This is a genomic window from Streptomyces sp. NBC_01288 (genome assembly GCF_035982055.1).
In the GTDB taxonomy this organism is placed as follows: domain Bacteria; phylum Actinomycetota; class Actinomycetes; order Streptomycetales; family Streptomycetaceae; genus Streptomyces.
The window spans coordinates 1,025,200-1,140,542 of the sequence record NZ_CP108427.1 but is presented as its reverse complement, the minus strand read 5'-3'; the positions used below and the strand labels follow the sequence as shown (position 1 = coordinate 1,140,542).

Below are 115,343 nucleotides of genomic sequence, written 5' to 3'. Positions count from 1 at the left end.
GTACATCGACTACTGCCGGGCCAAGGTCGGCCCGAGCCTGATCCAGCCCGACCCCAACGGCTGGGACGGGCCCACCTATCAGGCCGGCCGGATGGCCATGACGGGCAGCGGCTACTGGCTCGGCGGCATGATCGACACCGACAGGAAACTGGCCCAGGTGTCCCGGCTCGCCCCCGCCCCGGTCTTCGCGGGCGGCCCGCGCCTGAGCCCCTGCCAGGGCGGCACCGGCCTGTGGATGCCGAAGCAGGCCCCCAACAAGGACGCCGCGTGGCGGGTCTTCGAGTGGTTCTTCGGCGAGGCACCGGCCAAAGCGCGTGCGTCGAGCGGCTGGGGCATCCCGAGCCTAAAGTCCCTGCGGCCGCTGATGCCTGCTCAGGAGCCGTACCAGAAAAGGGTGTTGAGAGTGCAGGAGGCCGAGCTGAAGCACTTCTCGGTGACCGCCTTCACGCCCTACGCCTCCGCCGACGCGCTCGCCGCCCTCTTCAACCAGGCCGCCCCCGCCGCCATGTCGGGCGGGATCTCCGTCGACACCCTCGCGGGCCGGCTGAACTCGTCCATGAACGAGCAGCTCAAGCGCGGTAAGGAGCAAGTGGGATGACGGTCGATCAGATCAACACGGTCACGGGCCGCCCCGGCTCGACCGCGAGCGGCGAGCGGGCGCGGGCGGTACGACAGCCGAGGCCCACCGCGACCGGACGCAGACACCGAGCGTTCTACATGTTCACCTCGCCCTGGATCATCGGCTTCCTGCTGCTGACCGTCCTCCCCATGGCGTACGCGCTGTGGCTGAGCTTCACCACGTTCGACGGCATCTCCCCGCACTGGCGCTACGTCGGCCTCGGCAACTACCGCGAGCTGTTCTCCGACGCGGTGACCTGGCACGCGCTGGGCCGCACGGGCCTGTTCGCGGTGACCTCCGTGCCGTTGTCGATCGCGGCCGGGCTCGGGCTCGCGGTCCTGGTCAACAGACCGCTGAAAGCACGCGGGTTGTTCCGCACCCTGCTCTATCTGCCCGCCGTGGTACCGCCGGTCGGCGCGGGCATCGCCTTCAAGCAGCTCTTCGACCAGAACTCCGGTGCCGCGAACGGGGTGTTGAACATCTTCGGCGTCAACGCCCTGGGCTGGCTGGCCGATCCGTACGCCCGCTACGTGCTGCTGATGAGCGTGCTGTGGACCGCCGGAAACGTCATGATCATCTCACTGGCGGGGCTCCAGGACGTACCCCGCGAACTCCACGAGGCGGCCCGCATCGACGGCGCGAGCGCCTGGCGGACCTTCCGCAGCATCACCGTGCCACTGCTGTCCCCGGTGCTGCTCTTCCAGACCGTGACCGGTGTGATCGCCTCCGTGCAGACCATCATGCCGCTGCTGCTCGCACCCGACGGCACCACGGGCGGCGTCACCGCGATCCCGCAGTCCAACTACCTCTACATGATGCACGTGTTCGCGGAGTACTTCGCGCTCGGCCGCTACGGCTACGCCTCGGCGCTGCTGTGGGTGCTCTTCGTCCTGATCCTCGTCGTGACCGGACTCATCTTCAGGTTCACGTCCGGCGTGGTCTTCTACAACGTCGACCCGGAGGCCAACAAGTGAGCGCCGCCAGCCCGTTCGCCAAGCCCCCGGTCCGCCTGCGGGTCAACCGCCTGGTTCTCTACACCGTCCTCGTCGCCATCACGGGCCTGTTCCTCGGCCCCTTCGGCTGGCTCGTCCTCGCCGGTCTGAAGACCCCGGCCGAACTCGCCGCCTCACCGGTGCACTGGCTGCCCCAGCACATCCAGTGGCACAACTTCACCGACGCCTATCGGCTCATCGACTTCCTCGGCTACGCCCGCAACTCCCTGATCATCGCGACCATTTACGCCACCCTCGTCACCCTCAGCTCCGCCTGGGTGGGCTTCGGCTTCGCCCGCCTCTCCGCCCCCGGCAAGAAGACCCTCTTCGGCATCCTGCTCGGCTCGATGATGCTGCCCCAGATGGTCACCCTGCTGCCGACCTACCTGATCTTCGCCAAGCTCGGCATGGTCGACACCTACTGGCCGTGGGTGCTGTGGGGACTGGCCGCCACGCCGTATCTCGTCTTCCTCTTCCGGCAGTTCTTCGCGGGCCTGCCAAGGGAGTTGGAGGAGGCCGCGATCATCGACGGCTGCGGCTGGGCCACCATCTTCTGGCGGATCTTCCTGCCACAGTCCTGGCCGGTCCTCAGCGCGAGCTTCGTGATCGCCTTCACCTGGACCTGGGGCGACTACATCGCCCCGCAGCTCCTGCTGTCCACCGACCGCACCACCCTCGCGGTCGCCGTCATGTCCACGTACGTCACCTCGGCGGGCACCCCGGTCGCCGACCTCCAGGCCGCCGCCTCCGTGATGTACGTCGTCCCCATCCTGCTGATCTTCCTCGTCGCCCAACGCGGGTTCGTCGCCGGGATGTCGACGAGCGGCCTCAAATAGGCCCGACAGACGGCCTCAAGTAAGCCTTCTTCTCCACCTGTTGCAAGGAGTCGCACCATGAACACACCCCTGTCCCGTCGTACGGCCCTCCAGGCGGCCGGTGCCACCGCGCTCGCCGCCGGCCTCTCCGGACTGACCGCGACGGCGGCCCACGCGTCCGGCGGCCACAACTCCCGCCCCAAGCTGGTCACTTATCCCCGACCGACGACCATGCCGACCAACACCAGCTTCCAGGTGCGGGTGCGCACCGCCCCCGACGGCACCTGGCAGACCCTCGACATCTACCGGCCGCAGTTCGAGGAGATCAACGCCTCCACCGGATCGGGCAAGGTCTACAACTCGTCGATGGCGTACTTCGACTTCAACGGCTCGGTCGAGATCGAGGTCACCTACCTCAAGGGCGGCACCACCAAGGCCCGGGTGAGACCCGACTCGTACGGCATCACGCCCGAACTCCTCGGCGACACCCTGCGGTTCACCCTCGACGAGCCCAAGGACATCGTCGTACAGATCAACGACGAGACCTTCGACGCCCTGCACCTCATCACCAACCGCGTCGAGCACCACGCGCCGGCCGCCGACGACCCGAACGTCCTCTACTTCGGCCCCGGCGTCCACGCTGTCACCGGCAACATCCTCACCGTCCCCAGCGGCAAGACCGTCTACCTCGCGGGCGGCGCCGTCCTCACCGCGCAGGTCTACTTCAAGGACGTGGAACGGTCCCGCCTGATCGGGCGCGGCGTGCTCTACAACAACCCCGGCGGCGCCATCCTCTGCGAAGGCAGCAAGAACATCCGCGTCGAGGACGTCATCATCCTCAACCCGGCCGGATACGCGGGCACGTTCGGCGAGAGCGAGAACGTCCACATCACCAAGGCACGCGCGTTCAGCTCGAAGGGCAACGGCGACGGCTTCGACGTCTTCTCCTCGACCGGGATCACCTTCGACGGCTGCTTCATGCGCAACTCCGACGACTGCATCGCCATTTACTGCCACCGCTGGGACTACTACGGCGACACCCGCGACATCACCGTCAAGAACTGCACCCTGTGGGCCGACGTCGCCCACCCCATCAACGTCGGCACGCACGGCAACACGGACGCCCCCGAGACGATCGAGAACCTCGTCATCAAGAACATCGACATCCTCGACCACCGCGAACCCCAGATGAACTACCAGGGCTGCATCGCCCTCAACCCCGGCGACTCCAACCTCATCAAGAACGTCCGCATCGAGGACGTCCGGATCGAGGACTTCCGCTGGGGCCAGGTCATCTACATGAAGGTCATGTACAACACGAAGTACAACACCTCGGTCGGCCGCGGCATCGAGGACGTGTACGTCAAGAACCTCAGCTACACGGGCACCCGCGCCAACCCGTCCCTCTTCCTCGGCTACGACGCCGAACACGCCATCGACAACGTCACGTTCGAGAACCTGGTGATCAACGGGCTGGTCGTCGCGGACTCGATGAAGAAGCCGACCTGGTACTACACCACGGACGAGATCCAGTGGTTCTACAACGAGCACGTGACGAACCTGAAGTTCCTCACGACCGCCGAGGCCGAGGCGGCTGCCGCGTCATGACGAAGCGCTCCGCTGGAAGGGCGAGGAGGGGCCGTCGGTTGGCTGCGGCTCCTTCGTGGCTGGTCGCGCCGTTCCCCGCGCCCCTTTGGGGCGCTGCTGCCGAGCCGCAGTTGACCACGTCGGGTTCGCTCGGTCGCCGGGGCTTCCTCGGCGGTGCTGCGGCCCTGCTGTTGGCCTCGGGCGCGAGCGGACTGCTCGTGCCCGGCCGGGCGGCGGCGTCCGGCAACGACTCCGAGGTGACCTTCTCCCACCCCGGCCTGCTGCATACCGCCGACGACCTCGCCCGTATGAAGACAGCGGTCGTCACCAAGCAATCCCCGGTCTACGACGGCTACTTGGCGCTCGCGGCCCATGCCCGCTCCTCGTCGTCGTACGCCGTGCAGAACACCGGCCAGATCACCACTTGGGGCCGCGGCCCCGCCAACTATCAGAACCAGGCCGTCGCCGACTCGGCCGCCGCCTACCAGAACGCCCTCATCTGGTCCGTCACCGGAGACACCGCACACGCCGACAAGGCACGCGACATCCTCAACGCCTGGTCCGCCTCCCTCACCACCATCACGGGAGCCGACGGCCCCCTCGGCGCGGGCCTCCAGGCCTTCAAGTTCGTCAACGCCGCCGAGCTGCTCCGTCACACCGGCTACGACGGCTGGAACGCGGCCGACATCGCCCGCTGCGAGGAGTCCTTCCTCCGCGTCTGGTACCCGGCCCTGTCCTGCTACATGCTCTACGCCAACGGCAACTGGGACCTGACGTCCCTTCAATCCCTCCTGGCCATAGGCGTGTTCTGCGAGGAACCCACCCTCTTCTACGACGCGCTCCGCTTCGCCGTTGCCGGCGCCGGCAACGGCAGCGTCCTCCATCGCATCGTCACCGACGCCGGCCAGGGCCAGGAGAGCGGCCGCGACCAGGGCCATGAACAGCTCGCGGTCGGCCTGTTGGCGGACGCCGCGCAGGTCGCCTGGAACCAGGGCGTCGACCTCTGGGGCTTCGACGACAACCGCATCCTCGCGAACGTCGAGTACGCCGCCCGCTACAACCTCGGCGGCGACGTCCCCTTCGTCCCCGACCTCGACCGCACCGGCAAGTACATCAAGCTGACCGTCTCGCCCACTTCACGCGGCAGCCTGCCGCCCATCTACGAGATGGCGTACGCGCACTACGCCGGTGTGCGCGGCCGGGACACCCCATACACGAAGAACGCCGTCTTCCGCGGCACCGGCGGCACCCGCGTCGTCGAGGGCAGCAACGACGACCTGCCGAGCTGGGGCACCTTCGCCTACGCCGGCGCCACCGCCCTCTCACCGACCGTGCCGACACCACCGGCCGGCGTCACGGCGATCGGCAACGACCGTTCCGTGACGGTGAGTTGGCTGCCGTCGACGTGGGCCGACACCTACACGGTCCTGCGGGCGACCGACGTAGACGGCCACTACGAGAAGATCGCGTCCGGTGTCCACAGGCCGACGTACACCGACCGGAAGGTGCACGCAGGACGGACGTATTACTACACGGTCACAGCCTCGAATGCCCTTGGTGTGAGCGGCAGTTCGGCTTGGGCGGCCGCCTCTGCCGGTCTCCCCTCGGCCTGGTCGACCCGGGACGTGGGAGACGTGAAGGTCCCCGGTTCCGCCGCCTTCGACGGCGAGCGCTTCGTCCTGGAGGCGAGCGGCACGGCCGACACCTACCGTCTCGTCCACCTCCCACTGCGCGGCGACGGCACGGTCACCGCACGGGTCGTGTGGCCGCTCAGCTCCCAGTACTCCAAGATCGGCGTCACCGTCCGGGCCTCGCTCGACGCGGACGCGGCGCACGCCTCGATGCTGATCCAGGGGCTGCCGCTGCACACGTGGAGCGGGGTGTGGACGGCACGCCCGTCGACCGGTGCGGAGATCTCCGCGACCGGCAGCACACCGGTACCGCCCTCCCAGCAGCAGGCGATCACGGTTAACGCCGCCTTTCCGATCTCCAGCCTCGGCACGCTGCCCGAGTCGGCGACCCCACTGGAGGCGCCGTACGTCGAGGGCGCGGGCGACGGTTACCGGCTGCGGAAGCCCTACTGGGTACGAGTGACCCGCAAGGGTGCACGCTGCATCGGCGCCGTCTCCCCGGACGGCATCCACTGGACCGAAGTCGGCTCCACCGAGGTCGAGTTGGGCCGCACCGCCTACGCCGGGCTCGCCCTCACCTCCTGCCTCGGCGTCGACGAGGACTACGCCGAGACCGGCACCGGCGCCTTCGACAACGTCAGCGTGACCTCCTCGTCCGGCACGGTGTGGTGCGTACCCCGCCCCGCCCGTACCGCGACCGACCTGCGGGCCCAAACCGGCACCGACGCAGTCGAGTTGGCCTGGACCGACCCGGACCTCTCCGCCGAGTACACGGTGCTGCGCGCCACCCGGACGAGCGGACCGTACGAGACCCTCGCCACCCACGTCGGCTCGGTCGGCTTCGGTACCCGCATCCGCTACATCGACGCGACGGGGGCGCCGGGAACGACGTACCACTACACGGTCGCGAAGACCAACGCCGGTGGACGCGGGCCGCGTTCGACACCGGCGCAGGCCGTGATGCCGAGTCCGACACAGCCCCAACTCACCTCCGCCTCAGCCGTGTTCACGAACCAGGGCGCCGCCTTCCGGTATCTGTTGGGCGCCTCGCACGAGCCCGTACGGTTCACGGCGGACGGGCTGCCCGCCGGGCTGCGCATCGACCGGCGCACCGGCCTGATCTCCGGAATCCCTACGGAGGCAGGGGAGTTCACGCTCGCGACGACCGCCGCCAACGCCTCCGGAACCGCGATCGGGACCCTCGCCCTCACGGTCGGCACCGCGCCGCCCGTGCCGTGGACGTACGGCGATCTCGGCGACACCGTGCTCGACGACCGTGCCTTCGGGACGCTGGGCGTGGTGGCGATCACCACGCCCGGGAGCACGTCGTACGACGGCGGCGCCTTCACCGTGCGGGGCGCGGGTGTCGATCTCAATGCCAACGGCCAAGGAATGACAGGGCAGTTCGTACGGCGGCCCGTAAGCGGTGACTGTGAGGTCGTCGCCCGGATCGTCTCCCGCAGTGGCGTGAGCACCGACAGGGTCGGGCTGCTCATGGCGAAGTCGCTGTCGCCGTTCGACCAGGCCGCCGGAGCGATCGTCACCGGCGGGACCACTGCCCAGCTCATGCTCCGCAAGACCGTGGCCGGTGCCTCCGCCTTCACCGGCGGAGCTGCCGTCACCCTCCCCGCCCTGCTGCGGCTGAAGCGCGTCGGGACCGCCTTCAGCGCAGCCCTGTCCACCGATGACGGTGTCACCTGGACCCCCTTCGCCGACGGAGAGATCCCCGGCTTCGGTGACGCCCCCTACTACGTCGGGCTGGTGGTCTGCTCGCGCAGCCAACCGGTCCGCTGCACCACCGAGTTCGACGAGGTGAGCATCACGCCCACCTGATCCGTCATGGATTGGAGATGCACCGCAATGAGCCGCACGTCCCCCCACGAGCACCTCCGCAGAACAGAGTTGAGCCGCCGCGGTCTGTTGAAGACCGCCGGTGGACTCACCGCGGCCGTCGCCCTCGGCGGCGCCACGGTGGCCACGACCGCGCACGCGGCCCCGGCCACCTTCACCCACCCCGGCATGCTGCACAACGCCGGAGACATCAACCGGGCCAAGGTCAGGGTCGCGGCGGGAACCGACCCCTGGCTGTCCGGCTGGAACAGGCTGACCGCCAACTCCCACTCGCAGTCGACCTGGACGAACCGGGCCACCGCCACGATCATCCGCGGCGGCGACGGCCAGAACTACAGCCTGCTCTACAACGACATCGCCGCCGCCTACCAGAACGCCCTGCGCTGGAAGGTCGGCGGCACCGAGGCGAACGCCGTGTGCGCCGCGAACATCCTCAACGCCTGGTCGTCGACGCTGACTTCGGTCACCGGCAACGCCGACCGGTTCCTCGCGGCCGGCCTCTACGGCTGGCAGTTCGCCAACGCCTGCGAACTGATGCGGGACTACAGCGGGTTCCATCTCGCCGCCGCCCAGCAGATGCTGGCCAACGTCTTCTACCCGCTCAACAACAGCTTCCTGACCAACCACAACGACGCCTGCATCACCAACTACTGGGCCAACTGGGACCTGTGCAACATGGCCTCGATCCTGGCCATCGGCATCCTCAACGAGGACTCCGCCAAGTACGACCAGGCCGTCACCTACTTCAAGTCCGGTGCGGGCAACGGCTCCATCGCGCACGCCGTGCCGTATCTGTACACCGACTCGGACGGCTACGCGCTCGGCCAGTGGCAGGAATCCGGCCGCGACCAGGGCCACACCGTCCTGGGCATGGGCCAGATGGGCGCGATCTGTGAGATGGCCTGGAACCAGGGCGACGACCTCTATTCGTACGACAGCCGTCGCTTCATGAAGGCCGCCCAGTACGTCGCGAAGTACAACAGCGGCAGCGACGTGCCCTTCACCACCTACACCTGGGGTACCGGACAGAGCTGCGCCCAGTCGTCCCAGACGGTGGTCTCCTCCGCCTCGCGCGGCCAGATCCGCCCGGTGTGGGCGATGCTCCACTTCCACTACAACCGGCGGATCGGCCTCGACGACAAGTACATCTCGGCCATGTACTACGACCTCGTCGCACCCGAGGGCGGGGGAGGTGACTACGGCTCCGACAGCGGCGGCTACGACCAGCTCGGCTTCGGCACCCTGATGTACGCGAAGTAGCGGCCCGGGATGTCCACGGGTCGGGCATCGGTGCCCGACCCGTGGACGCCCTCTTGACCCCGGGCGACGGCGGATCGACACTCCAGTAGGGAATCCTAGTGAACAGGTAGGGAAACAATGGGGCGCCTTGAGTCGGTCACCACCAGCCGCGTGGACCGTTCGCCTCTTCTGACCTCCCGCCGTCACATCGACCTGCTGCGGGTCTGCAGCGCGCTGAACCCCCCGCGCTGAGCCCTGTCCTCCGCTCGACGACGCTTCCGCCGCGCGTACGTCCACGCGCCCGTACCCGGGGAGTCCCATGTCCAGCACGCCTCTCGCCGCCATCCCCTCACCCCGTACCGCCCCCGTGTTCCGGGGCCGGATCGGACGCGACGCGCGCAGCGGGCACTACGCCGTGCCGCGCCGCTACCGCCTGCATCTGTCCACCGCCTGCGCCGACGGCCTCCGCATCGCCGTCACGCACAGCCTGCTCGGCCTCGACGAGAGCTGTCCGGCCGTGTTCCTGTCCGCCGTGCCCGACTGTCCGAGTGGTGGACACTCCGCGCTGCGCCCGCTCTACGAGGCGAGCGCGCACCGCTACTCCGGACCGGCCGCCGCGCCGGTGCTCAGCGACGACTGGTCCGGCCGGATCGTCAGCACCCACGCCCCCGACATCACGCGCGACCTCGCCCGGCACTTCGGCGAGGGCGGACCCCAGTTGTACCCGTGCGGCGCCGAGTCTGAGATCGAGGCCGTCGAGCGGCTGTGCGCCGAAGGCATCGAGGACGCCGCGCAGCGCGCCGGCGCGGCCGGTGTCGAACAGGACGAGCGTGACGAGGCGTTGGGCCGGTTGCTGGAGACGCTCGGCTCGCTGGACCGGTGGCTGGACGGCCGCGAGCACATGATTCGCGACGAACTCACCGCAGCCGACGTCGAGTTGTGGGTGTCACTGGTCCAACTCGACACCGTGCATCGCAACCACCTGGATGCCGCCGCCGTGCAGCGCATCGCCGACCACCCCCACCTGTGGGCCTACGCCCGCCGCCTGGCCGCCCACCCGGCCTTCGGCACCCACCTCGACCTCGACGGCATCGCCCGCCGTCACCACGCCCATTGCCGGGGCCTGGAGGCCGCCGGCGCGGCCGTCCAGATCCTGGACTGGGCTGCCCACGCGGCGGACGAAACGGGAGCTTGCCGCAGCTGAGGGCCGTCCGGGCCGTCCAGTTGGTGGACGGCCATTGACATACGTTCGGACATTTGTCTTAACTTGCGACCCAGAACGGTCATGAGTGTCAGCGACAAGCCCTGGCTTGCTGACCGGCAACCCTCGCACGCGGTGGGGTGCCCCAGGTGACGACCGGACCGGATGACGTTCGGTAAGCGCGAGGCCCCGCGGGGCCGGAACAGTGACAGGTGACGCCATGTACGCAGCTCCCAGGACGGCCACATGCCGCCCGCAGGGCTGCGTACGGTCGTACGCCAACCTGTTCGTCGCCGACCGCGCTGTCGATCTGCTCCGGGTCAGCAGCGCACTGTGTACCGCCTCGGGCCGCGCCCGCTGTCGGGCCTGACGACCAGTCGGCCGACGCGCCTCTGACGCACACCCGATCCCGTCGGTGTGCCTGCCCCCTCCCCGCCCCCGGTCCCGTGCACCCGCGCGTACCGTCCGCCGTCGCGCGTCCACTGCCACGGACCGGGGTCTGTGAACCTGCCGGAGCCCACCATGAGTGAACCCCCAGGCACCACCGTGTCCCTGGCCGACGCCCCGTCGACTGATGCCCCGTCAAAACCCCTGACCGCACAGCGAGTTCAGCCGCTGCGCCGGCCCGGCCGGTGGATCGTCACCCTGGTCGTGCTGGTGCTCGTCGCCCAGTTCGTCCACGGACTGGTCACCAACTCCTTCTATCAGTGGGACCGCTTCGGCTACTGGTTCCTGCGCCCGACGATCCTCGACGGACTCGTCATCACCCTCGAAGTGGCCGCACTGAGCGCGGTGTTGGGCCTCCTCGGCGGCATCCTGCTCGCCCTGGCCCGACTCTCCAAGAGCCCGGTACTGCGCGCGGCGAGCTGGACCTATGTATGGGCCCTGCGCTCGATCCCGCTCATCGTGGTGCTGATCTTCCTCTACAACTTCAGCGCCCTGTACCAGACCCTCAGCATCGGCGTCCCCTTCGGCCCCGCCTTCTTCTCCTTCGACGAGTCGAAACTGGCCACCGACATGGCCGTCGCCGTCGTCGGCCTCAGCCTCAACGAGGCGGCCTACGCGGCGGAAGTGGTCCGCGGCGGCATCCTCTCCGTCGACCAGGGCCAGCACGAGGCGGCCTCCGCCCTCGGGCTGCCCAAGGGCTACCAGTTCCGCAAGATCGTCTTCCCGCAGGCGCTGCGCTCGATCACCCCGAACTACGTCAACCAGCTGATCGGCCTGATCAAGAGCACCTCCCTGGTCTTCTACGTCTCGCTGCTCGACCTGTTCGGCTCCGCGCAGACGATGGGCTCCACCTACCCCGGCGACATCGTGCCGCTGCTCCTGGTCGTCACCGTCTGGTACCTCATCCTCACCAGCGTCGTGTCCGTCATCCAGTTCTACGTCGAGCGGCACTACGCCCGGGGCGCCACCCGCTCCCTGCCGCCGACCCCGATCCAGAAACTCCGCACCGGTGTCACCGACCTGCGGGCCCGCATCCGCAGGGAGGCCGCCGTATGACCACGAACACCGTCGAACCGCTGGCGGACATCACACCCGCCGCCGTGGAGGTGCACGACGTGCACAAGTGGTACGGCGCGCACCGGGTGTTGGACGGCGTCGACCTGACCGTGCGGCCCGGCGAGGTCACCGTGATCCTCGGCCCGTCCGGCTCCGGCAAGTCCACGCTGCTGCGGGTCATCAACCACCTGGAGAAGCCCGAGATCGGCTACGTCAGCGTCAACGGCGAGCTGATCGGAGTGCGGCAACAGGGCGGCAGGCTCAAGGAGTTGAGCGAACGGGCCATCCTCGCGCAGCGCAGCCGGATCGGGTTCGTCTTCCAGAACTTCAACCTCTTCCCGCATCTGACCGTGCTGGACAACGTGGCCGCCGCCCCGGTCGCCACCGGCAGGCTCAGCAAGCCCGAAGCCCTGGAACTGGCAAGGGAGTTGCTCGGCCGCGTCGGACTCGCCGAGAAGACCGGCGCCTACCCGAGGCAGCTCTCCGGCGGTCAGCAGCAGCGCGTGGCCATCGCACGCGCCCTCGCCCTGCGCCCCGGCGTCATCCTCTTCGACGAACCGACCTCCGCCCTCGACCCCGAGCTCGTCGGCGAAGTCCTCGCCGTCATCAAGGACTTGGCGACCAGCGGCACCACCCTCGTCATCGTCACCCACGAGATCGGCTTCGCCCGCGAGGTCGCCGACCGGGTCGTCTTCATCGACGGCGGAAAGATCGTCGAACAGGGCCCGCCCCACGAGGTCCTCGACAAGCCACAGCACGAACGGACCAGGGACTTCCTCAGCAAGGTCCTCTGACCCCACCCGCACGTCCCCCTTCAGCAGCCCCGCACTTCCACCTTCAGCAGCCCTCAACACCGAGCCTAGGAACAGCCATGTCTACGCCCAGCCTTCGCAGCAGACTCACTCGCGGACTCACCGCGGGAACCGTCCTCGCCTCCCTCGCCGGCGGTCTCGCGGCCTGCGGCGGCGACAGTGACGCGGCCACCACGTCCGGCAGCGCCGCCTCCGGCACGGTCACCGTGGGCGCTCTCTCCAACGGCGCCGCCAAGGAGACGACACTCAAGGTCGCCGAAGTGAAGTCGATCAGCGCCGAGTTGCCCAAGTCCGTGGCGAAGAGCGGCACGTTGGAGATCGGCGTCGGCTTCCTGCCCGCAGGATCCCCGCCGCTCGGCTACGTCGGCTCGGACCAGAAGACCCTCACCGGTTCGGAGACCGACATCGCCCGCCTGGTCGCGGCCGTTCTCGGTCTCAAGCCCGAGCTGAAGAACTCCACTTGGGAGAACCTCTTCATCGGTCTGGACAGCGGCAAGGTCGACGTCGCCTTCTCCAACGTCACCGACACCGAGGAGCGCAAGGCGAAGTACGAGTTCGCCTCCTACCGCGAGGACAACCTCGGCTTCGCGGTGAAGGCGAGCAACTCCTGGAACTTCGACGGCAGTTACGAGAACCTCGCCGGCAAGACCGTCGCCGTGGGCGCGGGCACCAACCAGGAGCGGATCCTCCTGGAGTGGAAGAAGAAGCTGGCCGCCGAAGGCAAGAAGGCGCTCACCGTCAAGTACTTCCAGGACAACAACAGCACGTATCTCGCGCTGGCCTCCGGGAAGATCGACGCCTACCTCGCCCCGAACCCGTCGGTCGCCTACCAGGTGTCCTCGACCACGGGCACGGCGAAGGCCGTCCGCAACGCGGGCACCTACTCCGGCGCCGGATCCTCCCTCCAGGGCCTGATCGCGGCCACCGCGAAGAAGGACAGCGGCCTCGCCAAGCCCCTCGCGGACGCCATCAACTACCTGATCAAGAACGGGCAGTACGCCAAGTGGCTGGCCGCCTGGAACCTCTCCAACGAGGCCGTCGCCAAGTCCGAGGTCAACCCGCCCGGACTGCCGCTCAGCGACTCCTGACCCACCCTCTCGGCCAGGGGACCCCGCCACGTCACGGCGGGGTCCCCACCCGCGCGACCAGTACTGGAGCCGTCACCCGATGTCTTCCACCGCCAGTATCGAAACCACCACATCCACGTCCCACGTTCTGGACAACCCGGCCTGGGCCGCGCTCACCGGCCCGCACGCCCACTTCGCCGAGCGCGTCGGCCGCGCCGCCCGCTACCCCGTCGACGTGGCCGGCTTCAACGCCATCACCGACAACGACGACCCGCGCGCCTGGGCGGACCTGGCCACCCTCGTCGGCCAAGGCGGCACCGCGGCCGTACGCGGGGTGAGCGAGGTCCCCGAAGGCTGGGAGATCGTCCGCAGTGGACAGGGTGTCCAACTCGTGGACACCGGGCTGCGGGCCGAGCCCGACCCCGAGGCCGTACGCCTCGGCCCCGGCGACGTACCCGAGATCCTCGACCTGGTCGCCCGCACGGAACCCGGCCCCTACCTGCCCCGCACCGTCGAACTGGGCACCTACCTCGGCATCCGCCACGACGGCCGCCTGATCGCCCTGGCCGGCGAACGCCTCCACCCGCCCGGCTGGACCGAGATCAGCGCCGTCTGCACCGACCCCGACCACCGCGGCCGGGGCCTGGCCACCCGCCTGGTCCGCGCGGTCGCCGCCGGCATCAAGGAACGCGGCGAGCACCCCTTCCTGCACGCCGCGGCCACCAACACCGGCGCGATCCGGCTGTACGAGTCGATCGGCTTCACGCTGCGCGCCCGCACCGTCTTCTCGCTCGTCCGGCGCACCGGCCCGATTGCCGCCCCCGATCCGGAAGAAACGGCATAGCTGTGCCGTTGCCCCTTATGAAGCCGGAATCCGTGGAGGTGGAGCACATGTGTGGCGCATCCGTCCTCCACGTGCGACTCACCACGCGGCAGCACATAGATCTGCTGCGTGTCGCCGGCGCGCTCTGTCGCCCCTGACCCGTTGCCCCAGCCGCCGTGCGCCCGTTTCCGAGGGCCGGCGATCTCGTACGGACCTCCAGGAAGGCACCCTCGTGTCCTCGACCCCCGTTTCCCCCCTCCACCTCGCCGTCGCCCTCGACGGAACCGGCTGGCACCCGGCCTCCTGGCGTGAGCCGGTGGCCCGGCCCCGGGACCTGTTCACCGCCGCGTACTGGGCCGACCTCGTCGCCGAGGCGGAGCGCGGCCTGCTCGACTTCGTGACCTTCGAGGACGGCCTCGGCCTCCAGTCCTCGCACTACGCCGAGCTGGACGGCCGCACCGACCAGGTCCGCGGCCGCCTCGACGCCGTACTCATCGCGGCCCGCATCGCACCGCTCACCAGCCACATAGGCCTGGTCCCGACCGTGGTGTCCACGCACACGGAGCCGTTCCACATATCCAAGGCGATCGCCACCCTCGACTACGTCAGCACCGGCCGCGCGGGCCTGCGTGTGCAGCTCTCCGCCCGCCCGCACGAGGCCGACCACTTCGGCCGCCGCACCTTCCCGCCGATCAGCCTGGAGAGCCTGCGGACCGAAGCCGGACAGGAGCGGCTCGCCGAGCACTTCGACGAGGCCGCCGACTACATCGAGGTCGTCCGCCGCCTCTGGGACAGCTGGGAGGACGACGCCGAGATCCGGGACGTCGCCACAGGCCGTTTCGTCGACCGCGACAAGCTGCACTACATCGACTTCGAGGGCCGGCACTTCAGCGTCAAGGGCCCCTCCATCACGCCCCGGCCGCCGCAGGGCCAGCCGATCGTCAGCTCCCTCGCCCACCAGACGATCCCGTACCGGCTGGTCGCCCGCGCCACCGACGTCGGCTACGTCACTCCGCACGACACCGACGACGCGCGGGCGATCGTCGCGGAGATCCGCGCCGAGCAGCAGACCGCGGGCCGCGCCGGTGAACTCCTGCACATCTTCGGCGACTTGGTGGTCTTCCTCGACGACGACGAGGCCACGGCGATCGCGCGGCGCGAGCGCCTCGACGCCCTCGCGGGGGAGCCGTACACCAGTGACGCCCGCATCTTCACCGGTACCCCCGCCCAACTCGCCGACCTGCTCCAGGAGTTGCAGGGGGCAGGCCTGACCGGTTTCCGGCTGCGGCCCGCCGTCGCCGGACACGACCTCCCGGCGATCACACAGAAGCTGGTCCCCGAACTCCAGCGCCGGGGCGCCTTCCGCCAGGCCTACGAGGCCGACACCCTGCGCGGACTGCTGGGGCTCGCACGCCCCGCCAACCGCTACGCCGCTGCCGCAGCCACCGCCTGAGCCGGAGGGACCGTACGACATGAGCAAGCCCCTGAAGCAGATCCACCTGGCCGCCCACTTCCCCGGTGTCAACAACACCACCGTGTGGAGTGACCCCGCGGCCGGCAGCCACATCGAGTTCAGCTCCTTCGCGAAGTTCGCCCGCACCGCCGAGCGCGCCAAGTTCGACTTCCTGTTCCTCGCCGAGGGGCTCAGGCTGCGCGAACAGGGCGGCAAGATCTACGACTTGGACGTCGTCGGCCGCCCCGACACCTTCACCATCCTCGCCGCGCTCGCCGCCGTCACCGAACACCTCGGTCTGACCGGCACCATCAACTCTACGTTCAACGAGCCGTACGAGGTGGCCCGCCAGTTCGCCAGCCTCGACCACCTCTCCGACGGTCGCGCGGCCTGGAACGTCGTCACCTCCTGGGACGCGTTCACCGGCGAGAACTTCCGCCGCGGCGGCTTCCTGCCGCAGGACGAGCGCTACTCCCGTGCCAAGGAGTTCCTCGCCACCACCCAGGAGCTCTTCGACTCCTGGCACGGCGACGAGATCGTCGCCGACCGGGCGAGCGGCACGTTCCTGAGTGACGCCAAGGCCGGTGCCTTCGTCCACCAGGGCCAACACTTCGACATCCAGGGCCAGTTCAACGTCCCGCGCTCCCCGCAGGGCCGCCCGGTGATCTTCCAGGCCGGCGACTCCGACGAGGGCCGCGAGTTCGCCGCGTCCAGCGCGGACGCCATCTTCAGCCGCTACAGCACCCTCGACCAGGGGCAGGCCTTCTACACCGACGTCAAGTCCCGCCTCGCCAAGTACGGCCGCAGGTCTGATCAGTTGCTGATCCTGCCCGCCGCGACCTTCGTGCTCGGCGACACCGACGCCGAGGCCGAGGACCTGGCCAAGGAAGTTCGCCGCCAGCAGGTCAGCGGCGCCACGGCCATCAAGCACCTGGAGTTCGTCTGGAACCGGGACCTGTCGTCCTACGACCCGGACGGCCCGCTGCCTGACATCGACCCGGACGTCAGCGAGAACCACATCTCCAAGGGGCGCGCCCAAGTCCGCATGTACCGCGACCCGTTGGCGACCGCCAGTGAATGGCGTGAGCGGGCGGAGGCGAACGGCTGGTCCATCCGCGACCTGGTCATCGAGACCGGCAACCGGCAGGCCTTCATCGGCTCCCCGTCCACGGTCGCGAAGACCATCAACGACTTCGTGCAGGCCGACGCCAGCGACGGCTTCATCCTCGTCCCGCACATCACGCCGACCGGACTCGACCCGTTCGCCGACAAGGTCGTCCCGCTGCTCCAGGAACAGGGCGTCTTCCGCACCGAGTACGAGGGCCCGACCCTGCGCGACCACCTCGGCCTCACCCACCCCGACGACGTGCGCGAGGAACGGGTGGCCTCGTGAAGTTCCTCGCGATCACCCTCATCGTCCACCGCCCTGACCCGACGACCGGCATACGGAAGTCGACGCACGAACGCTTCCGCGAAGTCCTCGACAACGCCCTGCTGGCCGAGGAGTTGGGCTTCGACGGCTTCGGCGTGGGGGAGCGGCACGAGCGCCCCTTCATATCCTCCTCGCCGACGGTGGTCCTCAGCCACATCGCCGCACTGACCCGCCGCATCCGCCTCTTCACGGCGGTCACCACCCTGAGCCTCCTTGACCCGGTCCGCGCCTACGAGGACTACGCCACGCTCGACCATCTCTCCGGCGGACGCCTCGACTTGATCATCGGCAAGGGCAACGGCACCGCCCAGCGCGAGCTGTTCCACGTCACCCCCGAGGACCAGTGGGAGCGCAACGCCGAGAGCTACGAGGTGTTCCGCCAGCTCTGGCGGCAGGACAAGGTGACGGCGAAGACGCGCTTCCGGCCGGAACTGAAGGACGCGGAGGTGTGGCCGAAGCCGTACCAGCAGCCCATCCGGGTCTGGCACGGCAGCGCGACGAGCAAGGAGAGCGTCGACCTCGCCGCCCGCTACGGCGACCCGCTGTTCTCCGCGAACGTCACCAACCCCATTGAGCCCTATGCCGAGTTGATCCGCTACTACCGGGAACGCTGGGAGCACTACGGCCACGACCCGGCGGACATCGCGGTGGGCGCGGGCACGGCCGGCCTCTACATCGCCCCCACGACCCAGGAGGCGCTGGCCGTCTACCGGCCGATCTTCGAGAGCAACCTCGCCTTCCAGAAACAGGTGGGCCTGCCCATCGTCTTCGAGACCCTGGAGGACTACGTCGAGCGCAGCTCCGCACTGATCGGCAGCCCGCAGCAGGTCATCGACAAGGTGCACCGCTACCACGAGCAGTTCGGCCACACGGTGCTCCATCTCCACGCGGACGCAAGCGGCTTGACGGACCATCAGCACAAGGACTCGCTCGAACTCTTCCAGTCGGCCGTGACTCCCGTGCTGCGCAAGGACATCCCGGACCCGCCGTTCGCCTGGGGACCGGTCCTGCCCGAGCCCGTACCCGCCGACCATTGAGGAATGAGCGATCACATGTCTCCCGGCATCCCCCTCGGCGTCCTCGACCTGGTCCCGATCTCCTCCGGCTCCACCGCGCCCGAGGCCCTGCGCAACTCCATCGAACTCGCGCGCAGGGCCGAGGAGTTCGGGTACACCCGCTACTGGTTCGCCGAGCACCACCTCAACCCGGGCGTCGCGGGCACGTCCCCCGCGGTGGTCCTGGCCCTGACGGCTTCCGCCACCTCCACGATCCGGCTCGGCTCCGGCGCCGTACAACTCGGCCACCGCACCGCCCTGTCCACGGTCGAGGAGTTCGGCCTGATCGACGCGCTGCACCCCGGCCGCTTCGACCTGGGCCTGGGCCGCTCCGGCGGCCGTCCGTCGCCCCCGCTGCCGACGGCGACCCCGATCGTCGACGGCCGGGCCCCCAACGGCCTGCGCATCCCGCCCCGTTTCTCCTTCGAGCGCCTCCTCGGCTCACCCAGAATCGCCCTCCAGCGCAAGCTGCTCCTGCTGCCCGACGCCAAGTCCCAGGACTACGCCGAGCAGATCGACGACGTCCTCGCCCTGCTGGCCGGCACCTACCGTTCACCGGAGGGCATCGAGGCGCACGTAGTACCGGGCGAGGGCGCCGATGTCGAAGTGTGGATCCTGGGCAGCAGCGGCGGCACGAGCGCCGAGGTCGCAGGCCGCAACGGCCTCCGCTTCGCGGCGAATTACCACGTCAGCCCGGCCACCGTCCTTGAGGCGGCGGACGGTTACCGCGCCGCGTTCCAGCCGTCCGACGCCCTCGACAAGCCGTACGTCACCGTCTCCGCCGACATCGTGGTCGCGGAGGACGACGCCACGGCACGCGAACTCGCCACCGGCTACGGCCTGTGGGTGCGCTCCATCCGTACGGCAGAGGGCGCCATCCAGTTCCCGACGCCGCAGGAAGCCCGCGCCCACGTCTGGACCGACGAGGACCGCGAGCTGGTCCAGGACCGCGTCGACACCCAGTTCGTCGGCTCGCCCGGCCGCGTCGCCGACCAGCTGGAACAACTCCAAGAGGCCACAGGTGCCGACGAGTTGCTCATCACGACCATCACCCACGACCACAGGGACCGGGTGCGCTCGTACGAACTCCTCGCCCAGGAATGGAGCCGCCGGGGTCACTCCTCCCAGTCGAGCTGATGCTCCGGAGTCCCCACCGACCGCCCGTACACGACCGCTTCGGCGCGGCCGACTGCATGGCCGCGCCGATACCGGCTGCATCGATATGCGGCTGCCGCCGCGTGGCCGGCTCAAACGGGTCGGCGAGCGCCTTCACGATCGGACCGTACGGGAGCCGACCGGCTCTCTGCCATGATCGATGCCATGGACGTCCGTATCGAACCCGCCGATGTCACCGACCTCCACCAGGTCCTGGAGGACCACGCACGCTACTGGGGAGAGCGTGACCTTCGCGCCCTCCATCTCACCGCGCTGGTGCAGGAGTTCGGGTCCACCTGCCTGGTCGCGCGTGCCGACGACGGTATCCGTGGATACCTCTTCGGGTTCGTCACCCCCGACCACACCGGTTACGTACACCTGGTGGCGACCCGGGACGACGCGCGCGGCACCGGCCTCGGTCGCAGCCTCTACTCGGCCTTCATCGAGGCCGCCGGACGGCAGGGCGCGGTCCGCCTCAAGGCCATCACCTCGGTCACCAACGAGGGTTCGATCGCCTTCCACCGCACGCTCGGTTTCGAGGCGCGCACCGTGGAGGACTACGACGGCCCGGGCAGGCCACGTGTCGTCTTCACCCGTGAGCTGATGCCCCGCTAGCACCGCACAGGTCCAGCAGGCGCCGTCCGCTCTCCCCGGCGAACCACTCCGCGTGCCCCACGTAGTACTCGTACGCCAGCCGGGTGTTCTCCGCCGACCGCGTCACGCCGTGGAAGTAGCCCAGCTCGGAGAGCGCGAACTCGGCGTGGACCAGGGGGAGTAGAGCCGGGAGCGCCTTCGACTCGGTGGGGCTGAGCGGGCGTACGGACTGATAGCCGTCCAGGAGCGCGAGGGCGTCCGCCTCGCGGACCGGGAAACCGGGCTGGAGCCACTGGACGGTGTTGCGTTCGATGGCCGTGGCCAGGTCGTGCACGGCCGTCGTGCGGTCACTCATGCCGAAGTCGAGGGCCGTCGCGACCGAACCGTCCTCGTTCCAGAGGAGGTTGGAGGCGTGCCAGTCGTTGTGGGTCCAGAGCGGGGTGAGGCCCGGGAGGTGCGGGGCCAGTTCCTCGTACAGCGGGAGCAGGGCGCGGCGCGTGTCCTCCCGCCAGGGGAAGTCCGCGAGCCCCTTTGCCAGTTGGGGGCGCTCCTCCACGTACCGCTCCAGCTCCGCTTCCGGATCGTCCGAGGCGAACACCGTGAACGACGCGACCAGCGGCTGTACTTGACGGCGCGGTGCGTCGAAGCCCTCCGCCGCCAGGTGCAGACGGGCCAGCGCCTCGCCGGCCGCCCTCGCGTGGGCGGGGGAGCGGAACGGGGACCAGGACAGGGCGTCGCGGTAGAAGTCCGTGCCGACTCCGGCCGAGTGCACCTCGTACGTCCACTCGCCGCGCGTCGCCGCGTCCAACACCTCGACGACCGGGGCACCGCGCAGCCGCAGGTGTCGTAGGAAGGCGTGTTCCTCGGCCAGACCCTCCACCGTGCGGACGGAGGTGTGGTGGCGCTTCACGAAGAGGCGGCGGTTGGACCGTTCCACGACGGCTGCCGCCGACAGGGGGCGTGGGCTGCGCCAGATCACCTTGGCCGGGCCCACGATGTCCGTGACCTCGGTGTCCGTCAGCGGTGGCCAGTCGGGTTCGACCGGGTCGGTGCCCAGGCCGTGGGCGAGGTGTGAACTCATGCTGTCCGCACCGCCGTTGTGCCGCGCAGAGCGTCCAGGACGCGGCGCTCGGTCGTGGCGAAGTCGGGGTTCGTGAAGTCGTCGGCGCCGCGCGGGCGGGCCAACGGGACCTCGACGCGGTCCACGATCGTGGCCGGGCGGGGGGACAGGACGTGCACGGTGTCCGCCAGCAGGACCGCCTCGCGGATGTCGTGGGTGACCAGGACCACGGTCCAGCGGTGGCGCTGCCACATGCCCGCCAGCCACAGCTGCATCTCGGTCCGGGTGAGGGAGTCGAGCGCGCCGAACGGTTCGTCGAGCAGCAGGACCGGTCGCTCCAGAACCACCGTACGGAGCAGGGCCGCTCGTTGCCGCATACCGCCGCTGAGTTGGGACGGGTACGCCTTCTGGAAGCCGTCCAGGCCGAAGTCCACGAACAGGGCGTCGGCCCGGCGCCGTGCCTCCTTCTTCCCAACTCCCTGTGCCTCAAGGCCCAGTGCCGTGTTGTCGAGGACGGTCCGCCACGGGAAGAGGAGGTCTTTCTGCGGCATGTAGGCGACCTTGCCCGACTCCACCCCGGCCAGTTCGCCCTCCACCAGGACGCGGCCGGTCGTGGGGCGGTCCAGTCCGGAGACCAGGTTGAACAGGGTGCTCTTGCCGCTGCCGCTCGGGCCGATCACCGCCGCGAACTCACCTAGCTCCACGGCGAGTTCGAGATCCCGGAGAACCTCCAACTGCCCGAAGGACTTGCCGACGCCCTCGATACGCAGACTGCTCATGACGACGTGTCCTCCTTCAACGCCCGCTCCCACGGGAGTACCAGCCGTTGCAGCAGATAGGTCGCTCCGAACAGGGCGATGCTCAGCGCGGCCGTCACGGCGACCGCCGCGAACACCAAGTCCGTGCGGAACGCGCTCTTCTGTGCCTGCATATAGATCCCGAGGCCCGCCTCGGCGCCCGCGTACTCGGCGAACACGGCGCCGACGACGGCGTAGGTGATGCTCACGCGCAGCCCGGCGAAGAAGTACGGCATCGCGCTCGGCACCCGCACCAGGCGGAACGTCCGCCAGCGGCCCGCGCCGAGCGAGCGCAGCAACCGCATCGCCTCGCGGTCGGTAGCCGCGAAGCCAGCCGCGAGGTTCGCGGCGAGCGGGAAGAACGTCGTCAGGGTCACCACCAGCATCTTCGGCAGCAGTCCGAAGCCGAACCAGATGATCAACAGCGGTGCCACGGCCACGATCGGGATGGTCTGCGAGGCGACGAGCAGCGGGTACAGGCCCCGGCGGGCCGCCGAGGAGAAGTCGAGGAGCACGGCGACCAGCCAGGCCGCCGCGAACGACAACGCGAAGCCGAGCAGCGTCTCCTGGAGGGTGGGGAGCGTCTGGTCCCACAGGTCCTGGCGGTTCAGCCAGCCCTGCTCCACCACCCGGGCGGGGGAGGGGAGCGTCGTGGGATCGACACCGGCGGCGGTGACGTAGAGCTGCCAGCCGCCGAGGACCACCGTGAGGACGAGGAGCGGCGGCCACAACGACCGCAGGAGCGGCCTCACTTGGCGTCCGGGAGGTACGCGTTGGTGAAGAAGGTCGACGCCTTCGGGGCGGACGTCAGCTTCTTGCCGTTCTCGTCGACCAGCAGGCCCGCCTTGTACTCGAAGTCCGCGAAGGCCTGCCAGCGTGCGGCGCTCTGCGTGCCGATCGAACCGTCCGTGCCCTTGTAGTACTCCTTGGCCAGCAGCGCCTCGCTCTCCTTCACCAGCTTGGTGTTGGTGAGGACGCTCTTGTTCGCGGAGATGAGCAAGTCGGCTGCCTGGGACGGGTGTTCGGCGGCGTAGCGGTAGCCCTTGTCGACGGCGGCGAGGAACTTCTTCGCGACCTCCGGGTTCTTCTTCAGGAACTGGTCCGAGGACGCGACGAGGGTCGAGTAGATCGCCGGGAAGCCGTAGTCGGAGAGCTGGAAGTTCTTCAGCGGCTTGCCGCTCAGCTTCGCCTCCAGCCCTTCCCAGGTCGGCATCGGCATCGCGAAGTCCGCCTGGCCCGCGTAAAGCGCCGCGTACGCCGAGGTGTTGAGGGTGACCTGCTTGAAGTCGCCCTTGCCGCCCGCGTTCTGGATCACCTTCTGAAGCAGCGGCTTCTCGTACGGCGCGCCGAAACCGGCGTACGTCTTCCCGTCCAGGTCCTTCGGCGTGGTGATGTCGTCGCGGTCGGCGCGCACGGCGATCGTCACGTCCGTCTTCTGCGTCACGGCGTAGACGGAGGTGATGTCCTGGCCCGCCGCGCGCGCGGTGGTGATGCCCTCCTGGTACGAAATTCCGAAGTCCGCCTTGTGGTTGGCGATCAGCGTCTCGGGCGCGGTCGAACCGTACGGCACGATCTTGACGTTGATCCCGGCGGCCTTGAACCAGCCCTTGGCCTGGGCGACGTAGATCCCGGTGTGGTTGGTGTTGGGCGTCCAGTCCAGGGCGAGCGTGACGGTCGTGGTGCCGTCCTTCGCGGCGGCCGTGGAGTCGGCGGAGCAGCCGGTGACGGTGATGGTGGCGAGGGCGGCGGCCGCGGCTATGGCGGAGAGGGCGGTACGGCGATGCATGTCGGGTCCTTCGAGGGGTGGGAGGGCTGGTGGGTCGGTCCGGTCAGGGCCGACACAGCGCGCTGCCCACCCGCATGAAGTCGACGGCGAGACGCCGGGTCAGCGTCCGCGCCTGGCAGGCCAGGGCTCTCATGTGGCCACGTCCAGCAGGCCGTTGGTGAAGGACTTCGCCCAGTCGCGGTCGTCCGGGATCGCGCCGTTCTCGGCGAGCCAGTGCGCGTACGGGCCCATCCGGCCCTCGTCGATCACGCCCCAACGGCCGTCCGTGTCCGTCCAGGTGGGCGCGATGAGTGCGAGGGAGCGGGCGATCAGCGGGCGGGGGAAGTACGGGATGACCTGCTCCAGCAACTCCAGGGTGGCGTCCGGCTCCTGGGCGGCGGCCACGTAGCCGCGAGCGGTGACGGCGAGGAAGTCCCGTACAAGAGAAGGGTGTTGGGTGAGCAGGTCCTCGTTCGTGCCGAGCAGGTAGCTGTGGTAGCGCGGGGCGCCGATCTCGTCGACCGGCCAGGTCAGCCGCTCCTCCTCGGGCAGATCGCCGCGCAGCGCGTCCCAGGACCAGTAGTTTCCGAAGGTCGCGTCCGCCTCGCCCGCCGCGATGTCGTCCACGGTCAGCTCACGGCTGCCCGCGTCCAGGCTGATCACGGCGTCCGGGTCACCGCCGTCGGCCGCCACCAAGTGACGCACCATGGCCCGGCCGCGCGGGGTCGGGTTGTAGGCGATACGGCGGCCGGCCAGGTCCCGGGGACGCGTGATCCCGGTCGACGTGGTGGTCTGGATCGCCTCCAGACCCCGGTGGTTGATCGCGGACACGGCGATCAGCGGCTGGCCGTGCTCCGCGCGCCGGGCGAGCAGCCGGTTCGGCGGGAAGATGCCGAAGTCCACCTCGCCCCGGGCCAGGTACTCCAGCGTGTCCCCGCGTCCCGGATCCTGGACCACCAGCTCGACATCCAGACCGGCCTCGGCGTACCAGCGGCGGGCGCGGGCGACGTACAGACCGGCCGAATTCGGCCAGGGGTGGAAATAGTCGAGCATGACCCGTATGTGCGGCATGGGGGTACTCCGGAATGTGCGCAGGCGTGACGGCGCCTGAAGGGAGGAGACGGAGGAGGGGTGCGCGGAGGCGGTGGATCAGTGCGTGCGACGACAACAGGAGCGGCGCGCCGGGGTGTTGACCACCGGAGGCATGGGCTCGACTGTTGTAGACACGTGAACTCCTACGCGGGCGCTGAGGCGCGAGTGGTGCGGTCGGCGTCCCCATGGGGGCCGGACTCTCGACGAGCCGGTCCCAGACGCCCTCTCAGCCCAACCGGGTAGGGGCTCCCGCGTAGATGGCCGAACGATAACCGCACTACCCGGATTCTGTGCAAGCGGGGTCCGAGATATGAGACGGTCGTGCCCGAGGCGTGAGACGCCCAGTTCGCGGGCGTACGATCGGCCGCCATGACCACCTCCCTGCTGCCCGGCCCACTGGTCGACGACACCTGGCTCGCCGCGCATCTCGACGACCCCCGGCTGGTCGTCCTCGACGCCACCGCGCTCCTGCCCTCACCCCGCGAGGACGGTGACCACCGCTCCGCGAGCGGGCACGGGACCTGGGCCGAACGGCACCTGCCCGGATCGCGACACGCCGACCTGACCGGCGAGCTCTCCGATCACGAGGCGCCGTACCACTTCGCCGTGCCGTCCCCCGAGGCCCTCGCCGCCGCACTGGCCCGGTTGGGCGTGGGGGAGGGCAGCGAGGTCGTCTCCTACGACAGCGGCGGCGGCATCTGGGCGGCCCGGCTGTGGTGGATGCTGCGGGCGATCGGGGTACCGGCGGCGGTACTGGACGGCGGTCTCGAAGCGTGGGAGACGGCCGGCCGTCCGCTCGCCTCCGGGGACGACACCGACCCGGCGACGGCTGGGCAGGCGGGGCCTTCGGTCGCCGGGTCCGCTGGTCCGTCCGGCGGGTCCACCGGGTCGGTCGATCCGATCGATGCGTCCGCCGCTCCGGCCGGGGCTCCCGGACCGGTTCCCGCCGTCCGGCCCGTGACACCCGTCGTACGTCCGGACCTGTGGGCCGGTATCGAGGACGTGGCCGCCATCAGCCGCGGCGAACGCCCCGGCACCCTCGTGTGCGCCCTTCCCAGCGGCGGCTACGACGGCTCGGCCCCGACGCGCTACAGCCGCCGCGGCCACATCCCCGCCAGCCGCAGCCTCCCGGGCCGGGGCCTCCTCGACGCGTCCGGACATGTGCTGCCCGCCGAGGAACTCGCGGCACGGGTCGACGCGGTCCTCGACGGTGACGACTCACCGGTCGTCCTGTACTGCGGCGGCGGCATCTCGGCGGCGGGCGCGGCACTCGCGCTCACCCTGCTCGGCCGTACGGATGTGTCCGTCTACGACGGTTCGCTGGAGGAGTGGTCCAAGGACCCTGCGCGGCCTATGGAGTTGGGGTCCTAGGCCGACTCCTGTCCGATGCTCGCCTGTACCGCTTCGAGCAGCGCGACCAGGTCGGAGGACTGCTCCCATTCCGCGGCCGTGGCCTGCCAGCTGAGACTGTGACCCGAGGATCCCGGCGGAGCGTGGACGATCGTCACGGTCCGCCGCCCCTTCCGATCGGGGCCGGTGACACGCAGGCGCAGATTCCTGATGTGGAAGCGGTTGGGGTGGCCGCCGAAGATCTCCAGGATCCGGCCGTCGAACGAGTAGAACTCAAGCCGAACCTCGCCGTGATCTCATCGTGCATGGAGGGACCCTATGCGCGGTGATCAGTCGGTACAAGACCCGTCACAATGCGACGAGTTGGGCGGTCGAACGCCGAGAACGGCGGCGTGGCCGAGGTTCGTATCCCTCCCCCGAAGGCTACGAACCTCGGCCGCTTCCCCCGGCGCCGGACAGTGGTTCATCCGTCCGCGTGCGGCTGTACCCATGCTGTTACCAGCACATCACCGCGGTGTCCCCCGACCCCCACGTGGAGTACAGGCGCACACGGACGAAGTAGCGGCGGCCCTTGACGAGCCGAACCTTGAGTGTTGCGTTGTGCGGTGTGCCCCCGTCGTCCTGCCCGGCGAGGAAGCGCGGTTCGCCGTCCCGTTCCTCGAAGACCACGACGACCGTGTCGCTGTCCCCGAAGGCCCCGACGGCGTACTCGCGCGTCTGCGTCGGCTCGATCGCGAAGTCGGCCTGCTCGCCCGGTGCCAGGCGCAACGGCGCCGACCGGAACGGCACCAGCTCGGCCGGCCGGGGAGGGCCGGCGGGCGGGTACCAGCGCAGGACGAACTCCTTGTCGGAGGGGGAGAGGCTGCCGTGCGGGTGCAGACCCGTGCGGTACTCCTCCGGCTCCAGGATCAGTCCCGACGCGAACGGGAACTCCATGACCGACTGCGGGTCCCAGACGGAGCCGTTGACCTCGTCCGGGTCCAGCTTGTGCAGGATGTTGCAGCGGGTCCTGTCCCGGCTCCAGAAGTTCGGCGGGCCCGCCAGCTCGGCGTAGACGGCCTCGTCGTCCCAGTGGATGCCCGCGAACGGGCTCTGGTGCTCGTGCAGCAGCCCCAGTACGTGCCCGATCTCGTGCAGGGCCGTACCGCGCTGTCCGGGTGCGGTCAGGTCCCAGCCGAAGTTCATGGTGCGGTCGGACAGACCGACGGTGAGCGCGTCACGGCCCACCGCCGACCAGGAGCCGTCACCGGGCTGGAAACCGATGCGCAGCTCCGCCTCCGAACGGTCGCCCACCTCGGCGAAGTCGACACCGATGCCGAGGCCCCGCCACTCACGGAAGCACTCGCGTACGACGTCCTGCTGCTCCTTGGCGCCGGCCCACGGCACCCGCCGCATCTCGCCCGTCCCGGGGACCGGGATGACGGAGGTGTCGGTGGCGGCCGCGTTGTCGGCGTCGAACAAGTAGTAGTGCAGGACTGTTCCGTTGACCCACATGCGGCTTCCGCCGATGAGCGCACCGCGTCGCTCGGCGGTCAGTCCCGGTGCGAACTCCGGGGCCGACCGCTGCGCGAGGGAGCAGTAGCGGGTGGTCATGCGACCAGACTGCCGGTGACCGTTCCCGGGCGCCTGAGTCGAGGGCTACTCAAGTCACCCTGTATCAGGGGTGAGTAGCCGGGCTCCTATCTGTGTGACGACTTTCGAACAGGACGCGAAGACCCTGGAACTGCCCTGGCCGTTCACCGGCCGGGAGGACGAACTGGAGCTGATCCGCGGTTCGTTGACGGCCGGGCGGCACGGCATCGTGGTGACCGGTCCGGCCGGTCGGGGCAAGACCCGGCTGGTGACCGAGGCCGTCCGGGGCGGCGACTGCGCCAAGGTCACCGGGACGCCCGAGACCCGCTCGCTGCCCTTCGCCGCGTTCGCACACCTGCTCCCCGAGAGCGTCACCCTGCACCGCGCTGTCCAACTCCTGTCCGGTGTCCGGCTGTTGCTCGTGGACGACGCCCATCTGCTCGACGACTCCTCGGCCGCGCTCGTCCACCAACTCGCCGTCCACGGCCGGACCCGGCTGGTGGTCGTGGTGGCCGACGGCCACCCGGTGCCGGGTGCGGTGTCGCGCCTGTGGACGGGCGAGCTGCTGCCGCGCCTCGCGCTGGAGCCGCTGCCCCGGGAGGAGACGGCCCAGTTGCTGGCGCTGGGCGCCGGGGGGCCGCTGGAACCCCTCACCGTGAACCGCCTGTACGGCCTCTGCCAAGGTGATCTGCGGCTGCTGCGCGACCTGTTCGGCGCGGTGCGCGAACGCGGGCTGCTGACCCGGGCGACCGACTCCGACGAGTGGGCGTGGCGCGGCCCGGTGCCGGTCACCGCGACGGTCCGCGAACGCACCGCGCAAGTCCTCGCCCACACCGGCCCCGAGGACCGCGAGAGCCTCGAACGCCTCGCCTTCGCCGAGCCGTTGGCGTCCTCGCTGGACGACTTCGACCTCGACGTCCTCGAACGCCTGGAGACCGAGACCCTGATCCACGTCGACGACGAGGGCGCCGTCCGCCTCGCCCACCCGCTGCACGGCCCCGCGCTGCGCGCCGCGGCCGGCCGGCTCCGGGCCCGCCGACTGGCCCGCACTCCGGACCAGTGCGTCCCGGCCCTCGCGGCCGAGCGGTCCGCGCTGACCGACCGCATCGACCGCACCGACGTACGTCCGCTGCCGACGCCCGTGGGGGAGTGGCTGGTGGCGGAGGGCGCGCCGGTACCGGCCGGGTACGCCGCCGTCCGCGCACGGTTCGCGCGACTCCGGGGGGAGCTGCGCGAGGCGGCGGCCTGGGCGCGGGAAGGGTTGCGGGAGGCATCGGGCAGCCGCGACTGCGCCGCCGAACTCGCCCTGGCCGCCGCCCAGTCGGGCGACGTACCGGCCACCGACGAGGCCCTCGCCCAGCGCCCCGAGTCCGACGATGCGGGCAGCTGGCTGGCGGCGGCACGCGGCGACGTGGAGGCGGCCCGCGAGATCGCCGACGACAGGTGGCGAGAGGGCGAGGAGCCCCGCGGCCTCACCGCCGAGGACGCCAGGCCAGCCGCGTACGTCCTCTACGACGCCGTACGCCTCGGCGCCCCCGAACGCGTCGCCGGCCGCCTCGCCGAACTGCCCGGCGACGGACCGGCCGTCCTCGCGAGGCACGCGGAGGCCCTGGTCGAGGGAGACGGCCCCGCACTGGACAAGGTGGCGGGGGAGCTGGAACAACGCGGCTTCCTGCTCTTCGCGGCCGAGGCACACGCCCAGGCGGTCCGCGCCCACCGCGACCCCCGCGCCGCCCGCATGTCCCGCACCCGAGCGGTAGCCCTGGCCCGCCGCTGCCAGGGCGCCCGCACCCCCGCCCTGTCCGGCCTGGTCCTGGGCGAACTCACCGCCCGCCAACGCCAGATCGTCACCCTCGCCGCCGCGGGCCTCAGCAACCGCCAGATCGCCGACCGCCTCACCCTCTCCATCCGCACCGTCGGCAACCACCTCTACAGCGCCTACGCCCGCCTCGGCGCGAGCGACCGCGGGGCGTTGCCGTGGCTGGTGGAACTGCCTGCGGCGCAGTCGGCGTGAGGGGGACCGGCGGGGCTGGGACTGACTGGTGATCGGCACGGCTCCGGCTCGGTCCGGCGGCACGTAATTGCCGTTCTGGGTGGGGCAGTTGCTCGATGCGCTTCACCGCCGACCGGGCGAGACGGGGCGGCCCGGGGGAGGATCTGCCGGTTCGGCCTGACCCGTCGAGGGGGCTGGTCGGGCCGAACCGGCAGGCGCTCGGGGCGAGGCGCGGATCAGTCCGAGCGAGGCCAGGCAGGCGCGCGGCACAGCTCGCGGCGCGGCCGGGCCCCACCGCCGAACCACCCGGGCTCCGCCAACCGCCCAGCCCCCGGGCTTCGTCGACGGCCCCCTACCCGCCCTCCGCCGACCACCCCACCATCCCTCTTCCCCCTCGACCCCTCAAGCCGCCCCGAACGCCGAGAACGCCCACCCCGTCGCCTGATGCACCGCGTCACCCGGCAACGACGCCCGGGCATCGCGCAGCGCCTCCGCCAGAGACAGGCCGGCGCGCAGGCCCTTGTGCACGGCGAGCATCAGGGGGACGACCGCCGCGTCGTTGACCGGGGCGCTGCTCGCGATCACGCCTGCCGTGCCCAGGGGGAGCAACGCCGTGACCAGGCCGAGGAGTTCGTCCGCGCCGACCGAGGCGAGGCGTGCCGTGTCGCAGCTGGAGAGGATGATGCGGTACGGGCTGCGGGCGAGGCGTTCGAAGTCGTGGACGATGAGCGGGCCGTCGGCCATGCGTAGGGACGAGAACAGGGGGCTGTCCGCACGGAACGTGCCGTGGGCCGCGATGTGGGCCAGGGTCGCGCCGTCCAACTCGGCCAGCACGCGGGGTACTTCGGCGTCGTCGTGCTCCAGGACCGTGGGCCTGACATAACGGTCGGCGAGGTCCGGGACCTCGGCGCCGCCGGTCGCGAGGCCCGGGCCGCGCACCAGGACGTGCCGGCCGCCGGACGGCGGTTCGGTGTCCAGGGCGCGCAGCCAACTGCCCGCCGACGGCGACACACTGAGCACGCGCTCGCGCAGCGACGGCAGCAACGCCCAGGGCACGCGGTGGAGTCGGCCCGGCGGGACCACCACCACCGGCCCGGAGCCCAGGTGTTGAGCCGCCTCGCCGAGGAGGAGTTCCTCCAGACGGCGGCCCGCCGCCTCCACCACCGGGAGCCTCGCTTCCGCTCCGGGGTGCGCCAGGCGTCGTAGACCTGCCTGTACGTGTTCCGCCTCGGCCATCGCCTCCGCGAGGAGGCCTGCCTCGAAGCGGCGTACCCTTCCCTCCCCGCAGAGCAGGGCGTGCACCTGGCCGTCCACCACGGCCAGTTCGACCAGCCGTGTCCCACCGAGGCGCGCCAGCAGGCGAGTCGGGTCGAAGCGGTCGCCCCCGCCGGGGGCGTCGCCCCGCATACGGAGGGTGCGGGAGCGGATCTCCCGCTCCAGGCGCCGCTGTTCGCGTTCCAGGGGCGGCAGCGGTCGGCCCTTGCTGCGGGCTTCCTCCGCGCGGGCGGCGATCACGCGGAACGCCGTCAAGTCGCTGAGAAGGGCCGGATCGGCCGGTGGCCGGGCGGGTGGGGTGGACAGGGCGGTCGCCCGCCAGCGTTCGCTCCACACCAGGAGGCGTCGCGGGCCGCCGGACACCAGGCTCGCGCTCTGGGCCAGCGCCGCCAGTTCCGCGCCCTGCGCGGTCGCCCGCGCCCTCAACTCCGAGGCACCCAGGGTCGTACGGTGATCGTCGAGGACGTCGAGCCCGCGCCGGCACGCCTCCAGCACACCTCGCCCGGAGCCCGCGGCCTGCGCGCGCAGCGCCTGCGCCGCCCAGCCCGTCATCCGGGCCAGCGGCGGGCCGCCACGTCTGCTGCGGGCGGCCACCGCCAAGTGCCGTTCCGCGTCCGCCGTCCAGCCGAGGGTGAGCGCGATACGGCCCGCGAGGAGTGAGGCCTCGGGTGCGGACGGTGAGCCGAACGTGGTCAGTCGGTCGGCCACCGCGGCGGCGTCCGCCACCAGCCGTCCCGACGCGCGCCCGGCCGCCAACCGGGCCTCGATCAGGACCAGTTGGGCATGCGTCTCCCACCAGGTGCGCCGCTGCGCGGCGAACAGCCGTACCGCCACGGCGGCCCGCGCGATCGCCGTGTGCGGATCGTCCGCGAGCCGTGCCGCACGGGCGGCCACGAGCAGCAACTCCGCCTTGCGGGTGGACTGTCCGCCGATGCCGTCGAGCAGCCCGACCGCCGTGTCCGCGTGGGTCAGTGCCTCGGACGCGAGTCCGGCACTCATCAGCACCTCGCAGCGGCGGATGGTGAGCATGAACGTCGGGATGGCGAGTTTGGCGTACATCTCCTTCGCCTCGTCGAGGAGTTGGAGCGCCACCGGGATGTCGCCCGACCGGAACGCGGCCAGCCCCCGGCTCTCCACCACGTCCGCCTTGTCGTGCTCCTGGCCGGTGGTCTCCCACAGCCGCTCGGCCGCCGTGAAGTCGGCGTCGGCCCGGTCCACCGCGCCCAGCGCGAGATGCACGGTCGCGCGCAGGGTGATCGCCCGCGCGATCCAGATCACGTCATCCGCCTGCCGCAGCACGGCGATTGCCCGCCGTACGTCCTCCAGCGCCTCGCGGTGCCGGCCCAGCACCCACCAGACGTACGCCCGCCGGTACAGCACCCGCGCCCGGGTCTGTCCCGTGCCGCGGGCGATGCCCCGCTCGAAGGCATCCAGGCCCTGTCGGGTGCGGCCCGCGTGCACCAACGCCACGCCCAGCGTGCCGAGTACGTCCGCCTCGCGGTCCGCCGAATCCGCGCGTGCCGCCAGGTCGCGGGCCCGCCGCAGATGGTGCAGGGCGAGCCGTAGATCGCCGAAGTCCCGCTGCCACATGCCGATCGCGTGGTGCGCCACGGAGGCCCGGAACGGCGTCGGATCGCCGTCGAGAACCTCCCGCGCACCGGCCAGCGCCTCGTTCGGGGCCGCGAACACCATCGGCAGCAGTTCGAGAATCGAGTCGCTTCCCGCTGTCACTTCTCCCATGCTAGTGGTCCCAGGTGCAGACCACACAGGTTTGGGGCTGTATCAAGGAGCGGCCCGGCGGCTCTGATTGACGACCGCCGCCGCAGTGGGAGGAACACGCCATGGCACCACAGCGATTCCACGAGCAGTTCGACCAGATCCAGCGCTCGATGCCCGACGTCCCCCTGGCGATGGGGCCGGACGACACCGCCGAGTTCTTCTACGAGAAGGGCGTCGTGCTCGCCCGTGACGGCGAGGAGGCCCGCGTCGTCGAGGACACCGTCCGCACGCACTTCACCGCGGCCACCGGCCTCAGCGCGGACTCCGTGCGCCGGGCGGGCCCCGAGACCAACCGGTCCGGCATCACCCGCATCCAGGTCGGCGACCCGGGCGTCGGCGACCGGCGCGGCGACCACGCCGTGGCGAACGCGCTGCGCGCCCTGCGCGAGCCGGAGGGCCGCGCCGGACGCCGACTGGTCAGCCGCAACCACGTGGTGTCGATCGCGGTGAACGCCTGCCCGGGCGACGAGCCCGTGCCCGCCCCGCTCACCGAAGGCTCCAACCCGGCGCCCGCGGAAGCCGGTTACGACGCCGACACCGCCGTGGGCGTCCTCGTCATCGACACCGGCCTCATGCACGACTACCGGTCGTACCCGCTGCTGGCCCACGTCCAGGGCGACGCGCAGATCCGGGAGACCGACGACGCGGGAGTGCTCCAACAGTACGTAGGACACGGCACGTTCATCGCCGGGCTCGTCGCGGCCGTCTCGCCCAACACCGAGGTCACGGTCCGCAACACCCTCAACGACGCGGGCGCCATCCTCGAATCCGACTTCGGCGAGGCGCTGTTCGCCGCCGTCGACCAGAACGGCTGGCCCGACGTCATCAGCCTCTCCGCCGGCACCTCGAACGGCCGCACCGACGGACTCCTCGGCGTCGAGGGCTTCATGCAGGAACTGCGGGGCCAACGCACCCTGTTGGTGGCCGCGGCCGGCAACAACGCCAGCGCCACCCCGTTCTGGCCCGCCGCCTACGCCGACCTGCCCGACTACCAGGACGTCGTCCTCTCGGTCGGAGCGCTGCGCAGCGACGGCGAGTTCGGCGCCTGCTTCAGCAACCACGGCGCGTGGGTCAAGGCCTACGCCCCCGGCGAGCGGCTCATCGGCCCGCTCACCGGCTTCGGCGCACCCACCCCGTACGCCTACCAGCACACCACCTACGACGCCTGCCGCTTCGGCTTCACCTACTCCTGCACCTGCCAATCACCCACCCACAAGGGCGTGTTGAGCCAGACCGGGGACACCGAGCCGGGCAGCCCGGACCAGGCGACGTTCGAGGGGCTCGCGCGCTGGAGCGGGACATCGTTCGCCGCACCCGTCGCCGCCGGCATGGTCGCCGCCTTCATGACGGCCAACAAGGAGACCGACGCGCGCGCCGCCCGCACCCAACTCCTCACGGGGAACACCGAGTACGCCGAAGTGCGCGGGGCGCACGTACCGGCGCTGCGCCCACCCACCTGGCGCCCGGTCCCCGTCGTACCGCTCTCCCCTCCGGCATGAGGGCCGGAACCATCCCCTCCACGGCGTACGATGACATGCCGTACACGAGGGGTGGCACCGTGGAACGTGCAGAAGTCGGCGCGCTCGTCCAGTCCGCCGTCGACGGCGACGCGGCGGCCTGGAAGGCGCTCGTGGAGGGGTTGAGCCCACTGGTCTGGTCAGTGGTGCGCGCCCACCGGCTCTCCGACGCCGACGGCCACGAGGTCTACCAGACCGTGTGGTTCCGCTTCGCCCAGCACCTGCGGCGCATCCGCGAACCCGAGAAGGCCGGCTCCTGGCTCGCGAGCACCGCGCGCAACGAGTGCCTGAAGGTGATCAAGTCGCTACGGCGGCTCATGCCGACGGACGATCCCCAACTCCTCGACCGCATCAGCGAGGAGCGCACCCCCGAGCAGTCGCTGATCGACTCGGAGGAGGCGGCCTCCGACGCCGAGCGCATCCGGCGGCTGTGGCAGGAGTTCGAGGAACTGGGCGAGCGCTGTAGGCAGTTGCTGCGGGTGCTGATGGCCTCGCCGCCGCCCAGCTATCAGGAGGTGTCCGCCGGTCTGGGGATCGCCGTCGGCAGTATCGGCCCGATGCGCCAGCGCTGCCTGCGCCGGCTGCGGGCCCGACTCGACGCCCGGGGGGCGGTGTGAACGGCATGCACGACGACGGTCTCGACGCGTTCGGCGCCTTCGGTCAGGACCCCTTCGACGACGAGGAGTTCGACGACCAGGGCGACGAACAGGACGCCGACGGCGGGGAGTTCGACGACAGCCTCCTGGAGGAGGAGCTGCGGCAGGCCGCCGCCATCCTGGACCCGGTCCCCGCCGAACTGCGCCAACTCGCCATGGACGCCTACGCGTTGTACGACATGGACGCCCGACTCGCGGAGCTGACCTTCGACTCCCTGGTCGACGCGATCCCGGTCAGAGGGGCCACGGTCGCGCCCCGCATGCTGACCTTCACCGCGGGCGACCTCAGCATCGACGTGGAGGTGACGAGCGAGGGCCTGATGGGCCAGGTGATGCCACCCCAACCGGCCGGCATCGAGGTCCTGAACGGCCCCCAGGCCCTGCGCCCCACCACCCTCACGGCCGACGCCATGGGCCGCTTCACCAGCGACGCACCCCCGAGCGGCCCCTTCGCGCTACGGCTGCGGGCCGGCGGGGAGGTCGTCGTCACGGAGTGGCTGCGGGCGTGAACGCCGGTGCGCGAGGGCGGAGTCGGGGACACCCCCGTCCTCGCGCACAAGTGGCCTACCAGGTGACAGGCAACGTCTGCGGCCCCCGGATCATCGTCTTCCGGCGCCAGACGATCTCCTCGGCGGGAACGGCGAGTTGGAGACCTGGGAGGCGGTCCAACAGCGTGTCGACGAGGAGTTCGGTCTGGAGACGGGCCAGCACGGCGCCGGTGCAGTAGTGCGAGCCGTTGCCGAGGGCCAGGTGCGGGTTGGGATCGCGGTCGACGTCGATGCGGTCCGGGTCCGGGAAGACGGCCGGGTCGCGGTTGGCGGCGAGGTAGGAGACGTAGACCGGATCGCCCGCGCTGATGCGCAGGCCGTGCAACTCGACGTCCTCCAGGGCGATCCGGGCCAGACCGACCGAGGAGCGGTGCGGGATGAACCGCAGGAGCTCGTCCAACGCGGCCTCCCTGCACTCGGGTTGGGCACGCAGGCGCTCCAGCAGGTCGGGGCGGGTGAGCATCAGGTACAGCATCTGGCCGCAGTTGTGGGTGACAGCCTCCCCGCCGATCTGGAGCGGACCCGCCACACCGGACGCCTCCTCCTCGCTGATCTCGCCGCGGGCCACGGCGCCGCCCAGCAGCGAGTACACGTCGGTGCCGTCGCTCTCGGCGCGGGCGCGGATCGTGTCCGTGATCCACGCGTACATGCCCTGCTTGGCGCGGTCGGCGGCCTCGGCGCCGCCGGACGTGGAGATGATCTGCCGCGTCCAGGCGTGCACCTGCTCCCGGTCCTCGTCGGGTACCCCCATGACCTCGCTGACGACGGCGAGCGGGAAGGGTTCGAGAACCCGCTCCATCAGATCGGCCGGAGGCCCGTCCGCCACGACCCCGTCGACCAGCGCGTCGAGCAGTGACTGCGCCCGGGGCCGCAGCCGCTTCATCGCGCCGACGGTGAACGCACCCGCGATCGCCTTGCGCAGCCGGTTGTGGTCCGGCTGGTCGGCGAAGGCCAGTGACCCCGGTCGGGGCTTGAAATGCGGGGCCATGCGCGTCACTTGACGTGTCGTCACCTCCGCGCGGCCGAACCGTGGATCGTTGGTGATCATCTTCACGTCGTCGTAGCGGGTGGCCAGCCACGCCCAGCCCTCGCCGTGCGGCAGCCGGATCCGGGTCAGCGGGCCCTCGCGCATCAGCTCCGCGAGGACCGGGTCGAACTCCGTCCCGGTCAGGTCGAGCGGGGGCCAGTCCCGGACGGGGGGCGGGGCCTGGCCGGTCAGCGTGGTGGTCTCCTCGGTCATGCGTCCACCCTCGTACGCCCCCGGTCGCCTGTCCTGCGGGAGTGCTCCAGCCGGAGGGCCGGAGGGCGGGAGGTTACGCGGATACGGCGTTCACGAGCGTCGTCAGTGCGGAGGCGAGCCGGGCGACCCCAGGGCCGTCGGGTGGGCCACCGGGCTCCGTCATGTACGTGTCCCGGCGGATCTCCACCATCAGGGCGCCGACCGCGGGCTCCTTGCCGTAGAACTCCAGCGGCACGTACGTACCGATGAACGGGCTGTCGAGCCCGATCTCCCCGCACCCCGCGAACGCCTCGCGGGCCGCCGACAGCAGTGCGGGCGGGGTGTGGAGGGTGTCGGTGCCCAGGCAGACGGCGGGGCGGGGGTCGGTGCCGTGGAGTTCGTAGGGGAGCGGGGCGGTGGGATAGGAGTGCAGGTCGATGACGACGGCCCGGCCCGTCGCGGCCAGCCGGTCGGCGACGGCCTCCGTCATCGCGCGGGCGTACGGGCGGAAGTAGCGCTCGATCAACGGCTCGGGGTCGTGGTCGGCGGGCCGCAGGTCGGCGTGGTGGGTCGTGCGGGTGTAGACCGCGCCCATGCCGACGGCGAGCATCTCCTCGCGCTCGTCAGGGAAGCGTTCCGGATCGACGACCAGACGCGACAGACGGTTCACGAACCGCCACGGGGTGACGGCACACGCGCGTGCCGCCTCGGCGGCGATCCGCGCGGTGTGGCTGTCGGTGATGTGGTCCAGCTCGCGTTCCAGCGCAGGGTCGTCCAGCAGGATGTCCGCGCGGACGTCGGCCGGTATCTCCCGCGCGGAGTGCGGCACATGGAGGATCACGGGCGAGCCGGCGGCGCCGGGCAGCAGCTCGAAGGACGGCCCGGAGGCCGGCGCAATGGGGGACACAGGTGGCTCCCGGAGGCGTTGTCAGTGGCGTGGTGCAGGATCAAGGTATCCGCACAGACGATCACGGACCGGGGGAGCACCACCATGCCCGTCAGTAACCAGCAGATCACCGAGCACGCGTTCCTGCCCGCGCTGTACCGGGACGACTACTACCCCGACCACGTCCTGGACCTCGGCAAGGCCATCCTGCTGCGCCTGTGCGAGCGCATCGAGACCGAACACCCCGCCGACCTGCCCGCGCTGTACGCCCTCACGGAGGTCGCCACCGAGGAATTCAACGCCCTACAGGCCGACTTCGAGGCCGCCGACAGCGAGATCGAGACCGTGGCCCGCGAGGAGATAGCCGAGGAATTCGGCTTCGTGGCCGACGCGTACGGCTTCACGGACGCGGATGTGGAGGAGCTGATCGCGGTGCGGGACTGGTGACGCGAGTGGGTGCGGGCCGGTGGGGATAGTGCCCGGGGATCGGTGAGCGCGGCGGGTCGTAGTCCTGGCCGGAACGGGCGGCGGTCAGTGGTTCTCGCGCGGGTGGCCTGCGAGCCGGTCGGGTGCGGGTGGTCGGCAGACCGTTCGGGCACGGGCGGGCGCCGAGCCGAGGCTCGGCACGGCCTCGCGTCCAGGGGCGGCTGAGTGGCGGCCGTAGGGGAGGACCGAGGAGAGGGTGGGGAACCGGCGTGCCGGTTCCGGACGCAGACGCGTGGCGGCCCGGTGCCCGGCGCGGTGGAATGGCGGGCCGTTCTCCAGCACGGCTGAGCGGCGGCTCGCTCTCCGACGCGACAGAGCGGTGGCCGGTTGCCCGCACAGGCGCCTGGCGTCCCGATTCCCGGGGTGGGTGAGTGGCTGCCCGTTTTCCGCAGTGCCGGCGCGTGACGTGCCGTCTCCTGCCAAGCCCTCAGCACCCGCCCGCCCCACGAAACGCCTCCGCCCCGGCCGGAGAAGATCCCGGCCGGGGCGGAGGGACAAGAGCCCTACAGGCTTCGTGCGTCAGCTCAGGGAAGCCAGCGCCTCGTTCCACGTCGTCGACGGACGCATGATCTTCGCGGCCTTGGCCGGGTCGGGCTGGTAGTAGCCGCCGATGTCGGCCGGGTTGCCCTGGACCGCGCCGAGTTCCTCGACGATCTTCTCCTGTGCGCCCGCGAGGGTCTCGGCGAGCGACGCGAACGCCTTCGCGAGGTCCGCGTCGTCGGTCTGCGCGGCCAGCTCCTGCGCCCAGTACAGGGACAGGAAGAAGTGGCTGCCGCGGTTGTCGATGCCGCCGACGCGACGGGTCGGGGACTTGTCCTCGTTGAGGAAGGTCGCCGTCGCGCGGTCGAGGGTGTCCGCGAGGACCTGCGCGCGGGCGTTGCCGGTGAACGTCGCGTACTGCTCCAGGGAGGGGACCAGCGCGAAGAACTCACCGAGCGAGTCCCAGCGCAGGTAGTTCTCCTTGACCAACTGCTGCACGTGCTTCGGCGCGGAGCCGCCGGCGCCCGTCTCGAAGAGGCCGCCGCCCGCCATCAGCGGGACGACCGACAGCATCTTGGCGCTGGTGCCCAGCTCCAGGATGGGGAAGAGGTCGGTCAGGTAGTCACGCAGCACGTTGCCGGTCACCGAGATCGTGTCCTCGCCGCGGCGGATGCGCTCCACCGACAGCTGGGTCGCCTCGACCGGGGCGAGGATCCGGATGTCCAGGCCCTCGGTGTCGTGCTCCGGCAGGTACGCGTTGATCTTGGCGATCAGCTGTGCGTCGTGCGCGCGGGTCTCGTCCAGCCAGAACACCGCCGGGTTGCCGGTGGCGCGGGCGCGGGTGACCGCGAGCTTCACCCAGTCCTTGATCGGGGCGTCCTTGGTCTGGCAGGCCCGGAAGATGTCACCCTTGGCGACCGACTGCTCCAGGACGACGTTGCCGGCCTGGTCGACGAGGCGGACCGTACCGGCCGCCGGGACCTCGAAGGTCTTGTCGTGCGAGCCGTACTCCTCGGCCTTCTGCGCCATCAGACCGACGTTCGGCACCGACCCCATGGTGGACGGGTCGTACGCGCCATGGGCGCGGCAGTCGTCGAGTACGGCCTGGTAGACGCCGGAGTAGGAGGAGTCCGGGAGCACCGCGAGGGTGTCCGCCTCCGCGCCGTCCGGGCCCCACATGTGACCCGAGGTGCGGATCATGGCCGGCATCGAGGCGTCGACGATGACGTCGGACGGCACGTGCAGGTTGGTGATGCCCTTGTCGGAGTCGACCATCGCGAGCGCGGGGCCCTCGGCGATCTCCGCGTCGAAGGACGCCTTGATCGCGTCGCCCTCGGGCAGCGCGGCCAGGCCCTTGAGGATGCCGCCGAGACCGTCGTTCGCGGAGAGACCGGCGGCGGCGAGCGTGGCGCCGTACTGCTCGAAGGTCTTCGGGAAGAACGCGCGGACCACGTGGCCGAAGATGATCGGGTCGGAGACCTTCATCATCGTGGCCTTGAGGTGCACGGAGAACAGGATGTCCTCGGCCTTGGCCCGGGCGATCTGCGCGGTGAGGAACTCACGCAGCTCGGCGACGTGCAGCACGGAGGCGTCGACGACCTCGTCCTTCAGGACGGGTACGGACTCGCGCAGCACGGTCGTGGTGCCGTCCGCGGCGACCAGCTCGATCCTCAGCGCGCCGGCCTCGGCGATCGTCACGGACTTCTCGGTGGAGCGGAAGTCGTTCTCGCCCATGGTGGCGACATTGGTCTTCGAGTCCGCCGACCAGGCACCCATGCGGTGCGGGTGGGTCTTGGCGTACTTCTTGACCGAGGCGGGGGCACGCCGGTCGGAGTTGCCCTCACGCAGGACCGGGTTGACCGCCGAGCCCTTGATCTTGTCGTAACGGGACTGGATGTCCCGCTCCTCGTCGGTCTTCGGGTCGTCCGGGTAGCTCGGCAGCGCGTAACCCTGCTCCTGCAACTCGGCCACGGCGGCCTTGAGCTGCGGGATGGACGCCGAGATGTTCGGCAGCTTGATGATGTTGGCCTCGGGCGTCTTCGCCAGTTCGCCCAGCTCGTGCAGGGCGTCCGGGATCCGCTGGTCCTCGGTGAGGTACTCCGGGAACACGGAGATGATGCGCCCGGCCAGCGAGATGTCCCGCGTGGTCACGGCGACACCCGCCTGGGAGGCGTACGCCTGGACCACCGGCAGGAAGGAATACGTCGCCAGGGCCGGGGCCTCGTCAGTGTGCGTATAGATGATGGTCGAGTCAGTCACCGGTGCTCCGCTCCACGTCTGCAACATTGCTCGACATCAAGATATCTCCTGATCCGGTCCCACTCGACAGCGGTCTGTCCGCACTGCGCGAACACGCGTGCGTGGATCAAGGGCAACCCATCGCCCCACCCCGTAGTCGGTAAGGGGTGGATCACCTTCACCGACCGACGGCCGGAGCCGACCACCCGGCCGCCCGAGCGAAAGCGGATCATGAGATATCGCAGCAGAGTGACGGCCCCGGTGGCCGCCCTGATCGGTACGGCCACGGCACTGACCGCGGGTTCCCCGGCCTTCGCGGCCGGACGGGGGCACGGCGACGAGACAACCGGACGGGGACATGGCGACGAGGGCGCCGAGACCCTCGGCGACCCGGTCTTCCCGACCCTCGGCAACGACGGCTACCGCGTCCTGTCCTACGACCTCGACCTCGCCTACGACCCGACGACCCGGCTCGTCGACGGCACGGCGACACTGGAACTCCGCACGACCGAAGCCCTGACCCGCTTCTCCCTCGACGCCCTGGGCCTTGACATCCGCACGGTGCGCGTGCAGGGCCGTAGGGCCGATGTCGAGCAGGCCGGCGAGAAGCTGCGGATCACGCCCGCCAGGACGCTCCCGGCGAGGGCCCGGGTCACCGTGTGCGTGGAGTACTCCGTCGACCCGAGCCGTGCCGCCGCGCCGACCGGCGGCTGGGTCGTCACCCCCGACGGTTTCGCGGTGTGCGGTCAGCCGAACCTGGCGCACACCGTCTTCCCCTGCAACGACCACCCCAGCGACAAGGCCGACTTCACGTTCCGGATCACCGTCCCGGACGGGCTGCGCGGGGTCGCGAACGGTCAACTCGTGTGCACCGAGCGTCTGGACGGCGCCCGGACCGCGTTCGGTTACCGCTCCCGTTCACCGATGGCGACCGAGCTGGTGCAGATCACGGTCGGCGACTACGTGGTCAAGGAGCGGCGCGGCCCGCACGGGCTGCCGCTGCGGGATGTCGTGCCGACCGCGCGCGCCGCCGCCCTCGAACCGGCGCTCGCGCTGACCCCCGGCCTCGTCGACTGGCTCGAACAGCGCCTGGGGGCCTACCCGTTCGAGACGTACGGACTGCTGCCGTGCAACTCCGACGCCCCGAACGCCTTTGACTTCACGGGACTTGAGACCCAGACCCTCACCCTCTACAAACCGAACTTCCTGCTCCAGGCGGAGAGCAAGATCGGCTCGCACATGATGCACGAGCTGGTCCACTCCTGGTTCGGCAACAGCGTCAGCCCCGCCACCTGGGCCGACCTCTGGCTGAACGAGGGCCACGCCGACTTCTACGGACTCCTCTACCGCTACGAGCGCGGCTGGCCCGACTCCCTCGGCCTGACCACGATGGAAGCCCGCATGAAGGACACCTACGCACGCGGCGACCAGTGGCGCCACGACTCGGGACCGGTCGCCGCCCCGAACGCGGTCGACCTCTTCGACGACCAGCGCTACTTGGGCGGCGTCCTGGTCCTGTACGCCCTGCGGGAGTTCATCGGCGAGGACACCTTCCACGCCGTCGAACGCGCCTTCCTGGCCCGGTACCGCGACTCCTCGGCGACGACGGAGGACTACATCGCCGTCGCCTCGAAGGTCTCCCGCCAGGACCTGTCCGGCTTCCTGCGGGACTGGCTCTACGGTACGGCGACGCCGCGCATGCCCGGTCATCCGGACTGGACGGTGACGCCGGTGAACCCGTCCCTCACCGTCCCGCAGAACCGGACCGACGGGCACTACCGCGACAACTCCGCGACGCTCTGAGGGAGTTGACCGGTCAGATCAGATCAGGTCAGTCGAGCCGGGTGGAGGGGACTTCGCCCGGCTCGTCCTCGGGGATCCGCTGTTGCGGTATGGCGACCGCCCCCTGCGCGATCGTCCCTTGTGGGAGCGCCCCCTGATGGAGCGCCCCCTGATGGAGCGCCACCGTGCGGGTCGGTGCCGGGATGCGGATGCCCTCGGCGCGGTACCGCTTGTGCAGGCGCTTGATGAACTCGTGCTTGATCCGGAACTGGTCGCTGAACTCCCCGACCCCCAGGATCACCGTGAAGCCGATCCGGGAATCGCCGAACGTGTGGAAGCGGATGGCCGGTTCGTGCTCCGGGAGCGCGCCGGTGATGTCGGTCATGACCTCGGCGATGACCTCCATGGTCACCTCCTCGACATGCTCCAGGTCGCTGTCGTAGCCGACGCCCACCTGGACCAGGATCGTCAACTCCTGCTCGGGACGCATGAAGTTGGTCATGTTCGTCTTGGCGAGCTGGCCGTTCGGTATCACGACGAGGTTGTTGGAGAGCGCCCGTACCGTCGTCTGACGCCAGTTGATGTCCTCGACGTACCCCTCCTCGCCGCTGCTCAACTTGATGTAGTCGCCGGGCTGCACGGTCTTGGAGGCGAGGATGTGGATGCCCGCGAACAGGTTGGCGAGGGTGTCCTGAAGGGCGAGCGCGACGGCGAGACCGCCGACGCCCAGGGCGGTCAGCATCGGCGCTATCGAGATGCCCAGCGTCTGGAGCATCACCAGGAAGCCGATCGCCAGGACCAGTATCCGGGTGATGTTGACGAAGATCGTGGCCGAACCGGCGACCCCGGAGCGGGAGTTGGTGACGGCACGGACCAGTCCCGCTATCACCCGCGCCGCCGCCACCGTCACGGCCAGGATGATCAGCACCTTGAGAGTCTGGTTGACCTGGTGCTGGACCGTGTGCGTCAGCGGCAGCACGGCCCCCGCGATCGCCGCGCCACCGGTGATCGCCGACCACGGCAGCACGGTCCGCAGTGCGTCGACCATCACGTCGTCGCCGCTCCAGCGGGTGCGGTCGGCGTGCTTGCCCAGCCAGCGCAGCAGTATCCGCAGCAGGAACGCCGCCAACAGGCCCGAGGCCAGCGCTATTCCGGCGAGCATGAAGTCGTCCAGGGTCGGCGTGCGGTTCACCGGTCACCTCCGGGGAGAGAAACGGTGGCGAAGGGCGCCCCCGACGGCCGGATGTGAAGAGTCGTCACGTTGTCCACCTGCTCGAAGTACGGGCATTGCCGGAACTGCCGTCGCACCGGCCGGAACGATTCCCCCGCACCGGCGCGACCGCTCATCCTGCCGTATCCGGACGGGGAGTTCGTACCTCGCCCGGGGCTGTGAGCACGGCTTTCAGCCGATTCCCTCGACGAGTTCGGCCGGAGAACGCCTCCCGGGTGTCGTCGACTGAGCCGAACTCATCGGTACGACCACGGCGTTCGGCACGGAGAGACCCCTCACCGGCCTCGTGGTGGACCAGCAGGCGGCCCTGCTCGCCTCACCGCACCCGGCGGCGCCAAGTGCACCTACGGAACAGGGGCGTTCCTCCTCGCGCACACCGGCGACTCACCCCGGCGCGGCGACCAGGGACCGGTGAGCTGTGTGGTGTGGCGGCTCGGCGGGCGGGCCAGTCGCTGCCTCGACGGGCAGGTGTACACGGCCGCTTCGGCCGTACGGTGGCTCGCCGGCCTCGGCGTCATCTGCGGTGCCGCCGACCTGGACCGGGTGGGCGGCGCCGTGTCCGACAGCGGGGCGCCATCTTGGTGCCCGCCCTCGCCGCCCTCGCCGCACCCTGGTGGCGCGGCGACCTGCGCGGCTCGCTCACCGGACCCGGGAATCAGATGACTCTCAGCCGGACGAGGGCGCCGAGTGTCAACGCGCCCGGAATGATGGGGATCCAGACCGTGATGATCCGGTACGCCAGCACCACCGCCGTGGCCACCGCGACCGGGCCGCCCGCCGCGACCAGCGCCACGATCAACGCGGCCTCCACCGAGCCGATCCCGCCCGGCGTCGGCACCAGCGCGACCGCGACCGTCGCCGCCAGATAGGCGAGCGCCATCTGCGCGGGCGGCACCGGCAGGTTCAACGCCTGCCCCACCGCGACGAGTCCGGCCGCCTGGAGCGCGGGGAACGCCAGCGAACCGCCCCACAGCGCGAGCGCCCGAGCCGGCCGCGTGTGCACAGAGCGGGCCTCGCTGAACGCCGTACGGAGGAACGACAGGATCGCCGTCCGCAGCCGTCGTACCAGAACGAGGACCAGGACCGCCGCGCCCAGCACGGCGCCGATGCTGGCGAGCAGCGGGCCAAGTGCCCCTGTCGGAAGGAGAGTTCCGAGGCGCAGGGCGTCGGGGAAGGCGATCAGTAGACCGGTGAGCAGCGTCAGCCGGGCTATCGACTCCGCGAGGAGGAACAGGGCCAGCGCGGCGGACGAACGGGCCAGCGGCAGCCCGCACACCGTCAGGAAGCGCAGGTTGACCGCGCCCGCGCCAAGTCCCGTAGGCAGCAGGTGGTTTGCCGCGCCCGCCGCGAACTGGGTGGCCAACAGCCGCCGCGCGGGCAGTCGTTCGACCACGGCACCCTGCCGGGTGAAGGCGGCGGCGACCCAGGTCAGACAGGTGGCACCGGCCGCCGCCACCAGCCAGGGCCACTCCGCGGCCCGCAGCTGGCCGAAGCCCTCGACGAGAACGGACCGGTGCTGGACGGCGACGACGGTGACCAGGAGCAGCGGGAGCAGGCACAGGATCTGCCGGACGCGGACGTGTCTCACATCACTGGAGGGTTTCCGCGCCACGACAACTGCGGGTTGCGGCAGCGGGGACAGCTCCTTACGCGCGCCCTTACACGTGTCCTCGCGCGAGTCCGTAGGCGCGGATGCGACGAATCCGTTGACCTCAACGACGCTTGAGGTCCTACGGTCTCTCCCATGAGCATGGAGAGCACGGCCTGGACCCAATTGCACACCGTCATGACCGCAGAACAGGAACGCCGCCCGTTCGCCCGCGCCACGCTGCGCCGCATCGCGGAGTTCGCTCGGCCGCACCGCCGCCCGATCGCGCGGTTCGTCCTGCTCGGGGTGGTGACCGCGCTGCTCGCCGTCGCGACCCCCGTACTGGCCGGACATGTCGTCGACGCGATCGTGTCGGGCGGCGACGACGGGACCGTCGTACGCCTCGCCCTGCTCATCGCCCTGATCGCGGTCGCCGAGGCGGCCCTCGGGATTCTCGGTCGGCGGCTCTCCGCCGCGCTCGGGGAGGGGCTCATCCTCGATCTGCGGACGGCTGTGTTCGATCATGTGCAGCGCATGCCGGTCGCGTTCTTCACACGTACCCGTACGGGCGCGCTCGTCTCCCGACTCAACAACGACGTGATCGGCGCCCAACGCGCGTTCAGCAACACCCTGTCCGGAGTGGTGAGCAACTTCGTCACCCTGCTGCTCACGCTGGTCGTCATGCTCACCCTGTCCTGGCAGATCACCCTGCTCGCGCTCGTCCTGCTGCCGGTGTTCGTGATCCCGGCCCGCCGGATGGGCAGCCGGATGGCCGGCATGCAGCGCGAGGCGGCCACGCTCAACGCCGCGATGAGCACCCGTATGACCGAACGCTTCTCCGCGCCCGGCGCGACCCTCGTCAAACTCTTCGGCCGCCCCGACGAGGAGTCCGTGGAGTTCGCGGACCGCGCGAGCCGGGTCCGCGACATCGGCGTCCGCTCGGCCACCGCCCAGTCGGTGTTCATCACCTCACTGACCCTGGTCTCCGCCCTGGCCCTCGCCCTCGTCTACGGCCTCGGCGGCTGGTTCGCCCTGCACGGCACCCTGGAGCCGGGCGCGGTCGTGTCGCTGGCCCTGCTCCTGACCCGCCTCTACGCCCCGCTCACCGCGCTCGCCGGTGCCCGCGTCGAGGTGATGAGCGCCCTCGTCAGCTTCGAGCGCGTCTTCGAGGTGCTGGATCTGAAACCGCTGATCGAGGACAAACCCGACGCCCGTGAGGTCCCCGAGGGTCCGGTCGCGGTCGAGTTCGACGAGGTCCGCTTCGCCTACCCGTCCGCCGACAAGGTCTCCCTCGCCTCACTGGAAGAGGTCGCCTCCCTCGACACCCGCGGCGGCGCCGAGGTCCTGCACGGCATCTCCTTCCGCGCCGAACCCGGCCAGACCATCGCCCTCGTCGGCTCCTCCGGCGCCGGCAAGTCGACGGTCGCCCAACTCCTGCCCCGTCTCTACGACGTCGACGAAGGCGCCGTACGCGTCGGCGGCGTCGATGTCCGCGACCTCACCGCCGCCTCCCTGCGGGCCACCCTCGGCATGGTCACCCAGGACGGCCACCTCTTCCACGACTCGGTGCGCGCCAACCTCCTGCTGGCCCAACCCACCGCCACCGAGGACGAGTTGTGGGACGCGCTGCGCCGCTCCCGCCTCGACGATCTCGTACGGTCGCTGCCCGACGGCCTGGACACGGTCGTCGGCGAACGCGGCTACCGGCTCTCCGGCGGCGAGCGCCAACGCCTCACCATCGCCAGGCTGTTGCTGGCCGGCCAGCGCGTCGTCATCCTCGACGAGGCCACCGCCCACCTGGACAACACCTCGGAAGCGGCCGTCCAGGAGGCACTCGCCGAGGCGTTGCAGGGCCGTACGGCGGTGGTGATCGCCCACCGGCTGTCCACCGTGCGCTCCGCCGACCAGATCCTCGTCGTCGAGGCGGGCCGCATCGTGGAACGCGGCACGCACGACCAACTCCTCGCCACCGACGGGCGGTACGCGGAGCTGTACCGGACGCAGTTCGAGAAGCAGCCGGAGATTGGACCGGTCCAGGAAGCGGTGGTGTGACGGCCGAGCGGCGTAACGGGCGTCAGGGCTCGCGGTGTTCGTGCGCCGCGTTCTCCAACTCCTCGGCCTCGGCCTCGGCCACCCGGATCTCGGCCTCCACATCGATCGAGCGGCTCAGCCACCAGTACAGCAGCCCGGCGACCGGCAGTCCGACGAACAGGGAGAGATCGGCGCCGTCCATGGCGTGCGCGATCGGGCCGACGTAGAGGGTGCCGACGGAGAAGAACGGCACCATGACACCGAAGCCCACCAGGTAGGAGATGATCCCGTGCCAGCCCCAACGGCCGTAGATGCCATGGGGGTTGAAGATCTCGGCGATCGCGTAGTGGCCGCGGCGCACCACGTAGTAGTCCATCAGGTTGACCGCGGTCCACGGGATGAACAGATAGAGCACCAGCAGCAGGAAGTTGTTGAAGTTCGTGAGGAAGTTCGCGGTCGCGGCCATCGCACCGGCCAGGGAGAGCGCGGCGGTCAGCCCGATCGTCAACGCCCTTACGGACACGGTCGGTTGGACCTTCTTGAACGAGTCGATCGCGCTGATCAGGGTCAGTGAACCGCCGTACATGTTCAGCGCGGTCACGGAGACCAGGCCCAGGGTGGCGAAGAGGAGCACGATCGCGCCGAAGCCGCTGAACACCTTGTCGCCCGCCGCGTTGATCGAGCGGATCGTGTCGAAGTCCTTGCCCGCCCAGGCGGCGAGCAGCGCGCCGAGCGTCATCAGCCAGACCCCGCCGAGCGCCGAGCCGAAGTAGGTCCAGTAGAAGGTCTTGCGGACGGTCACGTCCGGCGGGAGGTAGCGCGAGTAGTCCGAGACGTAGATCGCCCAGCTGATCTGGTAGCCCGCGACCACGCCGAACTGCGCGAGGAACGGCGTCCAGGAGAAGCCGCCGAGGTCGAAGGAGCCGGCCGGGTAGTGCAGGGTCGCCAGCACGCCCACGGTGAAGATCCCGAAGACGACCAGGAAGGTGTACGTCAGGAACTGCTCCGCTTTGTGGATCACGTCGTAGCCCACCAGCGCGATCACGAACCCGACCACGGTGACCACGGCCACCCACATCTTGGTGCCGCCGTGCACCGTGGTGTGCAGGGCCTCACCGGCGAGGATCGTGTTGAAGACGTTGAAGCCCGCGTACTGCACATAGGCGAACAGCCACACCAACAGGGCGCCCACGTAACCGAATTGGGGCCGCGACTGGATCATCTGCGGCAGCCCCAGCTGGGGGCCCTGGGCGGAGTGGAAGGCCATGAAGAAGGTGCCGAGCAGGGTGCCCGCGACGATCGCGATGAGCGACCAGATGAGGTTGCCGCCCTCGGTGATGCTGATCAGGCCGACGGCGAGGGTGGCGATCTGCGCGTTCGACATGAACCACAGGGGGCCCAGGTGCCACAGCTTGCCGTGGCGCTCGTTCAGGGGGACATAGTCGATGGAACGTATCTCCAGCCCGGACACCCGGGGCTCTGATGTGGTGGTCACGGCGTCTCCAGGGTGCTGATCCGGCCTGTGTGGCCACATTCATCCCCCGCACGGGAACCGGCAACCGCAACCGAAACTGTGAACCACGGTCTTTACCTGGTCCATACAAAAGGCGCGTCCGGCCGCCTGCCCGATACATCCCGGAGACCTGGTGATCACCATCCGTTACGCTCGGGTGTGGACTCCGCCGACCTCACGGCCTGACCATCGCATCTGGAGGAAGCCCATGAGCGAGATCGAGATCCGCGACGACCGGGCGGCGGGCCGACTGGAGGCGATCGCCGGCGGTGAAGTCGTGGGCCACATCGAGTACTTCGTCCTCGAATCCCCCGCGCGCGCCCTCGTCCCGGTCCACACGCTCGTGGAACCGGCCCACGAGGGAAAGGGCATCGCGGGTTCCCTGGCCCGCGAGCTGTACGGCATCGCGGCCCGCGAGGGCATCGTCGTCGCCCCGCTGTGCCCGTACGTCGTCAAGTGGGCGGAGCGGCATCCTGACGAGGCACCGGCCGCGGACCCGGAGTTGCAGCGGGCGGCGACGGAGTGGCTGGGGGCGCATCCGGGGCGGTTCTAGGACACCCGCGGGTGATGCGGGGGCTGGTCTCGGCTCGATGTGAGGTCGGCTCCAAGGGCGGCTTCAACTCCCGTACCAGGGTTGCGCGGTGACCGCCCGATGGCGGCGGCGCTGGAGAGCGCCCTGGAGCCGACCGTGACGCTGGTCGAGGAAGAGGGGCGGCGCATCGGCCGCAGGTCTCACGAACCGTTCGCAACCCACGCACCGTTCCCATCCACCGAGGGCTGCGCCCGGCTGGTCGCGGTTCGCGGCCGGCTTGCGTCGGGTGAGTCCACCCGGGTGAGTGTCCGCGCCGGTCACGGGTACGCGGGGGAGTAGTCCAGGGCCGACGTAGCCGACATTCACCACTGACTGGAGGACACGATGACCCACCCGTACCCCGACCCCGTACCCCCGGCACCCACCCCGGGCCCCGGTCCCACGCCGGACCCGGTGCCCGGACCCGGTCCCGTACCCGTGCCGGACCCGGAGCCCCCGGTACCGCTGCCCGCGCCGCCGCCGGGACCCGGCCCCACCCCGGGGCCGTCGCCGTCCCCGATCCCGCCGGGCCCCGAGCCCGTACCGAGCCCCGAGCCGGGGCCGCCGCTCACCTGAGACCGGTCGCCCGGGACCGGCGCCGTGGACGCTGTCCTGGCAGGATGGCCGTATGGAACGAGTGCTGGGAATCGGCGGATACTTCCTGCGGGCCACCGACCCGGGGACCCTGAGCGCGTGGTACCGGGACTGCCTCGGACTGGACGCCGACGAGCACGGTCTGTGGGGTCAGGAAGCGGGGCCGACGGTGTTCGCGGCGTTCGAGTCCGGGACCGACTACTTCGGGTCCCGGACCCAGCAGACCATGCTCAACTTCCGCGTCCGCGACCTCGACGCGATGCTCGCGCAACTGCGCGCCAAGGGCGCGGACGTGGCGGAGGAGACGCAGGACATGGAGGGCGTCGGCCGCTTCGGTTGGGTCACCGACCCCGAGGGCAACCGCGTCGAACTGTGGCAGCCCGCCTGACCCGTGGCCTTCCGGCAGGCAAGCTGTGCCAGCCAGCCAGCCAGCCAGCCAGCCAGCCAGCCAGCCAGCCAGGCCCGTGGCCTTCCGGCGGCCGAGCCGTGCCAGCCCCCGGCCCGTGACCTTCCGGTGGGCGAGCCGTGGCAGCCCCCCGGCCCGTGGCCTTCCGGCAGGACGGCGGACGAGCTGTGGCAGCCCGCCCGCCGTGTCCCTGCGCCCCCCGTCCGGGGTTTCCCTAGGCCGTGACCTCCGACCGGTCCCCACCCCACAGCGTGTGGAACGCCCCGTCCCGGTCCACCCGGCGATACGTGTGCGCCCCGAAGAAGTCCCGCTGCCCCTGCGTGAGCGCCGCGGGCAGCCGCTCGGCGCGCAACGCGTCGTAGTACGCGAGGGCCGCCGAGAAACCGGGCGTCGGGACGCCCTGGCGGGTGGCCGCGACGACGACCTCGCGCCAGTCGTCCTGCGCCGCCGCGATCTCCTGCGCGAACGTCTCGTCGGACAGCAGGCTCGGCAGGTCCGCGCGGGCGTCGTACGCGGCGCGGATGCGGTCGAGGAAGGCCGCGCGGATGATGCAACCGCCGCGCCAGATCGAGGAGATGGCGCCGAGGTCGACGTTCCAGTCGTACTCCTCGCTGCCTGCCGCGATCTCGTGGAAGCCCTGCGTGTACGACACGATCTTCGACGCGTACAGCGCCTGCTCAACCCGGTCCGCGAAGGCCCCGGCCTCGGACTCGCTCAGGGGTGAGGCCGTGGGACCGACCAGACCCCGGGAGGCCTCGCGCAGCGCCGCGTGACCGGAGAGGGAGCGGGCGAAGACCGCCTCGGCGATGCCCGAGACCGGGACGCCGAGGTCGAGGGCGATCTGGACCGTCCAGCGGCCGGTGCCCTTCTGCTCCGCCTGGTCGACGACCACGTCAACGAACGGCTTGCCGGTGGCCGCGTCCACGTGGGACAGCACCTCGGCGGTGATCTCGATCAGGTACGAGTCCAGCCGGCCCGTGTTCCAGGTGCGGAAGATGTCCGCGATCTGCGCGGGGGAGTACCCGGCGACATCGCGCAGCAGCTGGTACGCCTCGCCGATCAGTTGCATGTCGGCGTACTCGATGCCGTTGTGGACCATCTTCACGAAGTGCCCGGCGCCGTCGGGACCCACGTGGGTCACACAGGGCGCCCCGTCCTTCGCCTTCGCGGAGATCTTCTCCAGCATCGGACCGAGCGAGTCGTACGACTCCTTCGGGCCACCCGGCATGATGCTCGGCCCGTGCAGCGCGCCCTCCTCGCCGCCGGAGACGCCCATGCCGACGAAGTGGATGCCCTGTTCGCGCAGGTCGCGCTCCCGGCGCCGGGTGTCGGCGAAGTGCGCGTTGCCACCGTCGATGATCATGTCGCCCGGTTCGAGGAGCGGGGCGAACTCCTGGATCACCGCGTCCGTCGGGTCACCGGCCTTCACCATGACGACCAGGCGGCGCGGCCGCTCCAGCGCCGCCACGAAGTCCTTGGCGGTCTCCGCCGCGATGAAGTCGCCCTCACCGCCGAACTCCGCCACCAGGTCGCGCGTGCGGGACGCGGTCCGGTTGTGCACGGCGACCGTATAGCCGTTGCGCGCGAAGTTGCGGGCGAGGTTGCGGCCCATGACCGCGAGACCCGTGACGCCGATCTGCGCTGAAGTGCTCATTCGGTTGGCTCCTAAAGATCAGGAAGGTCCTGACATCGGTGGTACCGGTCGTGCTCGCCAGTATTGCCCCACTGACCATCCTGGCCCGCCGGTACCCCGACCGCACGTGCTGGCCGTGCGAAGTTGTCCGCCTTCGGTCGGTGTTCCACCTGCGCTCCTTCCGCGGAAACGCAACCCCAACCCCACCAGCCCCACCCGTTTCCCAACAGGCAGGGAATACCGGTCACTTGAGCCACAGGGAGGCCGGTTGCCGTCTTGTCATGGCCTGTTCGGGGCGCTTATTTTTGGCCCTCCTGACGCATGTGGAGGGGGATTCCCCATGGCCGTACGCGGCCGGCACCGCCGGTATCAGCCGAGCAGGATCAACCGGGCCTCGCTGCTCACGGTCACGGCGGGCGGCGCGGGCATCGCGATCCCGCTCGCGACCGTCGGCGCGGGCACCGCCCAGGCGGCCGATGTGAGCACCTGGAACAAGGTCGCCGCCTGTGAGTCCAGCGGCGACTGGAGCATCAACACCGGCAACGGGTTCTACGGCGGGTTGCAGTTCACCCAGTCCACCTGGGAGGCCTACGGCGGCACGGCGTACGCGCACCGCGCCGACCTCGCCACCCGGGACCAGCAGATCGCCGTAGCGGAGAAGGTGCTCAAGGGCCAGGGACCCGGCGCCTGGCCGGTGTGCTCGGTGCGCGCCGGACTCACCCGGGGCGGCGGCACCCCCGACATCCACGTCGGCGGCAGCAGGACCGAGAGCACCGCGGCGCACAAGGCCAAGGCCAAGGACGCCAGGACGCAGACCGTGGTGAAGCGGTCCGTGAAGGACGTCCAGCCGCAGACCACACCGCAGTCCCGTGCGGGCACCGTCGAGATGTACACGGTCGTGCGCGGAGACACCCTCTCCGGGATCGCCGACACCGAGCGCGTGGACGGCGGCTGGCACGGGCTCTACGCCGCGAACCGCACCACCGTAGGGGACGATCCCGACCTGATCCTGCCGGGCCAGCGGCTCAGCCTGCACGGCAAGGCGGCCCCCGCGGCCCACACGACGACGAAACCGGCCACCAAGTCGTCGACCACCAAGTCTCCGAAGAAGAAGGCCTCTTCGGAGACCACCGAGAAGGTCACCCACAAGAAGACGACGAGTCACTCCCTCGTCGCCCCGGTGAACGCCCCCATCGGCACCGCGTACCACGCGACGGGCTCCTCCTGGTCGAAGGGCTACCACACCGGCGTCGACTTCCTCGTCCCCACCGGTACTTCGGTGAAGGCCATCGAGAAGGGGACGGTCGTCAGCGCGGGGTGGGCCGGGTCCTACGGCTACCAGGTGGTGATCCGGCACGCCGACGGGCGGTACTCGCAGTACGCGCACCTGTCCGCGATCTCCGTGCGGGACGGCCAGTCGGTGGGCGAGGGGCAGCGCATCGGGCGGTCGGGGTCCACCGGGAACACCACGGGCCCGCATCTGCACTTCGAGGTGCGGACGGGGCCCGGCTTCGGTTCCGACATCGACCCGCTCGCCTATCTGCGGGCCGGCGGCGTCAGGATTTGACTCGGGTACGGCGCCGGTCGTGGACCGGCATCATCACGTACAGCCCGGCGTGGAACGGACCGAAGTAGCCGACCGGTTCAGCGGGTCCGGCCGGCTCCAGGGTCTCGTAACCCTCGCCGGCCGGGATCGCCGCCTGGGCCGGGACGAGGATCGCGTCGCCCGGTGTGCCGGCCGTGATGTCCGCGGCCGGCACGTCGACGTTCGCGCTCACGCCGACGGGCTGTCCAGGGAGGGCGTCCAGCAACTCCTCGACGGGCGAGGGCACCACAGGAGGTGCGGTGGTGTCGGCCGGTACGCTCTCGCTGCCCAGCCGCTCCGTGGTCAGCAGGATCAGGCCGCCCGCGGCGACCACTCCGGCGGACAGGGCGAGGAGGGTGCCCGTCGTGCCGTAGCGGAAGGTCTCACCGAACATCGTGATGCCGACCGCGGCCGCCACCACCGGGTTCACGACCGTGAGGACCGCCAGCGGAGCCGCCAGGCCCGCGCCCCGGTAGGACGCCTGCGAGAGCATCAGACCGGCGACGGCGAACACCGCGATCACGCCGAGGAACGGGATGTCGGTCGCGGAGACCGCGCCGTTGTCCCAGTCGACCGTCACCGTCTTCGTGAACACCGAGGACATGCCGAACGCTATGCCGGACGCGGTCGCCAGCAGCACGCTGCGCACCACCGGGTGCCGGTGTGCCGCGCGGCCCGCGATCATCAGGGTCACGACCACCGCGCCGGTGAACACGGCCACGGACACCCGCTGGGCGGTGCTCAGCGACTGACCGTCGGACGTACCCACCAGGGACAGCAGACCCGCGAGACCGATCGTCGCCATGATGGCGCCGCGCCAGGCGGTGGAGCCGGCCTTGCGGCCGACGAACAGGGCCGCCATCGGCAGCGCGAACACGATCGTCAGCGCGCCCAGCGGCTGCACCAGGCTCAGCGGGCCGTAGGCCAGCGCGACCACGTGCAGCAGACCGCCCGTACCGTTCAACGCGACCGCCGCCCACCAGCTCGGGCGGCGCAGCGGCGCGTACTCCTGGTCGGGGGAGGACACCGCGACGCGCTCCTGCACGATCGCTCCGCCGGCGTAGGCCACGGCGGAGACGAGCGACAGCAGGATGGACAACGCGAGGGCGCTCATCGGCAGCTCCTCTGCGTCAGGCGGGTACCTCTGGCACCACGCGGCGAACGGTCGGCTTTCATACAGAACACGATGCCGCTCGATGTTCTTCCCGTCGTCGTACCTGAGCACCGATTGGGTAGTACTGCCGATGGAGTACGAAAGGCACCTTGTCCTCCCCAAGGTGGGTGACACCGGGCGACACCCCCTGGGGGAAACCCCTAAGAGCCTTGGTACTACTGCTCTTCGTGGACCTCGACCCCGAACTCGCCGCGCTCCGCCCTCTCGGCGGCTTCTTCGTACTACGCACGGGCGCAGCCCCGTACGGCCCGCTGCCGACGCTCGCGCGGACCTACGAAAACCCGGCGTCGGAGGTTTACGGAAATTCCCTGACTTTTCGTGTCCAGATCGTCGCGGAGCGTCTCCAGGCCCCTGAACTGCGCGTCGCCGCCTCGATCGCCCAGCAGGCGCTCGCGGCCCGGCTGTGGTCCGTGGCGCTCGGCTGCGCCGCCCTGTACGGCCGTATCCCCGACCTCGATCCCCGGCTGCTGCACTGGGACGCCGACCGCAGCGCCCCGGACGACCTGTGGCTGGCCGAGGTCCGCCCGTTGCCCGGCGACGCCACAGACCTCGCGGACACCGTCCTCCACGCCCACCTCGAACCCCTGAACGCGGCTCTGGCAGCCCGCCACCGCACGGCTACCGGGCTCCTGTGGGGCAACGCGGCCTCCGCGCTCGCGGGCGCCGCACGGGAACTGGACCGCTGGGCACGCACGCGTGGCCGCACGGAAGTGGCCACGCGCGCGCGTGCGCTCACCGCGGAGCTCTTCGCCCACCCGCTCCTCGCCGGCACCGGAACGTTCACCGGCAGCTCCTTCCGGCGCCGCAGCTGCTGCCTCTACTATCGGGTCCCTGGTGGCGGCGTGTGCGGGGACTGCTGCTTCACACAGCCGCCTGGCTCTTCCCGAAACGCCGCTTCTGGGTGACCATGAGGGCAATCAGCCGCCGAGAACAAGGGGTTTCGGGTGCGAGTGGGACTGCTGACCCGGGAGTACCCGCCGGATGTGTACGGCGGCGCGGGCGTCCATGTGGAGTTCCTCGCCCGGGAGTTGAGGCCCCTGGTCGATCTCGACGTGCACTGCTGGGGCGAGGGCCGCACGGAGGGCGTCGTACGCCACCGCTCCTGGCCCACCCTCGACGGCGCCAACGACGCCCTGCGCACCTTCTCCGTGGACCTCTCCATGGCCGCCGCCCTCGAAGGCCGCGAGCTCGTCCACTCCCACACCTGGTACGCCAACCTCGCCGGCCACTTCGCCAAGCTCCTCTACGGCATCCCGCACGTGATGACCGCCCACTCCCTGGAGCCGCTGCGCCCCTGGAAGGCCGAGCAGCTCGGCGGCGGATACGCCCTCTCCAGCTGGGCCGAGCGCACCGCGATCGAGGCCGCCGACGGCGTGATCGCCGTATCGGGAGCCATGCGCGAGGACATCCTCACCTGCTACCCGACGCTGGACCCGGCCAAGGTGCAGGTGGTCCACAACGGCATCGACACCACGCTCTACCAGCCCGACCACGGCACCGACGTCCTCACCCGGCTCGGCATCGACCCCGACCGCCCCTACGTGCTGTTCGTCGGCCGGATCACCCGCCAGAAGGGCGTGCCACACCTGCTGCGCGCCGTGCGGGACATCGACCCGGCCGCCCAGGTCGTGCTGTGCGCGGGCGCGCCGGACACCCCCGAGATCGACCGGGAGTTCCGCGAGCTCTTCCAGGAGCTGAGCAGCGTCCGCGCGGGCGTCCACTGGATCCCGCAGATGCTGCCGCGGCCGGAAGTGATCCAGCTCCTCACCCACGCCACCGTGTTCGCCTGCCCCTCGGTGTACGAGCCCCTGGGGATCGTGAACCTGGAGGCGATGGCCTGCGGTACGGCCGTGGTCGCCTCGCGTGTCGGGGGCATCCCGGAAGTGGTGGCACATGGGGAGACGGGGCTGCTGGTGTCCGTCGACGACGACTTCGAGGCCAACCTCGCGCTGGCTCTCGACTCCGTGCTCGCCGACCCGGAGACTGCGAAACGGATGGGCGAGGCCGGGCGGGAGCGCGCGGTCGGCGAGTTCGGCTGGGACGCCGTGGCGCTGCGTACCGCGCGGCTCTACGGGGAGATCGCCAAACAGGCTTAGTGTGCGCTGCTCAGGGGCAGGCTGGGGTCAACCAGGGTGAGGGGAGCGGCCATGCGTCGTGGCGGACCTTCGGTGCTCGGGATCGTACTGGCGGGCGGTGAGGGCAAGCGGCTGATGCCCCTGACCGCCGACCGGGCCAAACCCGCGGTCACCTTCGGCGGAACGTACCGCCTCGTGGACTTCGTGCTGTCCAATCTCGTCAACGCGGACATCCTCCGCATCTGCGTGCTCACGCAGTACAAATCGCATTCGCTGGACCGCCACATCACCACCACCTGGCGCATGTCCAGCCTGCTCGGCAACTACGTCACACCCGTCCCGGCCCAGCAGCGCCTCGGCCCGCGCTGGTACCTCGGCAGCGCGGACGCGATCCTCCAGTCGCTGAACCTGATCTACGACGAGCGCCCCGAGTACGTCGCGGTGTTCGGCGCCGACCACGTGTACCGCATGGACCCGCGCCAGATGCTCGCCCAGCACATCGAGAGCGGCGCGGGCGTCACCGTGGCCGGAATCCGCGTCCCGCGCGCGGAGTCCTCGCAGTTCGGCGTGATCACCCCGGGCTCGGACGGCCAGACGGTGGAGAACTTCCTGGAGAAGCCCGCCGACCCGCCCGGCCTGGTGGACGACCCGGAGTGCGTCTACGCCTCGATGGGCAACTACATCTTCACCACCAAGGCGTTGATAGAGGCTCTCCAGCGCGACGCGGAGGACCTCGGCTCCGTGCACGACATGGGCGGTTCGATCCTGCCCGCGCTCACCGAACGGGGCGAGGCCGCGCTCTACGACTTCAGCGCCAACCACGTCCCCGGCGAGACCACCCGTGACCAGGGCTACTGGCGCGACGTCGGCTCCCTGGACGCGTACTACGACGCCCACATGGACCTCATCGCCGAGCGCCCCGCCTTCAACCTCTACAACCGCAACTGGCCCATCTACACGCACTCCGGCCAGCTCTCCCCGGCCCGCTTCAACGCCGGCGGCATGGCCAGCGAGTCGATCATCAGCTCCGGCTGCCTCATCCGCGGCCAGGTCACGCGCTCGGTGCTGTCCCCGGGCGTGGTGGTCGACCCCGGAGCCGTCGTCCAGGGCTCGATCCTGCACGACAACGTCCACATCGGGCGGGGCGCGGTGGTCCGGGGCGCGGTCCTGGACAAGAACGTCGAGGTACCGCCGGGCGCGACGATCGGCGTCAACCCGGAACGGGACGCCGACCTGTACACGGTCTCCAAGGGTGGCGTCATCGCACTCGGGAAGGGCCAACTGGTCACGTAACGCCACGTCTTGGCGATCCGGGGCCCCGGTGCTTTTCGGCCGCACCGGGGCTTCGCGCTGTCCGGGTGCCTGCCGTGCCCCCTTCCCGCCCCGGCCCCGCCCGCGCTTGTCATGTCCCTGGACGGAAGGCGGAATCCGTGTTGTCATGCCAACTGCCGCCTATGACAACGTTGTTATGGAGGTTCCGTGCGCATCAGACGACTCAGAGACCGACTCGCGCTCCTGCTCGCCCTGGCCCTCGGCATCGCCGGGCTGGCCGCCGTCCCCACCGCGAGCGCCACCGCCGCCGACGACCCCGTCGAGATCCACGGCCTGAAGGGCGAGTACTACACCCAGTCCGCCCCCGGCGCCTTCGACTTCGCCGACCTCAAGGCCACCGGCTTCGATCCGAACCTCGACTTCGACAACCTCGAACCCCGACTCGCCTTCACCACCGGCCGGTCGGACGACGTGAGTGTCCGCTGGACCGGCAAGCTCGTCCCGGCGAAGACCGGCCCCCACACCTTCTCGATCATCGGCGACAACGGCTTCCGCCTCTGGATCGGCGGACAACTCGTCATCGACCACTGGGTCGACGACTGGGACCGCGAACAGACCTCCACCCCCGTCGAGTTGACCGCCGGCACGGCCTACGACATCAAGGTCGAGTACTTCGAGCACTACGGCGGCTCCAACCTCCACGTCCGCTGGACCGAGCCCGGCGGCACGAAGACGGCCATCCCGCAGTCGGCCTTCCGGCTCCCCGACGGCTACGACTACGACGGCGCCATCGCCGCCACCGTCACCAGCACCGGCCGCACCCTGAAGCTCGACTTCGCCCAGCCCCTCGCCACACCCCCGGCCGACCTGACCGACCACCTCGAAGCGGTGATCGGCGGCGCCAAGTGGCCCCTGGGAGCAGCCAAGTTGGACCTGAAGGACCCGCGCACGCTGCTCGTCCCGCTCGCGGAACCCGTAGTAGGCAACAAGACGGGCACCGCACCCGGCACCGCGGACATCCGCTACGACGGTGAAGCCGGTCTCGCGTCAGCGGATGGCAACGTTATCAACGGCTTCTGGAGCACCGGCCCGAACCGCTCCACCTACGAGCTCCGCACCCAGTGGGCCGACCAGGTGGGCCCGCACAACGCCCTCCCCGAGTACCCGCGCCCGCAACTGACCCGCACCGACTGGCGCAACCTGAACGGGAGTTGGCAGTTCGCCGCAGCCACGGCGGGGGAGCAGCCGCCGGTCGGCAAGAACCTCGCCGAGCGCATCCTCGTCCCGTACCCCGTCGAGTCCCAGCTCTCGGGCCTGGAACGGCACGAGGACCGCATGTGGTACCGCCGCACCTTCACCGTCCCCGCCGACTGGAAGGTCGGCTCGGGCAAGCGGCTGATGCTCAACTTCGGCGCCGTCGACTGGCGGGCCGAGGTCTACGTCAACGGCACGAAGGTCACCGAACACCAGGGCGGCTACGACAAGTTCAGCGCCGACGTGACCGACGCCCTGAAGCCCGGCCGCACCCAGGAGCTGATCGTCGGCGTCTACGACCCCACCGACGCGGCGAACGGCGAGAACCCCCCGATCGGCAAGCAGCGCCTCGACCCGAGCGGCATCTGGTACACCCCGACCTCGGGCATCTGGCAGACGGTCTGGATGGAACCGGTCGCCCCCGACCACGTCGACTCCCTCAAACTCACCCCCGACGTCACCAAGAGCCAACTCACCGTCGAGGCAAAGGGAGTCCGGGACGGCGTACCGATCACGGCGACGGCGTACGACGGAAAGCGGCAGGTCGCCACCGTGAACGGCCGCACCGGCAGCCCGCTCACCCTGACCGTCAAGAACCCCCGCCTCTGGTCACCCGACGACCCGTTCCTCTACGACCTGAAGGTCACCGTCGGCAAGGACCGCGTCGGCAGCTACTTCGGGATGCGCTCGATCGCCGTCGAGAAGGTCGACGGCGTCCCGCGCACGGTCCTCAACGGCAAGCCCGTCTTCATGATGGCCACCCTCGACCAGGGCTTCTGGCCGGACGGTCTCTACACGGCCCCGACCGACGAGGCACTCGCCCATGACCTCAAGATCCACAAGGAGTTGGGCTTCAACGCCGTGCGCAAGCACATCAAGGTCGAACCCGACCGCTGGTTCTACTGGGCCGACAGGCTCGGCCTCATGGTGTGGCAGGACATGCCGGCGATGACCGCCGGGGTGAACCCGTCCGCCGCCGCACGTGCCGAGTACGAGCGCGAGATGAAGCAGATGATCGACGAGCACATCAGCAGCCCGTCGGTCGTCATGTGGGTGACGTTCAACGAGGGTTGGGGCCAGTACGACGAGGCCCGCATCGCCGACCAGGCGAAGGCCTGGGACCCGACCCGCCTCGTCAACAGCATGTCCGGCATCAACCTCGGCGTGGACGGCGGCACCGGCGACATCATCGACGAACACGGCTATCCCAGCCCCGCCCTGCCACCTCACCCGGACGGTCAACGCGCCCTGGTGAGTGGGGAGTACGGCGGCCTCGGGCTCGCGGTGCCGGGACACGCGTGGTCGGTCCAGCAGTCGTACGTCGACGTCGACCCCGCCGCCTACACCGACGACTACCTCGCCAAGCTCGCCGAGGTGCACGCCCTGACCTGTCAGGGGAGCAACGGCGCGGTCTACACCCAAATATCCGACGTCGAGGGCGAGTTGAACGGGCTCATGACGTACGACCGGCGCGTGCTCAAGCCCGACGCGCAGAGGGTGAGGGCCGCTCAGCAGGCCCTGATCCGCGACGCCTCGCAGGCGACGCCCGCGAACTGCCCCACCACCTGACCCCTTTCGCCGACCGGAGGCACACCCGCATGAGATGGACCCGGCGCCTGCGCCTGGGCATGGCGGGGGCGGTGGCAGCGTCCGCGCTGTTCGCCGTCCCCGCCGCAGCCGAAGCATCCGGCCATGGTCAACTCACCGACCTGGTCAACCCGTTCATCGGTACCGAGAACGACGGCAACACCTATCCCGGCGCCGCCGTGCCTTTCGGCATGGTGCAGTTCTCGCCGGACACCGGCCACAACACCGGATACGACTACTCCCAGAACCACATCCGCGGCTTCTCCCTCGTGCACCTCTCCGGCGTCGGCTGCGGGCTGGGCGGCGACCTGCCCGTACTGCCCACGACCGGCGAGGTGACACAGACGGACTACGCCCAGTACGCGGCCGAGTTCAGCCACGACGACGAGCACGCGAGCCCCGGCTACTACCAAGTCGGCCTGAAAACAGGCATCGAGGCCGAGCTGACGGCGACCGCGCGCACCGGTGTCCAGCGCTACACCTTCCCGGCCACCGACAAGGCCAACGTCCTGCTGAACGCGACCCAGTCACTCCACTCCGGGGTCACCTCGAAGGTCGAGATCCTCGACAACCGGACCGTCCGCACCTCCATCACCGGCCGCGGCTTCTGCCAGGACACCAAGCCGTACACCGTCTACACGGTCACCCACTTCGACCGGCCCTTCACCACGTACGGCACGTGGAACGGTCCAACGGTGACCGCCGGTTCGCGGACCGGGAGCGGCGGCGCGTACGTCCGCTTCGACACGTCGAAGGACCGTACGGTCGAGGCGACCACGGCTCTCTCGTACGTCGACGCGCACGGCGCGGCCGTCAACCTCCGTGCGGAGGGCGGGAGTTCGTTCGACGCGGTACGCCACCGCGCCCAACGGGCCTGGGAGGACCGGCTGGACGACGTCCGAGCACAGGGCGGTTCCGACAGCCTGCGCCGGACCTTCTACTCCTCCCTGTACCGGTCCTTCCTCGCGCCCAACATCGGCAGCGACGCCGACGGCCGCTACACCGGATGGGACCAACAGATCCACCGCGCAAGGGACTTCACGTACTACCAGAACTGGTCCCTGTGGGACACCTACCGCACCCAGTCCCAACTCCTCGCCCTGCTCGCACCCCGTGAGGCCCGGGACATGGCGATCTCGGTGATCAAGATCGACGAGGAGAGCGGATGGCTGCCCAAGTGGGGCTACGGCACGGTCGAGACGAACATCATGACCGGCGACCCGGTCACCCCGTTCCTCACCAACGCCTACCAGCAGGGCTTGCTCAAGGGCTACGAGGAGCGCGCCTACCGGGCGCTGAAGCAGAACGCCGACGGCGTACCGCCCACCGACTCGGCGGCCGTGGGCCGGGAGGCGAACAAGGAGTACCTCGCGAACGGGTTCGCGCCGTACATCAAGGACCGCCCGCACGCGAAGCCCGGCGACTCCGACTACGACCACGGAGCCTCGGCCACCCTGGAGTACGCCCTCTCGGACGCGATGCTCGCGCAGATGGCCCGCGACCTCGGGCACGGTGCCGACGCCGCGCGCTATGCCGCCCGCGCCCAGAGCTACCGGAACATCTTCGACCCCTCGACCGGCTTCTTCCGTGCCCGTGACGCCTCCGGCGCCTTCGTCGGACCTGCCGATCCGGCGCAGAGCGAGGGCTTCCACGAGGGCACGTCGTGGCAGTACCAGTGGCTCGTCCCGCAGGACCTGCCCGGCATGGTCGACCTCATCGGCGGCCGGCAGGCGGCCAACGACCGGCTCGACGCCTTCTTCGCCTACGACCAGTTGCTGGCCGACCCGGCGAAGACCGCGCGCGAGGTGTGGGTCAACGGGCCGTACGACTACTACAACGCGGACAAGTACAACCCGCAGAACGAGCCCGACCTGATCGCCCCGTACACCTACCTCTCGACCGGGCAGCCCTGGAAGACGACCGACGTCGTCCACGCCGCGCTCACCCTCTTCACGGACGGCCCGACCGGCATGACCGGCAACGACGACCTCGGCACCATGTCCGCCTGGAACGTGCTGTCGTCGATCGGGATCTTCCCGGTCCAGCCCGGCTACGACACCTGGGGCCTGTCCACGCCCGTCTTCGACCGGGTCGACCTGACCCTGGACCGCCGCTACTACCCGCACGGCGCCCTGACCATCAAGGCGCCCGGCACCTCCGCCGCCGACCGCTACATCCAGGCGGCCCGGACGGACGGGACGTCGTACGACCGGACGTACCTGACGACCGGCGATCTCCGCTCCGTACGGTCGCTCGACTTCACGGTCGGCCCGCACCCGTCGGAGTGGGGTACATCACCCCGGGCGGCGCCACCTGCGCTGAAGTGATCCCGTGCGCCTCTAGAGTCCCGCCCCTCCCAGAGGGGCGGGATCGGGGCCGGATGTAATCTGCTGTTAACTGTGCGTAGCTTGATCGTACTTGACCGTAATCGCTTGTCAGCGCTTGACTGCTGGCTCACCCCTAGTCGACGCGAGGCAAGCAATTGACTTCTGACCTGCTCGCTCCTCTCGACCTTGCGTTCTGGAACATCGAGTCCGACCGGAACCCGATGCACCTGGGCGCACTCGGCGTCTTCTCGGCACACTCGCCGACCGCGGGAGCCCACGCCGCCGACCTCCTCGCCGCCCGTGCCGCCGCCGTCCCCGGGCTGCGGATGCGTATCCGGGACGTGTGGCAGCCGCTGTCCCTGTCCTTCGGGAGCGCCACCCGCGAGGAGGACCCCGACTTCGACCCGCTGCACCACGTCCGGCTGCACGCTCCGACCGCCGACTTCCAGGCGGAGGCGGGCCGGCTCATGGAACGCCCGCTGGAGCGCGGCCGGCCGCCGTGGGAAGCGCATGTGCTGCCCGGTGAGGACGGTGTCTCGTTCGCGGTGCTGTTCAAGTTCCACCACGCCCTGGCCGACGGACTGCGGGCGCTGACCCTCGCGGCCGCCATCCTCGACCCGATGGACATGCCCGAGCGTCGCCCGCGCCGTGCCGAACCCGCGCGCGGGCTCGTCCCCGACGTGCGCAGACTGCCCGAACTGGTCCGCGGCGCCCTGTCCGACGTGGGCCGGGCCCTCGACATCGGGGCGTCCGTCGCCCGCTCCACCCTGGACGTCCGCTCGTCGTCGGCGCTGACCTCCGAACCCTCGGGCACCCGCCGTACCGCCGGAGTCGTCGTCGACCTCGACGACGTGCACCGCATCCGCAAGACCGTCGGCGGCACTGTCAACGACGTGCTGATCGCGGTCGTCGCGGGCGCCCTGCGCAGCTGGCTCGACGAACGCGGCGACGGCAGCGAGGGCGTCGCGCCCCGCGCCCTGATCCCCGTCTCCAAACGACGCCCGCGCAGCGCGCAGCCACAGGGCAACCGGCTCTCCGGCTACCTGATACGGCTGCCCGTCGACGACCCGGACCCCCTCGCCCGGCTCGACTCCGTGCGCGCCGCCATGGACCGCAACAAGGACGCCGGACCCAACCGGGGCGCCGGCGCCGTCGCCCTGCTCGCCGACCACGTCCCCGCCCTCGGCCACCGGCTCGGCGGACCCCTCGCGGCCCAGGCCGCCCGGCTCTGGTTCGACATCCTCGTCACCAGCGTCCCGCTGCCCGGCATCGGCCTCAAGCTCGGCGGCAACCCGGTCACCGCGGTCTTCCCGTTCGCCCCGCTGGCCCGCGGCCAGTCCCTCGCGGTCGCCGTCTCGACGTACCGGGGACAGGTCCACTACGGCCTGGTCGCGGACGCCGAGGCCGTACCGGATCTCGATGTGTTCGCCCGCGCGCTGACCGAGGAGGTGGAGACACTCATCACCGCCTGCGGGTCGTGACCCGGCGCGGGTTTGGTGCTGCGGCCCGGCGCTCCGTAAAATTCCCGGTTCGACGGTGTGCGCGATCGAGCGCCGCCGCGGATGACCCAAGGAAACGGCAGCGCGATGACGGTGACAGAGAACGGCGCCACGACCCCGGACGAGGTCGTGTACGGGCCCGGCATCGACCCCGAGCGGCTGGCCGTCTGCCTCAGCGTGCTCGACGAGCTGGAGAAGATCGACGTCGACCACCCCGACGCGATCACCGTCCGCCGCGCCACCGCGGGCATCTACCGCAGCGTCAAGCAGCGCCGCCGCCAGGACCGCCGGGCCGCGAAGACCGCGCACGACAAGGCCGTCACCGAGTCCACCGCGACCGGCTCCGCCCAGCGCATCGACGACGAGACCGAGGGCCTTCTCCCGTCGTCGGTGACGGAGGAGGGCCGGATCGCCGGGATACTCCAGCGACCGCGCTCCTGCTACACCTGCAAGACCCGGTACGTGGAAGTCGACTACTTCTACCACCAGCTCTGTCCCGACTGCGCCCGCCTGAACCGCGAGAAGCGCGACGACCACGCCGACCTCACCGGCAAGCGCGCCCTGCTCACCGGTGGCCGCGCCAAGATCGGCATGTACATCGCGCTGCGGCTGCTGCGCGACGGCGCCCACACGACGATCACCACACGGTTCCCGAAGGACGCCATCCGCCGCTTCAAGGCCATGGACGACTCGGCGGACTGGCTGCACCGCCTGGAGGTCGTCGGCACCGACCTGCGTGACCCGGCGCAGGTCGTGGCCCTCGCCGACCAACTCGCCGAGGCGGGCCCCCTCGACATCCTGATCAACAACGCGACCCAGACCGTACGCCGGCTGCCCTCCGCCTATGCCGCGCTCGTCGACGGCGAGAGCGCCCCGCTGCCCGCCGGTGAACTCCCCGCCCACCACGTCATCGGCGCCTTCGGCTCCGGCGCGGTCGACGGCCTGGCCGCGCTGCCCGTAGGCATCAGCGGCCTCGACGCCCAGCAGGTCGCCGACCTCGCCCTGGTCGCGGGCAACGCCAGCGTCGCCCGCCACCTCGACGGCACGGCGATCGACGCCGGCGGCCTGGTCCCCGACGTGGTCGACACGAACACCTGGGTGCAGACCATCGAGCAGATCTCCCCCGTGGAGCTTCTCGAAACCCAACTCTGCAACTACACAGCCCCGTTCATCCTGATCAGCAAGCTCCGCCCGGCCATGGCCGCCGCCGCGAAGGCCGCGAGGAGCGGACGCGCGTACATCGTCAACGTCTCCGCGATGGAAGGCGTCTTCGGCCGCGGCTACAAGGGCGCCGGACACCCCAACACCAACGCCGCCAAGGCCGCGATGAATATGGTGACCCGCACCAGCGGCCAGGAGATGTTCCAGAGCGACGGCATCCTCATGACCTCGGTCGACACCGGCTGGATCACCGACGAACGCCCCCACTACGACAAGCTCCGCCTCGCCGAGGAGGGTTTCCACGCCCCCCTCGACCTGGTCGACGGAGCCGCCCGCGTCTACGACCCGATCGTCCTCGGCGAACAGGGCGAGGACCTGTACGGCGTCTTCCTGAAGGACTACGCGCCCGGCAAGTGGTGACCGGGCGCTGTCGTCACGCGGTGCCGGTCATGGCGTCAGCCGCCAGAGGGACGTGATCTCGGCGCTCCGTGCCGCGTGGAGCGGGTCGCCGGCGTCCTCGGAGCGCGGGTGCCGGGGCCTGGTGTCGATCCTGTCCACCACGCGGAGCTGTGCTGCCTGGATGGCGTCGAGGAGCTGCCGGCGCGTCCGGAGTCCGAGGTGCTCGGCCAGGTCGGACAGGACGAGCCAGCCCTCACCACCCGGCCGGAGACGGGCGGACAGCCCGGTGAGGAAGCCGTTGAGCATGGCGCTGTCCGGGTCGTAGACGCCCTGCTCGATGGGGCTGGTCGGACGGGCGGGGAGCCAGGGCGGGTTGCACACGACGAGATCGGCCCGGCCCTCAGGGAACAGGCCGGGGCCCGACACCTCGATACGGTCGGTCAGCCCCAGCCGTTGGACGTTCTCCCGGGCGCAGACCAAGGCGCGCGGGCTGATGTCGGTGGCCACGACCCGGTGGACACCCCGGCGGGCCAGGACCGCGGCGAGGACACCGGTTCCGGTGCCGAGATCGAACGCCGTACCGGTGGCGGGGCCGCGCAGGACCGCCGGGGGGAGCGGTGCCTGGGCGACCAGGTCGACGTACTCGCCCCTGACCGGCGCGAACACGCCGTAGTGAGGATGGACGCGGGTGCCGAGCGCCGGCACGTCGACTCCCTTCGCGCGCCACTGGTGAGCGCCGATCACGCCCAGCAGTTCCCTGAGGGAGACCACCGTGGGGCCCTTCGAGGGGCCGTAGGCGTCCAGGCACGCCTGGCGGACCTCGGGGGCCCGGCGCAGCGCCAGGGTGTAGTCGTCGTCCAGCAGCACCAGGAGTTTTCCGAGCACACGGGCACGGTGACCGCTGCCGCGCCGGTGCAGGCGGAAGGACTCGCTCGGGGAAGTGCCGGACCTCGGCTCTTTGCGGTCGATGCGGCGGCCCATCGCCCGCAGGAGTTGCCGGGCGTTGTGGAAGTCGCCCTGCCAGAGCAGGGCCGTTCCCTCGCAGGCCTGACGGTAGGCATCGGCGGCCTTCGTCCGGTCGTCGGCGACGAGGGTGCGCTGTGGAAGAGGTGCGGCGTTCTCGGAATGCCAGCGGACGGACCGCTGAGTCTCGCCGGTGGTCCAGTGGATGGTGGACACCATGAACTCCTCGTGGTCGAACGTGCAGGGGTCACGAAGAGCACTTCGACGGGGAGCAGGCTGGACCCACGCCCGTCCATCGGACAGACGTGTGTGTTGGGGGGAGTCGGCCGTTACCGCCCTCGCGTCGAAGCGCGAGAGCGGACGTCCCAGACAACCATGCCGAGCATCAGGGCCAGCCTTTTCGGAGGAGTGCCCGCAGGCTCGCACAGGTACGGCTCGGCCACCAAACCCACCAGGACAGTTACTCAGCTGGTCGCGGTACCTGGGCTGCGCGGCCTGGCCGACCTCAGCCGGTCGTGGACCGCGTACCCGCCCGACGTGTACGCCGGCCGCACCCGGGTCCCGCCGTCCACCAGCAGATCCGCCCCGGTGATCCACTCGGCCTGGTCGGAGGCCAGCCACAGGACGGCCCGGGCGATGTCGGCCGGTTCGCCGATGCGGCCGAGCGGCAGGCCGGCGGCGACCTCCGCCTCGCCGGGTTCCCACACGAACCGCGCCATGTCGGTGCGGACGAGTCCGGGGGAGACGGAGTTGACCCGCACCTTCGGGGCGAGTTCGCCCGCGAGCTGTGCGGTCAGATGCAGCAGGGCCGCCTTGCTGGTGCCGTACGCCCCCACGTTCGGGCCGACATGCCCGGCGCCCTCCGTGCACACGTTGACCACCGCGCCGCCGTGCTCCCGCATCCACGCCCGCCAGGCACACTGCACCAGCCGCAGCGGCGCCTCGACGTTCACGGTGAACGCCGTCCGCCACGCGTCCGGATCGGCGTCCATGAGCGGGCCGTACGGCTGGTTCGTCGCCGCGTTGTTGACGACCACGTCGATCCGCCCGAACGCGCGCAACGCCAACTCGGTCAGCTCGCGCAGGTGTTGGGGGTCGGCGACATCACCGGCCAGACCGACCCCGCCCAACTCCTCGGCGGTGCGCCGCACTTCGTCGGCGTCCCGCGCGCTCACGCACACCAGCGCCCCGGCCTCGGCGAACGCCTCGGCGACCGCGCGCCCGATCCCGCGCGTGCCGCCGGTGATCAGAGCGGCCCGGCCCCGTAGACCGTACGACGACGTCATCGCCGTACAGTCTCATGACGGACCGTCAGTCGACAGCCCCCAGGCGGGAGTTGGGAAGTCGGGAGTTCCGGGCGGCCACGATGCCCAGTACCGTGCGCCAGTCCTCCAGGACCCCGGCGTCGAGGCCGACGACCTTGGCCGCGTCGTCGGCCTGGCGCAGGGTGATCGCGTCGTCGGCGAGGGGGTCGCGCTCGAAGGCGGCGGCCTCGGCGGGGGACATGGGGCCGCCCTGGGTGCGGAGGGTCAGTGCGCTCTGTGCGGACAGGGCGCGGCCGGGGGAGGAGGTCGCGAGGTAGCGCTTCGCGGGGACGTGCAGGCGGACGAGGTGGGCGACCCGCTCGCCGAGCAGGGCGCGGACGGCGTCCGCCGCGTGGTCGGCGTGCCCGGCGTCGTCGCCCGACTGAAGGAGATGGCCGATGTCGTGGACCAGGCCGGCGAGCTGAAGTTCCTTGTCGGCGGGGCGACTTCGGCGCAGCAGCGCGGCGGTCTGTAGCGCGTGGTCGTGCAGATCGACCGGATCGCCGCTCCGGTCGGGGGTGTCCCAGGCGCCCCGACAGGCGTACAGCAGATCCATCAGCTCCTCGACGCTGCGCAACTCCATGCGTCAGTCCTCCCGCGAGACAGCCCGTGCGGAACGCCAGGAGATCATGGCGAGCTTGCGGATCGGCCAACGGGACCTGAACTGCGTGACGCCCGCCCGCTCCTCGGACCTCGCCATGTGCGTCGGTCCCACCGGGCTGTAAAATCCGTTCATACCGGACAGGTGTGGGCAACGTCAGCGCACGTATTTCGATGATCGACGTCGTGACAGCGAAGGACACCACCATGGACCGCTCGGATTCCGAAGGCCGTCCCGGCGGCGACCTGGGGCGTGGAGCACCGGGTGTCCCGGCGCGCGGCCGTGGGCCCAATCGCCCCGGTGACATCTCCCAGGAGGACGACACGGCACCCTCGGCGGGCTGGGGCGCCGCGCCCCGTGCGCACGGTCTTGACACCGTCGGCACCATCAAGGCGATGCGGGACGGCCGGGTGAAGGTGTTCGTCGCGATGGGCGGCAACTTCGTCCTCGCCGCCCCCGACACCGACGCGACCACGGCCGCACTGCGCACCACCGAACTGACCGTGCAGGTGAGCACCAAACTCAACCGCAGCCATCTCGTCCACGGCCGCCAGGCCCTCATCCTCCCGTGCCTCGGCCGCACCGAGAAGGACACCCGGACGACGGGGGAGCAGGGCGTGAGCGTCGAGGACGCGATGAGCGAGGTGCACCTCTCCTTCGGTATGCGCAGGCCGCCCGCCGAGACCCTCAGGTCCGAGTGCGCGATCGTGGCCGGGATGGCACGGGCGACACTGCCCGACTCGACAACACCGTGGGAGTGGTACGTCGAGGACTACGACCGGATCCGCGACACCATGGCCCAAGTCCTCCCGGGCTTCGAGGACTTCAACCGCCGGGTGCGCGAACCGCTCGGCTTCCGCATCACCCAGCCCGCCCGCGAGCGCGCGTTCCGCACCGCCTCCGGCCGCGCCGAGTTCCACCCGGGCGAACTCCCCGACGTGACCCCGCCCCAGGGCATGCTCGTCCTCTCCACGATGCGCTCGCACGACCAGTGGAACACCACCGTGTACTTCGACGACGACCGCTACCGCGGGGTCAAGAACCTGCGCACCCTGCTCTTCATGAACCCCAAGGACATGGCCGAACGGGGCCTGGCCGAGTTCGACCTGATCGACATCACGAGCCACGCACGCGACGGCAGCACACGCTCGGTCTACGGCTACCGCGTCATCGCCTACGACATCCCGCCCGCGAGCGTCGCGGGCTACATGCCCGAACTCAACATCCTCTGCGGGCTCGACGACTACAGCAGGCAGAGCGACCAGCCCCTGATGAAACACCAACTCGTCACCGTCACCCCGTCGCAGGACGGGCGAACACTATGAACGCAATGATCGACGGGTAGTCCCCACCAGCGGCGGTTCCTAACATCACGGTTCGCAGGGCAACTTCGCACAGCGAATGCATAGGAGCCGCTCCCGTGACGACACTCGACCCGCCCGTACCGCTACGCCGGAGACTCCCGGCCCCTCGCCACCGACGGGCGGTACTGGCCGCCGGCGTGGCCGCGGCACTCCTCGGCACGCTCGGCAACGCTCCCGTGCCCCAGGCACAGGCCGAGCGGCCCGCGGTGGCCGCCTGCCCGCCCAACCTGCTTGGTAAGGCGACGTGTTACACCGGCCGGGACACCAACGGGGCGTACTACGCGATGGCCGTTCCGACCCGCTGGAACGGATCCCTCGTCGTGCACGCGCACGGCGGACCCGACCTCGGCGACTCCTCGGACCCGGCGCGCAGCACCGACGACCTGAACCGGTGGGCGGTCATGGTCGACGAGGGCTACGCCTGGGCCGGCTCGTCCTACCGTCGCGGTGGCTACGGCACCCGGATGGCGGCCGCCGACACCGAGAACGTACGCAAGCTGTTCGTCGCCGAGTTCGGCAAGCCGAAGCGGACCTATGTGCACGGCCAGTCCTGGGGCGGCGACGTCGCCGCCAAGGTCGCGGAGACCTACGGCAGACACCCCGGCGCCTACGACGGCGTACTGCTCACGAGCGGTGTCCTGGGCGGCGGTTCGCGCGGCTACGACTACCGGGTCGACCTACGGGTGGTCTACCAGTACTACTGCCACAACCACCCCCGCCCGACCGAGCCGCAGTACCCGCTGTGGCAGGGCCTGCGCGCGGACTCCACCATGACGAGCGCCGGGCTCCGCGCCCGCCTACAGGAGTGCACCGGATTCTCCTCCGCCCCCGCGGACCGGACCGCGCTCCAGCAGCGCAACCTCGACGACATCCTCGCGGTCACCCGCATCCCGGAGCGCTCGCTCGAATCACATCTGCGGTTCGCCACCTTCACGTTCCGGGACATCGTGTCGACCCGCCTCGGCGGCCGCAATCCCTTCACCAACAAGGGTGTGCGGTACTCGGGTTCACACGACGACAAGGCACTCAACGCGGGCGTCGAACGCTTCTCGGCCGACCCCACCGCACGCCGTGACCTCTCCTACGACAGCGACCTGACGGGCAAGGTCTCCATCCCGGTCCTCACGATGCACGCGATCGACGATCCGACGGCCTTCGTCGAGCACGAGGCGGCCTACCGCGCCACGCTTCAGGGCGCCGGCCGGGGCGGCAACCTCGTCCAGACCTTCACGAAGGAGACCGAGCACAGCGCCCTGAGCGACTCCGAGTACGCCAACTCCATTGCGGCGCTGGACACTTGGGTGCGTCATGGACGCAGGCCGACCGCGCGCTCGGTCGCGGCCTCGTGCGCGGCCTTCGACCGGAAGTACGGCAGCGGGTGCTTCTACGACCCGACGTTCCACCCCGCGCCGTACGCCTCCCGGATCCGGCCCCGGCCGGGAGGGCTCGCCTGGCCCGCCATGACCGCGGGTCAGGAACGGGCGTGGAGCCGGATCGACGGCGTGGGGATCGCTCCCTGAACCCCGGCCGCGCAAGGAGTTCCCGGGCCGGTCCTGTCGGGCCGGCCCGGGAGGGCTCACTGGGTGTAGGTGTAGTGCGGGCTGTCGTACTGAGGCCCGTTCTTCTCGTAGGTGAACCAGTAGGTCAGGGTGGAACCGGTGGCGAGTGTGACGTTCTGTGTCCACGTGCCGCCGCTGTTGGTCATCCGGAAGTTCTGCTGGCCGGCGCCGTTGATCAGGTAGTGCACATCGACGTACGCCGCGGGTGTGGTCGGAACGAACGTGATCTGCGCCTGACTGGCGCTCACGTGGGTCACCCCGGCGGTGTAGTCCGGCGTCGTCGTGTTCCCGCCGGTGGTTCCGCCCGTCGTACTGCCTGTGGTGCCGCCGGTCGTCGTGCCGCCGGTGGTGGTCCCGCTCGGGCTCTGCTGGTAGACGGCGAACCAGTCGACGCTCATCGCGGCACCCGACGTGATGCTGCCCGCCTGTGCGGCCGAACTGCACCCGCAGACCTTGTCGGGGTAGGAACCGGCGATCGCCAGGTCGAAGATGGCCATGAACCCGTGGTCGACGGCCGCCTGCCACGTCGCGACCGACACCTGGTTCTCATTGACGGTGAAGGTCAGATTGCCGTCGAGGTAGAAACGGAGCTGCTCCGCGGCGGTGTTCGTGCGGTCGATGATCGCGGAGTACGTGTGGTAGCCGGTCTGGCAGCCCGCGCACGGCTGAAGGTTGCTGGTGATGCCGTCGGGGTCGTGGCACTCGCCCGCCCACACGCCGCAGTGGAAGGTGGTGGAGTGCTGGCTCAGCGCGTTGACGTCCTCCATGATGTCGAACTCGCCGATGCTCGGCCAGTTCGTCGCGCCGACCGGGCGGGCCGCGCCGCCCATCGCCCAGAACGCGGGCCAATAGCCCAGTCCGCTGGCCGGGTTGGGCTGGAGGATGGACGCGCTCATCTGGAGCTGTCCGCCGGCCGGGGCGGCGAAGTCGGTGCGCTGGGTCTCGATGCGTCCCGAGGTCCAGTGGCCGGACCCGTCGCGGAGAGCCTTGATGACCAGGTGTCCCTGGCCGTCCTGGTAGACGTTGTTGGTGGAGTCGGTGGCCGATTCGACTTCGCCCGTTCCCCAGTTGGCGGCACCTCCGGCGTAACCGGTGCCCAGGTCGTACAGCCAGTTGGTCCGGTTCAGCGCGCTGCCGGACGCGCCGTTGAAGTCGTCGGAGAAGAGGGTGGTCCAGCCGGTCGGAGCGCCCGGTACGGCCGCCGAGGCGCTGCCGCCGCTGCCGATCAGGCCCGCGAGCGCGCCGATGAGCAGCACCAGAGCGCTGCCCAGGACGAGGGGGACGGTTCTCTGTCGGCCGGCCGGAACACCGGCGGGCGGTGGGGAGGTTGTCATCGTTGTGGTTCTCCCTGTCGAGCATGCGGGATGGGAGTGCTGCCGGGGCCTGCCTCCTGGTGGGACGGGGGAGCAGGTCGTCTCCGTCGTCTGGCGACATGGTCTGCTGACGTCTTTGAGAGCGCTCTCAGGGTGATCATGGGTCCGCGTTTTTCTCGTTGTCCTCCTCTGCGTCGGCGCCGCCGCACTGTGGAGCCCGGTGCGCGCGGCCGAACACGGACGATCCGCCATGTCGTGTGGGACGGGCCCGAGTTGGCTGCTCACCGGGCGGAAATCGCCGTTTCAATGCAGGAGTGTCCGGCGCGGCTCTGCATGCGTCAATGGCTTCAACGTGATCGGTTGAGGAGTGGGTCTCCTGGCGACGCTCTATGGAGTTCCGAAAAAGGTCCGAACCAAGTTCCGCCGGGCTGTGGAGCGCTCTCCGGCGATCGGTCGAGCGCGGTGGCGTCCCGCTGAGCTGCGGTTCTGCTACGGCGGCGGCAGACTGGAGGTGCTGTCGTCCCGTCGACGGGCTTTGACGCCGGTCGCGGACCTCGCGCGGCGGCTTCAGGAGTCGAAGGCAACCGCTCGCGCGCGTTGCCGGGGGAGCGGGCGGGGGCAGGCCGGACCCGGTGGCTGCATGTCACTAATCTTTACCCCATGTTTTCAGCCCCATCGAGCGGCGGGTCGCTCATTTGGTTAACCTGAGGCAGACGGACAGCGACAAGGGGTCCCACCCACACCCATGGTCCGTCCCGGGGCAAGCCGGTCACAACGGCCTGCTCTCACACGAGTAACCGGCGCCACCGCGTCCGAACTGCCTTCAACCCACGCCCGAGCGGGCCAGGTACCGGACCGGAGACGGCCGGTTGTGCCCCGAGGGTTACCCGACACATAAGGAGTGCGCGGTGACACCGGAGAAGACGAATCGCGAGCAACGCCCCGAGGAACACGCGGAGCGTGCGGGCCACCGGTCCGACGAGCTCGGCAGCCTGGCCGTGTGGGCACGGTCCGCCCCCATCCGTCTCGCGGGCTACGAGGACGACCTCGCCGAGCCCCACATCCTGCCCAGCGTGGACTGACCCCCGCAGGGACCCTTCGCGATCGCCGACAGCATGGGCGTGCGAAAATCACGCCCATGCTGATCAGAGAAGCCGCGGCCGACGACTGGCCGCGGATCTGGCCTTTCTGGCACCGGATCGTCGCCGCCGGCGACACCTACACCTGGGCCCGGGACACCTCCGAAGAGGCGGCCCGGGCCCTGTGGACGTCCCCGCCGAAGCGCGTGTACATCGCCGAGGACGAGACCGGAACCGTCGTCGGCTCGGCCTTCGTCACCCCGAACTACGGCGGCCCCGCCGACCGCATCGCCAACGCCGGCTTCATGGTCGACCCCGACCACGGCGGCCGCGGCATCGGCCGCGCCCTCGCCGAACACATCCTCACCACCGCCCGCGACCAGGGCTTCCGAGGCATGGTGTTCAACGCCGTCGTCGAGACCAACCCCGCCGTCAAGCTCTGGCTCTCCCTCGGCTTCACGATCCTGGGTACGGTGCCGGACGCGTTCGAGCATCCCCGGGACGGACGCGTGGGCCTGCACGTCATGTACCGCGCCCTCTAGAAGGAACCTTTGGCCGGGTAGAGGGATCGTTCAGTCGAGCGGCGCCGTCCGCACCCACGGGCGCAGTTTCTCCAACTCCTCCGCCAGCTCCAGCAGCGCCGCCTCCGACCCCGGCCGCCCCACCAGCTGTACGGCGCAGGGCGCGCCGGAGGGCAGGGTGCCGAACGGGACCGACATCGCGGGCCAGCCGGTGAGGTTCCAAGGGGGCGTCAGCGGCGAGTAGTTGGTGTTCGCCAGCACATTGCGCAGCCAGCCCCGCTCGTGCCACGGCCCGGCCTTGGGGGAGCGGCGGGCCAGCGCCGCCGTCAGCAGGATGTCGTGCTCGGCGAAGAACGGCGCGAGGCGCTCCCGCAGCCGCTCCCGACCCTTGCCGGTACGGACGCTCTTCACGAATCGCCTTCCGATCGCCGCGTGCACCCGGGTCCGCCGCGTCAGCTTCCGCGGGTCGAGCCCCGCCGCGTCCACCGAGGTGCCGGCCGTCCAGTGCGCGAGCGAGGTGGTGCTCAGCGACAGCGGATACGGCGGATCGGCGCGCTGCACGGTGTGGCCCGCCCCGTTCAGCAGTCCGGCCGCCTCCCGTACGGCGGTCGTATACGGCTTGCTGATGGCCACTCCGGCGAGCGGGCTGCGCACAGAGGCGGCGACTTTCCGAGGGGTCGGCTCGTCGGGGCGTACGACCTCGATGTCCGCGATGACCGAAAACATCAGCCGGGCGTCCTCGACGGTCGTCGCCAGGGGTCCGTTCTCGGACATTCCGAACCAGTCGCCGTCGCCGATTCCGGCCGGGACGACCCCGAACCCCGGCTTGATGGTGACCAGGCCGCAGTTGGCCGCGGGGATGCGCAGCGAGCCCATGCCGTCGTTGCCGAGGGCGATCGGCACCATGCCGGCGGCTACGGCGGCCGCACTCCCGCCCGATGAACCGCCCGCCGTGCGGGTCGTGTCCCAGGGGTTGCGGGAGGTGCCGTGGACGCCCTCGGTCGTACCGAAGATGCACAACTCGGGCACGTTCGTGAGTCCGACGACCACCGCGCCCGCCGCCCGTAGCCGGGCCACGGTGATGTGGTCGTGGTCGGCGGGGGTGTCCGGGGTCGCGGCGGAGCCGACCCGGTTGGACTCGCCGGTCACCGGGAGGTTGTCCTTGATGGCCAACGGCACGCCCGCGAGGGGGAGTTCGGCCAGATCGGCCCGCGTGCCCACCTCGTCGGCCTCCGCGAGCGCAGCCTCCGCCCGCACCACCCGGAACGCGCCGATCCGCCCGTCGAGCCGCTCGATCCGGGCGAGATGCTCGGCCACCACCTCGCGGGGCGTGACCCGCTTCTCGCGTACGGCGGTGGCGATCTCGACGGCGGTACGGCCGACCCAGCTGGTCACGGGCGCGCTCCTTCTCACTACTCGCGAGTATGTAGGGAGAACTGTGCCTCGGCCGGGGCGGTGCGTCGAGAGGCTGCCGTCGTGGAAAACCGGGGCTGCTGGTTGTGGGTAGCAATGGGTTGCCGTTCTTGGACATTCGGGCCCGTCTTGTTGGACTTTTCGCGGGGCGGGACCGGGCTGGTGTCGCCTGACCTGCTGGTCATCCGATCAATGGCCTAACTTGACCCTTCCCGGCGCCCATTGACAGCCCCTGAGCGCGGTTCAATCATCAGCCGTCCGATCAATCGCGACCGGTGGAGTGGCATGTCTGAGCGCAGGAAGAGACGGTTCCGGTTCGTCGGCTTCGCGGCGGTGTTCGCACTGCTCGCCGCACCCACGGTGCCGGCGGTCGCGGTCCAGCAGGGGCGGGCGGTGCCGGTGACCGTGCCCGCGCTGTCCAACTGGGCGCCTCAACCCGGGAGTTACGACTTCGGGCCCGGGACCCGACTTGTGGCCGACAGCAAGAGTGAACGCGAGGTCGCCGACACTCTCGCCGACGACCTCAAGGCGGCCGGTCACGGAACAGTGCCCGTAGCGCGGGGTGGTGCCGCCCGGGCCGGCGACATCGTGATCGAAGTCCGGCCGGGCAAGGGCTCGTTGGGTACGGAGGGCTATGAACTCCAGGTAGGCAAACGGCTGTCGGTGACCGGCGCGACCGAGACCGGCGCCTTCTACGGCACCCGGACCCTCCTCCAACTCCTCGCGCAGGGCGACCACATACCGGCCGGACGCACGGTCGACGTGCCGCGCTACAAGGAGCGTGGGGTCGGTGTCTGCGCCTGCTACATCCACATCTCCCTGCCCTGGCTGGAGAACCTGGTGCGCGAGATGGCGTACCACAAGCTCAATCAACTGCTCCTGGAACTCAAGGTGAAGAGCGCCGCGCACCCGGAGGCGAACACCTGGGGCTACTACACCCCGGACGAGATGCGCCGCCTCGTCGTGCTCGGCGACAAGTACCACGTCGAGATCATTCCGGAGATCAACTCCCCGGGCCACATGGACCCGTGGATAGAGAACCGCCCCGATCTCCAACTCACCGACAGCGACGGCAACAAGCAGCCCGCCCGGCTCGACGTCACCCAGCAGGCCGCGTTCGACTACTACACGAGCCTGATGGACGAGTACGCGCAGGTCTTCACCGCGACGTCCTGGCACATGGGCGCCGACGAGTACATGCTCGGCTCCGACTACTCCAAGTACCCGCAGATGCTGCGCTACGCTCAGGAGAAGTACGGTGCGAACGCCACCCCGCAGGACGCGTACATCGACTTCATCAACCGCGTCCAGGCGTACGCCGCGAGCAAGGGCAAGAAGCTGCGCATCTGGAACGACGGACTCACCGGCGCCAACACCGTGCCGGTGGCGGCGGGCACGACGGTCGAGCACTGGCTGAACGTCACCGAGAAGCCGAGCCAACTCATTGCCGAGGGCTACCCCTTGATGAACGCGGCCTACTCCCTCTACCTCGTCCGCGGCGGCTTCCACAGCGACACCGAGGGCCTGTACGACCAGAGTTGGGACCCGCGCAGCTTCGAGGGCGAGAAGCTCACCTCCAGCGGCGGCATCACCGGCGCGAAGATCAGCCTCTGGCCCGACAACGGACGTGGCGAGACCGAGAACGAGGTCGCGGTCGACACCGAGCCCGCGCTACGACACCTCGCCCAGGCGACCTGGGGCGATCCGCACCCTGACGCCACGTATGCCGAATTCAGTGCGCGGGGCACGGCAGTTGGGCACGCTCCTGGCTGGCGGGACCTGACACGGGTGCCGGTGGCTGACGGGACGTACACCTTCCGGACGTCGGGCGGGACTTCCGCTGCCACCACCCCTTCCGCCTCCATCGACGCCGAGGTGCAGCGCACGCCGGACGGCTACGTGACGGTGCGGACCGCCGACGGCTGCCTTGAGGTGCAGGGCGGCAAGCTGACCCTCAACGTGCCGCTCCAGCCCGGGATGTCGGCGACCCCGCAGCCCTGCAATGCCACGAACACCATGCAGCGCTGGGAGTTGGTGCCCACAGCGGGCGGCTACCGACTCGTCAACGCGATCACGCAGATGGCGCTGAGCGTCGCGGACGACGGTCGGCTCGTGCAGTACCCGCCGGACCAACACCAGCCCGTCACCTGGCACTTGACCGCCCACTGAGCAACCAGAGGAGTCCCACCCCATGGCCCTCTCCAGACGCCTCTTCGTCCTCTCGGCCACCGCGCTCGCCGCGACCGCCGGCACCGCCACGGCATCCGCTCTCGCGGCTACCCCGACCCCGTCCGGCTCCCGCTCCCGCATCCCCGTCAGTCCCGACGACACGGAGGCCGAGCTGGTCCGCAAGGCCTCCCAAGTCCGGCCCACCGCACGGCAGGTGGCCTGGCAGAAGCTGGAGCGGACGGCGTTCCTGCATTTCGGCGTGAACACCTTCACCGGTCTGGAGTGGGGGACCGGTGACGAGGACCCGAACGTGTTCCAGCCGACCGGCCTCGACACCGACCAGTGGGCCCGCGCCCTGCGCGACGGCGGTTTCAAGCTCGCCATCCTCACCGTCAAGCATCACGACGGCTTCGTCCTGTACCCCTCCCGCTACACCGACCACACGGTCGCGTACAGCAGTTGGCGTGCGGGCCAGGGCGACGTACTGCGCTCTTTCGCCGACTCCATGCGACGGTACGGCCTCAAGGCCGGCGTCTACCTCTCGCCCGCCGACGAGAACCAGTACCTCCACGGCGTCTACGCCAACGGCAGCGCACGTGTCACGCGCACGATCCCGACACTCGTCGACGGCGACGACCGCACCCCGGACGCCTTCTACCCGCTGGACGCCACCGACTACGGCGCCCACATGCTCAACACCCTCTACGAAGTACTGACCGAGTACGGCCCGATCGACGAGGTCTGGTTCGACGGCGCCCAGGGCCGCATCCCGCCGGGCCACGTCGAGGACTACGACTGGGACAGCTGGTACACGCTGGTCAGGTCGCTGGCCCCGGACGCGGCGATCGCCGTGACAGGGCCGGACGTGCGGTGGGTCGGCAACGAGGGCGGCATCGCGCGCGAGGACGAGTGGAGCGTTCTCCCGGTCAAGGAGGAGCAATACGGGCGCACGGACTGGGCGTTGTCGTACGACACCCCCGACGAGGGCAGCCGTGGCGCCCTCGTCTCGGCGCAGCCGAACACCGACTACCTCCAGTGGTGGCCCGCCGAGTGCGATGTGTCGATCCACGACGGCTGGTTCTACCACCCGGACCAAGTCCCCAAGACCGTCGACGAGTTGATCGACATCTACTTCGGCTCGGTCGGCCGCAACGCGGTCCTGCTGCTCAACGTGCCGCCGGACACGGACGGCCTGCTGGCGGCCCCGGACGTGGCACGCCTGCGCGAGTTCCGCGAGCGCGTGGACCGGGAACTGCCGGAGGACCTGACGCGCGGGGCCCGGACGGCCGTCTCACCGGGCCGGGTCACCGTCGACCTCGGCACCGAACAGGCCGTCGACCGCGTCCGGTTGGCGGAGGACACAGCGCGCCACGGCCAGCAGGTCGAGGCCTTCGTGGTCGAGGCGTACGTCGACGGGGCCTGGACGGAGGTCACCCGCGCCGGAACGATCGGCGCGAGCCGCATCCTGTCGCTGGTCGCGCCTGTACGCGCCCGGCGGTGGCGAGTTCGCGTGACGGCGGCCCGGGACGCTGTGAAGATCGCGGAGTTCGGGCTGTACCGGTCGCGGGTCTGAGCGGCGGTCGGAAACCGCCTGCGCTCACATCTCGCTGAGGAGCTTCTCCAGGAAGGTCACCGACTCGGGGGCCGGTGAGGCCACCATGCTCAGCCGGTCCATGACCGCGAGATAGCGGTCGACCTCTTCGGGCTTGTCCAAGTAGAGGGCGCTGGTGAGCTGTTCGAGGTAGACGATGTCCGGCAGGTCCGGAACCGGGAAGCGCAGCACGGTGATCGGACCGCCGGCGGCGGCGTGGCCGCCCACGTGGAACGGCAGCACCTGGAGGGTGACGTTCGGCAGGGCGGCCGTCTCGATGAGGTGCCGCAGCTGCTCGCGCATCACGTCCGCTCCGCCGAGCGGACGACGCAGCGCGGCCTCGTCCACCACGACCCACAGTTTCGGAGCGCCGGGCCTGGTGAGCAACTCCTGGCGGGTCATGCGGAGTTCGACGCGGCGCTGGATCGCGTCCGGGGTGTCGACGGGACGGCCGAGCCGGATGACGGACTCGGCGTACCCGGCGGTCTGCAACAGGCCCGGGATGAACTGCACTTCATACGTGCGGATGAGGGAGGTGGCCTCTTCCAGACCCAGGTGCTGCTCGAACCAGGTCGGGAAGGCGTCGCCGTACGCGCGCCACCAGCCGGGTTCGTTGGCGCGGCGGGCGGAGGTCAGGAACTCCTCACGTACATCCGGCTCTTGGAGGCCGTACAGGGTCAACAGGTCGGCCACATCGCGCTCCTTGAAGCCGACGCGGCCCAGCTCCATGCGGCAGAGCTTGGCGTCCGAGGCGCGTATCGCCGATGCGGCCGTGTCCCGGGTGATGTTGAGGGACTCGCGCAGGCGGCGCAGGCGCGTGCCCAGCATGATGCGCTGGACCGTCGGACCGCCGCGCTGAAGGCTCAGCACGTCCGAACCCGAGGGAGCGTATTCCGGTTGAGCTGAAGTCATGTTCATCCCCTCGGCGGTCGCGCCGATACCGTCCGCAAGTTTTCGGGACTCAAAAGAGGATCGTAGCACCGAGGTTCCGGATAACTGCGGGGAGTGAAGGAGCCGGAAGGTGCCGGCCTGTGTTCCGGCGCCTTCCGGCCGATCCGCGGGTTTGCCTGACCTCAGCGGCCGGGGAGTAGGCCGTCGAAGTCGCCGTCCTTCACACCGCGGACGAACGCGGAGATCTCGGCGCTGGTGTAGACGAGCGCCGGACCTTCGGGGTGGCGCGAGTTGCGTACGGCGACCTGACCGTCGGAGAGCGCGGCCAACTCGACGCAGTTTCCCTCAGGGTTGCTGTGGTGGCTCTTGCGCCACTGCGCGTCGCTCAGCAGGGTCGCCGACATGCCGTTCGCGTGCTCTATGTGAGGCCTCATCGCTCCCCCGGAAGATCGAATGCAATTGCAGCTTCAATTGCATCCATTGGTGATGTGCAGGACGATAGCCCTCGGCCGGGCCGCTCGCAAGATCGTCTGCAATTGCAGCGGTAATTGCCGATGCACTTGCGTTCGCAGGGGCAGGCGGAGGACGATGCTCCGGACGGGTGTAGTCCGCGCAGTTGTTCTCTCCCAGGGGTCTCAGGGGTCGCGATGTCCGCAGAGCAAGTCGTACGACCGGTCGACACCCTGCGGATCGAGGGGACTTGGGAGTGGCTGTGCCGGGCCGTCGACCAGGTGGGCCCGCCCGAGCCGGGGCAGACCGTCACCCTGCTCCCCGCCGTCGGCGACGGGCGCGACCCCGCTCTCTGTTCCGTCCTGGTCGTGCCGCCGATGCCTCAATCGGCCCAGGTGGCACGGGACTTCACCCGCGCGGCGCTCGCCGACCGGGTCGGGGACGAAGTCGTCGACGATGTGACGGTCACCGTGTCGGAACTGGTGAGCAACGCGCTGCGCTACGGCCGGGCGCCCAACTCCGGTGCGGAGCCGCAGCCTTCACTGTGGCTCGCGGTGTGGGACCGGCTGCCGTACGCGGTGTGCGCGGTCACCGACGACAGCGATCGCATACCCGTGGAGGGGCACCCCGACGAGTTCGCCGAGTCCGGGCGCGGTCTCCAGGTGGTCTCCGCACTGAGCGAGTCGTGGGGCTGGAACCTGCGGGCTGGCGGCGGGAAGACGGTCTGGGCGCTCTTCCGGATCTGACCCGGGACACACACGCCTCTGGCGAGAGCGGCATGGGGAAAGAAGGAGGGGCACCGGTAACTCCGGTGCCCCCTTCGGTGTTGGTGCTCAGACCTTGCGGCCGATGCCGCAGATCGCGTCCACGTCGGACGGGTCGCGGCCCACGTCGACCGGCTCCGGGTGCCACTGTGAGGTGGGCACGATGCCGGGCTCGATGACCTCCAGGCCCGTGAAGAACGCCTCGATCCGCTCGGGGCCGCGCAGGTGGTACGAGCTGGCCGAGTTGGCGTTGTACACCGAAATCGCCTGGTTCAGCGCCGAGTTGGTGTCCGTGCCGTCGCTCAGCGCGAGGTAGCTGCCCGGGGGCAGGGCGTCCAGGAAACGGCCCACGACGGACTCGGGCTCGTCCGAGTCCGGGATCTGGCCCAGGATGCCCAGCATCGTCAGCGCGATCGGCTTGCTGAAGTCCAGTGTCTGCGCGGCGACTTCCAGGATCCGCTCGGGGTCGCGCACATCCGCTTCGAGGTAGGCGCAGGCGCCTTCCGGGGTGCTGGTGAGCAGCGCCTGGGCGTGCACCAGCACCAGCGGGTCGTTGTCGACGTACACGATGCGGCTCTCGGGCGCGATGCGCTGCGCGACCTCGTGCGTGTTGTCGACGGTGGGCAGGCCGGTCCCGATGTCGAGGAACTGGCGGATGCCCGCCTCTTCGGTGAGATAGCGCACCGCCCTTACCAGGAAGCGCCGTTGGAGGCGGGCGAGCAGGGCGATGTCCGGGAACATCTGGACGATCATCTCGCCGGCCTCGCGGTCGGCGGCGTAGTTGTCCTTGCCGCCCAGGAGGAAGTTCCACACACGGGCAGAGTGCGGCCGGTCGAGCTGAAGCCGGTCGGCCAGCGGGTCTTCGGAGGTCATGGGCAAAGCCTCACACGAAGTACCGGGCGGTGTCCGGTGATTCGGACTCGAAACGGGGGACACACCCCCTTTCATGCCCGTGCCGCTCCGGTGCTGTCCCGTTCGATGAGCCGCGGCACCGGCACCCGTACCGTGCGCGCCGGTCCGCCGTCCAGCAGAGCGGTCAACTCCCGGGCGGCCGTACGGCCGAACTCCACACTGTCCCGGGACAACGCCGACAGCCACGGCCGGACCATGCGGCACAGTGCGGAGTCCTCCCAGGCGACCACCGACACGTCCGCCGGTACGGAGAAGCCGAGTTCGGTCGCGGCGGCCACCCCGGCGACGGCCATCACGTCGTTGTCGTAGATCAACGCCGTTGGGGGAGCGGGGACTTCGAGGACCCGGCGGGTGACGGCGGCGCCGGCCGCGTCCGAGTAGTCGGTGGTCACCGAGTGCACCTCGGTCAGTCCGCGGCGGGCGGCCTCGGCGCGCAGGGCGCGGATACGGCGCTCGGTGTGCGCGAGGCCGGGCAGGCCGGCGATGTGCACGATGCGACGGTGGCCGCGCGCGGACAACTCGTCCACGACGGAGGCCATCGCGCCCGCGTCGTCGGCCCACACCGTCGACAGGCCGGGGTGCCGTTCGTCGGGTGCGCCGCCGATCACCACGGCGGGCAGGCCGAGTTCGTCGAGGAGGTCGGGCCGCGGGTCGGCGGTGCGCGGGTCGGCCACCAGGACGCCGTCCACGCGGTGTTCGGCCCACCAGCGCCGGTACACCGCGCACTCGTCGTCGACGTCCTCGGCCATCTGGAACAGCAGACCGAGATGCCGTTCGGCCAGCACTTCCTGGATGCCGGAGACGAGTTGGAGGAAGAAGGAGTCGACGCCGAGGGTGTCCGCGGGCCGGGCGAGGACGAAACCGACCGTCGCCGCGCCCTCCCCGGACAGTGCCCGCGCCGCCGTGCTGGGCCGCCAGCCCAGTTGCTCCGCGACCCGGCGGACCCGGTCGCGGGTGATCTCGGAGACGCCGGGCCGGCCGTTGAGCGCGAAGGAGACCGCGCTCTCGGACACGCCGGCGCGCTGCGCGATGTCCTTCATCGTCGGCCGACGCGCGGGCGACCGCTTGCCTGACAAGCCCGCTCTCCATTCCGCAGGTGCCGCGCACTAATGCGCTTGAGTCCGCACACCCTAAAGCGCATTAGTGATCCACGCAAGAATGCGAACACACCTCGCTGACCAGTGCAGTTGTCCAGAACCGGCCAACTAATGAATTTAGCTGAGCGGAATCCATTGACTCGCCCGCCGGAGAGCGTGCAAGGTCTGCCCCGGCACGATTGGCCAACCCCCACTGCAAAGGAGCCACTCGCCGTGCGCATCTCCCGCAGAGTCTTCGCCGCAGCAGCCGCCGCCGTCGTCCTCATGCCGCTGAGCGCCTGCGGTTCCGGGGGAGACGACGGCGGATCGACCGACGCCTCGGGCAAGGTCGAGGGCGACATCACCTTCCAGACCTGGAACCTCCGCGCCAACTTCAAGTCGTACTTCGAGGGCGTCATCTCCGGCTTCGAGAAGAAGTACCCCGGCACCCACGTGAAGTGGATCGACCAGCCCGCCGAGGGCTACGCCGACAAGATCAGCGCGGACGCCGCCGGCGGCACCCTGCCCGACGTCGTCAACGTCTCCCCGGACCTCGTCGCCCCGCTCGCCAAGGCGGGCCTCGCGCTCGACCTCGACAAGTCGGCCGCGAAGTACAAGAGCGAGTACCTGCCGGGTGCTTGGGCCAGCCACGAGATACCGGGCATGACCGGCACCTACGCCTTCCCCTGGTACCTCAACACCGGCCCGCTCTTCTACAACAAGTCCCTCTTCGAGCAGGCCGGACTCAACGCCGACCAGCCGCCGAAGACGTACGACGAACTCTTCGCCCAGGCACTCCAGTTGGCGAAGAAGACCGACGGCAAGGTCGCCACCCTCGCCAACGTCCCCACCGTCGAGGACTTCGGCCGCTACGGCGTCGAGCTCATGAACAAGGCGGGCACCGCCTTCGCCTTCAACGACGCGAAGGGCATCGAACTCCTCACCAAGTACAAGGAGTTGTACGACGCGAAGGCCCTCGACTCACAGGCGCTCACCGCCACCCCCGAGTCGTCCGGCAAGAAGTTCCTCACCGGCGCCGTGGCGATGAACCCGGGCAGCGCCCTGGACCTCGACAACTTCAAGAAGCAGGCGCCCAGCCTGTACAAGAACATCGGCATCACCGACCAGATCACCAGCACCGGGCACGTCAACATGTACGTGATGGGCGTGATGGTCAACTCCAAGACCAAGCACACCCCCGCGTCCGTGGCCTTCGCGCACTACGTCACCGACGCCCAGCAGCAGATGTCGTTCGCGAAGAAGGTCGCCATCTTCCCGAGCACCGCCGGTTCCCTCGACGACCCGTACTTCACCAAGGAGGACGGCACCGACGAGACGCGGGTGCGGATCGCCGCCGCCAAGTCCCTGAAGAACGCGGTCAATTACACCCCGGTGCTGTTCAGCGAGCAGATGAAGACCGCCCTGCGCAACGAGGTCGCCAAGGCGCTCCAGGGCAAGGAGAGCCCCAAGACGGCTCTCGACAACGCTGTCAAGCAGTGCGACACGCTGCTCCAGCAGGAAGGCTGAGAGTCCCCATGGCCGACGTGTCCCGCGTGCGGCGCCAACTGCCCACCAGTCCCTGGCTGTTCGCCGCCCCCGGGCTGCTCGTCGTCGGCGCCTTCGTGCTCTACCCCTTCGGCTCCACCGTGATCAACTCCTTCACGGACCGGCGCACCCTGATCCCGGGCCACTTCGTCGGCTTCGCCAACTTCCGCGAGCTGTGGCACGACGACATGTTCTGGACCGGCCTGCGCAACAGCACCCTGTACATCGTCGGAGTGGTGCCCGCACTCGTCGTACTCCCGCTGCTGCTCGCCCTGTTGGTACAGAAGAACATCCCCGGCATCACCTTCTTCCGATCCGCGTTCTACACGCCGGTCGTCGCGTCCATCGTCGTGGTCGGACTGATCTGGGTGTGGCTGCTGGACGAACGGGGCCTGGTCAACTCGCTGTTGGAGACGATCGGCGTCGGACAGATCGGCTTCCTCAGCGACCAGTGGCTGCTCCTGCTGAGCGCCATGGCCGTCACGGTCTGGAAGGGCCTCGGCTACTACATGATCATTTATCTGGCCGCGCTCGCCAGCGTGCCGCGCGAACTGCACGAGGCCGCGTCGGTCGACGGCGCGGGCGCGGTGCGCCGCTTCTTCACGGTGACCGTGCCCGCCGTCCGCTCCACGATGGTGCTGGTGGGCGCGCTGTCCTCGGTCGCCGCCTTCAAGGTGTTCTCCGAGGTCTACCTGATGGCGGGCCCGAGCGGCGGACCGGCCGGCGAGGACACCACCCTCGTGATGCTCGTCCAGCGCACGGGTACGGGACTGACCGGCCGCGTCGGATACGCCTCCGCGCTCTCGGTCGTCGTCTTCGTGGTCACCGTCGCCCTGATGCTGCTCGTGCTGCGGGCCGACCGGAAGGAGGACGCTTGAGCGTCATCGAGCGCACAAGGCCCGTCCAGGAGACGGCGGTTCGCGAACCCCGCATCACCGACGAGCACGGCCGCCGCATCCGCGTCTGGGAACTCGCGCTGCGCTACACGCTGTTGCTCATCGTCCTCGCCATCACGATCGGCCCCTTCGTGTGGCAGCTCTCCACCTCGCTCAAGGGCCCGACCGAGGACATCTACAGCTCACCGCCGACCTTCCTGCCCGAACACCCCACGCTGCACAACTACAAGCGGGTCGCCGACACCATCCCCGTCTGGGACTACGCCTTCAACTCACTGAAGGTCGCCACCGCCAACGTCGTGACGAACTGCGTCGGTTCGGCCCTCGCCGGGTACGCCCTGGCCCGGCTGCGCTACCGGGGCCGACGCGTGGCCACCCTCGTCTTCATCCTCGCGATGCTCGTGCCGGTGGAGGGCATCATCATCGCCCAGTTCACCACCATGCGGGAGCTGGGCCTCAACAACACCCTGATCGGCGTGGTCCTCCCGGGCTGCGTCGGCGCGATGAACGTGCTGCTGATGCGCAACGCCTTCCTCAACCTGCCGTACGAGATAGAGGAAGCGGCCTTCGTCGACGGCGCCAACGTGTGGCAGCGGTTCCTGCGGATCGCGCTGCCGTCCGTGAAGGGGACCATCGCGGTCGTCGCGATCTTCGCCTTCATGGGCGCCTGGGACGACTTCCTGTGGCCGCTCATCGTGCTCAGCGACCCGTCCAGGTTCACGCTCACCATCGGCCTCAACTATCTGCACGGCACCTTCGCCAACGACGAACGCCTGGTGGCCGCCGGCACGGTCATCGCCGTGGCACCGCTGATCGCCCTCTTCGCCTGCCTCCAGCGGTACTTCTTCCGGGGCGTCGGCGACGGTGCCGTCAAGGGCTGAGACCTACGCGCGCCGACTTCCCCCACGTACGCACTACAGAACCAGGATCCCGATGTCTTCTGCCGTGCGCTTCGGCGTCAACTACACGCCCAGCCAAGGGTGGTTCCACCACTGGCTCGACTTCGACCTCGACTCCGTACGCGCCGACCTCGACTCGATCGCCGAGCTGGGCCTCGACCACGTCCGTGTCTTCCCGCTGTGGCCGTACTTCCAGCCCAACCGGACCCTGATCCGAACCAGGGCCGTGGAACAGCTGGTTCAGCTCGTCGACGCGGCCGGTGAACGCGGGCTCGACGTCAACGTGGACGGTCTGCAAGGGCACTTGAGCAGTTTCGACTACCTCCCCGCGTGGACCCGGACCTGGCATCGGCGCAACCTCTTCACCGACCCCGACGTCCTCGACGGCCAGGCCGCCTACCTGCGCACGCTCGCCGCCGCCCTCGCCGACCGCCCCAACTTCATCGGCATGACCCTCGGCAACGAGGTCAACCAGTTCTCGGCCGGCCCGCATCCGGACCCCGACCGGGCGACCGAGGACCAGATCGACGCCTGGCTGGCGCGGATGCTCGCGGCCTGTTCGGAGGGCGCGCCCGGCAAGCCGCATCTGCACGCCGAGTACGACGCGACCTGGTACCAGGACGACATGCCGTTCACCCCGGCCCAGGCCGCCCGGCACGGCGCGATGACGGCCGTGCACTCCTGGGTCTTCAACGGCACCGCCCAACGCCACGGCCGTAGTTCGGTCCCCTCCGAGCACCACGCCGCCTACCTGATCGAGCTGAGCAAGGCATGGGCCGAGGAACCGCACCGGCCCGTCTGGCTCCAGGAGGTCGGCGCGCCCCAACCGCTCGTCCCCACCGAGCACGCGGCCGACTTCGCCTCCGCGACGATCGCCAACGCCCTTGACTGCCCCGACCTCTGGGGCATCACCTGGTGGTGCTCGCACGACGTGTCCCGTGACCTCGCGGACTTTCCCGAACTCGAATACGGGCTGGGCCTGTTGACCAACGACCGCCAACCCAAGGACATCGCACTGGTGTTGGCGGAGGCGGCCCGCGAGCCGACGTACGAACCCGCCGTCCGCACCACGGCACTCGTCGTGCCCGCCGATCCGGCGGTCCGCTCGGTCTGCGGTCCCGGCGGGCCGGTCTTCGCCGCCTACTTCCGGCTCGTCGCCGACGGAGCCCGCCCGGCGACCGTCCTCGACGTACGCGCGGACGACAAGGAACACCTCGCCGCGCGCGGCATCACCGAAGTCGTCACTCCCGAACAGGTACTCCCCACCCCACAAGGAGGCACCAGCTCGTGACCGCCCAAGGTCCCACCAGACGCACCGTCCTGCTCGCCGGCGCGGCGGCCACCCTGCTGCCCCAACTGCCCACGCCTGCCCTCGCCGCCGCGCAGGCCGCCGCCAACACCGTGCAGCCGTACGCCAGTTACTGGTACCCGGACTCCCTGCCCTCCGGCACCCCGGGCACCGGCATCACCTGGAACAGCCTGAAGACCTGGACCGCCGCCACGGACGCGGACCTCGCTTTCAACGCGGCCGCCGTCCCCCTGGCCGCGCGCTTCACCCCGACCCCGGCCAACAGCACCGCCCGCTCAGGGCAGGCCCGCATCCAGTCCCTGGTCTCCTTCGGGCCGACGTCGAGCAATCCCTCCCAGGGCGCGGCCACCGCCGACTACTACGCCCTCACCCACTGGTCCTACCTCGACGAACTGGTCTTCTGGGGCGGCTCGTCCGGCGAGGGCATCATCCTCGCCCCCAACGCGCCCATCGTGGACGCCGCCCACCGGCACGGCGTCCCCGTCCTCGGCAACATCTTCCTGCCGCCCGTCGCCTACGGCGGGCAGCTCCAGTGGACCCGCGACCTGGTCCAGAAGGACTCCGACGGGCACTACCCGCTGGCCGCCCAACTCGTCGCGGTAGCCGCCGCGTACGGCTTCGACGGCTGGTTCGTCAACGCCGAGACCAGCGGCGGGAACACCGCCCTCGGCATCGACATGCAGGGATTCGTCGCCGAGTTGAAGTCCCTCGCCGCCGCGCAGGGGCAGCGGGTGACCTGGTACGACGCGATGACCGTGAACGGGACGGTCAGTTGGCAGGGTGCGCTGAACTCCTCGAACCAGGCGTTCTTCCAGGCCGCGAACGACATGTTCATCGACTTCCGGTGGAGCACGAGCACGCTGGCCGCGTCCGGGACCAAGGCGGACGGGCTCGGGCGCAGCCGCTACGAGTTGTGGGCGGGCGTCGATGTCGAGTCCAACGGGTCGAGCACGTCGGTGAGTTGGGACGCGATGGTGCCGACGACCAAGGCGCACATCACGTCGATCGGGTTCTACCGGCCGGAGTGGACCCGCAACCACCTGCCCGCGAGCCGTACCCCGGGCGACTTCCACGCGGCGGACGACCGTTTCTGGACCGGGCGTTCGCTCGACCCTTCGCTGCCGGACAGCACGGACACCTGGCGGGCGCCGGCCGTGTCGGTCGCGGACCGGTCGACGGTGGGCGGCGCACTGCCGTTCGCGAGCGTCTTCAACACCGGGCACGGGCTGCGCTGGTACGAGGACGGGGTGGTCACCTCGGACGTGGCATGGAACCACCTGGGGCTCCAGGACCGGCTGCCGTCCCGTCGATGGGTGGTGCGGACGACGGGGCAACGGCCCACGGTGACCTTCGACTTCGCGGACGCCTGGCGGGGCGGCAGCAGCGTGCTGGTCTCGGGTGTACTCGATCAACCGGCGACGGTGGATGTGTACGGTTCACAGCTGCCGATCGGTGATGACACGGTGGTCGACCTGACGTTCCGCACCGGCAGTGGCAGCGGCAGTGTGAACGTCGAGCTGGCAGTCGCCACGGACGAGCCGAGTTCGGCGGGGTCGACACCGCCGTACACCTATCTGCCTGTGAACTCGGTTAACGGCGTGCGGGCTGTGACGGATGTCAACGGGTGGCAGACGGTGACCGTGCCGCTCACAGGGCTCTCCGGAACTCTGCATGCGATCGGCGTACGGCTCACCGCGGCCGATGCGAGCGGGAGCATTGTGAACTGGCGGCTCGGTGGCCTGGCTGTTCGCGATGTCAACGACACCCAGCCGCCCGCGGACCCTGCCAACCTGGGGATCACCGCCGCCACCGGGGGCGACCTGCGCTTCGCCTGGGACGCCGCGCCCGGTGCGGTGCGTCAGTACACCCTTCACCGGCTCCTCCCCGACGGCACCCGGCGCTTCCTCGGCGGCACCTGCCAGCGCGCCTTCTTCGTCGGAGGCTTGCAGGCCGAACAGGGCGAGCAGCAGGCGTGGTTCGAACTGCGCGCGACAGGGGAGCTCTACACAGCGTCGGCCCCCGTGACCGTCGCGCACACCTGGTAGCGCCCGCCTGGCAACAGCCGTGACCCAACCCGCAACCGAGCTACGGAGCACCCCACATGCATGACGACCGCAGCCTGGTCGAAGCCCGCCTCAAGCGCGTCCTCGAAGAGCGCATCCGTCCCGCCGTGTACCCCGAGTCCGTGCCGCTGGAGGTGGCCGTCTGGCACGCGCCCGACGAGCCGGTGCCCGTGGCCGAGGGGCTCGCGGGCACACCCGAACCGATCGAGGTGGGTGCCCGGTGGGGTGCTCCCTGGGGCACCAGCTGGTTCCGCGTCACCGGGACCGTCCCCCAGGAGTGGGCCGGGAAGACCGTCGAGGCGCTGCTCGACCTCGGCTTCGACGAGAACATGCCCGGCTTCCAGTGCGAGGGCCTCGTCTACCGGCCCGACGGCACCCCGGTGAAGGGCCTCAACCCGCGCAACCAGTGGGTCAGGATCGGGGCGCCCGTCGCCGGCGGCGAGGAGGTGCGGCTGCACATCGAGGCCGCCTCGAACCCCGTCGTCCTCGACTACCACCCCTTCCTGCCCACCCAGTTGGGCGACAAGGAGACGGCCGGCAGCGAGCCCCAGTACAAGCTGACCCGCATGGACCTCGCCGTCCTCGACGAGAACGTGTGGAATCTCGTCCTCGATCTGGAGGTCGTCGGCGAGCTGATGGCCGAGCTGCCGGTGGACTCGGCGCGCCGCTGGGATCTCCTGCGGGCGATCGAGAAGGCGCTGGACGCCGTCGACCTCCAGGACGTCAACGGCACGGCGGAGCACGCACGTTCACAGCTCTCGGCCGTTCTGTCGACGCCCGCCGTGCCGTCCGCGCACCGCATCAGCGCGATCGGGCACGCGCACATCGACTCGGCGTGGCTGTGGCCGTTGCGCGAGACGGTCCGCAAGGTGGCCCGCACAACGTCCAACATGACGGCCCTGCTTGAGGACGAACCCGACTTCATCTTCGCCATGTCGCAGGCCCAGCAGTGGGCCTGGGTGAAGGAGCACCGGCCCGAGGTGTGGGCGCGGGTCAAGAAGGCGGTGGCGGACGGGCGGTTCGTGCCGGCCGGTGGCATGTGGGTGGAGTCGGACACCAACATGCCGGGCTCGGAGGCGATGGCCCGTCAGTTCGTGCACGGGAAGCGGTTCTTCCTCGACGAGTTCGGCATCGAGAACGAGGAGGCATGGCTGCCCGACACCTTCGGCTTCGCCGCCGGACTGCCGCAGATCATCAAGGCAGCCGGTTCCAAGTGGCTGCTCACGCAGAAGATCTCATGGTCCCAGACCAACAAGTTCCCGCACCACACCTTCCGTTGGGAGGGCATCGACGGCACCCGGATCTTCACCCACTTCCCGCCCGTCGACACCTACAACTGCTCCATGCAGGGCCGCGAGATCGCCCACGCGGCACGCAACTTCAAGGACAAGGGCGTCGCCCGGCACTCCCTCGCGCCCACCGGCTGGGGCGACGGAGGCGGCGGCACGACCCGTGAGATGGTCGCCAAGGCGGCCCGGCTGCGCGACCTCGAAGGCTCGGCGACCGTGGCCTGGGAGACACCGAAGGAGTTCTTCGAGAAGGCCGAGGCCGAGTACCCCGAACCCCCGGTCTGGGTCGGCGAGTTGTACCTCGAACTGCACCGCGCCACCCTCACCAGCCAGGCCAAGACCAAGCAGGGCAACCGGCGCAGCGAACACCTCCTGCGTGAGGCGGAGTTGTGGGCGGCGACGGCCGCGGTCCGGGTCGGATTCCCGTACCCGTACGAGGACTTGGACCGGATCTGGAAGACGGTGCTGCTCCATCAGTTCCACGACATCCTGCCCGGATCGTCCATCGCCTGGGTGCACCGCGAGGCCCGCCGGACGTACCAGCGGATCGCCTCGGAACTGAACGCCATCATCGACGCGGCCCAGCGCGCGCTGGCGGGGGAGGGGACGACCACCCTCGTCTTCAACTCGGCGCCCCACACCCGCGAAGGCGTCCCTGCAGGCGGCGCGCAGACCCCGGAGGTCCAGGGCGAGACGGCGCTCGTGACCCGGGCCGGCGGCGGACACGTACTGGAGAACGGCCTCCTCCGCGTCGAGATCGACGCCCGGGGACTCGTCGTCTCCGCCTACGACATCGAGGCCGACCGCGAGACGATCGCCCCCGGCCGGGCCGCGAACCTGCTCCAACTCCACCCGGACTTCCCGAACATGTGGGACGCCTGGGACGTCGACGAGTTCTACCGCAACACGGTCGCGGACCTCACGGAGGCGGACGAGGTCGTGGCCGACGGGAACGCCGTGCGGATCGTACGGACCTTCGGCGAGTCCAAGGTCACCCAACTCCTGTCCCTGGCGCCCGGGGAGCGGCGGCTGCTCATCGACACCGAGGTCGACTGGCACGAGACCGAGAAGTTCCTCAAGCTCGCCTTCCCGCTGGACGTGCACGCCGAACGGTACGCGTCCGAGACCCAGTTCGGGCACTTCCACCGGCCCACGCACACCAACACCTCATGGGAGGCGGCCAAGTTCGAGGCCTGCAACCATCGCTTCGTCCACATGGAGGAGCCCGGCTGGGGCGTCGCCGTCGTCAACGACTCGACGTACGGCCACGATGTGACCCGTACGGTCCGAGGTGACGGCGACAACGGTACGACCACCACGGTCCGCGTCTCCCTCCTCCGTGCCCCGCGCTTCCCGGACCCCGAGACCGACCAGGGCGTCCACCGCTTCCGGCACGCACTGGTGCCCGGCGCGGGCATCGGCGACGCCGTCCGCGAGGGCTGGCGGATCAACCTGCCCGAGCGGCGAGTCGAGGGCGCGCAGGAGGTCGCGCCGCTGGTGAGCGTCGACCTGGACGCGGTCGTCGTCACGGCGGTGAAACTGGCCGACGACGGGAACGGTGACGTCGTGGTCCGGTTCCACGAGGCACACGGGGGGCGGGCCAGGGCGACACTGACGGTGGGCTTCGCCTTCGACGCGGTGGAGGTCGTAGACCTGCTGGAGCGGCCGTCGGCCGACACCGAGGAGGTGACCCGCGAGGGCGATCAACTCACCTTGCGGCTGCGCCCGTTCGAGCTGGTGACGCTGCGGCTTCGTCGGTCCTGACCCGGAACGGCTTTCGCCGACGGCCGTGATCGCCCGATGATGTGGCGATGAGACGAAGAACGGCCGTCGGCCAGGCCTGGGCCTCCCAACCCGATCCTCTGCTCGGGCTTGCCCGGCAGGAGTTGGAGTTCTACGCGGGAGCGTGCGACCGGGCGAGGTGGCTGCACTACACGACGGAACTCGGCGCCCTCGCCGCCACGTCCGCGACGGTCGTGGCGGCGGGCCTGCACGCACCCGCCTGGCTCACCGCCCTGATCGCGGGCGCCGCCGTCTTCTTCACCGGCATGCGCCAACTCTTCAGCCCCGGCTCACGCTGGGTGCTGGCCGCACAGGCACGGGAGAGCCTGCGGCGGGCGATCGACCACTACCTGCTGCTCCCGCAGGGCGAGCGCGACGCGGACGCGCGGGCCGCCCTGCACCGGGCGATCGATGAGGTGGGTACCAGCGAACTGCGCGGATGGGCGGAGGTCCAGGGCCAACGCGGCGAACCGCCGCTGCCTGCCTCCGGCGTTTGAGGCGTGGGTCAGGGCGGATGCTCTCGGTTGTTTGCTGCGGGCGCGTGGGGGCTGGTCGCGCCCGCGCGGCGGAGCCGCATATCGATGCAGCCCCGCGCGCCTGGAGGACTTGCCCCTTCGGGGCTCAGTCCTCCTCCGGCGGGTCTCCCTGCGCGGGCGGAGACAGAGCGCACAGTGCAGAGTGGCTGCCCTTGTCCGCTGTTCGCCGACGACCAGCACAGCCCGGATGCCAGGGCGCCTGAACCTCTGCTTCTAGGGGGCGAGTTGCGCCCGCAGCCACTCCTCGACCTCACCCACGTGCGAGGCCGCCGCAGCCCGTGCCGCCTCCGGGTCGCGGGCGACCAGCGCGCGGTGGATCGCGGCGTGTTCGCGGCGGGTGCGGGCGAAGGCGCCCTCCTCCTGGTAGCCGCGCCAGACCCGGGCCCGGAACGTGCGGGACGAGAGGCCCTCCAGGATCGCGGCCATGGTGTCGTTGCCGGCGGCGGCGGCGATCTCGCGGTGGAAGGCGAGATCGTGGGCGAGGATCTCCTCGGGGTCGTCGGTGGCGTTCATCGCCGTGAGGTGTTTCTCGACCTCGGCCAGCTGGTCCGGGGTGATGCGGGCCGCGGCCAGGGCCGTCGCCGTCGACTCCAGGATGCGGCGGACTTCGAGGAGTTCCACCAGACCTGGGCCGCGCGAGAGATCGGCGACGACACCGAAGGTCTCCAGCAGGTCGCCGGCCTCCAGCTGCGTGACGTAGATCCCCGAACCGTGCCGCGCCTCCAGCACGCCCAGCACCGTGAGCGCGCGGATCGCCTCGCGCATCGAGCTGCGGGAGATGCCCAGTTGGGCCGCGAGATCGCGCTCGGTGGGCAGCCGCTGGCCCGGCTCCAGGCGGCCCTCGCCGATCAACGCCTTGATCGAGTCGATGGCGCGCTGCGTCACCGTGCCCTTCGGCGGAGCGGCCACCGGGTCCGTCCCACTCGGCAGGGTCTCGTCCACGCCACTCCTCCTGTCGCCGGTCCGCGCAGTCTAGTCACGGATGTGGTCCGACCACTACGGCCCGAAACCGCGAAAATTTGGCTCCTGAGGGTGTTGCAGCCCCGAAGTGGTCTGATAAATATTCCGGCAACTGCTCGAACCCGCTCGATGAGGAGCCCGACAGATGGCCGGCAGGACAGTGCGGAACGGACGGCAAGGCAGACGACTGACCGCGTGGGCGGTGCGTGCGACGGCGGCGGCCGCGTGCGGCACCCTCGCGCTCACGGCGTGCGGCAGCACCAAGGACACCGGCGCGTCCAGCTCCGGCGGGGGCGGCACGGGCAAGGTCGGGGTGATCCTGCCCCTGCTGACCTCGCCGTTCTGGCAGTCGTACAACGACTACGTGCCGAAGATGGCGAAGTCCGAAGGTGTCCAGGCACTGAAGACGGTCAACTCCAACAGCGACCCCTCGCAGCAGATCACCGACATCAACAACGAGCTGAACCAGGGCGTCAAGGGCCTGGTCGTCGCCCCGCTGGACAGTGCCGCCATCGAAGCCGGCCTCGACCAGGCCGAGCGCAAGGGCGTGCCGGTCGTCGCCGTCGACGTGGCGCCCGACAAGGGCAAGGTCGCGATGGTCGTGCGCGCCGACAACGTCGCGTACGGCGAGAAGGCATGCGAGTACCTCGGGGCACACATCACCAGCGGCAAGGTCGTGCAGATCATGGGCGATCTGGCGTCCGTCAACGGCCGTGACAGGTCAGAGGCGTTCAGGGCCTGCGTCAAGAAGAAGTACCCGAAGCTCAAGGTCCTGGAGATCCCCGCCAAGTGGGAGTCCGACACGGCCGCCTCCAAGCTCGACACGCTCCTCAACGCCAACCCCGACATCAAGGGCATCTACATGCAGGCGGGCGGCGTCTACCTCGCGCCCACCCTCCAAACCCTCAAGTCGAAGGGCCTGTTGAAGAAGGCGGGCACGGCCGGGCACATCACGATCGTCTCGAACGACGGCATCCCGCAGGAGTTCGACGCGATCCGCAAGGGCGAGATCGACGCCACCGTGTCCCAACCGGCCGACGCCTACGCCAAGTACGGCATGTACTACATCAAGGCCGCGATGGCGGGGAAGACCTTCAAGCCCGGCCCCACCGACCACGACTCCACGATCGTCAAGCTGCCCAGCGGCATCCTGGAGGACCAGCTCCCCGCGCCCCTGGTCACCAAGGACAACGTCGACGACCCCAAGCTCTGGGGCAACACGGTCAAATGAGCAGCCCACTGACCACTCCGCTGGTGGAGGCGACGGGAATCGTCAAGCGCTACGGCCCCACCGTCGCCCTCGCCGACGGTCGACTGACCGTACTGCCCGGCGAGTCCCACGCCCTCGTCGGCCGCAACGGCGCCGGCAAGTCCACCCTCGTCACCGTCCTCACCGGACTCCAGGCCCCCGACGAGGGCACGGTCCGCTTCGACGGCGAGCCCGCGCCCCCGCTCACCGACCGCGACGCCTGGCGTGCCAAGGTGGCCTGCGTCTATCAAAAGCCAACCGTGGTACCCGAGTTGACGGTCGCCGAGAACCTCTTCATCAACCGGCAGCCGCAGTCCCGGGGCGGCATCATCAGCTGGCGCCGGCTCCGCACCGAGGCCGCCGAACTCCTCGACACGTGGGACGTGCACGTCGACCCCGAGGCGCGCACGGCCGACCTCAAGGTCGAGGACCGCCAAATGGTGGAGATCGCACGGGCGTTGAGCTTCGGCGCCCGGTTCATCGTCCTGGACGAGCCGACCGCACAGCTCGACAACCGGGAGATCGAGCGCCTCTTCACGCGCATGCGGGCGCTCCAGGAGTCGGGCGTCACCTTCCTGTTCATCTCGCACCACCTCCAGGAGGTGTACGAGGTGTGCCAGACCGTCACGGTGCTGCGCGACGCCCGCTGGATCACGACCGCACCCGTCGCCGACCTTCCGCGCCGGGCCCTGGTGGAGGCGATGGCGGGGGAGTCGATCGCCGAACTGGAGGTCCAGCTCAGGGAGTTGGACACCGAAGCGCCCGTCCTCCTCGACGCGCGCGGGCTCACCTCCGAGTCGTACGAGGACGTCGACCTCACCGTCCGCCGGGGTGAAGTCGTCGGACTCGCCGGATCGAGCGGCAGCGGCAAGGTCGAACTGGCCGAGTCCTTCACCGGGTTGTACACACCCACGGGTGGTACCGCTCAACTCGACGGCGAGCAGCTGCCGTTCGGGGATGTGCCGGCCGCCCTGAAGGCCGGTGTCGGATGTGTGCCGCGCGACCGGCACGGGCAGGGGCTGGTCTTCGGCATGTCCATCGGGGACAACGCCACCATGACGGTCCTGGACCGGCTCGGCCGCTTCGGGTTCGTCGGCACCGAGCGCAAGCGCGCGTTCGCCACCGAGCTGATCGACCGGCTCGACATCCACACCGAGGGCCCCGAACAGCCCGTCTCCGACCTGTCCGGCGGCAACGCGCAGAAGGTCGTCATGGCCCGCGCGCTCGCCTCCGACCCCAGGCTGCTGGTCCTCATCAACCCCACCGCGGGCGTCGACGTGAAGTCCAAGGAGTCACTGCTGGCCCGCATGGACAGCGCCCGCGACGACGGCACCGCCGTGCTCGTCGTCTCCGACGAACTCGACGACCTGCGGCGCTGCGACCGCGTCCTCGTCCTCTTCCACGGCCGCGTCGTCGCCGAGCACCCGGCGGGCTGGCGCGACCACGAGCTGATCGCCTCCATCGAAGGAGTGGACCATGGCTGACACCAAGGCGGCCCCGCCGCTCGCCGCCCCACGCGCCACCGGGGCGGGCTCGGCCCGGACGGTCCTGCTCCGCAGGGCCCGTGAACTCGCCCTCGTACCGGCCCTGTTGGTGCTCCTGGTGCTCGGCGCGATCGTCAACGACTCGTTCCTCACCGAGCGGAACCTGATCTCCATCCTGGGCGCCTCCGCCGCGCTCGCGATGGTCGTCCTCGCCGAGTCGCTGATCCTCATCACCGGCAAGATCGACCTGTCGCTGGAGTCGGTGGTCGGCATCGCGCCCGCCATCGGCGCCCTGCTGGTGCTGCCGACCGCCGAGTCCGGCTGGGGCACGGAATGGTCGGCCCCGCTCGCCCTCGTCGCGATCCTCGTGGTCGGTGGGATCATCGGCGCGTTCAACGGCATCCTCGTGGTGAAGTTCAAGCTCAACGCCTTCATCGTCACCCTCGCCATGCTGATCGTGCTGCGCGGTCTGCTGGTCGGCGCCACCAAGGGCAAGACGCTGTTCGGGATGCCCGACTCCTTCTTCACCCTGGCCACCAGTACCTTCCTGAACGTCCCGATGTCGGTGTGGCTGGCGGCCATCTGCTTCGCGATCGCCGGGTTCGTGCTCAAGTACCACCGCGTCGGCCGCGCCCTGTACGCGATCGGCGGCAACCAGGAGGCGGCCCGCGCGGCAGGCATCCGCGTCGACCGGATGCTCCTCGGGGTGTCCGTCGTCGCCGGCGTGCTCGCCTCGGTCGGCGGGATCATGCAGACCGGCTACGTCGGCGCGATCAGCGCCAACCAGGGCAACAACATGATCTTCACCGTGATGGCCGCCGCGGTCATCGGCGGCATCAGCCTCGACGGCGGCAAGGGCACCATGTTCGGTGCTCTAACAGGCGTACTCCTGCTTGGAGTTGTCCAGAACCTCCTCACCCTCGCCCAGGTCCCGTCCTTCTGGATCCAGGCCATCTACGGCGGGATCATCCTGGTCGCCCTCATGATCGCCCGCGTGACGACCGGCCGCGCCCAGGACTGACCCACCGGCCTCCGGCACCCGCACGGCACCGGATCCCTGTTCCCGACCGAAAGGCCCTCCGTGTCCCCGACCCCCGCCCGCGTCATCGCGGTCGACACCTACGACATCCGTTTCCCCACCTCGCGCGAGCTCGACGGCTCCGACGCGATGAACCCGGACCCCGACTACTCGGCCGCGTACGTCGTGCTGCGCACCGACGCGGCCGACGGGCACGAGGGGCACGGGTTCTCCTTCACCATCGGGCGGGGCAACGATGTCCAGGTCGCCGCGATCGACGCGCTGCGGGACCATGTGATCGGCCTGTCCGTGGACCAACTCTGCGCGGATCCCGGGTCGTTGAACCGCGAGCTGATCGGCGACAGTCAACTCCGCTGGCTGGGGCCCGAGAAGGGCGTGATGCATATGGCGATCGGCGCCGTGGTCAACGCGGCCTGGGACCTCACGGCCAAGCGCGCGGGCAAGCCGCTGTGGCAGCTCCTCGCCGACGCCGACCCCGAATGGCTAGTCAGTCAGATCGACTTCAGGTACATCACCGACGCGCTCACCCCGGCCGAGGCCCTCGACATCCTGCGCCGCGGGAAAGCGGGCGCGGAAGGCCGTAGGAACACCCTGTTGGACCGCGGCTTCCCCGCCTACACCACCTCCCCCGGCTGGCTCGGCTACGACGACGAGAAGCTCACCCGGCTCGCGGTGCAGGCCGTCGCCGACGGCTTCCGGCAGATCAAGCTGAAGGTCGGCGCGGACCTCGACGACGACATCCGCCGTTGCCGGGTGGCCCGTTCGGTGGTCGGCCCCGACATCCGGATGGCGATCGACGCCAACCAGCGCTGGGACGTGGCCGAGGCGATCCGCTGGACCAAGGCCCTCGCCGAGTTCGACCCGTACTGGATCGAGGAACCCACCAGCCCCGACGACGTGTTGGGCCACGCCACGATCCGCGCCGCCGTCGCCCCGGTCAAGGTCGCCACCGGCGAACACGTCCAGAACCGCATCGTCTTCAAGCAGTTGCTCCAGGCCGGCGCCCTCGACATCCTCCAGATAGACGCGGCCCGCGTCGGCGGCGTCAACGAGAACCTCGCGATCCTGCTGCTCGCCGCCAAGTTCGGCATCCCCGTCTGCCCGCACGCGGGCGGCGTCGGACTGTGCGAACTCGTCCAGCATCTCTCGATGTTCGACTACCTCGCCGTCTCCGGGACCACCGACGACCGCGTCATCGAGTACGTCGATCATCTGCACGACCACTTCCTCGATCCGGTGGTGATCCGCGAAGGTCATTACATGGCACCCACCGCACCCGGGTTCTCGGCCACCATGCGGCCCGAGTCCATCGCGCGCTACACGTTCCCCGGCGGCACCTTCTGGGCCGCCGACCTCGACCGCCAGAAGGGACACGCGGCATGACCGACTTCGAGGGCCTCAAGGCCCTGGTCACCGGAGGCGCCTCCGGCATCGGCCGGGCCACCGCCGAACTCCTCGCCGAACGCGGCGCGTTGGTCGCCGTGCTCGACCTGGACCCGAGCAGCGTCGAGAAGCCGCTGCTCGGCTACCGCGCCGACGTCACCGACGACGCCTCCGTACGCCAGGCCGTGGCCGCCGCCGTCGCCGACCTCGGCGGACTCGACGTGGTGGTCAACAACGCGGGCATCGGCGCGCAGGGCACCGTCGAGGACAACGACGACGAGGAATGGCACCGCGTCCTCAACGTGAACGTCATCGGCATGGTCCGCGTCGCCCGGGCCGCGCTCCCGCATCTGCGCGAGTCGTCCCACGCGGCGATCGTCAACACCTGCTCCATCGCGGCCACGGCGGGTCTCCCGCAGCGCGCGCTGTACAGCGCGACCAAGGGCGCCGTGTACTCCCTCACCCTCGCCATGGCCGCCGACCACCTCCGCGAGGGCGTCCGCGTCAACTGCGTCAACCCCGGTACGGCGGACACCCCTTGGGTCGGCCGGCTCCTCGACTCGGCATCCGACCCGGCCGCCGAACGCGCCGCCCTGGCCGCCCGCCAGCCCTCGGGACGCCTTGTCTCGGCGGCCGAAGTCGCGGGCGCCATCGCCTACTTGGCGAGCCCGCTGTCCGGCGCCACCACCGGCACGTCGCTCGCCGTGGACGGTGGCATGCAGGGCCTGCGGCTGAGGCCGGTGGGCCAGTGAGCGCCCTCGGGGAGAGCGGGGTCGAGGTCAGCGGGCTGGGCTTCGGCGGCGCGGCGATCGCCAACCTGTACACCGAGGTGAGCGACGACCAGGCACACCGGGCCGTCAACACGGCCTGGCAGCAGGGCATTCGCTACTTCGACACCGCACCGCACTACGGCCTCGGGCTCTCCGAGCGGCGCCTGGGTGCGGCCCTGCGCGAGTACCCGCGCTCGTCGTACGCGATCTCCACCAAGGTCGGACGGCGCCTGGAACCCGTGGAGACGGCGACCGGCGACGACCTCGCCAACGGCTTCGCCGTGCCCGCCACCCAGCGCCGCGTATGGGACTTCAGCGCGGATGGGGTACGCCGCACCCTGGACGCCAGCCTGGAACGGCTCGGCCTCGACCGCGTCGACATCGTCTACCTCCACGACCCCGACGACCACGCCGAACAGGCCTTCCGCGAGGGCTATCCGGCCCTGGAGAAGCTCCGCGCGGAGGGCGTCGTCGGCGCGATCGGCGCGGGCATGAACCAGGCCGAGATGCTCACCCGGTTCGTCCAGGACACGGACATGGACGTGGTGCTGTGCGCGGGCCGCTACACCCTGCTCGACCAGAGCGCCCTCGCCGAACTGCTCCCGGCCGCCGTCGCACGCGGCAAGTCGGTGGTCGTCGGCGGGGCCTTCAACTCCGGTCTGCTGGCGGACCCGAAGCCGGACGCGACGTACAACTACGCCCAGGCACCGGCGGAGTTGCTGGACCGCGCCCTGCGCATGAAGGACGTGGCCGAGCGTCACGGCATCACTCTGCGAGCCGCCGCCCTGGCCTTCTGCGCGGCTCACCCGGCCGTGGCCAGTGTCCTGGTCGGCGCCCGCTCGGAGGCCGAAGTACGGGACTGCGCGGAGCAGTTCGCCCTCCCCGTGCCCGCCGCGTTCTGGCAGGAACTGCGGGACACGGGCCTCCTGTCGACGGACGCCCCCGTCCCCACCCAGGAGCCGTCATGAGAGTCGCCCTGCACACCAAGGTCCGCCCCGACCGCATCGCCGAGTACGAGAACGCCCACCACGACGTCCCCAAGGAACTCACCGCCGCGATCCGCGCCGCCGGTGCCACCTCCTGGACGATCTGGCGCAGCGGCACCGACCTCTTCCACGTCCTGGACTGCGACGACTACGCCCGCCTGCTCGCCGAGTTGGACCAGCTCCCGGTGAACGTGGCCTGGCAGGCCCGCATGGCGCAGCTCCTCACCGTGGTGCACGACTACTCCGGCGAGGGCACCGACGCCGGCCTGCCCGTCGTATGGGAGCTGCCATGACCGTCGACGCCCACCACCACGTCTGGGACCTCTCGGTCCGCGACCAGGACTGGATCACCGGCCCTGAACTCCAGCCCCTGCGCCGCGACTTCACCGTCACCGACCTCGAACCCGAGGCGCGGGCGGCCGGCGTCGACCGGACCGTCCTCGTCCAGACGATCACCGTCGCCGAGGAGACCCCGGAGTTCCTCGCCCTCGCCGACGCGCACGACCTGATCGCCGGAGTCGTCGGCTGGACCGACCTCACCCGCCCCGACATCACCGACGAACTGGCCCGCCTGCGCGAACTCCCCGGCGGCCACTGCCTCAAGGGCATCCGCCACCAGGTACAGGGCGAGCCCGACCCGAACTGGCTGCTGCGCCCGGACGTCCGCCGAGGCCTCACCGCCGTCGCCGACGCGGGACTCGTCTACGACCTGCTGGTCCTGCCCCACCAGTTCCCGGCCGCCGTGGAGGTGGCCGCCTCCCTGCCCCAACTCGCCTTCGTCCTCGACCACTTGGGCAAGCCGCCCATCGCCTCGGGACAGCTGGAACCCTGGACGGCCTCCCTCCGCTCCCTCGCCGCACTCCCCAACGCGTACTGCAAACTGTCCGGCCTGGTCACGGAGGCCGACTGGAAGACCTGGAGCACGGAGGACCTCCACCCGTACGCGGACACCGCGCTCGACGCCTTCGGCCCGGGCCGCCTGATGTTCGGCTCGGACTGGCCGGTCTGCACGCTGGCGGCGACGTACGGCGAAGTCGCGGAAGCGGCAGGCGAGTTGACCGACGATCTCAGTGCGGCCGAACGCGCCGAGGTCCTCGAAGGCACCGCCACCCGCGTCTACGGCCTCTGAGTTTCTGCCGCCAGCCTTGTCGGCGGCAGATACTCCCGCACGAACGCCCGCTCCCAGCAGGCGCCCGTCTCCCTCAACTCCCGCCAACTCGTGTAGCGGTAGCGGAAGAGACGGGCCCGGACGAAGTGCGGCGGTGCGTCGGGCGGGAACGGGGAGCGGCGCAACAGTCGTAGCGTGTCCGGGTCGTTCTCCAGGAGGCGTTCCACCAGGGCGCCGAACCACGGGTCGGCGTAGCCGGGGGAGAGGGCCGCGAACCACATCATCCAGTCCAGCCGCAGATGGTACGGCGCGAACTGGCGTGGCCAGCGCCGTGGATCGCCCGGCTTGCCCTTGAACTCGTACTCCCGCCAGTCGGAGTCCTCCCGGGGTACGGCGTCCGTCGTGCCCTCGACCACCACCTCGTGGCGGACGCGGCTGACGGTGCCGAACGCGCCGTAGGAATTGACCAGGTGGAGCGGGTCGAAGGAACGGTTCATGATCTGGCGGCGGGAGATCATGTTGCGGACCGGGCGGTTGCTGAGCCAGAGCAGCAGGGCGGCGACCGCGAGGACCACGGCCTCGTACCAGAGGGGTGGGTCGGGTACGGGCGGTGGTGTGTGGGGGAACCGGATCGCGGAGAGGGCCAGCACGATGGTGATCCAGTTCAGCCAGGAGAAGTTGCCGGACAGGACCAGCCACAGCTGCGTGGCGATCATCAGGGACGCTGCGACCGTCGCGATGGGCTGAGGGGTGAACAGCAGGACAGGGACGACGAGTTGGGTGATGTGGTTGGCCGCCACCTCGACCCGGTGCAGGGGGCGGGGGAGGTGGTGGAAGAACCAGCTCAGCGGGCCCGGCATCGGCTGTGTCTCGTGGTGGAAGTCCAGGCAGGTGAGCTTCCGCCAGCACGCGTCGCCGCGCAGCTTGATCAGGCCCGCGCCGAACTCCACCCGGAACAGGATCCAGCGGAGCAGGAACAGCACCACGACCGGCGGGGCCACCTCGTCGTTGCCGAGGAAGACGGCCAGGAAGCCCACCTCCAGCAACAGTGACTCCCAGCCGAACGCGTACCAGGTCTGGCCCACGTTGACGATCGACAGGTACAGCACCCACGGCACCAGCCACAGCAACATTGCGGCCCAGAGCGGGAGTTGGGAGTCGAGCCCGGCCGCGAGCGCCGCCGACACCGCGCAGCCCGTCCATGCACAGATAGCGAAGAAGCGGTCCGTGTAGTGGAGTTGGAAGATGCCCGGGGCTCGGCGGAACGGCATCCGGGCGAGGAGGCGGGGGACCGGCAGCATGCCGCGTTCGCCGATCAGCGCGCGGAACTGGCGGGCCGCCGTGAGGAACGCGACCAGGTAGACGCCGGCCAGAGCCCGCTGGAAGACCAGTCGGCTCAGCCAGTAGTCGGGTGCCGTGAACCATCCCATGTCCGGTGCGTTCCTCCCTTTCGCCGTCGCGCCTGAACAGCTTCGTCGTCACGCCCGACAAGGGCCTCACTCTCCGTGTTCCATGCCTCCGGTTGCGTAACCCAAGTGAGTGAAGCAGACAATAGTGGCGAATCACCCGGCTTGAGGCGGGAGAGCACGGTGCGCATATCCACCGGAACCATCGCCACGGCCTGCGCGCTCTCGGCGACGCTCCTCGTCGCCGGGTGCGGCGGCGACGGCGGCAAGGACACGAAGTCGAGCGGCGAGGTCTTTCTTCAGCCCGTCGCGGCACAGGGCCCCGACCCCTTCACGGACTCCACGGCCACCGCGCCGAGCGTCCCACCACGGGTCACCCGAACGCCGCAGTCCACACCCCGGAAGTCTCCGCCTCCACAGGTGACACCCACGGGGACCGTGTCCACGCCCTCCGGCCACATGCGTTCCGTCTCCGGCGCCACACCCGGGCTGTACGGCGGGACCGCGCGGACCGGCAGCTGTGACGTCGAGCGGCAGATCTCCTATCTCACCCGGGACCAGGCCAAGGCCCGCGCCTTCGCGCAGGCCGAGGGGATCTCCCCGGGCGGGATCCCCGGCTATCTGCGCGGGCTGACCTCGGTCGTACTGCGCGCCGACACGCAGGTCACCAACCACGGGTTCCGGGACGCTCGGGTGACCGGGTTCCAGTCGGTCCTCCAGGCCGGTACCGCCGTCCTCGTCGACAACCGGGGCGTGCCCCGGGTCCGCTGCGCCTGCGGCAACCCGCTCAAGGCAGGTGCGTCGACCCAGGGTGCGATGGCCGACGGCGGGCGGTCCTGGTCCGGGTTCCGGCCGGCCGAGGTGGTCGTGGTGACCCCGGCGCCCCAGGTGATCACCGACATCACGATCATCAACATCGTCGACAACACCTGGATCGAACGGCCCCTCGGTCATCGCGGGCCCCATCACGACCACGTCGTACCCCGGCCGCCGCACGTGACACCGACGCCGACACCGTCCCGTACGGGTCCGTCGCCGCGACCGCACGACAGTGGGGCCAGCGCCTCGCCCGGCGATACGAGCCCCGCGCCGAGCAGCAGCGCGAGTACTTCTCCGGACGCCTCTCCGAGCGTCTCCCCGAGTGACGGGAGCGCCTCCCCGGGTGACGGCCAGAGCGCCGCCCCGGAGAAGTCCGCCACCGACTGCGTCACCCCGACCGTCACGGTCACCCCGGGCGCGACCGGCAACGCACCCGGCGAGGCACCCTCCCCGGGTCCCACGGACTGCCCCGCCGCCACCGTCACGGCGACCCCGACGACCAGCCCGCCCGGCAGCACGTCCACCCCCTCGCCGCGCGGAGCCACTCCGGGTGTTGGGACGCCCTCCGCGTCGGAGCCGTCCCAGGGCCAGGACTCCCCGGACGAGATCGGTCCGCCGAGCGTGCAGGAGACCCCCGACCTGCCCGACGGCGGCGGGCTGATCCCCGACGACACCACCACCGGCAGCATCTTCGACAGCCCCACGAACGTGTTCGACGGCTGACCGCGCAAGGTGCCGCCGTAGCGCTCGGACAAGTCGAAGAATCGGGCAAATCCTGGCAAGGTGGGCCGCATGGTTGATCGGGGAGCGAGCGCCCTGTCACTCCCGGACGACTGGCCCGCCCACCCGGACCCGATCCTGGCGCTCAACCGCATGGGCAGCTTCGACTGGGACCTGGACAACGGTCTGTTCCACATGGACGCCCAGGCCCACGAGGTCTTCGACCTGCGCCCCGACGAATACGACGGCCGCCCCGAGTCACTGGCGATCCGGGTACCGCCGCCCGAGGGCTACCGGCTCGACGGGCTCGTCTCCCAGGCCATGAAGGACGGCAGCGAGAACTACGGCGCCTACTTCCGGATGCGGCTGCGCGACGGCACCCTGCGCTGGACCCACACCCAGGGCTACATCCGGCGCGACGAGACGGGCCGCCCGCGCCGGATCATCGGCATCGTCCGGGACGCCACGCGGGAGCTCGCCGAGAGCGCGGCCCGCCGTGAACAGGCCGCCCAGGACGCGGCGCTGCGCCGGCAGACCAACGTCGTGCAGCTCACCACCGCCGCCCTCGCGCACGCCCGTACGGTCCAGGACGTCATCGACGTCCTCAAGGACACCCACGGTCTCGTCCACCTCGGCGCGACCAGTCTGGTCATGGGCCTGGTCGAGGCCGGCCGTATCCGGCTGGTCGCGGAGGGCCCCGAGGACAGCTTCGTGCCCGGCACGGAGGTCACCCGGATCGACGAGCAGTACCCGATGGGGGAGGTCGTACGGACCCTCGCGCCGGCGTTCATCGAGTCGCCGGAGGAGTTCGCCGAGCGGTATCCGCTGCTGTGGCCGCACATCACCGAGCTGAACATCACCGCGGCCGCCTATCTGCCGCTGATCGCGCAGGCGCGGCCGATCGGGGCGATGGGGCTGCTCTACAGCGACCGGCGCGGTTTCTCGGCGGACGAGCGCAACGTGCTCGTCGCGCTGGGCAGCAGTATCGCGCAGAGCCTCCAGCGCGCCATGTTCTACGAGCAGGAGAAGGACCTCGCGCAGGGCCTTCAGCAGGCGATGCTGCCGCGCGCGATCCCGAGTGTCCCGGGCGCCGATGTCGCCGTGCGCTACCGGTCGGCGAAGCTCGGGCGGGACATCGGCGGTGACTGGTACGACCTGATCCCGCTGCCGGGCGGGCGGGTCGGCGCGGTCATCGGCGACGTCCAGGGGCACGACACGCACGCCGCCGCCGTTATGGGGCAACTCCGCATCGTCCTCAAGGCGTACGCCGCCGAGGGGCACACCCCGGCCACGGTGATGGCCCGCGCCTCCGTCTTCCTCCACGAACTCGACACCGAGCGCTTCGCGACCTGCCTCTACGCCGAGGTCGACCTGTCGACCGGAGTGGTGCAGGTGGTCCGGGCCGGTCATATCGACCCGCTCGTGCGGCAGTTGGACGGGACCTCCCGTCGGATGACCGTCGTGGGCGGGCTCCCGCTCGGGCTCTCCGCCGAGTTCGGGCGGCTCGAATATCCCGTCTCCACCATCGAACTCGACCCCGGCGAGACCCTGTTGCTGTGCACCGACGGCCTCGTCGAACAGCCCGGGGCCGACCTCGACGACGGCATGCAGACCCTTGCCGCGCTCATCGCCTCCGGCCCCGACGACGTGCGCGACCTCGCCGATCTGCTCATCGACGTGGCCGAGGAACGCGGCGGGGAGGACGACGTGGCGCTGCTCCTGCTGCGCCGGCGCGGGCTCGACGCCCCGCAGCCCGGCGGACGGCTCCAGCAGCATGTGGCGCCCGGTGACTCCGAGGCCCTCACCGAGGCGCGGCGCATGATCCGGGCCGCGGTCCGCGCGTGGGGCGCGGGCGAGCGTTCCGACGAGGTCGAACTGGTCGCCGACGAGCTGATCACCAACGCGCTGATGCACACCGAGGGCTCAGCGATCGTCACCCTCAGGGTCCTCAACGGCACCGAACGCCGGCTGCGCGTCGAGGTCGAGGACTCCTCCAGCGCCCTCCCGCGCCGCCGTGAGGCGGGGGAGAACGGGGTCTCCGGGCGCGGTCTGCTCCTCGTCGACCTGCTCACGGACGTGTGGGGCGTGGAGGCGCGCGGCAGCGGCAAGTGCGTGTGGTGCGAGTTCCTGTTCCCGGACCGGACCTGATCCGGCACGAGCTGACCCCACGGGCCGCTGATGGCACCCTGGACGTATGCCGGAACTCCCCGAGGTCGAAGCGCTGAAGGACTTCCTGACCGAACACCTCGTAGGCCACGAGATCGTACGGGTGCTGCCCGTCGCCATCAGCGTCCTGAAGACGTACGACCCTCCGCCCACCGCGCTGGAGGGCCACGAGGTGGTGGCCGTGCACCGCCACGGCAAGTTCCTGGACGTGGAGACGGCCGGCGGCCCGCACTTCGTGACCCACCTCGCCCGAGCGGGCTGGCTGCACTGGAAGGACCGCCTCCCGGACGGCCCGCCCCGCCCCGGCAAGGGCCCCCTCGCGCTCCGCGTGGCCCTGGAGACGGGCGAGGGCTTCGACTTGACGGAGGCGGGCACCCAGAAGCGCCTCGCGGTGTACCTCGTCGCCGACCCGCAGGAGGTCCCGGGCGTCGCCCGCCTGGGCCCCGACCCGCTCGCCGACGCCTTCGACGAGCCGGCCTTCGCCGCACTCCTGAAGGACGAACGCCGCCAGCTCAAGGGCGCCCTGCGGGACCAGACCCTGATCGCCGGGGTGGGCAACGCCTACAGCGACGAGATCCTGCACGCGGCCAAGATGTCCCCCTTCAAACTGGCGGCATCCCTGACCCCGGCCGAGACGCACACGCTCTACACGGCCCTGCGCACCACGCTCATGGACGCCGTCGAACGCTCCCGGGGCGTTGCGGCAGGCCGCCTGAAGGCGGAGAAGAAGAGCGGCCTGCGCGTCCACGGCCGCACCGGCGAACCCTGCCCGGTCTGCGGCGACACCATCCGCGAGGTCTCCTTCAGCGACTCCTCGCTCCAGTACTGCCCGACCTGCCAGACGGGAGGCAAGCCGCTGGCGGACCGCAGACTGTCGCGGCTGCTCAAATAGGCGCGGCCCTACAGCCAGAGGTCGGCTCCGTCGCGCCCGCCGGGGTCCGTCGTCAGCAGGTCTTCGTGCAGCCCGGCGAGAGCCTGCCCGGTCAGCGAGCCGTCCTCGGCCGTCTCCATGACCACCCAGCCGCCGACCGCGTCAGGGGCGTGCACAGGGCCGCCCTCGTCGAGGACGTCGAGCGTCGCGAACACCGCCTCGTACGCGACGGCCCGGACCAGGCGGGCAAGGTCGTTCCTGTCCGCTCCGGCGGCGAGCAGCCTCCCGGCCGCCGGAAGCCGATCCAGCGCACCTGGGGCGGACCAGCCGTCGATCGCGTCCCGCCACAGGCCGCGCAGCAGTGCGGACCGGGCGAGCTGTGCTGAGTGGTGATCGTCCATCGCCACAGGATGCCCGGCGGCTCAACTCACCAAGGCACCCCCGTCCCGTCCCACGACAGGAACCGCCCCGTAGGCCCGTCGTCCCCCAGCAACGCCAGATCCACCGCCCCCCGCGCCGCCTCCGCCGGATCCCCGGCGCTCGCCGCAGCCCGTGCGTTGAGGTCCGTCGCCCGTAGGCCGGGGGCCAGCGCGTTCACCTTGAAGCCCTCCGCCGCGAGGGACTGGGCGTAGAAGAGGGTCAGGGCGTTGAGCGCCGACTTCGACGAGCGGTACGCGGCGCCCGAGCCGGCGTGGGCGGCGAACTCGCGGTCCGGGTCGGCGCTCCAGGTCAGGGAGCCGGTGCCGCTGGAGATGTTCACGATGCGGGGGTGCGGGGAGCGGCGCAGGGCCGGGAGGAAGGCGTTGGTGACGGCCAGTACTCCGAAGACGTTCGTCTCGTAGGTGCGGCGGAAGTCGTCGAGGGCCGCCTCGGGGGCGGGGCTGCCGCCGGCCATGATGCCCGCGTTGTTGACCAGGACGTCGAGGGCGTTCACCTGCCGTGCCGCCGCCGTGATGCTGTCGGGGTCTGTGACGTCGAGGGTCAACAGCCTTGCGCCGTCGCCCAGTTCCTTGACCGCTCGTTCGCCCCGGCCCGCGTCGCGTGAGCCGACGTAGACAGTGAATCCCTCGGCTACGAGCAGGCGGGCGATCTCCTTGCCGATGCCCTTGTTCGCGCCGGTGACCAGTGCTGTGGAATCGTTCATGGGGACGACGATTCCGCAGCCTGGGCCGCCGAACCAGGGACAACCGATCCCTGGCAGCGGAGAGCGGGCAGAGCGTGGCCGGTCGGCTGCCGGAGGGAGGCACCGTGAGCGGCAAGCAGGAGCTGGCCCGATTTCTGCGGGGGCGGCGGGAGTTGCTGGTGCCCGCCGACGTGGGGTTGGCCGGTGAACCGTCCCGGCGGACCCTCGGGCTGCGGCGGGAGGAGGTCGCCGAGTTGGCCCACATGTCCGTCGACTACTACGCCCGTCTGGAACAGGGGCGCGGGCCGCGTCCGTCGCCCCGGATTCTTGACGCCCTCACCGGGGTGTTCCGGCTGACCCCGGCCGAGCGGACCCATCTGTTCCGGCTGGCGGGGACACAGGTGACGCCGCTCGCCGCGCCGGTGCGGACCGTCCGCCCGCATGTGGCGGAACTGCTGTGCCGTATCCCGGACACGGCGGCCATCGTCACCGACGCCACCTACGACGTCATCGCCTGGAACCCCCTGGCGGGTGCTGTCTTCGGCGATGATCTCGACGCGCGGCCGAACCTGGCGCGTCGGCGCTTCCTGGGGCGCCCGATGGAGAGTTCGAGCGCCGAGGAGTTCGGGCACATCCTCGTCGCCCGGCTGCGGCGCGCCGCCGATCGCTACCCGTACGACCCGGGGCTCGCCCGTCTGCTGGCCGAACTGCGCGCCGGGAGCGAGGAGTTCAGGGCGATCTGGGAGACCGACCCCGTGCACGCCCCCGGCCACCGCACCAAGACCCTCACCCACCCGGAGGCGGGCCCGCTGCGGGTCAACTGCGATGTGCTCACCGTCCCGCACGACGACCAGCAGGTCGTCTTCGTCACCGCGGACCCGGGGACCCCCTCCGCACGGGCCCTGCGGCAACTGGCCGCAGCGGGACGGGACTTCAGTGCGAGGTGAGCCGTACCAACTGCTGTCCGTCGGCCGTCCGCACGTCGTAGTGGTCGATCTCGGTGGGGTGCATCGCCGAGCCCCCCTGCATCGTGATCATCGTCGCGTCGTGCTCGGGCACCATCCAACTCGTCACGGTCTGCTCGGAACCGTCGCGGCCGACGACCACGAGACGACAGGACCGAGCGCCCGCACCGTCCTTGATCTTCAGGGACACATCACTGCCGTAGTTCTCGTTCGCGGCCGTGACCTGCGCCCACACGCCCGACTTGGCGTCGGTCGCCGTGAGTTGCACGGCACCGTCGCCCTGCGCGGCGAGCGTCGCCACCGCGGGACCGCCCACGGCGAACACCACCGAGGCGGCCACGGCGTACAGAAACCGCCGCCGTCCGGCCCGATGGCGCGTGGCCACCTCGCCGAGCAGTCGGTCCAGGAGCCGCGGACCGGGTTGTGCCATGGGGTGCACAGAGCGCGGCGTCGCACGCCGGTACAGCATCAACTGCCGTGAGGCGGGACCGAATTCGGTCACATGAGCCGCGCAACTGGTGCACTCCATGAGGTGATCCTCGAAGCGGAAGGCGTCCGCCTCGTCCAGCACGCCGAGCGCGTACGCGCCGACGTCGCGATGCCTTTCCAGGGACCTCATGCCGAATCCTCGTGCCGTTAGGTGCGGGTGGGGTTACTCCTTGCTCCCATCGGTACGCACCAGACAGTCGAATCACTCAAGGCACACAGAATCCCAAGCAACTGATTCGGAGCGGTCGGGCCCCCGGATTGGTCCCATCTCAAAAAAGATGGATGGCGAGATGGCCGAGCGGCAGACCCAGCTGCCAGGCGGGCGTCCAGACCTTCGGTCCGTCGTCCTCACCGGTCACCGGACCGCCTCCCGGCCCCGGTACCGCGTCCAGATCCGGCGCGAGCAGCTCGGTCTCCTCCAGCCAGCGCCAGGCGGCCTCCGCGAGCGCCAGGTCCGGTGCGTCCGCGCCGGATTCGGCGGCCTCGGCCGTCAACCTGGACATACGTGTCGCGACCCAGTCCTGCCACGGCTGGTCGTACGCCGTGAGCGAAAGCCAGGTCTCCAACTGGGTCACCACGCGGATACCGGACAACTCGCCGTCCGTGTCGGACAGGAAGATGGTCAGCGCCAGCGCGTCCCGACCCGCGCGGAACTCGAAGGACGTCGGCGGCATCAGGTCGCCGGTCCGCAGCAACTCGTCGGCGATGTACTCGGCGTACAACCACGCCATGGGGACGGTGAGTTCACCGCCACCGGTGCCGTCCGTGCTCTCTTGACCTCTGTGCAGCATCCCTTCCTGCCTTCCTCCGGTGCGTGCGCGTCGCCCGGCCCGGGGCTCCGTCAGGAACCCCGAGCCCCCCAGTCCGGAACACGGATGAGGACAGCCGATTACTCAACCGGGTTCTGAGCAAGGCGCTTTACGGAGGTTTGACCAATGGATTGGTTTCACCGCAGGTCGGCCGCATACCCCGGAAGCACCCGGCGAAGGGCGCGCAGCGCGTAGTACGCGCGGGACTTCACCGTACCGGGCGGAATCCCGAGGGCTGCCGCGGCCTCCGCCACACTCGCCCCGTGGAAATACACCAGCACCAGGACTTCCCGGTGCTCCGGAGTGAGTGTCTTCACAGCCTCCCGCACATCGAGCGTCGCCGCCGACCGTTCCGCGTGATCGGCACAGACGCGCGCGTTCTCCAGCACCGCGTCCCCGACCTCCGGCGGTCGCGCCTGCCGGGCCCGGCGCGCGTCGATGGCGAGCCGCCTACCCACCGTCAGCAGCCAGGGCCGTACGGACTCGAAGGCGTCGGCGCGCAGCGCCTCGGGGTGCTGCCAGGCCCGTACGAGGGTCTCCTGGACGAGGTCCTCGGCGCGCTGGCGGTCGCCGTCGCAGAGCCGGAGCAGCAGCGCGAAGAGCGGCCTGCCGTGCTCGCGCTGCAATGCGGCGAGCTCGTGCTCGGCGGTCGTTCCGTCTCTGAGCGTGGGTCCGGCCGTCATGGCCGTATGGCATCGCAGGGGGACGTTCGGGGACAGGGGGCGCACGAGGGGCTTGCGGCGGACGGTCGATCGCGTCGACGAACGGTGCGACGAACGGTCCGCGACCCCCGGTGATCCGCCGCACGCGCACACCGGACGGGTCATCAGAGGCCGGAAGTCGTTTGCGGGGCCGGTGAAGTTCATACCTATCGGTGGGTAAATATGACCACAGTGGGGTGAATTGATGATCGCACGCAGACAGCAGGTGGCCGTCGCCGTCGCTGGCCTTCTCACCGCGGCCGCCGCCTGCCAGGCCCAGCACCACGATCCGAAGGCGTCCGGCCGTCCGGCGCCCCCCGCCGCCCGCGGCTTCACCCTCGTCGCCGCCGGTGACATCCTCCCGCACAGCGCCGTCGTCGACCGCGCCCGCTTCGACGCCGGCGGCACCGGCTACGACTTCCGCCCGATGCTCGCCGCGGTCCAACCCCTCGTCTCCCGCGCCGATCTGGCGCTGTGTCACATCGAGAGCGTCTACGGCGACTCCACCAGCACCAGCACCAGCACCGGCACCGAGGCCCTCACCTCCCCGCCCGAGGTGGCCCAGGGCCTCGCCGCGACCGGCTACGACAGCTGCTCCACCGCCTCCGACCACAGCCTCGACGAGGGCACCGTCGGCATCCAGCGCACCCTCGACACCCTCGACCGCGCGGGCGTACGGCACACGGGGACGGCGCGCACCGACGCCGAGGCGCGCACGGTCACCCTGCTGCGCGCCGGTCCCGCGAAGGTCGCCCACCTCGCCTACACCGCCGACACGAACGGCGTCCCGCTCACGCCGGCCGAGCCCTGGGCCGTCAACCTCCTCGACCCCGCCCGCGTCCTCGCCGACGCCCGGGCCGCCCGGCGTGCGGGCGCCGACGCGGTGGTCGTCTCCCTGCGCTGGGGCACGGCGGGCCAGAACGCCCCCGACCCCCAACAACTCGCGCTGGCCAGGGAACTCACCGCCGCCCGCACCGACGGCCGCCCGGACATCGACCTCGTCCTCGGCACCCAGGCCCACGCCCCGCAGGCGTACGAGAAGGTCAACGGCACCTGGGTGGTCTACGGGCTCGGCGACCAGATCACCGGCGAGATGTACGACAACGCGGGCACCCAGGACCCCGGCGGCAACCTGAGCACCCTCGGCCGCTTCACCTTCGTACCGCCCGCCAGGCCCGGAGGGCGCTGGGAGGTGACGAAGGCGGAGTTTGTCCCGCAGCTGTTCGACATCGACGCGGGACGGGTCGTCGACGTCAACCAGGCGATCGGCCAGGGCGCCGACCTGACCGGCGACCGCGACCGCATCCGCGAGGTGGTGCTGAGCCGGGGCGCGGCGAAGGACGGGCTGGTGATGGGGAAGTAGCCCCGGGGATCAGTCGACGTCGACGTGCGCGAAGGTCTCCAGCATCTGGGCGAGCACCTTCGCGCACGCGCGGACGTCGGCCTCCGTCAGCTCGCCGCCGACCTGGCGCATCAGGTAATGCTCGCGGCCCAGCACATCGGCGATGGTCGAGCGGCCGGTGTCGGTCAGCCGGATCAGGGAGGACCGCTGGTGCGCCGGGTTCGGCACGCTCTCGACCCAGCCGTGCGCCGCCGCGTCGTTGACCATGCGTTGCACGAACTGCCGGCTCAGCGCCTGGTCGCGGCCCATCTGAGGCACCGTCATGGGTCCGTGCAGGCGCAGCAGGTTCAGGACGGCGCGCACGCCCGCGGACACGCCCTCGACCGGTTCGGCCTGCTCCACCTTGCGCGCCGCGCGCCGGTAGAGCGGGCCGACGAGGT

General features: G+C 70.3%; 96 protein-coding genes, 2 pseudogenes and 1 riboswitch (2 of these 99 only partly in view). Of the genes and pseudogenes, 65 read left to right on the top strand and 33 right to left on the bottom strand.

Annotated elements, in window-relative coordinates:
- The 18 genes from OG194_RS05175 to OG194_RS05095 all read left to right on the top strand — a co-directional run.
- Positions 1-598: the final stretch of an extracellular solute-binding protein gene (locus tag OG194_RS05175; protein WP_327399643.1), read on the top strand. 752 nt of this gene lie to the left of the window's left edge; only the last 598 of its 1,350 coding nucleotides appear in the window; its start codon lies off the left edge, out of view; it ends in the stop codon at positions 596-598.
- Positions 595-1,593, top strand: coding sequence for a carbohydrate ABC transporter permease (locus OG194_RS05170; RefSeq protein WP_327399642.1), 999 nt, complete (start codon positions 595-597; stop codon positions 1,591-1,593). The genes OG194_RS05175 and OG194_RS05170 overlap by 4 nt, the downstream gene beginning before the upstream one ends.
- Entirely contained in the window at positions 1,590-2,447 is an 858-nt protein-coding gene (locus OG194_RS05165) for a carbohydrate ABC transporter permease (protein ID WP_327399641.1), read from the top strand. Before OG194_RS05170 ends, OG194_RS05165 begins: the two co-directional genes overlap by 4 nt.
- Positions 2,448-2,504: 57 nt before the next feature.
- Entirely contained in the window at positions 2,505-4,034 is a 1,530-nt protein-coding gene (locus OG194_RS05160; protein WP_327399640.1) for a glycosyl hydrolase family 28 protein, read from the top strand.
- A gap of 170 nt (positions 4,035-4,204) precedes the next feature.
- The gene (locus OG194_RS05155) at positions 4,205-7,477 is read left to right on the top strand and encodes an alginate lyase family protein (protein WP_327406982.1); all 3,273 of its coding nucleotides are present in this window, start codon (positions 4,205-4,207) and stop codon (positions 7,475-7,477) included.
- Between the two features lie 27 nt (positions 7,478-7,504).
- A complete protein-coding gene (locus tag OG194_RS05150; protein ID WP_327399639.1) occupies positions 7,505-8,755 on the top strand; it encodes an alginate lyase family protein in 1,251 nt (416 codons plus the stop codon).
- Positions 8,756-8,872: 117 nt separating this feature from the next.
- A complete protein-coding gene (locus tag OG194_RS05145) occupies positions 8,873-8,986 on the top strand; it encodes a putative leader peptide (RefSeq protein ID WP_327399638.1) in 114 nt (37 codons plus the stop codon).
- 67 nt (positions 8,987-9,053) lie between these two features.
- Complete coding sequence (locus OG194_RS05140; protein ID WP_327399637.1) at positions 9,054-9,938, top strand: glutathione S-transferase C-terminal domain-containing protein; 885 nt, start codon at positions 9,054-9,056, stop codon at positions 9,936-9,938.
- Positions 9,939-10,015: 77 nt separating this feature from the next.
- Positions 10,016-10,123: riboswitch (SAM riboswitch) on the top strand.
- Positions 10,124-10,457: 334 nt separating this feature from the next.
- Complete coding sequence (locus OG194_RS05135) at positions 10,458-11,438, top strand: amino acid ABC transporter permease (RefSeq protein ID WP_327399636.1); 981 nt, start codon at positions 10,458-10,460, stop codon at positions 11,436-11,438.
- Entirely contained in the window at positions 11,435-12,232 is a 798-nt protein-coding gene (locus OG194_RS05130) for an amino acid ABC transporter ATP-binding protein (RefSeq protein WP_327399635.1), read from the top strand. Before OG194_RS05135 ends, OG194_RS05130 begins: the two co-directional genes overlap by 4 nt.
- A gap of 77 nt (positions 12,233-12,309) precedes the next feature.
- A complete protein-coding gene (locus OG194_RS05125) occupies positions 12,310-13,338 on the top strand; it encodes an ABC transporter substrate-binding protein (protein WP_327399634.1) in 1,029 nt (342 codons plus the stop codon).
- Positions 13,339-13,417: 79 nt separating this feature from the next.
- Positions 13,418-14,161, top strand: a complete 744-nt coding sequence (locus OG194_RS05120; protein ID WP_327399633.1) for a GNAT family N-acetyltransferase — start codon at positions 13,418-13,420, stop codon at positions 14,159-14,161.
- 17 nt (positions 14,162-14,178) lie between these two features.
- A complete protein-coding gene (locus tag OG194_RS47600) occupies positions 14,179-14,298 on the top strand; it encodes a putative leader peptide (protein ID WP_366096911.1) in 120 nt (39 codons plus the stop codon).
- 74 nt (positions 14,299-14,372) lie between these two features.
- The gene (locus OG194_RS05115) at positions 14,373-15,593 is read left to right on the top strand and encodes an LLM class flavin-dependent oxidoreductase (protein ID WP_327399632.1); all 1,221 of its coding nucleotides are present in this window, start codon (positions 14,373-14,375) and stop codon (positions 15,591-15,593) included.
- 19 nt (positions 15,594-15,612) lie between these two features.
- Positions 15,613-16,986, top strand: a complete 1,374-nt coding sequence (locus OG194_RS05110) for an NtaA/DmoA family FMN-dependent monooxygenase (protein WP_327399631.1) — start codon at positions 15,613-15,615, stop codon at positions 16,984-16,986.
- A complete protein-coding gene (locus OG194_RS05105) occupies positions 16,983-18,062 on the top strand; it encodes an LLM class flavin-dependent oxidoreductase (protein WP_327399630.1) in 1,080 nt (359 codons plus the stop codon). Before OG194_RS05110 ends, OG194_RS05105 begins: the two co-directional genes overlap by 4 nt.
- A gap of 15 nt (positions 18,063-18,077) precedes the next feature.
- Positions 18,078-19,217 carry an LLM class flavin-dependent oxidoreductase gene (locus OG194_RS05100; RefSeq protein WP_442811782.1) on the top strand — a complete coding sequence of 380 codons (1,140 nt, stop codon included), beginning with the start codon at positions 18,078-18,080 and terminating at the stop codon, positions 19,215-19,217.
- Between the two features lie 183 nt (positions 19,218-19,400).
- Positions 19,401-19,850, top strand: coding sequence for a GNAT family N-acetyltransferase (locus tag OG194_RS05095; RefSeq protein ID WP_442811494.1), 450 nt, complete (start codon positions 19,401-19,403; stop codon positions 19,848-19,850).
- Here the strand turns inward: OG194_RS05095 and OG194_RS05090 are convergent.
- The 5 genes from OG194_RS05090 to OG194_RS05070 all read right to left on the bottom strand — a co-directional run bounded on the left by OG194_RS05090 (position 19,825) and on the right by OG194_RS05070 (position 24,522).
- Positions 19,825-20,910, bottom strand: coding sequence for a phosphotransferase enzyme family protein (locus OG194_RS05090; protein ID WP_327399627.1), 1,086 nt, complete (start codon positions 20,908-20,910; stop codon positions 19,825-19,827). The two genes, OG194_RS05095 and OG194_RS05090, sit on opposite strands and share 26 nt — an antisense overlap.
- The gene (locus OG194_RS05085; RefSeq protein ID WP_327399626.1) at positions 20,907-21,668 is read right to left on the bottom strand and encodes an ABC transporter ATP-binding protein; all 762 of its coding nucleotides are present in this window, start codon (positions 21,666-21,668) and stop codon (positions 20,907-20,909) included. The genes OG194_RS05090 and OG194_RS05085 overlap by 4 nt, the downstream gene beginning before the upstream one ends.
- Positions 21,665-22,438, bottom strand: a complete 774-nt coding sequence (locus OG194_RS05080; RefSeq protein ID WP_327399625.1) for an ABC transporter permease — start codon at positions 22,436-22,438, stop codon at positions 21,665-21,667. The genes OG194_RS05085 and OG194_RS05080 overlap by 4 nt, the downstream gene beginning before the upstream one ends.
- Positions 22,435-23,472, bottom strand: a complete 1,038-nt coding sequence (locus OG194_RS05075) for an ABC transporter substrate-binding protein (protein WP_327399624.1) — start codon at positions 23,470-23,472, stop codon at positions 22,435-22,437. The genes OG194_RS05080 and OG194_RS05075 overlap by 4 nt, the downstream gene beginning before the upstream one ends.
- Before the next feature lie 129 nt (positions 23,473-23,601).
- A complete protein-coding gene (locus OG194_RS05070; RefSeq protein ID WP_327399623.1) occupies positions 23,602-24,522 on the bottom strand; it encodes an ABC transporter substrate-binding protein in 921 nt (306 codons plus the stop codon).
- A gap of 390 nt (positions 24,523-24,912) precedes the next feature.
- On the opposite strand from OG194_RS05070, the gene OG194_RS05065 reads away from it, so the two are divergent.
- Positions 24,913-25,914, top strand: coding sequence for a sulfurtransferase (locus tag OG194_RS05065; RefSeq protein ID WP_327399622.1), 1,002 nt, complete (start codon positions 24,913-24,915; stop codon positions 25,912-25,914).
- Here OG194_RS05065 and OG194_RS05060 read toward each other — a convergent pair.
- Positions 25,911-26,051, bottom strand: a complete 141-nt coding sequence (locus OG194_RS05060; RefSeq protein WP_327399621.1) for a hypothetical protein — start codon at positions 26,049-26,051, stop codon at positions 25,911-25,913. The two genes, OG194_RS05065 and OG194_RS05060, sit on opposite strands and share 4 nt — an antisense overlap.
- 337 nt (positions 26,052-26,388) lie before the next feature.
- Positions 26,389-27,486: a beta-glucuronidase AbsR1 gene (gene absR1 / locus OG194_RS05055; protein WP_327399620.1), complete on the bottom strand. Its 1,098-nt coding sequence runs from the start codon at positions 27,484-27,486 to the stop codon at positions 26,389-26,391.
- 94 nt (positions 27,487-27,580) lie between these two features.
- Between absR1 and OG194_RS05050 the strand changes: the two genes are divergently transcribed.
- A complete protein-coding gene (locus OG194_RS05050) occupies positions 27,581-29,479 on the top strand; it encodes a LuxR family transcriptional regulator AbsR2 (RefSeq protein WP_327399619.1) in 1,899 nt (632 codons plus the stop codon).
- A 381-nt stretch (positions 29,480-29,860) separates the two neighbouring features.
- Here the strand turns inward: OG194_RS05050 and OG194_RS05045 are convergent, their stop codons facing one another.
- Positions 29,861-32,464 (bottom strand): CHAT domain-containing protein, encoded by a 2,604-nt coding sequence (locus OG194_RS05045; protein ID WP_327399618.1) that lies wholly within the window; start codon positions 32,462-32,464, stop codon positions 29,861-29,863.
- Between the two features lie 110 nt (positions 32,465-32,574).
- Between OG194_RS05045 and OG194_RS05040 the strand changes: the two genes are divergently transcribed.
- From OG194_RS05040 to OG194_RS05030, 3 genes are read left to right on the top strand one after another with little or no spacing between them, the layout of a single operon-like run.
- Complete coding sequence (locus OG194_RS05040; protein WP_327399617.1) at positions 32,575-34,011, top strand: S8/S53 family peptidase; 1,437 nt, start codon at positions 32,575-32,577, stop codon at positions 34,009-34,011.
- Positions 34,008-34,646 (top strand): RNA polymerase sigma factor, encoded by a 639-nt coding sequence (locus tag OG194_RS05035; RefSeq protein WP_327399616.1) that lies wholly within the window; start codon positions 34,008-34,010, stop codon positions 34,644-34,646. The genes OG194_RS05040 and OG194_RS05035 overlap by 4 nt, the downstream gene beginning before the upstream one ends.
- A gap of 5 nt (positions 34,647-34,651) precedes the next feature.
- Positions 34,652-35,194, top strand: a complete 543-nt coding sequence (locus OG194_RS05030) for a hypothetical protein (RefSeq protein WP_442811493.1) — start codon at positions 34,652-34,654, stop codon at positions 35,192-35,194.
- A 55-nt stretch (positions 35,195-35,249) separates the two neighbouring features.
- Here the strand turns inward: OG194_RS05030 and OG194_RS05025 are convergent, their stop codons facing one another.
- Both OG194_RS05025 and OG194_RS05020 read right to left on the bottom strand, forming a co-directional pair.
- Entirely contained in the window at positions 35,250-36,473 is a 1,224-nt protein-coding gene (locus OG194_RS05025) for a cytochrome P450 (protein WP_327399614.1), read from the bottom strand.
- Between the two features lie 73 nt (positions 36,474-36,546).
- The gene (locus OG194_RS05020) at positions 36,547-37,359 is read right to left on the bottom strand and encodes an N-formylglutamate amidohydrolase (RefSeq protein WP_327399613.1); all 813 of its coding nucleotides are present in this window, start codon (positions 37,357-37,359) and stop codon (positions 36,547-36,549) included.
- An 84-nt stretch (positions 37,360-37,443) separates the two neighbouring features.
- Between OG194_RS05020 and OG194_RS05015 the strand changes: the two genes are divergently transcribed.
- A complete protein-coding gene (locus OG194_RS05015; protein WP_327399612.1) occupies positions 37,444-37,785 on the top strand; it encodes a DUF5713 family protein in 342 nt (113 codons plus the stop codon).
- 558 nt (positions 37,786-38,343) lie between these two features.
- On the opposite strand, the gene OG194_RS05010 is transcribed toward OG194_RS05015, so the two are convergent.
- Entirely contained in the window at positions 38,344-40,563 is a 2,220-nt protein-coding gene (locus OG194_RS05010; RefSeq protein ID WP_327399611.1) for an NADP-dependent isocitrate dehydrogenase, read from the bottom strand.
- Between the two features lie 210 nt (positions 40,564-40,773).
- On the opposite strand from OG194_RS05010, the gene OG194_RS05005 reads away from it, so the two are divergent.
- Positions 40,774-42,345, top strand: coding sequence for a M1 family metallopeptidase (locus OG194_RS05005; protein ID WP_327399610.1), 1,572 nt, complete (start codon positions 40,774-40,776; stop codon positions 42,343-42,345).
- A 28-nt stretch (positions 42,346-42,373) separates the two neighbouring features.
- Here OG194_RS05005 and OG194_RS05000 read toward each other — a convergent pair whose 3' ends face one another.
- Positions 42,374-43,516 (bottom strand): mechanosensitive ion channel family protein, encoded by a 1,143-nt coding sequence (locus tag OG194_RS05000; RefSeq protein ID WP_327399609.1) that lies wholly within the window; start codon positions 43,514-43,516, stop codon positions 42,374-42,376.
- Positions 43,517-43,754: 238 nt separating this feature from the next.
- On the opposite strand from OG194_RS05000, the pseudogene OG194_RS04995 reads away from it, so the two are divergent.
- Positions 43,755-44,220, top strand: a pseudogene (locus OG194_RS04995) (FGGY family carbohydrate kinase); the annotation flags it as partial.
- Here the strand turns inward: OG194_RS04995 and OG194_RS04990 are convergent.
- Positions 44,211-45,143, bottom strand: a complete 933-nt coding sequence (locus tag OG194_RS04990; protein WP_327399607.1) for a lysylphosphatidylglycerol synthase transmembrane domain-containing protein — start codon at positions 45,141-45,143, stop codon at positions 44,211-44,213. The pseudogene OG194_RS04995 and the gene OG194_RS04990 sit on opposite strands and share 10 nt — an antisense overlap.
- Positions 45,144-45,305: 162 nt before the next feature.
- Here OG194_RS04990 and OG194_RS04985 point away from each other — a divergent pair, with 162 nt between their 5' ends.
- Positions 45,306-47,195 (top strand): ABC transporter ATP-binding protein, encoded by a 1,890-nt coding sequence (locus OG194_RS04985; RefSeq protein ID WP_327406981.1) that lies wholly within the window; start codon positions 45,306-45,308, stop codon positions 47,193-47,195.
- A gap of 22 nt (positions 47,196-47,217) precedes the next feature.
- Here the strand turns inward: OG194_RS04985 and OG194_RS04980 are convergent, their stop codons facing one another.
- Positions 47,218-48,669, bottom strand: coding sequence for a purine-cytosine permease family protein (locus OG194_RS04980; protein ID WP_327399606.1), 1,452 nt, complete (start codon positions 48,667-48,669; stop codon positions 47,218-47,220).
- A 211-nt stretch (positions 48,670-48,880) separates the two neighbouring features.
- On the opposite strand from OG194_RS04980, the gene OG194_RS04975 reads away from it, so the two are divergent.
- Positions 48,881-49,240 (top strand): GNAT family N-acetyltransferase, encoded by a 360-nt coding sequence (locus OG194_RS04975; protein ID WP_327406980.1) that lies wholly within the window; start codon positions 48,881-48,883, stop codon positions 49,238-49,240.
- A 646-nt stretch (positions 49,241-49,886) separates the two neighbouring features.
- Complete coding sequence (locus OG194_RS04970) at positions 49,887-50,240, top strand: VOC family protein (protein ID WP_327399605.1); 354 nt, start codon at positions 49,887-49,889, stop codon at positions 50,238-50,240.
- A gap of 232 nt (positions 50,241-50,472) precedes the next feature.
- On the opposite strand, the gene gndA is transcribed toward OG194_RS04970, so the two are convergent.
- The gene (gene gndA / locus OG194_RS04965) at positions 50,473-51,912 is read right to left on the bottom strand and encodes an NADP-dependent phosphogluconate dehydrogenase (RefSeq protein WP_327399603.1); all 1,440 of its coding nucleotides are present in this window, start codon (positions 51,910-51,912) and stop codon (positions 50,473-50,475) included.
- 319 nt (positions 51,913-52,231) lie between these two features.
- Between gndA and OG194_RS04960 the strand changes: the two genes are divergently transcribed.
- Positions 52,232-53,458 carry a transglycosylase family protein gene (locus OG194_RS04960; RefSeq protein WP_327399602.1) on the top strand — a complete coding sequence of 409 codons (1,227 nt, stop codon included), beginning with the start codon at positions 52,232-52,234 and terminating at the stop codon, positions 53,456-53,458.
- Here OG194_RS04960 and OG194_RS04955 read toward each other — a convergent pair.
- Entirely contained in the window at positions 53,448-54,590 is a 1,143-nt protein-coding gene (locus OG194_RS04955) for a DMT family transporter (protein WP_327399601.1), read from the bottom strand. The two genes, OG194_RS04960 and OG194_RS04955, sit on opposite strands and share 11 nt — an antisense overlap.
- 209 nt (positions 54,591-54,799) lie before the next feature.
- On the opposite strand from OG194_RS04955, the gene OG194_RS04950 reads away from it, so the two are divergent.
- The 7 genes from OG194_RS04950 (at position 54,800) to OG194_RS04920 (ending at position 66,245) form a co-directional block, all read left to right on the top strand.
- Positions 54,800-55,555 (top strand): (2Fe-2S)-binding protein, encoded by a 756-nt coding sequence (locus OG194_RS04950; protein WP_327399600.1) that lies wholly within the window; start codon positions 54,800-54,802, stop codon positions 55,553-55,555.
- A gap of 39 nt (positions 55,556-55,594) precedes the next feature.
- Positions 55,595-56,746, top strand: a complete 1,152-nt coding sequence (gene glgA, locus OG194_RS04945; RefSeq protein WP_327399599.1) for a glycogen synthase — start codon at positions 55,595-55,597, stop codon at positions 56,744-56,746.
- Positions 56,747-56,797: 51 nt separating this feature from the next.
- Positions 56,798-58,018 carry a glucose-1-phosphate adenylyltransferase gene (gene glgC / locus OG194_RS04940; protein ID WP_327399598.1) on the top strand — a complete coding sequence of 407 codons (1,221 nt, stop codon included), beginning with the start codon at positions 56,798-56,800 and terminating at the stop codon, positions 58,016-58,018.
- A 186-nt stretch (positions 58,019-58,204) separates the two neighbouring features.
- Complete coding sequence (locus tag OG194_RS04935) at positions 58,205-60,820, top strand: PA14 domain-containing protein (RefSeq protein ID WP_327399597.1); 2,616 nt, start codon at positions 58,205-58,207, stop codon at positions 60,818-60,820.
- 29 nt (positions 60,821-60,849) lie between these two features.
- Complete coding sequence (locus OG194_RS04930; RefSeq protein WP_327399596.1) at positions 60,850-63,165, top strand: GH92 family glycosyl hydrolase; 2,316 nt, start codon at positions 60,850-60,852, stop codon at positions 63,163-63,165.
- Between the two features lie 155 nt (positions 63,166-63,320).
- Positions 63,321-64,646, top strand: a complete 1,326-nt coding sequence (locus OG194_RS04925) for a wax ester/triacylglycerol synthase family O-acyltransferase (protein WP_327399595.1) — start codon at positions 63,321-63,323, stop codon at positions 64,644-64,646.
- Positions 64,647-64,751: 105 nt separating this feature from the next.
- Positions 64,752-66,245, top strand: coding sequence for an SDR family NAD(P)-dependent oxidoreductase (locus OG194_RS04920; protein WP_327399594.1), 1,494 nt, complete (start codon positions 64,752-64,754; stop codon positions 66,243-66,245).
- A gap of 27 nt (positions 66,246-66,272) precedes the next feature.
- Here OG194_RS04920 and OG194_RS04915 read toward each other — a convergent pair whose 3' ends face one another.
- The 3 genes from OG194_RS04915 to OG194_RS04905 all read right to left on the bottom strand — a co-directional run bounded on the left by OG194_RS04915 (position 66,273) and on the right by OG194_RS04905 (position 69,074).
- Positions 66,273-67,406, bottom strand: coding sequence for a class I SAM-dependent methyltransferase (locus OG194_RS04915; RefSeq protein WP_327399593.1), 1,134 nt, complete (start codon positions 67,404-67,406; stop codon positions 66,273-66,275).
- Positions 67,407-67,651: 245 nt separating this feature from the next.
- Complete coding sequence (locus tag OG194_RS04910; protein ID WP_327399592.1) at positions 67,652-68,473, bottom strand: SDR family oxidoreductase; 822 nt, start codon at positions 68,471-68,473, stop codon at positions 67,652-67,654.
- 25 nt (positions 68,474-68,498) lie between these two features.
- On the bottom strand, positions 68,499-69,074 hold the full coding sequence (locus tag OG194_RS04905) for an HD domain-containing protein (protein ID WP_327399591.1): 576 nt from the start codon (positions 69,072-69,074) through the stop codon (positions 68,499-68,501).
- Here OG194_RS04905 and OG194_RS04900 point away from each other — a divergent pair.
- The 3 genes and pseudogenes from OG194_RS04900 to OG194_RS04890 all read left to right on the top strand — a co-directional run bounded on the left by OG194_RS04900 (position 69,073) and on the right by OG194_RS04890 (position 71,976).
- A complete protein-coding gene (locus tag OG194_RS04900; protein ID WP_327399590.1) occupies positions 69,073-69,216 on the top strand; it encodes a hypothetical protein in 144 nt (47 codons plus the stop codon). The genes OG194_RS04905 and OG194_RS04900 overlap by 2 nt on opposite strands.
- A gap of 229 nt (positions 69,217-69,445) precedes the next feature.
- Positions 69,446-70,417 (top strand): annotated as a pseudogene (locus tag OG194_RS04895) (molybdopterin dinucleotide binding domain-containing protein); the annotation flags it as partial.
- 95 nt (positions 70,418-70,512) lie between these two features.
- A complete protein-coding gene (locus OG194_RS04890) occupies positions 70,513-71,976 on the top strand; it encodes an alpha/beta hydrolase family protein (protein WP_442811492.1) in 1,464 nt (487 codons plus the stop codon).
- A 56-nt stretch (positions 71,977-72,032) separates the two neighbouring features.
- On the opposite strand, the gene OG194_RS04885 is transcribed toward OG194_RS04890, so the two are convergent.
- Positions 72,033-73,349: a glycoside hydrolase family 16 protein gene (locus tag OG194_RS04885; RefSeq protein ID WP_327399589.1), complete on the bottom strand. Its 1,317-nt coding sequence runs from the start codon at positions 73,347-73,349 to the stop codon at positions 72,033-72,035.
- A gap of 887 nt (positions 73,350-74,236) precedes the next feature.
- Between OG194_RS04885 and OG194_RS04880 the strand changes: the two genes are divergently transcribed.
- Positions 74,237-74,410 (top strand): hypothetical protein, encoded by a 174-nt coding sequence (locus OG194_RS04880; RefSeq protein WP_327399588.1) that lies wholly within the window; start codon positions 74,237-74,239, stop codon positions 74,408-74,410.
- Positions 74,411-74,466: 56 nt separating this feature from the next.
- On the top strand, positions 74,467-74,949 hold the full coding sequence (locus tag OG194_RS04875) for a GNAT family N-acetyltransferase (protein WP_327399587.1): 483 nt from the start codon (positions 74,467-74,469) through the stop codon (positions 74,947-74,949).
- Positions 74,950-74,979: 30 nt separating this feature from the next.
- On the opposite strand, the gene OG194_RS04870 is transcribed toward OG194_RS04875, so the two are convergent.
- Complete coding sequence (locus tag OG194_RS04870; protein WP_327399586.1) at positions 74,980-76,323, bottom strand: amidase; 1,344 nt, start codon at positions 76,321-76,323, stop codon at positions 74,980-74,982.
- 303 nt (positions 76,324-76,626) lie between these two features.
- Here OG194_RS04870 and OG194_RS04865 point away from each other — a divergent pair, with 303 nt between their 5' ends.
- On the top strand, positions 76,627-78,510 hold the full coding sequence (locus OG194_RS04865; protein WP_327399585.1) for a family 20 glycosylhydrolase: 1,884 nt from the start codon (positions 76,627-76,629) through the stop codon (positions 78,508-78,510).
- A 22-nt stretch (positions 78,511-78,532) separates the two neighbouring features.
- Positions 78,533-80,083, top strand: a complete 1,551-nt coding sequence (locus tag OG194_RS04860; protein ID WP_327399584.1) for an alpha-L-fucosidase — start codon at positions 78,533-78,535, stop codon at positions 80,081-80,083.
- A gap of 24 nt (positions 80,084-80,107) precedes the next feature.
- Here the strand turns inward: OG194_RS04860 and OG194_RS04855 are convergent, their stop codons facing one another.
- Complete coding sequence (locus OG194_RS04855; protein ID WP_327399583.1) at positions 80,108-81,013, bottom strand: helix-turn-helix domain-containing protein; 906 nt, start codon at positions 81,011-81,013, stop codon at positions 80,108-80,110.
- A gap of 161 nt (positions 81,014-81,174) precedes the next feature.
- On the bottom strand, positions 81,175-81,426 hold the full coding sequence (locus OG194_RS04850; RefSeq protein ID WP_033279071.1) for a DUF397 domain-containing protein: 252 nt from the start codon (positions 81,424-81,426) through the stop codon (positions 81,175-81,177).
- A gap of 213 nt (positions 81,427-81,639) precedes the next feature.
- Between OG194_RS04850 and OG194_RS04845 the strand changes: the two genes are divergently transcribed.
- Complete coding sequence (locus tag OG194_RS04845) at positions 81,640-82,188, top strand: ATP-binding protein (protein WP_327399582.1); 549 nt, start codon at positions 81,640-81,642, stop codon at positions 82,186-82,188.
- An 87-nt stretch (positions 82,189-82,275) separates the two neighbouring features.
- Here OG194_RS04845 and OG194_RS04840 read toward each other — a convergent pair whose 3' ends face one another.
- Both OG194_RS04840 and OG194_RS04835 read right to left on the bottom strand, forming a co-directional pair.
- On the bottom strand, positions 82,276-83,079 hold the full coding sequence (locus OG194_RS04840) for an SAM-dependent methyltransferase (RefSeq protein WP_327399580.1): 804 nt from the start codon (positions 83,077-83,079) through the stop codon (positions 82,276-82,278).
- Positions 83,080-83,150: 71 nt separating this feature from the next.
- Positions 83,151-84,158, bottom strand: coding sequence for a LacI family DNA-binding transcriptional regulator (locus OG194_RS04835; RefSeq protein WP_327406978.1), 1,008 nt, complete (start codon positions 84,156-84,158; stop codon positions 83,151-83,153).
- A gap of 270 nt (positions 84,159-84,428) precedes the next feature.
- On the opposite strand from OG194_RS04835, the gene OG194_RS04830 reads away from it, so the two are divergent.
- From OG194_RS04830 to OG194_RS04800, 7 genes are read left to right on the top strand one after another with little or no spacing between them, the layout of a single operon-like run.
- Entirely contained in the window at positions 84,429-85,721 is a 1,293-nt protein-coding gene (locus OG194_RS04830) for an ABC transporter substrate-binding protein (protein WP_327399579.1), read from the top strand.
- A gap of 8 nt (positions 85,722-85,729) precedes the next feature.
- Entirely contained in the window at positions 85,730-86,617 is an 888-nt protein-coding gene (locus OG194_RS04825) for a carbohydrate ABC transporter permease (protein WP_327399578.1), read from the top strand.
- A complete protein-coding gene (locus OG194_RS04820) occupies positions 86,614-87,516 on the top strand; it encodes a carbohydrate ABC transporter permease (protein ID WP_327399577.1) in 903 nt (300 codons plus the stop codon). Before OG194_RS04825 ends, OG194_RS04820 begins: the two co-directional genes overlap by 4 nt.
- Positions 87,517-87,568: 52 nt before the next feature.
- Positions 87,569-88,825 (top strand): glycoside hydrolase 5 family protein, encoded by a 1,257-nt coding sequence (locus OG194_RS04815; protein ID WP_327399576.1) that lies wholly within the window; start codon positions 87,569-87,571, stop codon positions 88,823-88,825.
- On the top strand, positions 88,822-90,888 hold the full coding sequence (locus OG194_RS04810; RefSeq protein WP_327399575.1) for an endo-beta-N-acetylglucosaminidase: 2,067 nt from the start codon (positions 88,822-88,824) through the stop codon (positions 90,886-90,888). The genes OG194_RS04815 and OG194_RS04810 overlap by 4 nt, the downstream gene beginning before the upstream one ends.
- A gap of 56 nt (positions 90,889-90,944) precedes the next feature.
- Positions 90,945-93,959 carry an alpha-mannosidase gene (locus OG194_RS04805; protein ID WP_327399574.1) on the top strand — a complete coding sequence of 1,005 codons (3,015 nt, stop codon included), beginning with the start codon at positions 90,945-90,947 and terminating at the stop codon, positions 93,957-93,959.
- A 47-nt stretch (positions 93,960-94,006) separates the two neighbouring features.
- Positions 94,007-94,474, top strand: a complete 468-nt coding sequence (locus tag OG194_RS04800) for a DUF4231 domain-containing protein (RefSeq protein WP_327399573.1) — start codon at positions 94,007-94,009, stop codon at positions 94,472-94,474.
- A gap of 252 nt (positions 94,475-94,726) precedes the next feature.
- Here the strand turns inward: OG194_RS04800 and OG194_RS04795 are convergent, their stop codons facing one another.
- Positions 94,727-95,455, bottom strand: coding sequence for a FadR/GntR family transcriptional regulator (locus OG194_RS04795; RefSeq protein ID WP_327399572.1), 729 nt, complete (start codon positions 95,453-95,455; stop codon positions 94,727-94,729).
- Between the two features lie 163 nt (positions 95,456-95,618).
- On the opposite strand from OG194_RS04795, the gene OG194_RS04790 reads away from it, so the two are divergent.
- From OG194_RS04790 to OG194_RS04755, 8 genes are read left to right on the top strand one after another with little or no spacing between them, the layout of a single operon-like run.
- Entirely contained in the window at positions 95,619-96,704 is a 1,086-nt protein-coding gene (locus OG194_RS04790) for a sugar ABC transporter substrate-binding protein (RefSeq protein ID WP_327399571.1), read from the top strand.
- The gene (locus OG194_RS04785) at positions 96,701-98,206 is read left to right on the top strand and encodes a sugar ABC transporter ATP-binding protein (RefSeq protein WP_327399570.1); all 1,506 of its coding nucleotides are present in this window, start codon (positions 96,701-96,703) and stop codon (positions 98,204-98,206) included. The genes OG194_RS04790 and OG194_RS04785 overlap by 4 nt, the downstream gene beginning before the upstream one ends.
- Entirely contained in the window at positions 98,199-99,227 is a 1,029-nt protein-coding gene (locus tag OG194_RS04780) for an ABC transporter permease (RefSeq protein WP_327399569.1), read from the top strand. The genes OG194_RS04785 and OG194_RS04780 overlap by 8 nt, the downstream gene beginning before the upstream one ends.
- 60 nt (positions 99,228-99,287) lie before the next feature.
- Positions 99,288-100,628, top strand: coding sequence for an L-fuconate dehydratase (locus OG194_RS04775; RefSeq protein ID WP_327399568.1), 1,341 nt, complete (start codon positions 99,288-99,290; stop codon positions 100,626-100,628).
- Positions 100,625-101,380: an SDR family NAD(P)-dependent oxidoreductase gene (locus tag OG194_RS04770; protein WP_327399567.1), complete on the top strand. Its 756-nt coding sequence runs from the start codon at positions 100,625-100,627 to the stop codon at positions 101,378-101,380. Before OG194_RS04775 ends, OG194_RS04770 begins: the two co-directional genes overlap by 4 nt.
- Positions 101,377-102,366: an aldo/keto reductase gene (locus OG194_RS04765; protein WP_327399566.1), complete on the top strand. Its 990-nt coding sequence runs from the start codon at positions 101,377-101,379 to the stop codon at positions 102,364-102,366. The genes OG194_RS04770 and OG194_RS04765 overlap by 4 nt, the downstream gene beginning before the upstream one ends.
- On the top strand, positions 102,363-102,677 hold the full coding sequence (locus OG194_RS04760; protein ID WP_327399565.1) for an L-rhamnose mutarotase: 315 nt from the start codon (positions 102,363-102,365) through the stop codon (positions 102,675-102,677). Before OG194_RS04765 ends, OG194_RS04760 begins: the two co-directional genes overlap by 4 nt.
- On the top strand, positions 102,674-103,513 hold the full coding sequence (locus OG194_RS04755; protein ID WP_327399564.1) for an amidohydrolase family protein: 840 nt from the start codon (positions 102,674-102,676) through the stop codon (positions 103,511-103,513). Before OG194_RS04760 ends, OG194_RS04755 begins: the two co-directional genes overlap by 4 nt.
- Here OG194_RS04755 and OG194_RS04750 read toward each other — a convergent pair.
- Positions 103,501-104,922: a lipase maturation factor family protein gene (locus OG194_RS04750; RefSeq protein WP_327399563.1), complete on the bottom strand. Its 1,422-nt coding sequence runs from the start codon at positions 104,920-104,922 to the stop codon at positions 103,501-103,503. The two genes, OG194_RS04755 and OG194_RS04750, sit on opposite strands and share 13 nt — an antisense overlap.
- 159 nt (positions 104,923-105,081) lie before the next feature.
- On the opposite strand from OG194_RS04750, the gene OG194_RS04745 reads away from it, so the two are divergent.
- The 3 genes from OG194_RS04745 to OG194_RS04735 all read left to right on the top strand — a co-directional run bounded on the left by OG194_RS04745 (position 105,082) and on the right by OG194_RS04735 (position 109,495).
- The gene (locus OG194_RS04745) at positions 105,082-106,440 is read left to right on the top strand and encodes a DUF6777 domain-containing protein (protein ID WP_327399562.1); all 1,359 of its coding nucleotides are present in this window, start codon (positions 105,082-105,084) and stop codon (positions 106,438-106,440) included.
- A gap of 69 nt (positions 106,441-106,509) precedes the next feature.
- Positions 106,510-108,585: a SpoIIE family protein phosphatase gene (locus OG194_RS04740; RefSeq protein WP_327399561.1), complete on the top strand. Its 2,076-nt coding sequence runs from the start codon at positions 106,510-106,512 to the stop codon at positions 108,583-108,585.
- Between the two features lie 46 nt (positions 108,586-108,631).
- Complete coding sequence (locus OG194_RS04735) at positions 108,632-109,495, top strand: Fpg/Nei family DNA glycosylase (protein WP_327399560.1); 864 nt, start codon at positions 108,632-108,634, stop codon at positions 109,493-109,495.
- Positions 109,496-109,503: 8 nt separating this feature from the next.
- Here OG194_RS04735 and OG194_RS04730 read toward each other — a convergent pair whose 3' ends face one another.
- Together OG194_RS04730 and OG194_RS04725 are read right to left on the bottom strand one after the other, a co-directional pair.
- Complete coding sequence (locus OG194_RS04730) at positions 109,504-109,875, bottom strand: hypothetical protein (protein WP_327399559.1); 372 nt, start codon at positions 109,873-109,875, stop codon at positions 109,504-109,506.
- Positions 109,876-109,901: 26 nt separating this feature from the next.
- Positions 109,902-110,618 (bottom strand): SDR family oxidoreductase, encoded by a 717-nt coding sequence (locus OG194_RS04725; RefSeq protein ID WP_327399557.1) that lies wholly within the window; start codon positions 110,616-110,618, stop codon positions 109,902-109,904.
- A 104-nt stretch (positions 110,619-110,722) separates the two neighbouring features.
- Here OG194_RS04725 and OG194_RS04720 point away from each other — a divergent pair, with 104 nt between their 5' ends.
- Positions 110,723-111,544 (top strand): helix-turn-helix transcriptional regulator, encoded by an 822-nt coding sequence (locus OG194_RS04720; RefSeq protein ID WP_327399556.1) that lies wholly within the window; start codon positions 110,723-110,725, stop codon positions 111,542-111,544.
- Here the strand turns inward: OG194_RS04720 and OG194_RS04715 are convergent.
- The 3 genes from OG194_RS04715 to OG194_RS04705 all read right to left on the bottom strand — a co-directional run bounded on the left by OG194_RS04715 (position 111,531) and on the right by OG194_RS04705 (position 113,543).
- Positions 111,531-112,181, bottom strand: coding sequence for a zf-HC2 domain-containing protein (locus OG194_RS04715; protein ID WP_327399555.1), 651 nt, complete (start codon positions 112,179-112,181; stop codon positions 111,531-111,533). The two genes, OG194_RS04720 and OG194_RS04715, sit on opposite strands and share 14 nt — an antisense overlap.
- A 139-nt stretch (positions 112,182-112,320) precedes the next feature.
- Positions 112,321-112,842 (bottom strand): hypothetical protein, encoded by a 522-nt coding sequence (locus tag OG194_RS04710; RefSeq protein WP_033279047.1) that lies wholly within the window; start codon positions 112,840-112,842, stop codon positions 112,321-112,323.
- 155 nt (positions 112,843-112,997) lie between these two features.
- Positions 112,998-113,543 carry a sigma-70 family RNA polymerase sigma factor gene (locus OG194_RS04705; protein ID WP_033279046.1) on the bottom strand — a complete coding sequence of 182 codons (546 nt, stop codon included), beginning with the start codon at positions 113,541-113,543 and terminating at the stop codon, positions 112,998-113,000.
- Positions 113,544-113,766: 223 nt separating this feature from the next.
- Between OG194_RS04705 and OG194_RS04700 the strand changes: the two genes are divergently transcribed.
- On the top strand, positions 113,767-114,924 hold the full coding sequence (locus OG194_RS04700) for a CapA family protein (protein WP_327399553.1): 1,158 nt from the start codon (positions 113,767-113,769) through the stop codon (positions 114,922-114,924).
- 9 nt (positions 114,925-114,933) lie between these two features.
- Here OG194_RS04700 and OG194_RS04695 read toward each other — a convergent pair whose 3' ends face one another.
- A protein-coding gene (locus tag OG194_RS04695) for a MarR family winged helix-turn-helix transcriptional regulator (RefSeq protein ID WP_327399552.1) crosses the window boundary here: on the bottom strand, positions 114,934-115,343 show its 3' portion. It continues 76 nt past the right edge of the window; the window shows 410 of its 486 coding nt (coding positions 77-486); the start codon falls outside the window, past its right edge; its stop codon occupies positions 114,934-114,936.

What these genes read in the sequence shown, in the direction of transcription:
- OG194_RS04850 (WP_033279071.1), bottom strand. Translation starts at nt 81,426, where the DNA reads ATGAGGCCTCACATAGAGCACGCGAACGGCATGTCGGCGACCCTGCTG.
- OG194_RS04845 (WP_327399582.1), top strand. Translation starts at nt 81,640, where the DNA reads ATGTCCGCAGAGCAAGTCGTACGACCGGTCGACACCCTGCGGATCGAG.
- OG194_RS04705 (WP_033279046.1), bottom strand. Translation starts at nt 113,543, where the DNA reads ATGACGGCCGGACCCACGCTCAGAGACGGAACGACCGCCGAGCACGAG.
- OG194_RS05030 (WP_442811493.1), top strand. Translation starts at nt 34,652, where the DNA reads ATGCACGACGACGGTCTCGACGCGTTCGGCGCCTTCGGTCAGGACCCC.
- OG194_RS05130 (WP_327399635.1), top strand. Translation starts at nt 11,435, where the DNA reads ATGACCACGAACACCGTCGAACCGCTGGCGGACATCACACCCGCCGCC.
- OG194_RS04780 (WP_327399569.1), top strand. Translation starts at nt 98,199, where the DNA reads ATGGCTGACACCAAGGCGGCCCCGCCGCTCGCCGCCCCACGCGCCACC.
- OG194_RS04985 (WP_327406981.1), top strand. Translation starts at nt 45,306, where the DNA reads ATGGAGAGCACGGCCTGGACCCAATTGCACACCGTCATGACCGCAGAA.
- OG194_RS04760 (WP_327399565.1), top strand. Translation starts at nt 102,363, where the DNA reads ATGAGAGTCGCCCTGCACACCAAGGTCCGCCCCGACCGCATCGCCGAG.
- OG194_RS04970 (WP_327399605.1), top strand. Translation starts at nt 49,887, where the DNA reads ATGGAACGAGTGCTGGGAATCGGCGGATACTTCCTGCGGGCCACCGAC.
- OG194_RS05150 (WP_327399639.1), top strand. Translation starts at nt 7,505, where the DNA reads ATGAGCCGCACGTCCCCCCACGAGCACCTCCGCAGAACAGAGTTGAGC.
- OG194_RS04920 (WP_327399594.1), top strand. Translation starts at nt 64,752, where the DNA reads ATGACGGTGACAGAGAACGGCGCCACGACCCCGGACGAGGTCGTGTAC.
- OG194_RS04815 (WP_327399576.1), top strand. Translation starts at nt 87,569, where the DNA reads ATGTCTTCTGCCGTGCGCTTCGGCGTCAACTACACGCCCAGCCAAGGG.
- OG194_RS05095 (WP_442811494.1), top strand. Translation starts at nt 19,401, where the DNA reads ATGGACGTCCGTATCGAACCCGCCGATGTCACCGACCTCCACCAGGTC.
- OG194_RS05135 (WP_327399636.1), top strand. Translation starts at nt 10,458, where the DNA reads ATGAGTGAACCCCCAGGCACCACCGTGTCCCTGGCCGACGCCCCGTCG.
- OG194_RS04785 (WP_327399570.1), top strand. Translation starts at nt 96,701, where the DNA reads ATGAGCAGCCCACTGACCACTCCGCTGGTGGAGGCGACGGGAATCGTC.
- OG194_RS04730 (WP_327399559.1), bottom strand. Translation starts at nt 109,875, where the DNA reads ATGGACGATCACCACTCAGCACAGCTCGCCCGGTCCGCACTGCTGCGC.
- OG194_RS04770 (WP_327399567.1), top strand. Translation starts at nt 100,625, where the DNA reads ATGACCGACTTCGAGGGCCTCAAGGCCCTGGTCACCGGAGGCGCCTCC.
- OG194_RS04715 (WP_327399555.1), bottom strand. Translation starts at nt 112,181, where the DNA reads ATGAGGTCCCTGGAAAGGCATCGCGACGTCGGCGCGTACGCGCTCGGC.
- OG194_RS04855 (WP_327399583.1), bottom strand. Translation starts at nt 81,013, where the DNA reads ATGACTTCAGCTCAACCGGAATACGCTCCCTCGGGTTCGGACGTGCTG.
- OG194_RS04725 (WP_327399557.1), bottom strand. Translation starts at nt 110,618, where the DNA reads ATGAACGATTCCACAGCACTGGTCACCGGCGCGAACAAGGGCATCGGC.
- OG194_RS05170 (WP_327399642.1), top strand. Translation starts at nt 595, where the DNA reads ATGACGGTCGATCAGATCAACACGGTCACGGGCCGCCCCGGCTCGACC.
- OG194_RS04885 (WP_327399589.1), bottom strand. Translation starts at nt 73,349, where the DNA reads ATGACAACCTCCCCACCGCCCGCCGGTGTTCCGGCCGGCCGACAGAGA.
- OG194_RS05065 (WP_327399622.1), top strand. Translation starts at nt 24,913, where the DNA reads ATGACCACCTCCCTGCTGCCCGGCCCACTGGTCGACGACACCTGGCTC.
- OG194_RS04930 (WP_327399596.1), top strand. Translation starts at nt 60,850, where the DNA reads ATGAGATGGACCCGGCGCCTGCGCCTGGGCATGGCGGGGGCGGTGGCA.
- OG194_RS05090 (WP_327399627.1), bottom strand. Translation starts at nt 20,910, where the DNA reads ATGAGTTCACACCTCGCCCACGGCCTGGGCACCGACCCGGTCGAACCC.
- OG194_RS05120 (WP_327399633.1), top strand. Translation starts at nt 13,418, where the DNA reads ATGTCTTCCACCGCCAGTATCGAAACCACCACATCCACGTCCCACGTT.
- OG194_RS04915 (WP_327399593.1), bottom strand. Translation starts at nt 67,406, where the DNA reads ATGGTGTCCACCATCCACTGGACCACCGGCGAGACTCAGCGGTCCGTC.
- OG194_RS05035 (WP_327399616.1), top strand. Translation starts at nt 34,008, where the DNA reads ATGAGGGCCGGAACCATCCCCTCCACGGCGTACGATGACATGCCGTAC.
- OG194_RS05025 (WP_327399614.1), bottom strand. Translation starts at nt 36,473, where the DNA reads ATGACCGAGGAGACCACCACGCTGACCGGCCAGGCCCCGCCCCCCGTC.
- glgC (WP_327399598.1), top strand. Translation starts at nt 56,798, where the DNA reads ATGCGTCGTGGCGGACCTTCGGTGCTCGGGATCGTACTGGCGGGCGGT.
- OG194_RS05075 (WP_327399624.1), bottom strand. Translation starts at nt 23,472, where the DNA reads ATGCATCGCCGTACCGCCCTCTCCGCCATAGCCGCGGCCGCCGCCCTC.
- OG194_RS04800 (WP_327399573.1), top strand. Translation starts at nt 94,007, where the DNA reads ATGAGACGAAGAACGGCCGTCGGCCAGGCCTGGGCCTCCCAACCCGAT.
- OG194_RS04710 (WP_033279047.1), bottom strand. Translation starts at nt 112,842, where the DNA reads ATGCTGCACAGAGGTCAAGAGAGCACGGACGGCACCGGTGGCGGTGAA.
- absR1 (WP_327399620.1), bottom strand. Translation starts at nt 27,486, where the DNA reads ATGACCACCCGCTACTGCTCCCTCGCGCAGCGGTCGGCCCCGGAGTTC.
- OG194_RS05110 (WP_327399631.1), top strand. Translation starts at nt 15,613, where the DNA reads ATGAGCAAGCCCCTGAAGCAGATCCACCTGGCCGCCCACTTCCCCGGT.
- OG194_RS04735 (WP_327399560.1), top strand. Translation starts at nt 108,632, where the DNA reads ATGCCGGAACTCCCCGAGGTCGAAGCGCTGAAGGACTTCCTGACCGAA.
- OG194_RS04900 (WP_327399590.1), top strand. Translation starts at nt 69,073, where the DNA reads ATGCGTCAGTCCTCCCGCGAGACAGCCCGTGCGGAACGCCAGGAGATC.
- OG194_RS04790 (WP_327399571.1), top strand. Translation starts at nt 95,619, where the DNA reads ATGGCCGGCAGGACAGTGCGGAACGGACGGCAAGGCAGACGACTGACC.
- OG194_RS05085 (WP_327399626.1), bottom strand. Translation starts at nt 21,668, where the DNA reads ATGAGCAGTCTGCGTATCGAGGGCGTCGGCAAGTCCTTCGGGCAGTTG.
- OG194_RS04825 (WP_327399578.1), top strand. Translation starts at nt 85,730, where the DNA reads ATGGCCGACGTGTCCCGCGTGCGGCGCCAACTGCCCACCAGTCCCTGG.
- OG194_RS04805 (WP_327399574.1), top strand. Translation starts at nt 90,945, where the DNA reads ATGCATGACGACCGCAGCCTGGTCGAAGCCCGCCTCAAGCGCGTCCTC.
- OG194_RS05070 (WP_327399623.1), bottom strand. Translation starts at nt 24,522, where the DNA reads ATGCCGCACATACGGGTCATGCTCGACTATTTCCACCCCTGGCCGAAT.
- OG194_RS05125 (WP_327399634.1), top strand. Translation starts at nt 12,310, where the DNA reads ATGTCTACGCCCAGCCTTCGCAGCAGACTCACTCGCGGACTCACCGCG.
- OG194_RS04910 (WP_327399592.1), bottom strand. Translation starts at nt 68,473, where the DNA reads ATGACGTCGTCGTACGGTCTACGGGGCCGGGCCGCTCTGATCACCGGC.
- OG194_RS04860 (WP_327399584.1), top strand. Translation starts at nt 78,533, where the DNA reads ATGGCCCTCTCCAGACGCCTCTTCGTCCTCTCGGCCACCGCGCTCGCC.
- OG194_RS04700 (WP_327399553.1), top strand. Translation starts at nt 113,767, where the DNA reads ATGATCGCACGCAGACAGCAGGTGGCCGTCGCCGTCGCTGGCCTTCTC.
- OG194_RS47600 (WP_366096911.1), top strand. Translation starts at nt 14,179, where the DNA reads ATGAAGCCGGAATCCGTGGAGGTGGAGCACATGTGTGGCGCATCCGTC.
- OG194_RS04835 (WP_327406978.1), bottom strand. Translation starts at nt 84,158, where the DNA reads ATGAAGGACATCGCGCAGCGCGCCGGCGTGTCCGAGAGCGCGGTCTCC.
- OG194_RS04755 (WP_327399564.1), top strand. Translation starts at nt 102,674, where the DNA reads ATGACCGTCGACGCCCACCACCACGTCTGGGACCTCTCGGTCCGCGAC.
- OG194_RS04840 (WP_327399580.1), bottom strand. Translation starts at nt 83,079, where the DNA reads ATGACCTCCGAAGACCCGCTGGCCGACCGGCTTCAGCTCGACCGGCCG.
- OG194_RS04960 (WP_327399602.1), top strand. Translation starts at nt 52,232, where the DNA reads ATGGCCGTACGCGGCCGGCACCGCCGGTATCAGCCGAGCAGGATCAAC.
- gndA (WP_327399603.1), bottom strand. Translation starts at nt 51,912, where the DNA reads ATGAGCACTTCAGCGCAGATCGGCGTCACGGGTCTCGCGGTCATGGGC.
- OG194_RS04865 (WP_327399585.1), top strand. Translation starts at nt 76,627, where the DNA reads ATGTCTGAGCGCAGGAAGAGACGGTTCCGGTTCGTCGGCTTCGCGGCG.
- OG194_RS05100 (WP_442811782.1), top strand. Translation starts at nt 18,078, where the DNA reads ATGTCTCCCGGCATCCCCCTCGGCGTCCTCGACCTGGTCCCGATCTCC.
- OG194_RS05015 (WP_327399612.1), top strand. Translation starts at nt 37,444, where the DNA reads ATGCCCGTCAGTAACCAGCAGATCACCGAGCACGCGTTCCTGCCCGCG.
- OG194_RS05160 (WP_327399640.1), top strand. Translation starts at nt 2,505, where the DNA reads ATGAACACACCCCTGTCCCGTCGTACGGCCCTCCAGGCGGCCGGTGCC.
- OG194_RS05040 (WP_327399617.1), top strand. Translation starts at nt 32,575, where the DNA reads ATGGCACCACAGCGATTCCACGAGCAGTTCGACCAGATCCAGCGCTCG.
- OG194_RS04875 (WP_327399587.1), top strand. Translation starts at nt 74,467, where the DNA reads ATGCTGATCAGAGAAGCCGCGGCCGACGACTGGCCGCGGATCTGGCCT.
- OG194_RS05145 (WP_327399638.1), top strand. Translation starts at nt 8,873, where the DNA reads ATGGGGCGCCTTGAGTCGGTCACCACCAGCCGCGTGGACCGTTCGCCT.
- OG194_RS05140 (WP_327399637.1), top strand. Translation starts at nt 9,054, where the DNA reads ATGTCCAGCACGCCTCTCGCCGCCATCCCCTCACCCCGTACCGCCCCC.
- OG194_RS04750 (WP_327399563.1), bottom strand. Translation starts at nt 104,922, where the DNA reads ATGGGATGGTTCACGGCACCCGACTACTGGCTGAGCCGACTGGTCTTC.
- OG194_RS05005 (WP_327399610.1), top strand. Translation starts at nt 40,774, where the DNA reads ATGAGATATCGCAGCAGAGTGACGGCCCCGGTGGCCGCCCTGATCGGT.
- OG194_RS04905 (WP_327399591.1), bottom strand. Translation starts at nt 69,074, where the DNA reads ATGGAGTTGCGCAGCGTCGAGGAGCTGATGGATCTGCTGTACGCCTGT.
- OG194_RS04955 (WP_327399601.1), bottom strand. Translation starts at nt 54,590, where the DNA reads ATGAGCGCCCTCGCGTTGTCCATCCTGCTGTCGCTCGTCTCCGCCGTG.
- OG194_RS04740 (WP_327399561.1), top strand. Translation starts at nt 106,510, where the DNA reads ATGGTTGATCGGGGAGCGAGCGCCCTGTCACTCCCGGACGACTGGCCC.